At 71.0% G+C, this 115343-nt stretch carries 91 protein-coding genes, 3 pseudogenes and 1 riboswitch (1 of these 95 running past the window's edge); of the genes and pseudogenes, 41 read left to right on the top strand and 53 right to left on the bottom strand.

From position 1 onward, the window contains the following. Nucleotides 1-251: 251 nt before the first annotated feature. Nucleotides 252-890 (top strand): annotated as a pseudogene (locus ACTWP8_RS05320) (ATP-binding protein); the annotation flags it as partial. Here the strand turns inward: ACTWP8_RS05320 and ACTWP8_RS05325 are convergent. From ACTWP8_RS05325 to ACTWP8_RS05340, 4 genes are all read right to left on the bottom strand, one after another. Further along, nucleotides 844-1320 carry a MarR family winged helix-turn-helix transcriptional regulator gene (locus ACTWP8_RS05325; RefSeq protein WP_443316561.1) on the bottom strand — a complete coding sequence of 159 codons (477 nt, stop codon included), beginning with the start codon at nucleotides 1318-1320 and terminating at the stop codon, nucleotides 844-846. The pseudogene ACTWP8_RS05320 and the gene ACTWP8_RS05325 overlap by 47 nt on opposite strands. 123 nt (nucleotides 1321-1443) lie before the next feature. Continuing rightward, nucleotides 1444-2226 (bottom strand): AIM24 family protein, encoded by a 783-nt coding sequence (locus ACTWP8_RS05330; RefSeq protein ID WP_443320987.1) that lies wholly within the window; start codon nucleotides 2224-2226, stop codon nucleotides 1444-1446. An 85-nt stretch (nucleotides 2227-2311) separates the two neighbouring features. Beyond that, a complete protein-coding gene (locus ACTWP8_RS05335; RefSeq protein ID WP_443320988.1) occupies nucleotides 2312-2962 on the bottom strand; it encodes an AIM24 family protein in 651 nt (216 codons plus the stop codon). Beyond that, on the bottom strand, nucleotides 2962-3600 hold the full coding sequence (locus ACTWP8_RS05340) for an AIM24 family protein (protein WP_443320989.1): 639 nt from the start codon (nucleotides 3598-3600) through the stop codon (nucleotides 2962-2964). The genes ACTWP8_RS05335 and ACTWP8_RS05340 overlap by 1 nt, the downstream gene beginning before the upstream one ends. 220 nt (nucleotides 3601-3820) lie before the next feature. Here ACTWP8_RS05340 and ACTWP8_RS05345 point away from each other — a divergent pair, with 220 nt between their 5' ends. Both ACTWP8_RS05345 and ACTWP8_RS05350 read left to right on the top strand, forming a co-directional pair. After that, nucleotides 3821-4165, top strand: a complete 345-nt coding sequence (locus ACTWP8_RS05345; protein ID WP_443320990.1) for a DUF3817 domain-containing protein — start codon at nucleotides 3821-3823, stop codon at nucleotides 4163-4165. Next, nucleotides 4162-4455, top strand: coding sequence for an MTH1187 family thiamine-binding protein (locus ACTWP8_RS05350; protein ID WP_443316566.1), 294 nt, complete (start codon nucleotides 4162-4164; stop codon nucleotides 4453-4455). The genes ACTWP8_RS05345 and ACTWP8_RS05350 overlap by 4 nt, the downstream gene beginning before the upstream one ends. Here the strand turns inward: ACTWP8_RS05350 and ACTWP8_RS05355 are convergent. After that, nucleotides 4400-5533, bottom strand: coding sequence for an ArsR/SmtB family transcription factor (locus tag ACTWP8_RS05355; protein WP_443320991.1), 1134 nt, complete (start codon nucleotides 5531-5533; stop codon nucleotides 4400-4402). The genes ACTWP8_RS05350 and ACTWP8_RS05355 overlap by 56 nt on opposite strands. Nucleotides 5534-5812: 279 nt before the next feature. Here ACTWP8_RS05355 and ACTWP8_RS05360 point away from each other — a divergent pair, with 279 nt between their 5' ends. The 3 genes from ACTWP8_RS05360 (at nucleotide 5813) to ACTWP8_RS05370 (ending at nucleotide 8622) form a co-directional block, all read left to right on the top strand. After that, nucleotides 5813-6322, top strand: coding sequence for a MarR family winged helix-turn-helix transcriptional regulator (locus ACTWP8_RS05360; RefSeq protein ID WP_443316568.1), 510 nt, complete (start codon nucleotides 5813-5815; stop codon nucleotides 6320-6322). Between the two features lie 111 nt (nucleotides 6323-6433). Then, nucleotides 6434-6766, top strand: a complete 333-nt coding sequence (locus ACTWP8_RS05365) for a DUF3817 domain-containing protein (protein ID WP_443320992.1) — start codon at nucleotides 6434-6436, stop codon at nucleotides 6764-6766. A gap of 155 nt (nucleotides 6767-6921) precedes the next feature. Further along, nucleotides 6922-8622 carry an acyl-CoA mutase large subunit family protein gene (locus ACTWP8_RS05370; RefSeq protein WP_443320993.1) on the top strand — a complete coding sequence of 567 codons (1701 nt, stop codon included), beginning with the start codon at nucleotides 6922-6924 and terminating at the stop codon, nucleotides 8620-8622. A gap of 108 nt (nucleotides 8623-8730) precedes the next feature. Here the strand turns inward: ACTWP8_RS05370 and ACTWP8_RS05375 are convergent, their stop codons facing one another. Beyond that, complete coding sequence (locus tag ACTWP8_RS05375) at nucleotides 8731-9486, bottom strand: TetR/AcrR family transcriptional regulator (RefSeq protein WP_443320994.1); 756 nt, start codon at nucleotides 9484-9486, stop codon at nucleotides 8731-8733. A gap of 218 nt (nucleotides 9487-9704) precedes the next feature. On the opposite strand from ACTWP8_RS05375, the gene ACTWP8_RS05380 reads away from it, so the two are divergent. From ACTWP8_RS05380 to ACTWP8_RS05395, 4 genes are all read left to right on the top strand, one after another. Beyond that, the gene (locus ACTWP8_RS05380) at nucleotides 9705-10694 is read left to right on the top strand and encodes a tetratricopeptide repeat protein (protein ID WP_443320995.1); all 990 of its coding nucleotides are present in this window, start codon (nucleotides 9705-9707) and stop codon (nucleotides 10692-10694) included. Nucleotides 10695-11485: 791 nt separating this feature from the next. Further along, complete coding sequence (locus tag ACTWP8_RS05385; RefSeq protein WP_443320996.1) at nucleotides 11486-12103, top strand: DUF6230 family protein; 618 nt, start codon at nucleotides 11486-11488, stop codon at nucleotides 12101-12103. 89 nt (nucleotides 12104-12192) lie between these two features. Continuing rightward, nucleotides 12193-12711, top strand: a complete 519-nt coding sequence (locus ACTWP8_RS05390) for a DUF6114 domain-containing protein (protein WP_443320997.1) — start codon at nucleotides 12193-12195, stop codon at nucleotides 12709-12711. Beyond that, the gene (locus ACTWP8_RS05395) at nucleotides 12701-14050 is read left to right on the top strand and encodes a hypothetical protein (protein WP_443320998.1); all 1350 of its coding nucleotides are present in this window, start codon (nucleotides 12701-12703) and stop codon (nucleotides 14048-14050) included. Before ACTWP8_RS05390 ends, ACTWP8_RS05395 begins: the two co-directional genes overlap by 11 nt. A 142-nt stretch (nucleotides 14051-14192) precedes the next feature. Here ACTWP8_RS05395 and pyk read toward each other — a convergent pair whose 3' ends face one another. The 3 genes from pyk to pta all read right to left on the bottom strand — a co-directional run bounded on the left by pyk (nucleotide 14193) and on the right by pta (nucleotide 19066). Then, nucleotides 14193-15611, bottom strand: coding sequence for a pyruvate kinase (pyk, locus tag ACTWP8_RS05400; protein ID WP_443320999.1), 1419 nt, complete (start codon nucleotides 15609-15611; stop codon nucleotides 14193-14195). A gap of 121 nt (nucleotides 15612-15732) precedes the next feature. Then, nucleotides 15733-16905 carry an acetate kinase gene (locus ACTWP8_RS05405; protein ID WP_443321000.1) on the bottom strand — a complete coding sequence of 391 codons (1173 nt, stop codon included), beginning with the start codon at nucleotides 16903-16905 and terminating at the stop codon, nucleotides 15733-15735. A gap of 76 nt (nucleotides 16906-16981) precedes the next feature. Further along, the gene (gene pta / locus ACTWP8_RS05410; RefSeq protein ID WP_443321001.1) at nucleotides 16982-19066 is read right to left on the bottom strand and encodes a phosphate acetyltransferase; all 2085 of its coding nucleotides are present in this window, start codon (nucleotides 19064-19066) and stop codon (nucleotides 16982-16984) included. Nucleotides 19067-19459: 393 nt separating this feature from the next. Between pta and ACTWP8_RS05415 the strand changes: the two genes are divergently transcribed. Next, on the top strand, nucleotides 19460-20485 hold the full coding sequence (locus tag ACTWP8_RS05415) for an ATP-dependent 6-phosphofructokinase (protein WP_443321002.1): 1026 nt from the start codon (nucleotides 19460-19462) through the stop codon (nucleotides 20483-20485). Between the two features lie 224 nt (nucleotides 20486-20709). On the opposite strand, the gene ACTWP8_RS05420 is transcribed toward ACTWP8_RS05415, so the two are convergent. Together ACTWP8_RS05420 and ACTWP8_RS05425 are read right to left on the bottom strand one after the other, a co-directional pair. After that, complete coding sequence (locus ACTWP8_RS05420) at nucleotides 20710-21432, bottom strand: XRE family transcriptional regulator (protein WP_443321193.1); 723 nt, start codon at nucleotides 21430-21432, stop codon at nucleotides 20710-20712. Between the two features lie 137 nt (nucleotides 21433-21569). Further along, nucleotides 21570-21926 (bottom strand): YybH family protein, encoded by a 357-nt coding sequence (locus tag ACTWP8_RS05425; RefSeq protein ID WP_443321003.1) that lies wholly within the window; start codon nucleotides 21924-21926, stop codon nucleotides 21570-21572. Nucleotides 21927-22051: 125 nt separating this feature from the next. On the opposite strand from ACTWP8_RS05425, the gene ACTWP8_RS05430 reads away from it, so the two are divergent. The 4 genes from ACTWP8_RS05430 (at nucleotide 22052) to ACTWP8_RS05445 (ending at nucleotide 24553) form a co-directional block, all read left to right on the top strand. Next, on the top strand, nucleotides 22052-22951 hold the full coding sequence (locus ACTWP8_RS05430) for a LysR family transcriptional regulator (protein WP_443321004.1): 900 nt from the start codon (nucleotides 22052-22054) through the stop codon (nucleotides 22949-22951). Nucleotides 22952-23243: 292 nt separating this feature from the next. Further along, nucleotides 23244-23396, top strand: coding sequence for a hypothetical protein (locus ACTWP8_RS05435; protein WP_443321005.1), 153 nt, complete (start codon nucleotides 23244-23246; stop codon nucleotides 23394-23396). An 81-nt stretch (nucleotides 23397-23477) separates the two neighbouring features. Then, complete coding sequence (locus ACTWP8_RS05440) at nucleotides 23478-24104, top strand: PRC-barrel domain-containing protein (RefSeq protein WP_443321006.1); 627 nt, start codon at nucleotides 23478-23480, stop codon at nucleotides 24102-24104. Further along, nucleotides 24104-24553, top strand: coding sequence for a PRC-barrel domain-containing protein (locus ACTWP8_RS05445; RefSeq protein WP_443321007.1), 450 nt, complete (start codon nucleotides 24104-24106; stop codon nucleotides 24551-24553). The genes ACTWP8_RS05440 and ACTWP8_RS05445 overlap by 1 nt, the downstream gene beginning before the upstream one ends. An 843-nt stretch (nucleotides 24554-25396) precedes the next feature. On the opposite strand, the pseudogene ACTWP8_RS05450 reads toward ACTWP8_RS05445, so the two are convergent. The 14 genes and pseudogenes from ACTWP8_RS05450 to ACTWP8_RS05515 form a co-directional block, all read right to left on the bottom strand. Beyond that, nucleotides 25397-25585, bottom strand: a pseudogene (locus ACTWP8_RS05450) (ISAzo13 family transposase); the annotation flags it as partial. 89 nt (nucleotides 25586-25674) lie between these two features. Beyond that, a complete protein-coding gene (locus tag ACTWP8_RS05455; protein ID WP_443321008.1) occupies nucleotides 25675-26055 on the bottom strand; it encodes a VOC family protein in 381 nt (126 codons plus the stop codon). Nucleotides 26056-26310: 255 nt separating this feature from the next. Continuing rightward, the gene (locus tag ACTWP8_RS05460) at nucleotides 26311-27162 is read right to left on the bottom strand and encodes an SCO6745 family protein (RefSeq protein ID WP_443321009.1); all 852 of its coding nucleotides are present in this window, start codon (nucleotides 27160-27162) and stop codon (nucleotides 26311-26313) included. 369 nt (nucleotides 27163-27531) lie between these two features. Beyond that, nucleotides 27532-28395 carry a carbohydrate ABC transporter permease gene (locus ACTWP8_RS05465; protein ID WP_443321010.1) on the bottom strand — a complete coding sequence of 288 codons (864 nt, stop codon included), beginning with the start codon at nucleotides 28393-28395 and terminating at the stop codon, nucleotides 27532-27534. A 119-nt stretch (nucleotides 28396-28514) separates the two neighbouring features. Further along, nucleotides 28515-29255 (bottom strand): formyltransferase family protein, encoded by a 741-nt coding sequence (locus ACTWP8_RS05470; protein WP_443321011.1) that lies wholly within the window; start codon nucleotides 29253-29255, stop codon nucleotides 28515-28517. Continuing rightward, nucleotides 29252-32497: an amino acid adenylation domain-containing protein gene (locus tag ACTWP8_RS05475; RefSeq protein ID WP_443321012.1), complete on the bottom strand. Its 3246-nt coding sequence runs from the start codon at nucleotides 32495-32497 to the stop codon at nucleotides 29252-29254. Before ACTWP8_RS05475 ends, ACTWP8_RS05470 begins: the two co-directional genes overlap by 4 nt. Before the next feature lie 187 nt (nucleotides 32498-32684). Then, a complete protein-coding gene (locus ACTWP8_RS05480; RefSeq protein WP_443321013.1) occupies nucleotides 32685-33731 on the bottom strand; it encodes an NAD-dependent epimerase/dehydratase family protein in 1047 nt (348 codons plus the stop codon). Beyond that, nucleotides 33728-35743 carry a fatty acid CoA ligase family protein gene (locus tag ACTWP8_RS05485; RefSeq protein ID WP_443321014.1) on the bottom strand — a complete coding sequence of 672 codons (2016 nt, stop codon included), beginning with the start codon at nucleotides 35741-35743 and terminating at the stop codon, nucleotides 33728-33730. Before ACTWP8_RS05485 ends, ACTWP8_RS05480 begins: the two co-directional genes overlap by 4 nt. After that, nucleotides 35740-36759: a hypothetical protein gene (locus tag ACTWP8_RS05490; RefSeq protein ID WP_443321015.1), complete on the bottom strand. Its 1020-nt coding sequence runs from the start codon at nucleotides 36757-36759 to the stop codon at nucleotides 35740-35742. The genes ACTWP8_RS05485 and ACTWP8_RS05490 overlap by 4 nt, the downstream gene beginning before the upstream one ends. 3 nt (nucleotides 36760-36762) lie before the next feature. Further along, entirely contained in the window at nucleotides 36763-37827 is a 1065-nt protein-coding gene (locus ACTWP8_RS05495; protein ID WP_443321016.1) for a 3-oxoacyl-ACP synthase III family protein, read from the bottom strand. A gap of 391 nt (nucleotides 37828-38218) precedes the next feature. Then, nucleotides 38219-39145, bottom strand: a complete 927-nt coding sequence (locus tag ACTWP8_RS05500) for a carbohydrate ABC transporter permease (protein ID WP_443321017.1) — start codon at nucleotides 39143-39145, stop codon at nucleotides 38219-38221. A gap of 202 nt (nucleotides 39146-39347) precedes the next feature. Continuing rightward, complete coding sequence (locus tag ACTWP8_RS05505; RefSeq protein WP_443321018.1) at nucleotides 39348-40709, bottom strand: ABC transporter substrate-binding protein; 1362 nt, start codon at nucleotides 40707-40709, stop codon at nucleotides 39348-39350. 269 nt (nucleotides 40710-40978) lie between these two features. Beyond that, nucleotides 40979-43210: a catalase/peroxidase HPI gene (gene katG / locus ACTWP8_RS05510; RefSeq protein WP_443321019.1), complete on the bottom strand. Its 2232-nt coding sequence runs from the start codon at nucleotides 43208-43210 to the stop codon at nucleotides 40979-40981. A 33-nt stretch (nucleotides 43211-43243) separates the two neighbouring features. Next, nucleotides 43244-43381 (bottom strand): annotated as a pseudogene (locus tag ACTWP8_RS05515) (transcriptional repressor); the annotation flags it as partial. A gap of 209 nt (nucleotides 43382-43590) precedes the next feature. Here ACTWP8_RS05515 and ACTWP8_RS05520 point away from each other — a divergent pair. Continuing rightward, entirely contained in the window at nucleotides 43591-44007 is a 417-nt protein-coding gene (locus ACTWP8_RS05520; RefSeq protein WP_443321020.1) for a Fur family transcriptional regulator, read from the top strand. 40 nt (nucleotides 44008-44047) lie between these two features. Further along, nucleotides 44048-44875 (top strand): amidohydrolase family protein, encoded by an 828-nt coding sequence (locus ACTWP8_RS05525; protein WP_443321021.1) that lies wholly within the window; start codon nucleotides 44048-44050, stop codon nucleotides 44873-44875. On the opposite strand, the gene ACTWP8_RS05530 is transcribed toward ACTWP8_RS05525, so the two are convergent. Together ACTWP8_RS05530 and ACTWP8_RS05535 are read right to left on the bottom strand one after the other, a co-directional pair. Continuing rightward, entirely contained in the window at nucleotides 44851-45555 is a 705-nt protein-coding gene (locus ACTWP8_RS05530) for a response regulator (RefSeq protein ID WP_443321022.1), read from the bottom strand. The two genes, ACTWP8_RS05525 and ACTWP8_RS05530, sit on opposite strands and share 25 nt — an antisense overlap. 70 nt (nucleotides 45556-45625) lie before the next feature. Next, nucleotides 45626-47548 (bottom strand): sensor histidine kinase, encoded by a 1923-nt coding sequence (locus tag ACTWP8_RS05535; RefSeq protein ID WP_443321023.1) that lies wholly within the window; start codon nucleotides 47546-47548, stop codon nucleotides 45626-45628. A gap of 183 nt (nucleotides 47549-47731) precedes the next feature. On the opposite strand from ACTWP8_RS05535, the gene ACTWP8_RS05540 reads away from it, so the two are divergent. Next, nucleotides 47732-49147, top strand: a complete 1416-nt coding sequence (locus tag ACTWP8_RS05540; RefSeq protein ID WP_443321194.1) for a cation:dicarboxylate symporter family transporter — start codon at nucleotides 47732-47734, stop codon at nucleotides 49145-49147. 86 nt (nucleotides 49148-49233) lie between these two features. Here the strand turns inward: ACTWP8_RS05540 and ACTWP8_RS05545 are convergent, their stop codons facing one another. The 6 genes from ACTWP8_RS05545 to ACTWP8_RS05570 form a co-directional block, all read right to left on the bottom strand. Continuing rightward, nucleotides 49234-49980: an alpha/beta hydrolase gene (locus ACTWP8_RS05545; RefSeq protein WP_443321024.1), complete on the bottom strand. Its 747-nt coding sequence runs from the start codon at nucleotides 49978-49980 to the stop codon at nucleotides 49234-49236. Nucleotides 49981-50296: 316 nt separating this feature from the next. Then, the gene (glgB, locus tag ACTWP8_RS05550) at nucleotides 50297-52519 is read right to left on the bottom strand and encodes a 1,4-alpha-glucan branching enzyme (protein ID WP_443321195.1); all 2223 of its coding nucleotides are present in this window, start codon (nucleotides 52517-52519) and stop codon (nucleotides 50297-50299) included. Between the two features lie 213 nt (nucleotides 52520-52732). Then, nucleotides 52733-54214, bottom strand: coding sequence for a maltokinase N-terminal cap-like domain-containing protein (locus tag ACTWP8_RS05555; protein WP_443321196.1), 1482 nt, complete (start codon nucleotides 54212-54214; stop codon nucleotides 52733-52735). A 349-nt stretch (nucleotides 54215-54563) separates the two neighbouring features. Further along, nucleotides 54564-56291 (bottom strand): maltose alpha-D-glucosyltransferase, encoded by a 1728-nt coding sequence (gene treS / locus ACTWP8_RS05560; RefSeq protein WP_443317344.1) that lies wholly within the window; start codon nucleotides 56289-56291, stop codon nucleotides 54564-54566. Next, on the bottom strand, nucleotides 56288-58276 hold the full coding sequence (locus tag ACTWP8_RS05565; protein ID WP_443321025.1) for an alpha-1,4-glucan--maltose-1-phosphate maltosyltransferase: 1989 nt from the start codon (nucleotides 58274-58276) through the stop codon (nucleotides 56288-56290). Before ACTWP8_RS05565 ends, treS begins: the two co-directional genes overlap by 4 nt. A 344-nt stretch (nucleotides 58277-58620) precedes the next feature. Further along, nucleotides 58621-59841, bottom strand: a complete 1221-nt coding sequence (locus ACTWP8_RS05570; protein WP_443321026.1) for a S8 family peptidase — start codon at nucleotides 59839-59841, stop codon at nucleotides 58621-58623. A 288-nt stretch (nucleotides 59842-60129) separates the two neighbouring features. Here ACTWP8_RS05570 and glgP point away from each other — a divergent pair, with 288 nt between their 5' ends. Then, nucleotides 60130-62757 (top strand): alpha-glucan family phosphorylase, encoded by a 2628-nt coding sequence (glgP, locus tag ACTWP8_RS05575; protein WP_443321027.1) that lies wholly within the window; start codon nucleotides 60130-60132, stop codon nucleotides 62755-62757. 226 nt (nucleotides 62758-62983) lie between these two features. On the opposite strand, the gene ACTWP8_RS05580 is transcribed toward glgP, so the two are convergent. The 5 genes from ACTWP8_RS05580 to glgX form a co-directional block, all read right to left on the bottom strand. Continuing rightward, entirely contained in the window at nucleotides 62984-64627 is a 1644-nt protein-coding gene (locus tag ACTWP8_RS05580) for a M4 family metallopeptidase (protein WP_443321028.1), read from the bottom strand. A 212-nt stretch (nucleotides 64628-64839) separates the two neighbouring features. Next, nucleotides 64840-66834, bottom strand: coding sequence for a M4 family metallopeptidase (locus ACTWP8_RS05585; RefSeq protein ID WP_443321197.1), 1995 nt, complete (start codon nucleotides 66832-66834; stop codon nucleotides 64840-64842). A gap of 427 nt (nucleotides 66835-67261) precedes the next feature. Continuing rightward, nucleotides 67262-69085, bottom strand: coding sequence for an ABC transporter ATP-binding protein (locus tag ACTWP8_RS05590; RefSeq protein ID WP_443321029.1), 1824 nt, complete (start codon nucleotides 69083-69085; stop codon nucleotides 67262-67264). Next, nucleotides 69082-71079, bottom strand: coding sequence for an ABC transporter ATP-binding protein (locus ACTWP8_RS05595; RefSeq protein WP_443321030.1), 1998 nt, complete (start codon nucleotides 71077-71079; stop codon nucleotides 69082-69084). Before ACTWP8_RS05595 ends, ACTWP8_RS05590 begins: the two co-directional genes overlap by 4 nt. A 102-nt stretch (nucleotides 71080-71181) precedes the next feature. After that, nucleotides 71182-73542, bottom strand: coding sequence for a glycogen debranching protein GlgX (gene glgX, locus ACTWP8_RS05600; protein WP_443321031.1), 2361 nt, complete (start codon nucleotides 73540-73542; stop codon nucleotides 71182-71184). Between the two features lie 149 nt (nucleotides 73543-73691). Here glgX and ACTWP8_RS05605 point away from each other — a divergent pair, with 149 nt between their 5' ends. The 6 genes from ACTWP8_RS05605 (at nucleotide 73692) to ACTWP8_RS05630 (ending at nucleotide 79997) form a co-directional block, all read left to right on the top strand. Further along, nucleotides 73692-74903 carry an Ig-like domain-containing protein gene (locus tag ACTWP8_RS05605; protein ID WP_443321032.1) on the top strand — a complete coding sequence of 404 codons (1212 nt, stop codon included), beginning with the start codon at nucleotides 73692-73694 and terminating at the stop codon, nucleotides 74901-74903. A 221-nt stretch (nucleotides 74904-75124) separates the two neighbouring features. Further along, on the top strand, nucleotides 75125-76354 hold the full coding sequence (locus ACTWP8_RS05610) for a L,D-transpeptidase (protein WP_443321033.1): 1230 nt from the start codon (nucleotides 75125-75127) through the stop codon (nucleotides 76352-76354). A gap of 170 nt (nucleotides 76355-76524) precedes the next feature. Continuing rightward, nucleotides 76525-77292: an enoyl-CoA hydratase/isomerase family protein gene (locus tag ACTWP8_RS05615; RefSeq protein ID WP_443317334.1), complete on the top strand. Its 768-nt coding sequence runs from the start codon at nucleotides 76525-76527 to the stop codon at nucleotides 77290-77292. Nucleotides 77293-77497: 205 nt separating this feature from the next. Then, nucleotides 77498-78073, top strand: a complete 576-nt coding sequence (locus ACTWP8_RS05620; protein ID WP_443317368.1) for an ATP-binding protein — start codon at nucleotides 77498-77500, stop codon at nucleotides 78071-78073. A gap of 86 nt (nucleotides 78074-78159) precedes the next feature. Then, a complete protein-coding gene (locus ACTWP8_RS05625) occupies nucleotides 78160-79422 on the top strand; it encodes a YncE family protein (RefSeq protein WP_443321034.1) in 1263 nt (420 codons plus the stop codon). Between the two features lie 362 nt (nucleotides 79423-79784). Continuing rightward, nucleotides 79785-79997, top strand: a complete 213-nt coding sequence (locus ACTWP8_RS05630) for an EF-hand domain-containing protein (protein ID WP_443321035.1) — start codon at nucleotides 79785-79787, stop codon at nucleotides 79995-79997. A 103-nt stretch (nucleotides 79998-80100) separates the two neighbouring features. Here ACTWP8_RS05630 and ACTWP8_RS05635 read toward each other — a convergent pair whose 3' ends face one another. The 3 genes from ACTWP8_RS05635 to ACTWP8_RS05645 form a co-directional block, all read right to left on the bottom strand. Further along, on the bottom strand, nucleotides 80101-80427 hold the full coding sequence (locus ACTWP8_RS05635; RefSeq protein ID WP_443317332.1) for a hypothetical protein: 327 nt from the start codon (nucleotides 80425-80427) through the stop codon (nucleotides 80101-80103). A gap of 63 nt (nucleotides 80428-80490) precedes the next feature. Then, on the bottom strand, nucleotides 80491-81021 hold the full coding sequence (locus ACTWP8_RS05640; RefSeq protein ID WP_443321036.1) for an SRPBCC family protein: 531 nt from the start codon (nucleotides 81019-81021) through the stop codon (nucleotides 80491-80493). Nucleotides 81022-81105: 84 nt separating this feature from the next. Continuing rightward, nucleotides 81106-85662: an HAD-IC family P-type ATPase gene (locus ACTWP8_RS05645; RefSeq protein WP_443321037.1), complete on the bottom strand. Its 4557-nt coding sequence runs from the start codon at nucleotides 85660-85662 to the stop codon at nucleotides 81106-81108. 145 nt (nucleotides 85663-85807) lie between these two features. Here ACTWP8_RS05645 and ACTWP8_RS05650 point away from each other — a divergent pair, with 145 nt between their 5' ends. After that, nucleotides 85808-86143, top strand: coding sequence for a hypothetical protein (locus ACTWP8_RS05650; protein WP_443317329.1), 336 nt, complete (start codon nucleotides 85808-85810; stop codon nucleotides 86141-86143). Nucleotides 86144-86312: 169 nt separating this feature from the next. On the opposite strand, the gene ACTWP8_RS05655 is transcribed toward ACTWP8_RS05650, so the two are convergent. Continuing rightward, nucleotides 86313-87086, bottom strand: a complete 774-nt coding sequence (locus ACTWP8_RS05655; protein ID WP_443321198.1) for a class I SAM-dependent methyltransferase — start codon at nucleotides 87084-87086, stop codon at nucleotides 86313-86315. Between the two features lie 233 nt (nucleotides 87087-87319). On the opposite strand from ACTWP8_RS05655, the gene ACTWP8_RS05660 reads away from it, so the two are divergent. After that, nucleotides 87320-87679, top strand: a complete 360-nt coding sequence (locus tag ACTWP8_RS05660; protein ID WP_443321199.1) for a YciI family protein — start codon at nucleotides 87320-87322, stop codon at nucleotides 87677-87679. Between the two features lie 122 nt (nucleotides 87680-87801). Further along, nucleotides 87802-89124 carry an RNA polymerase sigma factor gene (locus ACTWP8_RS05665; protein ID WP_443321038.1) on the top strand — a complete coding sequence of 441 codons (1323 nt, stop codon included), beginning with the start codon at nucleotides 87802-87804 and terminating at the stop codon, nucleotides 89122-89124. Nucleotides 89125-89149: 25 nt separating this feature from the next. Here the strand turns inward: ACTWP8_RS05665 and ACTWP8_RS05670 are convergent, their stop codons facing one another. From ACTWP8_RS05670 to ACTWP8_RS05685, 4 genes are all read right to left on the bottom strand, one after another. Continuing rightward, nucleotides 89150-89302 carry a hypothetical protein gene (locus ACTWP8_RS05670; RefSeq protein ID WP_443317325.1) on the bottom strand — a complete coding sequence of 51 codons (153 nt, stop codon included), beginning with the start codon at nucleotides 89300-89302 and terminating at the stop codon, nucleotides 89150-89152. 24 nt (nucleotides 89303-89326) lie between these two features. Next, nucleotides 89327-89698 (bottom strand): DUF6256 family protein, encoded by a 372-nt coding sequence (locus tag ACTWP8_RS05675; protein ID WP_443321039.1) that lies wholly within the window; start codon nucleotides 89696-89698, stop codon nucleotides 89327-89329. Nucleotides 89699-89735: 37 nt separating this feature from the next. Then, nucleotides 89736-89993, bottom strand: a complete 258-nt coding sequence (locus ACTWP8_RS05680) for a DUF6186 family protein (RefSeq protein ID WP_443317323.1) — start codon at nucleotides 89991-89993, stop codon at nucleotides 89736-89738. 190 nt (nucleotides 89994-90183) lie between these two features. Next, complete coding sequence (locus ACTWP8_RS05685) at nucleotides 90184-90888, bottom strand: TetR/AcrR family transcriptional regulator (RefSeq protein ID WP_443321040.1); 705 nt, start codon at nucleotides 90886-90888, stop codon at nucleotides 90184-90186. A gap of 91 nt (nucleotides 90889-90979) precedes the next feature. On the opposite strand from ACTWP8_RS05685, the gene ACTWP8_RS05690 reads away from it, so the two are divergent. Beyond that, complete coding sequence (locus ACTWP8_RS05690; protein WP_443321041.1) at nucleotides 90980-92245, top strand: choice-of-anchor Q domain-containing protein; 1266 nt, start codon at nucleotides 90980-90982, stop codon at nucleotides 92243-92245. Nucleotides 92246-92468: 223 nt separating this feature from the next. Continuing rightward, nucleotides 92469-93479: an NADP-dependent oxidoreductase gene (locus ACTWP8_RS05695; RefSeq protein WP_443321042.1), complete on the top strand. Its 1011-nt coding sequence runs from the start codon at nucleotides 92469-92471 to the stop codon at nucleotides 93477-93479. A 132-nt stretch (nucleotides 93480-93611) separates the two neighbouring features. Here ACTWP8_RS05695 and ACTWP8_RS05700 read toward each other — a convergent pair whose 3' ends face one another. Further along, nucleotides 93612-96383, bottom strand: coding sequence for an FG-GAP-like repeat-containing protein (locus ACTWP8_RS05700; protein WP_443321043.1), 2772 nt, complete (start codon nucleotides 96381-96383; stop codon nucleotides 93612-93614). A gap of 260 nt (nucleotides 96384-96643) precedes the next feature. Here ACTWP8_RS05700 and ACTWP8_RS05705 point away from each other — a divergent pair, with 260 nt between their 5' ends. The 4 genes from ACTWP8_RS05705 to ACTWP8_RS05720 all read left to right on the top strand — a co-directional run bounded on the left by ACTWP8_RS05705 (nucleotide 96644) and on the right by ACTWP8_RS05720 (nucleotide 99814). Continuing rightward, nucleotides 96644-97096, top strand: coding sequence for a hypothetical protein (locus ACTWP8_RS05705; protein ID WP_443317301.1), 453 nt, complete (start codon nucleotides 96644-96646; stop codon nucleotides 97094-97096). Between the two features lie 256 nt (nucleotides 97097-97352). Further along, nucleotides 97353-98027 (top strand): RNA polymerase sigma factor, encoded by a 675-nt coding sequence (locus ACTWP8_RS05710; RefSeq protein WP_443321044.1) that lies wholly within the window; start codon nucleotides 97353-97355, stop codon nucleotides 98025-98027. Then, complete coding sequence (locus ACTWP8_RS05715) at nucleotides 98024-98956, top strand: hypothetical protein (RefSeq protein ID WP_443321045.1); 933 nt, start codon at nucleotides 98024-98026, stop codon at nucleotides 98954-98956. The genes ACTWP8_RS05710 and ACTWP8_RS05715 overlap by 4 nt, the downstream gene beginning before the upstream one ends. A gap of 192 nt (nucleotides 98957-99148) precedes the next feature. After that, nucleotides 99149-99814 carry an LPXTG cell wall anchor domain-containing protein gene (locus ACTWP8_RS05720; RefSeq protein ID WP_443321200.1) on the top strand — a complete coding sequence of 222 codons (666 nt, stop codon included), beginning with the start codon at nucleotides 99149-99151 and terminating at the stop codon, nucleotides 99812-99814. An 85-nt stretch (nucleotides 99815-99899) separates the two neighbouring features. On the opposite strand, the gene ACTWP8_RS05725 is transcribed toward ACTWP8_RS05720, so the two are convergent. The 5 genes from ACTWP8_RS05725 to gcvT form a co-directional block, all read right to left on the bottom strand. Continuing rightward, entirely contained in the window at nucleotides 99900-101279 is a 1380-nt protein-coding gene (locus ACTWP8_RS05725; RefSeq protein WP_443321046.1) for a hypothetical protein, read from the bottom strand. Nucleotides 101280-101490: 211 nt separating this feature from the next. Continuing rightward, nucleotides 101491-102888, bottom strand: coding sequence for an L-serine ammonia-lyase (locus ACTWP8_RS05730; protein ID WP_443321047.1), 1398 nt, complete (start codon nucleotides 102886-102888; stop codon nucleotides 101491-101493). A 106-nt stretch (nucleotides 102889-102994) separates the two neighbouring features. Continuing rightward, nucleotides 102995-104260, bottom strand: a complete 1266-nt coding sequence (gene glyA / locus ACTWP8_RS05735) for a serine hydroxymethyltransferase (RefSeq protein ID WP_443321048.1) — start codon at nucleotides 104258-104260, stop codon at nucleotides 102995-102997. A gap of 76 nt (nucleotides 104261-104336) precedes the next feature. Then, entirely contained in the window at nucleotides 104337-104717 is a 381-nt protein-coding gene (gcvH, locus tag ACTWP8_RS05740) for a glycine cleavage system protein GcvH (RefSeq protein WP_443321049.1), read from the bottom strand. 114 nt (nucleotides 104718-104831) lie between these two features. Further along, a complete protein-coding gene (gcvT, locus tag ACTWP8_RS05745; protein ID WP_443321050.1) occupies nucleotides 104832-106016 on the bottom strand; it encodes a glycine cleavage system aminomethyltransferase GcvT in 1185 nt (394 codons plus the stop codon). Between the two features lie 168 nt (nucleotides 106017-106184). Further along, nucleotides 106185-106291, bottom strand: a riboswitch (glycine riboswitch). Nucleotides 106292-106439: 148 nt separating this feature from the next. Between gcvT and ACTWP8_RS05750 the strand changes: the two genes are divergently transcribed. Continuing rightward, entirely contained in the window at nucleotides 106440-107159 is a 720-nt protein-coding gene (locus ACTWP8_RS05750) for an AAA family ATPase (RefSeq protein ID WP_443321201.1), read from the top strand. Between the two features lie 90 nt (nucleotides 107160-107249). Here the strand turns inward: ACTWP8_RS05750 and ACTWP8_RS05755 are convergent, their stop codons facing one another. Next, on the bottom strand, nucleotides 107250-108119 hold the full coding sequence (locus ACTWP8_RS05755; RefSeq protein WP_443321051.1) for a hypothetical protein: 870 nt from the start codon (nucleotides 108117-108119) through the stop codon (nucleotides 107250-107252). A gap of 461 nt (nucleotides 108120-108580) precedes the next feature. Between ACTWP8_RS05755 and ACTWP8_RS05760 the strand changes: the two genes are divergently transcribed. From ACTWP8_RS05760 to ACTWP8_RS05785, 6 genes are all read left to right on the top strand, one after another. Next, nucleotides 108581-109276 carry an enhanced serine sensitivity protein SseB gene (locus ACTWP8_RS05760; RefSeq protein ID WP_443321202.1) on the top strand — a complete coding sequence of 232 codons (696 nt, stop codon included), beginning with the start codon at nucleotides 108581-108583 and terminating at the stop codon, nucleotides 109274-109276. A 102-nt stretch (nucleotides 109277-109378) separates the two neighbouring features. Further along, nucleotides 109379-110245 carry an enhanced serine sensitivity protein SseB C-terminal domain-containing protein gene (locus ACTWP8_RS05765; protein ID WP_443321203.1) on the top strand — a complete coding sequence of 289 codons (867 nt, stop codon included), beginning with the start codon at nucleotides 109379-109381 and terminating at the stop codon, nucleotides 110243-110245. Between the two features lie 444 nt (nucleotides 110246-110689). After that, entirely contained in the window at nucleotides 110690-111688 is a 999-nt protein-coding gene (locus ACTWP8_RS05770) for an ABC transporter permease (protein ID WP_443321052.1), read from the top strand. 72 nt (nucleotides 111689-111760) lie between these two features. Continuing rightward, on the top strand, nucleotides 111761-113533 hold the full coding sequence (locus ACTWP8_RS05775; RefSeq protein ID WP_443321053.1) for an ABC transporter substrate-binding protein: 1773 nt from the start codon (nucleotides 111761-111763) through the stop codon (nucleotides 113531-113533). Nucleotides 113534-113649: 116 nt separating this feature from the next. Then, nucleotides 113650-114648 (top strand): ABC transporter permease, encoded by a 999-nt coding sequence (locus ACTWP8_RS05780; RefSeq protein ID WP_443321054.1) that lies wholly within the window; start codon nucleotides 113650-113652, stop codon nucleotides 114646-114648. After that, nucleotides 114645-115343, top strand: the 5' portion of a protein-coding gene (locus ACTWP8_RS05785) for an ABC transporter ATP-binding protein (protein WP_443321055.1). 402 nt of this gene lie beyond the right edge of the window; 699 of the gene's 1101 nt are visible here — the first part of the coding sequence; the start codon lies at nucleotides 114645-114647; the stop codon falls past the right edge of the window. Before ACTWP8_RS05780 ends, ACTWP8_RS05785 begins: the two co-directional genes overlap by 4 nt.

The following is a 115343-nucleotide window of genomic DNA, read 5'->3' on the forward strand; positions in this document are numbered from 1 at the left end:
TGGCCGTACCGCCCGCCGTTCGCAGGGCTGGGTGGCCGGGTCGCGTGCGGCTGGGTCGCGTCGTCGCGTGTGGTGGTCCGCGACGGCGCTGGCCGTACCGCCCGCCGTTCGCAGGGCTGGGTGGCCGCCCCGCCCGCGCCTAGGCGGTCGCGCTGGTCGCCGCGGGTATCGCCGTCCTGCTGTGCTCCGTACGAATCTGACCGAACAGGCCGACCGGCAGGGCGAGGTGACGGCCCGTGAGGTCGTGGCCGGCCGCGCTCGAGGTGTCGGTGGAGCGGCAGCGGCGGTTCGCCGACCGACGCCTCGCACGAGCTGCGCAGCCCGCTCGCGAGCCTGCGCACCCAGCTCGAAGTGGGGATCGCCCACCCGGAGTTGCTGGATGTAGGCGGCGCCGTCGAGGACGCCGTACGGCTCCAGCAGCTCGCCGCCGACCTGCTGCTGCTCGCCCGGCTGGATGCGGGGGAGGGGCCGAGGGAGCTGGAAGTAGCCGGTTCGCGTGGCCAGTTGGCGGGTTCGGCAATCTGCTGGACAATGCCCACCGGCACGCGGCCGCCGAAGTCCGCGTCACGCTGCGGGCCGAGGGCGGTTGGGCGGTGCTGGAGGTGGCCGACGACGGAGCGGGCGTGCCCGCGGCCGAGCGTGAGCGGATCTTCGAGCGGTTCGTGCGCCTGGACGATGCCCGTAGCCGTGACGACGGGGGTGGCGCCGGTCTCGGCCTCGCCATCGCCCTTGACGTGGCCGAGCGGCACAGCGGGACACTGTCCGTACGCGACTCGTGGACGGGCGGCGCGCTGTTCGCACTGCGCCTCCCGGCCTCCGGGCCTCAGGCCCGGGATTCACCCCCTAGCAGCGGCCCCGGTGCGAACGGAGATGCTCGGCGACCGGAGTGAGGTACTCGCGAAGGGCCTCGAGTTCCCCGGGTGGCAGCAGATCGATGAAGTGCCTCCGCACCGACTCGACATGGTGCGGAGCGACCTTCTGCATCGTCTCGGAGCCCAGGTCGGTGAGCACGGCATACAGGCCGCGCCGGTCCGACTCGCAGTGCTCGCGGCGGACCAGACCCGCGTTCTCCATGCGCGTGATCTGGTGGGAGAGTCTGCTCTTGGACTGGAGCGTCGCGGCTGCGAGGTCGCTCATGCGCATCCGCTGCTCTGGTGACTCGGAGAGGTTCACCAGGATCTCGTAGTCGTTGTTGGTCAGTCCGAACGGCTGAAGATCCTTTTCGAGCTGGTGCATCAACAGCTTGTTGACGTCGAGGTGGGTACGCCAGGCCCGCTGCTCCTGGTCGGTGAGCCAGCGGGCATCCGTCTCGGTCTCCATAGATTGATTCTACCTTGGAAAGTTGAATTACGGACTATTGGCTGGTCAGGCAACGTCGTCCGTCCCCCCGAGACGCACGCGTGGGTGTGCACGCGTTCGACGTTACACTCCGCAGACTACCGCTCACAGCCCGAAGCGGCGCTGGAGACCCCCAAGGGAGCCGGGGAGCTGTGGGAGCTGCGGTTGTCCGGGCTGGCCGCCGTGACCGCCGTGACCGCCGCCGGGCACCCCGTCCTGATGCGGTATGGCCCCGGCATCCCGCTCCGCCATCAACTGTTCCGTGGACTGCAGCAGCACCTGCCCGGCGCCCACGAACTCGAACTGGTGCTCCTCGCCCGACGCCCCGCCGACGCCCGTCAGCGCGCGCAGGTTGCCGAGCACCCCCCGCAGGTACTGGTGGTCGTAGTGGTGGCAGGGCGAGGGGCAGTCGGCCCAGCCGACCAAAGCCTGGGGATCGACGCGGATGGGCGGATCGACGAAGACGACCGGGCCGTTGGACGCGGCCACGAACTTGCCCGTGCCGATGAGGGTGAGGAAGCCCGGGATGATCGACTGCTTCAGGGACAGCCCCGGCTGGAAGGCCAGCAGATTGCCGGACCTTATGGTGAGGTTCCCGTCCTCCAGGTCGTAGGAGTTGACGTCGAAGGCCCGGTCGGCGAGCAGCATCTTGCCCTGGCCCTCGGCCACCACCCAGTCCGCGGCGTGCAGCGGCGAGTGGAAGCTGCCCGCGACCAGGCGGTCGAGGCGGCCGTGCCCTATGCCGTGGAAGTCGATCCGCCCGTAGTAGGCGATCATCTTGCCCTTCTGCAGGAACCACTGGCCGTTCAGGTCGACGCAGAAGGTGTAGGCGTTGACGTTGTCGTCCGCCGGCAAGGTGTGTGGGTCGTGGACCACGGGACCACTCACAGCTTCTCCTCCGAGGCTTGGACGAATACCGCGACCGGCAGCGTGCGCGGCTCGAATACGGCGGGCCCTTCCACCGGATGGGCACTCACAGCTTCTCCTCGGATGCCTGCACGAACACCGCGCCGTTTCCCGACAGTTCGAGCTGGAAGGCCTCGCCGGAGCCGCGGCCCACCATGTCGCGCCAGCCGAGCGCGGTGGACAGCTTGTTGCGTACGTCCCCGTGATGCGCCACGTACGCCTGCGGGTCGACGTGCACCGGCTGCTGCGGCGTGATCGGCAGCTCGATGACTCCGCCGTGAGCCATCACGGCGACCGCGCCGTGGCCCTTGAGGGTGGTCGTGAACAGCCCCTGGCCGGTGACCTGTCCGCGCACCATCCCCATCACGCCCCCCTGCGAGCCCATGAACATGGTGCCCTGCTGGAGAGTGCCGTCGAACGCGAGAAGGCGGTCGGCCTCCACGTAGAGCGTGTCGCCCGAGAGGTTGATCACCTGGATGTGGTGGCCGCCGTGGCCGAACATCACCGTGCCGCTGCCCTCCACGGTCATCAGCGGTGCGGCTTCGCCCGCGATCCGCCGGCCGAGCATCGAGGTCAGACCGCCCTGTCCGCCCTGGATGTTGGGCGTGAAGGTCACCTCGCCCTTGTACGCGAGCATCGCGCCGCGCTGGCTGAACATCTGCCGGCCGGGCTCGATCTGCGCCTCGACCATCCTGGAGTTGATCTCCCGGAAAGGCATCACGCCTCACCGCCGATGGTGTTGCGCTCGCTCGGCTGTACGTACACCAGGCCCTCGCCCTCGAAGCGAATCTGGAAGGCCTCGCCCGAGCCCTCCCCTATGAACGTCCGGAAGTTGACTCCGGACTGGAAGTGCTGGCGCAGATTGCCGGTGTGCGCGATGTACGCACCCGGGTCCACCTGGAGCGGGTACTGCGCGGTCACGCGGAGCACGACGGCCGGCCCGTCCGAGACGATCGCCGCCTGGCCCGTGCCCTCGACGGTCGTGGTGAACAGGCCGTTGCCCTGCGAGGTGCCGCGCAGGCCGGTGAAACTCGTCCCCGTGCGCAGCCCGCCGTCGGTGCACAGCAGGTTGCTGGCCTCGACGTACAGCGTCTCGCCGTGCAGTGCCACCAGGTTGATCTCGCTCGCGCGGTCCGCGAAGTAGCAGGTGCCCTTGCCCTTCACCTCCATGACGGTCATCTGCTCGCCGGTGATCCTGCGGGTCACCATGCCGCGCAGCCCCTCGCCGCCGCCGGACAACTTCTTGAACGCCATCTGGCCTTCGTAGGCGACCATCGAGCCGTTCTTGGCCTTCACGGTGTCGCCGGTCATGTCAACGGCCAGCACTTTGCTGCCGTGGAGTCGAAACTGAGCCACGCCGCTGACCGTACCGGGGGAGGGGCGCCTGCCGGGAGGCTGCCGCCGTGTATTGGCTCGTGTATGGGCAACTGAGCCACGCCGCTGACCGTACCGGGGGACGGGGTCCGACCGGGGATACGCGGGGAACCGGGAATACCCGGGGAAGGAGTCCGGCCCGAAGGCTGTCACAATGGAGTCGCTTGTGCGTCCATTCACAAACTCGAAGAGGATTCTCCCCGTGGACATCAAGACGGCCTCCGCCATCCGCCGACTGCGCCTGGTCTCCGCCCCCGAAGCGGTGTCCTTCCTGCTGCTGCTCGTGTGCTCGGTCCTCAAGCGCACCACCGAGTTCAACGCGGTCCCGGTCATGGGCGCCGTCCACGGCGTCCTCTTCATCCTCTATGTCCTCTTTTGGGTGGACGCCTGGAACCGCACCAAGTGGTCCGTGAAGACCGCGGCGCTCTACTTCGTGCTGTCGATTCTGCCGACCGGCGGGTTCTTCGCCGAGCGGAAGCTGAAGCGCGAGGCCGAGGACGGCGTCATCGCCGCCCGCGCCCGTAAGGAAGCGGCGGCCGAGGCGTGATCGTCGCCTTCTCGGTCACCCCGCTGGGCGTCGGAGAGGACGTGGGGGAGTACGTCGCCGACGCCGTGCGCGTGGTCCGCGAGTCCGGGCTGCCGAACCGTACGGACGCGATGTTCACCTCGGTCGAGGGCGAGTGGGACGAGGTCATGGACGTCGTGAAGCGCGCCGTCGCCGCGGTCGAGGCCCGGGCGCCTCGCGTATCGCTCGTCCTCAAGGCCGACGTCAGGCCCGGCGTCACGGACGGCCTGACGTCGAAGGTCGAGACCGTGGAACGCCACCTCGCGGACTGACCGCGCCCGGGTGGTGCTGCAGGGCGATGCCCAGCGGCGTGCGCTCGTACAGCACTTGGTGGCCCAGGCGATGCGAGGTCAGCAGGCCCGCCCGGCGCAGGGCCGACAGGTGCGCCGATACGGAGGACGGGGCGAGGCCGAGGCGCCGGGCGAGCGCGGTCGTCGTCGCGGGCTCGGCGAGCGCGGCCAGGACGCTGGCGCGGCCCCGGCCGAGCAGCGCCGCCAGAGCCTCGTGCGGCCCGTCGTCGGGCTCGGCCCACAGGCCGCCGGTCCCGCGCGCCGGATAGACCACCGTAGGCGCCCCGGAAGTTCCACCGCCGGACGCGGGCGGTGGCTCGAATCCGCCCACCACGTCCGGCCGGACGAAGATGCTCGGCAGCAGTACGAGCCCGCTCCCGCCCGTGAGGCTGAGCTGTTCGCCGTTGCCGTTGCCGTTGTCCCTGCCGTTGCCGTTGCCGTTGCCGTCGCCGTCGCCGCCGCCGTCCGCGGAGCCGTCTCGGATGGTCAGTGTCCCGCCGGACCAGGAGAGCCGCGGGTGCAGCTCGCGGAAGAGCCGCTCGGGGCCACCGTCCGCGAGGTGCTGGGAGTGGAAGGCGATGTCCGCCTCCAGCAGGCCCCGCAGCCAGGGCCAGTCCGGGGCGATCAGCGCCTTCCAGGCCAGCTCCAGCAGGTCCGCCAGTTCGCGTACGGCCCGCCCGGGGTCGGCGAGCACGGCCCGGCCGCGCGGGCTGCCGGCCGCGCCCGGGGTCTCGGCGAGCGTCCGGGACAGGTCGTCGTACGCCCGCCCGGGGGCAGTGTTCCGTACGTACGCCAGCTCGTCGTCGATCGTGGTGACGGGGCCGCCGGGCGGCGGGCACAGGAAGTCCGGGGTACGGCCCCGCTCCGGCAGCAGCAGCCACAGCGGCCGCAGATCGAGCCCGGCCGCGGCGGTCCTGACGCGGCGCAGCCACGGCAGGTGGGAGCTGTGCCGCAGCGGGCCCCCGATCGTGCGCACCGCCTCCCGCACCTCCCAGAGGGGGGAGACGGCGAACCGGCAGTGCAGCGGATTCGCGCCCGCGAAGCGGATGTGGAACGGCACGCGACGGCCCTCCCTCCGGACCGGATGGTCGGCTCGGCCCGAAAACATTGCGTCGCCGCGCATCTACCCAGTGGATATGCCGGGCATGTCTCTCTTTACGCAGGCAGAAGGGCGGAATGTGAGGGGGCTGATTGGCCAGGAACGGTGTCTTTGCTGAACGGGACGGCGTCCGGGCCGGTGTCCGGGAGGTGCCCGGGTCGATGTCCGGGATGGCTTTCCGGCAATCCGGAGCGTGAGACGGGGCTGACCGCCATATGACCGGCCGCTAAGGTCGAAGGCGTGCCCAAGCCGCTCAGCCTGCCCTTCGATCCCATCGCCCGCGCCGATGAACTCTGGAAGCAGCGATGGGGTTCCGTGCCGTCGATGGCCGCGATCACCTCGATCATGCGCGCCCACCAGATCCTGCTCGCGAAGGTCGACGCGGTCGTCAAGCCGTACGGCCTGACCTTCGCGCGCTACGAGGCGCTGGTGCTGCTCACCTTCAGCAAGGCCGGTGAGCTGCCCATGTCCAAGATCGGCGAGCGGCTCATGGTCCATCCCACGTCCGTGACCAACACCGTGGACCGGCTGGTGAGGTCGGGTCTGGTCGACAAGCGGCCGAATCCCAACGACGGGCGCGGGACGCTGGCCTCCATCACCGACAAGGGCCGCAAGGTCGTGGAGGACGCGACGCGCGATCTGATGGCGATGGACTTCGGGCTCGGCGTGTACGACGCCGAGGAGTGCGCGGAGATCTTCGCGATGCTGCGGCCGCTGCGGATCGCGGCGGAGGACTTCGAGGAGCAGTAGCGGGGCTTCGAGGGGCGGCAGGCCTAGCAGGAGCGGCACGGCCTACGAGGAGCGCTAGGGCCCCGGGCCCGCGCGAAGATCGCCCGGAACCTGCGGTTACGCTCGTATGCCATGAAGAAGAGCGTGCTGACCCGTTACCGGGTGATGGCCTACGTCACCGCCGTGATGCTGCTGGTGCTGTGCACCTGCATGATCTTCAAGTACGGCTTCGACAAGGGCGCCGACATCACGTTCGTGGTCTCGCAGATCCACGGCGTGCTCTACATCGTCTACCTGGTCTTCGCCTTCGACCTGGGCTCCAAGGCGAAGTGGAGCTTCGGCAAGCTGCTCTGGGTGCTGCTCTCCGGCACGATTCCGACCGCTGCCTTCTTCGTTGAGCGCAAGGTCTCTGCGGAGGTCTCGCCGCTGGTCGGTGGGGTTGCGGCGGAGCCGGCTAAGGCGTAGCAGAAGCTGCTGGGCGCAAGGTCTCTGCGGAGGTCTCGCCGCTGGTCGGCGGGGTTACGGCGGGGCCGGTCAAGGCCTGACGGGAGCCGCCCGCGCGAGGCGCCGGGCGGCTCTCCTGTCGACAGTTACTAGGACGTCCTAGTAAATTCGAAGGTATGAACGCCGACGCCATCGAGGAGGGCCGCCGCCGCTGGCAGGCCCGGTACGACGCCTCCCGCACGCGGGACGCGGACTTCAGCACGCTCTCCGGAGACCCGGTCGAGCCCGTCTACGGCCCGCCGCCAGGCGGCTCCGTGCCGGGCTTCGAGCGGATCGGCTGGCCCGGCGAGTACCCCTTCACCCGCGGCCTCTACGCCACCGGCTACCGCGGCCGCAGCTGGACCATCCGCCAGTTCGCGGGCTTCGGCAACGCCGAGCAGACGAACGAGCGCTACAAGATGATCCTGGCCAACGGCGGTGGCGGGCTCAGCGTGGCCTTCGATATGCCCACCCTGATGGGCCGGGACTCCGATGACCCGCGCTCGCTCGGCGAGGTCGGCCACTGCGGCGTCGCCATCGACTCGGCCGCCGACATGGAGGTCCTGTTCAAGGACATCCCGCTCGGCGATGTGACCACCTCGATGACGATCAGCGGGCCAGCGGTCCCCGTCTTCTGCATGTACCTCGTCGCCGCCGAGCGGCAGGGCGCCGATCCGGCCGTCCTCAACGGCACGCTGCAGACCGACATCTTCAAGGAGTACATCGCGCAGAAGGAGTGGCTGTTCCAGCCCGAGCCCCATCTGCGCCTGATCGGCGACCTGATGGAGCACTGCACCCGCTCCATCCCCGCGTACAAGCCTCTCTCGGTCTCCGGCTACCACATCCGCGAGGCCGGCGCGACGGCCGCGCAGGAGCTCGCGTACACCCTCGCCGACGGCTTCGGCTACGTCGAGCTGGGCCTCTCCCGCGGGCTCGACGTCAACACCTTCGCGCCCGGCCTCTCGTTCTTCTTCGACGCCCACGTCGACTTCTTCGAGGAGATCGCCAAGTTCCGTGCGGCGCGCCGCATCTGGGCCCGCTGGATGCGTGATGTGTACGGCGCGACGTCCGAGAAGGCGCAGTGGCTGCGCTTCCACACCCAGACCGCCGGTGTCTCGCTGACCGCCCAGCAGCCGTACAACAACGTCGTACGGACCGCGGTCGAGGCCCTCGCGGCGGTGCTGGGCGGCACCAACTCCCTCCACACCAACGCCCTCGACGAGACCCTCGCGCTGCCGAGCGAACAGGCCGCCGAGATCGCCCTGCGCACCCAGCAGGTGCTGATGGAGGAGACCGGCGTCGGCAATGTGGCCGACCCGCTGGGCGGGTCCTGGTACGTCGAGGCGCTGACCGACCGCATGGAGGCCGACGCCGAGCTGATCTTCGACCAGATCAAGGAGCGGGGCCTGCGGGCGCATCCGGACGGGCAGCACCCGATCGGGCCGATGACCTCCGGCATCCTGCGCGGCATCGAGGACGGCTGGTTCACCGGCGAGATCGCCGAGTCCGCCTTCCGGTATCAGCAGGCGCTGGAGAAGGGCGACAAGAGGGTCGTCGGTGTCAACTGCCACACCGGCTCGGTCACCGGCGACCTGGAGATCCTGCGGGTCAGCCACGAGGTCGAGCGCGAGCAGGTGCGCATACTGGCCGATCGCAAGGCCGCCCGGGACGACGCCACGGTGCGCCGGGCTCTGGACGGGATGCTCGCCGCCGCCCGCAACGGCGGCAACATGATCGAGCCGATGCTGGACGCCGTACGGGCCGAGGCCACGCTCGGCGAGATCTGCGAAGCGCTGCGCGAGGAGTGGGGGGAGTACACGGAGCCGGCAGGTTTTTGAGGGCCGTGCGGGGACCGGTCCGTGACGCGCTGCGCGAGGAGTGGGGAGTGTGCACGGAGCCGGCAGGTTTCCAGCCCGGCGAAGTGGGCCGTTTCCGCGGCCGCGGCTTCAGCCCGGAGGAGCCGCCTGACTGATGGCCCCCAGTCCGCCCAGCAGCACCGCCGTGAACTCCGCCGCCCACCGCGCGTCCACCGGCTCGCCGCTCACCAGCGCGCGGTGCACCACCGCGCCCGCTATCACGTCGAAGATCAGGTCCACGGAGCGGGCCGCCGCCGCCTCGCCCTCCGCACCGGGGGCGTCCGGCGGCAGCTCACCGCGCGCCTGGGCGCGGTGCCGGCCCATCACGACCAGCCGCTTCTGGCGGTCGACGATCGCCGCACGGATCCGCCCGCGCAGGGCCTCGTCCCGCGTGGATTCGGCGACGACCGCCATCAGCGCCGTCTTGGTCTCCGGCCGCTCCAGCAGCGCCGCGAACTGCTGCACCACGCCCTCGACGTCGGCCTGCAGCCCGCCCAGGTCGGGCAGTTCCAGCTCGTCGAAGAGAACCGCGACCGCGTCCACGACGAGCTCGTTCTTGTTCGCCCAGCGGCGGTAGAGCGTGGTCTTGGCGACCCCGGCGCGCGCCGCGACGTCGCCCATGGACAGCTTCCCCCAGCCGAGCTCGACAAGCGCCGCCCGAGTCGCGTCGAGGATCGCCCGGTCGGCTTCGGCGCTGCGGGGGCGGCCGGTTCGGGTGGAGCTGCCGGTTCGGGTGGAGCTGCCGGTTCCGGTGGAGCTGCCCGTTCGGTCGGCCCGGTCGGCTTCGGCGCTGCGCGAGCGGCCGGTAGGCGCGGAGCTGCCCGTACGGCTGGTGGTGGTGCACATGCGGGCGACCCTACCCCCGGGTAAGGCGAGGGGGGGTTGCCCAGTCGGGGGTGCGAGGAGATACGCTACGGCTCGTAGCGAAAGGGCGTTCAGCCCTCGCGACGACCACTGGCGCACGGGTGGGGACCCAGCGCCGATCAAAGCGCGGCGGACCACGACGACCACGGGGCGGAACAAGCGCTTTTCCGATCTCTGCGCGGAAGGGGGAGGATGTACTCATGCAGCCACGGAACATGTCCATGAGCGGAGTCGTCGACCTCGCCGCGGTGAAGGCCGCCGGGGAAGCCAAGCAGAAGGCGGAGCAGGCGCGGGCCGAAGCGGCCCGGGGTGGCGGTCAGGGAGCCGCTCCCGGTCGTCTGGTCTATGACGTCGACGAGGCGGGATTCGAGCGGGACGTCCTCCAGCGGTCCGCCGAGGTGCCCGTCGTCATCGACTTCTGGGCCGAGTGGTGCGAGCCGTGCAAACAGCTGAGCCCGCTGCTGGAACGCCTCGCGGCCGACTACGCAGGCCGGTTTGTGCTCGCCAAGATCGATGTCGACAGTAACCAGATGCTCTTCCAGCAGTTCGGCGTGCAGGGCATTCCCGCGGTCTTCGCGGTGATCGCGGGCCAGGCGCTGCCGCTGTTCCAGGGCGCCGCCCCGGAGGCGCAGATCCGGCAGGTGCTCGACCAGTTGATCCAGGCGGCCGAGCAGCGCTTCGGGATCGTCGGCGCACCGGTCGAACCGGGTGAGCCGGACGAAACGGCCACCGATGAGGCGCAGGCGCAGGCCGGTCCGGCAGAGCCCGCGGGCCCGTACGACACCGCGCTGGCCGCCGCCCACCAGGCGCTCGACTCGGGCGACCTCGGCGGCGCGATCCAGGCGTACCAGAACGTGCTGGCCGACGACCCGGCCAATCCCGAGGCGAAGCTGGGCCTGGCCCAGGCCGAACTCCTCCGCCGGGTCCAGGAGCTGGACCCGCAGGCGGTGCGCAAGGCCGCGGCCGACAACCCGGGCGACGTCGCCGGCCAGCTCGACGCCGCCGACCTCGACCTGGTGGGCGGGCACGTCGAGGACGCCTTTGGGCGCCTCGTCGAAACCGTCAAGCGCACGGCGGGAGAGGACCGGGACCGGGCGCGGGTCCGGCTCCTGGAGCTGTTCGAGGTGATCGGCGGTGACGACCCGCGCGTAGCCGCTGCACGAAGCGCGCTCGCGCGCGTGCTCTTCTGACCGAGTTGACCTGGCCTGAAGGGGGTGCCCCGCGGGTAGCCGTCTGCCGCACGAAGTGCGCTCGCGCGCGTGCTGTTAGCCCGGCGCAGGAGTAGCCCCCGGCCCGCCGGGAAAAAATCTCCCCGGCGACCGACGGATGGGGCGCCCGTCCGCGTAGAGCAGGTGACGGCCGCTATGCCGCCACCGTGCCCCGGCCCGGGGAAGGCTGACTTACTGTCGCCCCCGGCGGCTCAGTGATCACAGCGGCCGCGCTTTACCAAAACTTGGTAATCGCGGCCGCTGTTACTTGCAGTAAGAGAAGCGCGGAGTCTTGTCCGCGTATGTGCCAATTACTCCTCCGTAATCGGACGTTGAGGCGGCGACCCTCCGTGGCCGTCCGAGATGCATCGGCCATAGATCGGTTATCGGTCCGTTACTAGCGAGTAACGCGGCCCTTGTGCACGACCGGGTTGATGCAGCACGATCGGCCACGCTCGGTCCATCCCCCGCAGTCCGGCAACCAGTCGCCCTGTGGGGTTCCTGGGTCCCCACCGAGCAGTCCGGCGGCAGTGGCGCCGGACTTTGGACAGGGGGGTCTCTGCCGTCACCCGGCAGGGCCTGTCCAGAGAGGTTGCGCGAGAGCGTGGCCAGTGGTTGTCGCTCGGGGGTGATCGCCGGTGTGTCGGGTGTGGTTTTCGCGTCTCCCGAGTACCACGGCGCTCTCCTTCCCGAGGACGTAGCACTTCTCCCATCCCAGGCCGGGTCGTCCCACCGACCCCGCCGGAGATGTACGTCCGAGAAGGAGGAAAGTCATGGAGTCCCTGGCACGTGGCGGGACCAGATGGAAGCGGTTCGCCGTTGTGATGGTGCCCAGCGTCGCGGCTACGGCCGCGATCGGTGTGGCTCTTTCGCAGGGTGCGCTCGCCGCGTCGTTCAGCGTGTCCGGCCAGCAGTTCAAGGTCTCGGCTGAGCGGCTCGAGGGTAAGGGCTTCGTCCAGTACGGGGCCTACGACACCCAGGTCGGCGGGAAGAACGTGCCCGTTGCGGTCTCCGCGTTCAAGAGCGCGAAGATCAACAAGATGTGCCAGTCCGTCGTCACGCCGGACATCCCGCTCATCGGCACGGTCACGCTGCAGCTCAACGCCGGTGCCGACGCTCCGGTCGAGGCCGAGAACCTGTACATCGACGTGGCGCAGCTTGATGCCAACGCCACGTTCAAGAACATCAACATCGGTATCGCCGCCGGTGCCAGCACCAAGGGCCCCGGCATCAAGAAGGGCGATCACGCGAGCCCTGCCGGCTTCGCTCAGGAGGCCGACAGCGCCACCCTGACCGACGTCAAGCAGACCGCGTGGGCCACCAGCGCCGGAACCTTCAAGCTGAGCGGGCTCAGCATGAGGCTCCACAAGGGCGTCAAGGAGTGCTACTAGCACTCGCCGGGCGGGTGGGGAGCCCAGGTTTCCCGCCCGCCCACCCCCTGATCTGTTGTAACAACGCCGTCCCCCAGGAGCTGTTTTCCATGAGCGCCGAGTCACCAGGGCTGCGTGACCAGAATCGAAACTGGCGGCCTCGCTTCCGTGCATGGCGCGGCAGCCGGCCGTTCTGGGCGGGCCTGCTGACGATTCTGGGCGGAGTGCCGATCGCCTATCTGCCGTACGCCAACCTCAAGGTGGGCCAGCTCACCATCCGTATGGCCACCACCGCGGGTGCGGGCTCGCTGATCATCGGCGTGCTGCTGGTGACCCTCGGCCTGACCATGTGGTTCCACCACATCGTCCGGGTGTTCGCGGGTGTTGCCACCATCCTGCTGGCACTGGTGTCCATTCCGGTGTCCAACCTTGGCGGCTTCCTGGTCGGATTCCTGCTGTCGCTGATCGGCGGTGCGCTGTCCATCGCGTGGGCGCCGGGCGACGACGGCGGCAGGCCCGCCGGGCGGCCCGGCGACGAGCCGGACTCCGCACCCGCCGACGACAGGGCGGATTACGAAGCCGGAAGGGTCGTCGAAGTGAATGGCGGGAGGAGGCATCGTGCAGGGTGATGAAGCCCGGCCGGTCGCGGCCGGAAGCGGTGACTCCCTCCCGAGTTCGCGTGTGAGAACGGGGCCGCGTCATGCGGCGCCCAGGAAGTCACTGCTGACCAAGTTGCAGATTCCGGCCGGCAAGGCGATAGCCCTGGCCGCGATGCCGACCGCGGTCTTCGTCGGCATGGGTCTCACCCCCAAGCTCGCCCAGGCCGACGAGGTTCCCGGCAACCCGTTCGCGCCCGGGCCCTGCGTGACCCGGTCCGACGAGCCGAAGGAGACGGAGGACAAGAAGTCCCCGTCCCCGTCGGAGTCGCCGAAGGAGAGCGTGTCGGCCAAGCCGGTCGACGAGGCCGAGGACACGGCCGATGACCTCACCGACGGTGCCAAGGAGGAGGCGGACAAGGCCGAGCCGAAGCCCTCCGAGACCCCGTCGGCCGGGGAGTCTCCGTCGGCCGGGGAGACACCGACGCCCGAGCCCACCCCGACGGAGTCCACGAACCCGCTGGACCCGCTGGGCATCGGCGAGAAGCTGGGAGACCTCCTCACCGGTGACTCCGACGAGGAGCCCACGCCGACCGCGAGCAGCAGCTCCACGCCGTCCGAGGAGCCGAGTTCGGAGGCGCCGGAGCCCAAGCCGTCCGCCACCACGGCCCAGCCGGCCGAGGAGGTCCAGAAGACGACCGAGGACGTTCAGAAGACGACCGAGGACGCCCAGGACACGACCAAGGACGCCATCAAGGACGCGGCGGACAAGGTCGGTGCGACGGTCGAGGAGGTCGGCGACAAGGCCAAGGACACGGCGAAAGACCTCACCGACGGTGTCAAGGACGAGGCGGACGGCGCGACTTCGGGCAAGGACGGCAAGGAGCCGTTCCCGTGTCCGACCAAGGACCCGAAGGCGCTGGCCGCGGCCGACCTGGAGCCGGGCGTCCCGCTGCTCCCGGACGACGCGTGGCGGCTGGAGACCTCCAAGCTCACCCTGCGCGGCCTGGACTACCACGGCATCGTCGAGGTCAAGACCTACAGCGGCAAGGTCAAGAAGGTCCTGAAGTTCACCGCGAAGGAAACGGACATCAAGGACCTGCATCAGCTCGTGGTCGGGCCGCAGGGCACCACCGCCCATGTGGAGGCAGCCCCCGGCTCCACGTCCACGATCCGCGACGGTGAGGTCACCATGTACACCGAAGAGCTGAAGGGGAACCTGTTCGGGCTGATCCCCGTCACCTTCAGCCCGGAGACCCCGCCCCCGCTCAACGTGCCCTTCGCCGTCTTCACTGACGTCAAGGTGCGCCAGGCGGGCCAGTTCGGCGGCACGCTCACCGTCCCGGGCCTGCACAGCTACAGCACGAAGTAACCCACGAAGTAACCAGAGCACGCCAAAAGGCGGTGGGCGGTCCCATGAGGGGCCGCCCACCGCCTTTTCGCGTTTTGCCGCGGGGCTTTTGTCACGGGGCTGGGTGCCGCAGGGCTGGTGCCACCAGGCCGTTCGGCCGGGATCAGCCGCCCAGGTGGTGCACCCGCACCATGTTGGTCGTGCCCGGGACACCGGGCGGCGAGCCCGCCGTGATGATCATGGTGTCACCCTCGGCGTAGCGGCCCAGCTTCAGCAGCTCGGCGTCGACCAGGTCGACCATCGCGTCCGTGTTCTCCACGTACGGTGCCACGTACGACTCCACACCCCAGCTCAGCGTCAGCTGGTTGCGGGTCGACGCGTCCGTGGTGAAGGCCAGGATCGGCTGCTGCGCCCGGTAGCGGCACAGCCGGCGCGCGGTGTCACCGGACTTGGTGAAGGCCACCAGCGACTTGGCGCCCAGGAAGTCCGCGATCTCGCACGCCGCCCGGGCCACGGAACCGCCCTGCGTACGCGGCTTCTTGCCCGGCACCAGCGGCTGCAGCCCGCGGGACAGCAGCTCCTCCTCGGCCGCCTCCACGATCCGGGACATCGTCTTGACCGTCTCGATCGGGTACTTGCCGACCGAGGACTCTGCGGACAGCATCACCGCGTCCGTGCCGTCCAGGATCGCGTTCGCCACGTCGGACGCCTCGGCGCGGGTCGGCCGCGACGAGTTGATCATCGACTCCATCATCTGGGTCGCCACGATCACCGGCTTGGCGTTCCTGCGGCACATCTCGATGAGCCGCTTCTGGACCATCGGGACCTTCTCGAGCGGGTACTCCACGGCGAGGTCGCCGCGCGCGACCATGACACCGTCGAAGGCCAGCACGACCTCCTCCATGTTCGCCACCGCCTGCGGCTTCTCGACCTTGGCGATGACCGGAACCCGGCGGCCCGCGTCGTCCATGATCCGGTGCACGTCACGCACATCGCCGGCGTCCCGTACGAAGGACAGCGCCACCATGTCGCAGCCCAGCGCGAGGGCGAAGCGCAGGTCCTCGATGTCCTTCTCCGACAGCGCGGGAACGTTCACCGCGACGCCGGGCAGGTTGATGCCCTTGTGGTCGGAGACCACGCCGCCCTCGATGACGATCGTGCGCACCCGCGGGCCCTCGACCTCCACGACCTGGAGCGCGACCGCGCCGTCGTTGATGAGGATCGTCTCGCCCTTGGAGACGTCCCCGGGCAGGCCCTTGTACGTGGTGCCACAGATGCTCTTGTCGCCCGGCACGTCCTCGGTGGTGATGACGAACTCGTCACCGCGCACCAGCTCGACCGGGCCCTCCGCGAAGGTCTCGAGCCGGATCTTCGGGCCCTGCAGATCGACGAGCACGCCGACCGCCCGGCCCGTCTCCTCCGATGCCTTGCGGACGCGGTGATAGCGCTCCTCGTGCTCCGCGTGGGTCCCGTGGCTCATGTTGAAACGGGCCACGTTCATGCCGGCCTCGATCAGCGACTTCAGCTGGTCGTAGGAGTCGACGGCGGGGCCCAGGGTGCAGACGATTTTGGAACGGCGCATGAGGGCGATCCTATCGGTTTGTTTCGGAGCGGAATATTGGCGCTGTGCGAAGAACCGAGATCTAGGCCCTGACCAGGGCGTATGCCTCCGTGGCGATCTCCAGTTCCTGGGACCGAGGGGTCTAGGCGCAGACCAGGGTGTATGCCTCCGTGGCGATCTCCAGTTCCTCGTCGGTGGGAACCACGGCCACCGCCACCCGGCTGCCTTCCGCCGAGATCAGCCGCGCCGAGGATCCTCGTACGGCGTTGCGCACCGCGTCCACCTCGATGCCCAGGCCCTCCATCCCGCGCATGGCCGCCTCGCGTACGGCCGCGGAATTCTCGCCCACGCCCGCGGTGAACGCGATGGCGTCCACTCGCCCGAGTACCGCGGTGTACGCGCCTACATACTTGCGAAGCCGGTGGACGTAGACGTCGAAGGCGAGCCGGGCCCGCTCGTCGCCCTCGCTCATCCGGCGGCCGATCTCCCGCATGTCGTTGTCGCCGCACAGGCCGAGCAGACCGCTGCGCTTGTTCAGCAGCGTGTCGATGTCGTCCGTGGACATCCCGCCGACCCGGGAGAGGTGGAAGATCACCGCCGGGTCGATGTCGCCCGAGCGGGTGCCCATGACCAGGCCTTCCAGCGGGGTCAGGCCCATCGAGGTGTCCACGCACACCCCGCCCCCTACGGCGGAGGCGCTGGCGCCGTTGCCCAGGTGCAGCACGATCGTGTTGACCTCGGAGAGGTCCCTGCCCAGCAGCTTCGCGGTCGCCCGCGAAACGTACGCGTGCGAGGTGCCGTGGAAGCCGTAGCGGCGCACGCCGTGCTCGTCGGCGGTGGCGGTGTCGATCGCGTAGCGGGCCGCGGCCTCCGGGATGGTGGAGTGGAAGGCGGTGTCGAAGACGGCGACCTGCGGGAGGTCGGGGCGCAGCTCGCGGGCCACCTTGATGCCGGTGATGTTCGCCGGGTTGTGCAGCGGCGCGAGCGGGACCAGCCGCTCGATCGCCTCGACCACCTCGTCGGTGATCAGGGTCGGCTCGGTGAAGCGCGTGCCGCCGTGCACCACCCGGTGGCCGACGGCCGCGAGCTCCGGGGAGTCGAGGCCGAGCCCCTGGGCGGCCAGCTCGTCGGCGACCCGCTTGATCGCGGCCGAGTGATCCGGCACCTCGGGACCCTCACCGATCCGCTCCACGATCCCCGAGGCCAGCCGGGTACCGGCAGCCTCCGCCATGTCGAGCAGCTGGTATTTGACGGACGAGGAGCCGGAGTTGAGGACGAGGACGTGAGTGGCCCTGCCGTCTGTGTGGGCGGTCACGAGGTGGGTGCTTTCTGTGTGGGGGCGCCGGAGTTGAGGACGAGGACGTGAGTGGCCCCGCCGCCCGGGTGAGCAGTCACGAGGTGGGTGCTTTCCTGTTCTGCGCCTGGATGGCGGTGATGGCGACGGTGTTCACGATGTCCTGGACGAGCGCGCCGCGCGAGAGGTCATTGACCGGCTTGCGCAGCCCCTGCAGAACCGGGCCGACCGCGACGGCGCCCGCGGAGCGCTGCACGGCCTTGTACGTGTTGTTGCCCGTGTTGAGGTCCGGGAAGACCAGCACGGTGGCCTGGCCCGCGACCTTCGAGTCCGGCAGCTTGGTCGCGGCCACCCCGGTGTCGACCGCCGCGTCGTACTGGATCGGGCCCTCGACAGCCAGGTCCGGGCGGCGCTCGCGGACGATCTCGGTGGCCTTGCGCACCTTGTCGACGTCCGCGCCTGAACCGGAGGTGCCGGTGGAGTACGACAGCATCGCGATCCGCGGCTCGACGCCGAACTGGGCGGCGGTGGCCGCCGACTGGATGGCGATGTCGGCCAGCTGCTCGGCGTTCGGGTCCGGGTTGACCGCGCAGTCTCCGTAGACCAGCACCCGGTCGGCCAGGCACATGAAGAAGGCGGACGAGACGATCTGGGCGCCGGGCGCTGTCTTGATCACCTCGAAGGCCGGGCGGATGGTGGCGGCGGTGGAGTGCACCGCGCCCGAGACCATGCCGTCGGCCAGGCCCTCCTCGACCATCAGCGTGCCGAAGTACGAGACGTCGGCCACCACGTCGTACGCCAGCTCGTAGCCGATGCCCTTGTGGGCGCGGGCCTGCGCGTAGATCTCGGCAAAGCGCTCCCGCAGCGGGGAGGTCTCCGGGTCGATGAGGTGGGCGTCGGCGAGGTCGATGCCCAGCTCGGCGGCGCGCTTGCGGATCAGGTCCTCGTCGCCCAGCAGCGTCAGATCGCACACGTCGCGGCGCAGCAGCACATCGGCGGCGCGCAGCACCCGCTCCTCGGTGCCCTCCGGGAGCACGACCCGGCGGCGCTTCGACCGGGACCGCTCGATCAGCTCGTGCTCGAACATCATCGGTGTGACCCGGCTGGAGCGGGCCAGGGAGATGCGGTTCGTCAGCGCGGCCGTGTCCACATGGCGTTCGAAGAGGCCGAGCGCGGTCTCCGCCTTGCGCGGCGAGGTGGCGTTGAGCTTGCCCTCCAGCCGGGCCAGCTCGCCCGCGGTCGGGAAGCTCTGGCCCGGCACCGAGACGACCGGAGTGCCGGGCGCGAGCCGGGACGCGAGCGCCATGATGTCCGGACCGGGCCGCTGGTCGAGGGTGAGCAGCACGCCCGCGATGGGCGGGGCGCCGGCGCTGTGGGCGGCGAGCGCACCGACGATCAGGTCCGCGCGGTCGCCAGGGGTGATCACCATGCAGCCCTCGGTCAGCGCCCCCAGAAAGGTCGGCAGCATCGCGCCGCCGAAGACGAAGTCCCGGGCGTCGCGGGCCAGTCCGGCCGCGTCGCCGAGCAGCACCTCGGCGTCCAGCGCGTGCACGATCTGCTGGACCGTCGGCGCGGAGAGCGAGGCGTCCTCGGGGAGGGCGTAGCAGGGGACCGGCAGTTTGGCCGCCAGCCGCTCGGCGATGGCGTCGCGGTCCTCCCGCGCGACCCGGTTGACGACCATGGCGGTGATGTCGCAGCCCAGCGAGTCGTAGGCGGCGTACGCGTTGTGGACCTCGGCGCGTACGGATGCGGCGTCCTGGTTCTGGCCGCCGACCACCGGGATCACGGAGGCGCCGAACTCGTTCGCCAGGCGCGCGTTGAGGTTGATCTCTGCCGGGAGGTTGGTGCCCGCGAAGTCCGTGCCCAGGACGAGGACGAACTCGTAGTCCTTGGCCACCTGGTGGAACTGACTGACGAGTTGGGAGACCAGCTCGTCGTTGCCCTGCTCGGCCTGGAGCGCGGCGGCCGTGTGGTAGTCCATGCCGTAGACGCTCTCGGCGGTCTGGCTGAGGCGGTAGCGGGCCCGCAGCAGGTCGTAGAGCCGGTCGGGACCGTCGTGCACGAGGGGGCGGAAGACGCCCACCCGGTCCACATGGCGGGTCAGGAGCTCCATGACTCCCAGCTCGACGACCTGACGGCCGTCACCCCGATCGATCCCGGTCACGTACACGCTGCGCGTCACGCGTGCTCTCCGATCTTCGAACTCATCGAACTCTTCGAACGCCGAGTCGGCTCACATGCAGCCGACAGAGTGGGCTTACCCTCTTGACAATACCCGCTGGGTGGGTTACGAGCCCGGCTGGCCGGCCGCCCGGCCAGGAGCTGGAGCAGGAGAGGCCGGGCCCTCCGGCCCGTCCGGGGGGCAGTGGCCGCGAGCGCGGGCAGTCCGCGGACCATGAAACAATCGGACTGGCCGAGCCTGGCTTATGTGTACGCGTACGGGTGCGACTGTCGCGTCCGGTCGACGTCTGCGACCGTCGAGTCCGGCCCGCGTGGACGGCCACGAGCATCGAGTCCGGCCCGCGTGGACGACCATCAAGACGACCATCCAGCACCGAGCAGGAGACGCAAGCCGATGCGCATCGGAGTTCTCACCGCAGGCGGCGACTGCCCCGGCCTGAACGCCGTGATCCGGTCGGTCGTGCACCGTGCCCTGGCCGCCCACGGCGACGAGGTCATCGGGTTCGAGGACGGATTCAAGGGCCTGCTCGACCGCCGGTACCGCAAGCTCGACCTCGAGGCCGTCAGCGGCATCCTCGTCCGCGGCGGCACCATCCTCGGCTCCGCCCGGCTCGAGCGCGGCCGGCTCAGCGAGGCCACCGAGAACGCCGAGGAGCTGTGCCACGAGCTCGGCCTCGACGCGCTCATCCCGATCGGCGGCGAGGGCACCCTGACCGCCGCCCGGATGCTCTCGGACGCCGGCATGCCGGTGGTCGGCGTGCCCAAGACGATCGACAACGACATCTCCTCCACGGACCGCACCTTCGGCTTCGACACCGCCGTCACCGTTGCCACCGAGGCCATCGACCGGCTGAAGACCACCGCGGAGTCCCACCAGCGCGTCATGGTCGTCGAGGTCATGGGGCGCCACGCGGGCTGGATCGCGCTGGAGTCCGGAATGGCGGGCGGTGCGCACGGAATCTGCCTGCCGGAGCGGAAGTTCGAGGTGGACGACCTCTGCAAGATGGTGGAGGAGCGGTTCGCGCGCGGCAAGAAGTTCGCGGTGGTCTGTGTCGCCGAGGGAGCGCATCCGGCCGAGGGCTCGATGCCGTACGAGAGGGGCGCGATCGACCAGTACGGCCACGAGCGCTTCGCCGGGATCGGCAACCGGCTGGCCGCGGAGCTGGAGCGCAGGCTCGGCAAGGAGGCCCGGCCGGTCATCCTGGGCCACGTCCAGCGCGGTGGCACCCCGACCGCGTACGACCGCGTGCTGGCCACCCGCTTCGGCTGGCACGCCGTCGAGGCCGCGCACCGCGGCGACTTCGGCAAGATGACGGCGCTGCGCGGCTCGGACATCCACATGGTGCCGCTGGCGGAGGCCGTCACGGAGCTGAAAACGGTCCCGGAGTACCGCATGGACGAGGCTGAGTCGGTCTTCTGACCGGGGAGCGGGGGTGCCTGGGGGGTGCCCGGGGAGCCGCGTAGCCGGGTGTGGGTGCCCGGGGAGCCGCGTAGCCGGGGAGTCGAGGTGCGGGGGTGTCCCGGAGCCGGGGTGCTGGGAGCCGGGATGCCGAGGTGCCGGTGAGCCAGGGAGCGGGGGTGCCGGTGTGCCGGGGTGTCCCGGAGCCGGGGAGTCGAGGTGCCGGGGAGTCGAGGTGCCGGGACCTAACCCCTCTCGGAACCCGGCGGGTAGAGCAGTCCCCAGAACAGCTCCAGTACGTCGTCGAGGAAGGCCCGCCCCGCGTCGCCGGACTCCGTGGAGCTCGTGCCCACGCCCCAGTTGAGCGTGCCGACCATCCGCGACTGGTACTCGGAGTGCAGCTGCTGCAGTACGCCCTCCAGCTCGTGCCGGGGGAGGGGCAGCAGCTTGGCGACCGGTTTGACGTACGCCTGCCAGCGCGTGGTGATCGCATTGCGCAGCAGGTCGGCCAGCGCGTCCGAGTGGCCCGTGACCTCGATGAACGCGGGCAGCGGCAGCGCGAGCACCTCGCCGAGCGCGGCCGCCTGCCGGTCGTTCCCGGTCCAGTGCCCCGTCTGCTCGATCCGCTCGTACGCCGCCGGCTCCATGCCGATCCGCAGCGCCAGGTCCGCGACGGCCAGGCCGTGCGCGATCCGGTGCTCCCGCAGCGTGCTCGGCGCGCCCAGCAGATCGCCGGGTGAGCACCACAGGGCCCCGGCCAGCGCCGTCATCTCCGCCTCGGTCGGCGACTCCTCGCCGAGCTCCCACGCGGCCACGGTCGCCGGGCTGACCTGAAGCCCGTACGTGGCCCAAATGCCGTACGCGATCTGCGCGTGCGCCATTCCGAGCCCTTCCCGGAGCCGGCGCGCCGCGGTCGCGTCGAACGGCGGCTTACGGGAGTCGGGTGGCTGGATATGGCGCACGCGCAGAACGCTAGGGGGTACTCGCGAGTACCCCCACGGTGCGTTCCCCCAAGCTCACAACTCGTAGAAACCCACCAGGGTGTCAGCCCTGCGAGGGTGCGCCGGCCTTGAGGGGAGCGCTCGCCTTGGGGGGAGCGCCGGGGTTATCGGATCTCGGGCCGGTCGAGGACCCGCAGCCAGGTGCCGTCCGGCCTGCGGCGGGCGACCTGGACCCTGCCGCCGGTGTTGTCGGCGGGGACGGTCGAGGTGAGGGCGAGGTCGCCGTTCCGCACGGTGGGCAGCGCCTCCTCCAGCTGGAACCGGGGCCGGTCCGCGAGCATCTTCTCGAAGACCGTTCGGATCGCCTCGCGCCCGACGGTCTCGGAGCCGGGAGGAAAGGCCAGCACGGCGTCGGGCTCGTAGAGCTCTGCGAGCCCCTCGGCGTCGCCTGCGTTCCCCAGCTCCACGAACAGCCGCGCCAAGTCCTCGGGCCGGGTGGCTCGTTCGCGTACGTCGGTCATCGTCGCTGTCTCCTTCGTCGAGGGGTGCGGTTGTCGTCTGCCATCCATCGTGGGTGCTGTGGGCGGCAGAAGTCCAAGATCTGGATCTACTGGGAACCAGAAGCCATGGTTATAGACTTGGGGGCGTGGAACTGCGCCAGCTCGAGTACTTCGTGGCCGTGACCGAGGAGGCGGGCTTCACCAGGGCGGCCGCCCGGCTGCACGTCGCCCAGCCCGGCGTCAGCGCCCAGATCAGACAGCTGGAACGGGAGCTGGGCCAGCCCCTCCTGGACCGCTCGGGCCGTACGGTCCGCCTCACCGCCGTGGGCGAGGCCGTGCTGCCTTACGCCCGTGCCGCGCTCGCCGCGGTCGACGGTGCGCGGCTCGCGGTCGAGGAGCTCACGGGGCTGATGCGCGGGCGGGTCGCCGTCGGCATGGTGGCCTCCCGCTCGGAATCCGGCCTGCCCGGTCTGCTGGCCGACTTCCAGCAGGCCCACCCGGCCGTGGAGATCACCCTCTCCGAGGACCGGTCCGACGTCCTGCTCGTGGCTCTGCAGGCCGGGCGGCTCGACGTCGCCGTCGTCGGTCTGGCGACCGCGCCGCCGCCGGGGATCGCCACGCAGGTCATCGTGGACGAGCCGCTGGTCGCCGCGGTCGGCCACGGCGACGCGCTGGAAGCGAAGACGACGATCGCGCTCGGCGGCCTCAGGGAGCGCGGGCTCATCAGCCTGCCGCGCGGGACCGGCCTGCGGACCGCCTTCGACAATGCCTGCGCGGCGGCGGGTTTCCGGCCTCGTATCGCCTTCGAGGCCAGCGACCCGCACGTGCTCGTGGAGCTGGCGGGGCGCGGCCTCGGCGTGGCCGTCCTGCCCGCGTCCCTCGCCGGGGCCCACCGGGACCAACTGCACGCGGTCGCCCTCACCCGGCCTGCGGTGCGGTCGAGTCTCGCCCTCGCGTGGCGGGCGGAAGGGCCGGTCAGCCCGGCGGCGCGAGCGCTCATCCGCCACGCGAGGGCGAAACTGCCGGACGTGTCCGAAGGGAGGTGAAAACGAAGGGAGGCGGATCTAAAGGGAGGCGGATCTAAAGGGAGGCGGATCTGAAGGGAGGTGGATCTGAATTTCGGTGTCCAGGGCGAAATACGGGTGGTGCCTGTTGGGCCAGGGAATGAGCAACTGCCCGTCGGAGGCCTTTTCTTCCCGTTTCTTTCCCGCTGCTCGGGAGATCGTTGCGGCAATTGCATGACCGGTTGATATTGACTCCCCGGCCAGGCGGCGATAGCCGCGACACGCGTGGACAGCGTGGCGAGGGTGACCGATCCTGGAAGGGAAGAGGTGCGCTATGGACTGGTGGACTTGGCTCGTCATCGTGGCGGCGATCGTGATCGTGCTGACTCTGTCGACGCTGGTCGTTCAGGCGCGGCGCCGCAGCGGCGGTGTGATCGCGGTGAAGCGACGCGGGCGCTCGGGTGGCCGGATGCGTCGCCTGCGATGACGGGTGGGTGGCTGAGATGAAGGGTGTGAAGCGACGCGGGCGCTCAGGTGGCCGGATGGGTGGCTTGAAATGACTGGTCTGATGCTCGCGACAGAGATCACGAAGCGGCCGGTGGTCACGCTCCACGGAGATGCCGTCGCGCAAGTCAAGGACGTCGTGTTCGACAGCGGGGGCGGGCACATCGTGGGGTTCACGCTCAGCGGGCGCAAGCGGTTCTCGGGCCCGATGAAGCAGAGCTTGCCCTGGACGGGCGTGTACGCCCTGGGCCACGACGCGGTCATGATCGAGAGCGAGGAGCGCTTCGAGGGCCGCACGGACGTCGTGGAACGGTCCGAGGCCAGGAGCGGAGACGTCCTGGAGTCGCGGGTCCTCACCGACCGCGGCACGGACGTGGGCAAGATCGTCGACGTGGTCGTCGACACCGGCACCACCGCGGACGTGGTCGGCTACGAGATCGCTCCCACCGAGGCGCTCGGCCGCAAGGCGCGCACGGTGTTCCTGCCGCGCGCCGAGACCATCGCGGTGTCCGGCGAAGCCCTGGTCGTCCCGGCCGCCGTGACCGAGTACGTCGCCGACGACCTGCCCGCCTTCGAGGAACGCGTGAGGGCCTACCGGGACCGCCCTCGGACGCCCCCGCCTACCCCGCCAACGACCCCGCCCACCTCGCCAACGACCCCGCCAACATCCCCGCCGACGACGGAGATCTGATGCTGTTCAGCCAGACAGAAGGCCGCTCCGTGGTAAGCGTCGCCGACGCGAAATCGGTCGGCGTGGTGGACGCATGCGTCGTCGATCCCGCCGCGGCCCGGGTCGTGGCACTGCGGCTCTACAAGACCAAGGACTCCAAGCGGAACATCCTCACGCTGGCCCGCGCCCGCGCAATCGGCCCCGATGCGGTGATGGTCCCCGACCGCGAGGTCCTCGAGACCGCCGAGGGCTTTCTCGCGGAGCTGTCCGACAAAAGCCACGACTTGCCCGAGAAACGGGTCCTGACCGAACGCGGCGACGAACTCGGCACGGTGTCCGACGTGGACTTCGACCCCGAGACCGGCGCGGTCCTCACCCTGCACACCACGGCCGGGAACCTCGACGGCAAGTCCATGATCGGCATCGGCGGCTACGCCCTGGTGGTCCGCGAGGGCCTGACGCCTTCTTGAGGCGCCTCAAGAAGGCGCCTTCTTGAGACGCCTTCTGGGACACCCGCTTGAGGCGCTGTCTTGTTGGGTCGGGTGTGGGTCGGGTGTGGCTCGGGTTTGGGGGGTGGGGCGGCATGCGGCTCGGCCGGGTGCTGGTTTCGTCTCGCGCCTTCGGCGCAAAGCGGCGGGCTACGGGAAGGGGGAGGGGTGGTCCGGGGTCCGTTTGCGGGCTGGTGGGTGGGTGGTCGGCTGGGGTTCAGGCGGCCTCTGCGGAGATCCTTGTCCGCCTCCCGCTCGTTTCGTCGCCGTCCAGCACATACCCGCCGGTGCGGACGCCCAGGGTGGGCGGGGTGGGCTGAGGTGTTCACGTGCGTGTGCGGGTTGTTGATCCCGGGTTGCCGGGTTGCCGGGTTGCGGGGCAGGGGCGGGGCGGTGGGTCGGTGGGCCGGTGTCCGGTTGGGCGGGACCGGGTCCAAGGGGGCGCGGGCCGGTGTCTCGTTGAGCCGGACAGGGTCTTGAGGGGGCGCTCGGGCCGCGCGGTTGGCCACTCGATGGGGTGACTTGCTGGCTGTGACCTGGTCTGATCACTGTGCGTGAGGGAGAATGGTTGTACGAACTCGCCTAGGGGGCGCGGAGTTCATGAGGGGGATCGGGGGGATCACCGATGGGTGCAGTGAGTGCGGTTGCCGACGCTGGGCTGGCCGAAGCTGGGGTCGTCGAGGCTGGGCTGGCCGAAGCTGGGCCGGGGACGCCGGATGAGTGGGCGGGGTATCTGGCGGGGGCAGTGCCGGGTCCGGAGACCGCCTCGTTGTTGGCGGTGCTGGATGCGGAGAAGCTCTCGGGTGCGGGGCGGATCGACGCGCGTTCGTCCATACCCTTACGCACCGTTGTCTCGCTGACTCCAGCCGCACGCGCGACCGCCCGGATCCCGCCATGTCCCAGGACCCGGGCCTCGGCCCCCATCAGCAGCCGCCGCTGTCGCTCGTCCAGATGCGGGAACAACACCTCAAACTTCACGGCGAGTTGGTGGCAGATCGACTCGGAGACGCGCATACCACACCAACGAGCGGAATCGCGGGAAGCAACAGGTTGATTCTCTGCGAGCCCTTAGGTACCTGGTGCCGAGGCGTGACCGATGAGCATCAGAGTGGGTCGAGGCGGGCCTTGAGCAGGCAGAACTCATTGCCTTCGGGGTCGGTCAGGACATGCCACTGCTCCTCCCCTGTCTGGCCGATGTCGGCCGGGCGCGCACCAAGCCCCAGAAGGCGTTCGAGCTCGGCGTCCTGATCGCGGTCGGTGGCGTTGACGTCGATGTGCAGCCGGGATTTCCCCTTCTCCGGCTCATCCCTGCGACTGAGGATGATCGTCGGCTGCGGACCACCGAACCCTTCGCGCGGCCCGATCTCCACCGAGCCGTCGTCCTCGCGATCGAGCACGACGAAGTCCAGGACCTCGCACCAGAACCGCGCCAGCACCTCAGGGTCGCGGCAACCGAGCACGAGCTCACTGATACGACATGCCATAACGAAACCTGCTCTCAACCTGGGAACTGCCGGGGAGGCCACACGCGAACCTCATGGGGCTCCCGGCAGTGAAAACAACCCCGCGACCGTAGCGGACGAGGCGAGCACGGGCGAAATGATTTCAGGGCCGACCCTGTCCGGGCAGCCGGGCAAGGCCGTTGGCCATGCAGTAGGGAAGCTGACTTTGAGAGACGACCTAGACCGCCCCGCCCGTCCGCTGCCCCTGGGGGCTGCGGTTAGCGAGGGGCGTTTTGTTCAGGCAGGGCGCGGCAGGCCGATGGGGTTGGGGAACGGCAGCACGTTCGCGTCCAGGAGGTGCCGGGCCGGGGCTTCCAAGGCGGTGAGAAGTGTGTCCGCTTCGTGGTCGCGGAGGGGTTGCAGCAGCCGTGCGGCGAGGCGGTCGGTGGTGTCCTCGATGCGGTCCCGTTCTTGGCGGCCCTGTGAGGTGGCTTGTGCCTGTGCGTCCAGCAGGCCGCGGGAGCGCAGCCGGTCCAGGGCGGCTGCCCACTCGGTCTCGCTCCAGCCGCGGTCCAGCCGGATGCTGTCGCTGGGCACCCGGCCGGTGGCGGCGGCGAGGGCGAGGGCCTCAGGGGCATCCAGTCCGTGGTCGGCGAGGGCGGCGGCGTGGGCGTCGCCGCGGAACTCGCGCAGGGCTGTACTGAGTTGCCACAGGCGTTCCACCGGGTCGTCGCGGTCGCACAGCGGGCGGTTGGCGGCGAACAGGGGCCGCGCGAGTGCGGGGGCATCCCCCACCATCGCCGTGAGGGGCGCGGAGAGCCTGGCGGCGTGGTCGTCGATGTCGGGGATCGCCCTGCGCAGTGCCTGGGCGGCGTAGCGAGCGCGGGCGTCGGTGACCTGCTCGGGTGTGACGGTCCGCCACGCCGAGGGCAGGGCACGGGCGACCATTCCGGGGGCGAAGACGGCGAGCGCGGCGGTGGCGGCGCCGGGGCCGACCGGCCCCATGGGAGCCGTACGGGCAGCGAAGTAGCCCATCCAGAAGCCCTTGAGGCCCAGGGCCTTGCCCATCCTGCGGCATTCCTCGTCGAAGTAGATCACCGCATGGAGAGGTTCGGTACGCAGCCACAGGCTGCGGGATTTCGGCTCCATGAGGCCATACGTTATCGCTGCCCGCCGTCGTGCCTTCCTGCTGGGACTGCGGGAGACCCTCGAGAAGCCTCGTCCGTCCCAGCTCAGAAGGCACTTCGGCGTTCCGATCAGGATCCAGGCGCCGTCGCGAACGTGACGTGCGCTTCGGTGACCAGATGGCGGACCGGCCTTGCCAGGGGGCCGTTGTTGACTTTCCAGGCCACGTACAACCGACCATCACTGCCGACACGCGATGCACGCCAGCGGCCTCATGAGGTCGACAGGCAATGTCTTTGAACAGGGGTGTGGCGGCGGGGCGTACGGCCTCCCAGTCGGGCACGCGCCGACCGGGCGGAGAAAGGCGCGCCGCCCGGTCGCGTACCACGGCGGTCATCCCTTGACGGCGCCGCCCAGTGTGAAGCCGCCGCCCAGGCGTCCCGAGATCAACACGTACAGCAGGATCACGGGGGTCGAGTAGAGGATGGAGAAGGCGGCGAGCTGGCCGTAGACGATGGAGCCGTAGTTGCCGAAGAAGGTGAAGATGCTGACCGAGGCGGGGAGTTGATCGGGGGACAGCAGCAGCATGAAGGGGACGAAGAAATTGCCCCACATCATGATGAAGCTGTAGATCGTCACCACCGTCACGCCCGGCCCCATCAGCGGCAGCACGATGCGTACGAGGGTCTGGAAGGCCGAGGCGCCGTCCGTCCAGGCGGCCTCTTCCAGGACGGTCGGGACGCCGTCCATGAAGTTCTTCATGAGCCAGATGGCGAACGGCAGTTGTGAGGTGGCCAGGAAGAACGCGGTGCCCTGCATCGTGTCGATCAGGTCGACCTGGACGAACAGGCCGTAGACCGGGACCATGACCGCGGTGATCGGCAGGCAGGTCGTGAACAGGACCGTCAGCATGTACGGCCGGTTCAGCCGTGAGCGGAAGCGCGACAGCGGGTACGCGGCGAGGGCGGCGCAGGCGACGGTGAGGGCGGTCGCGCCGCCGCACAGCAGCAGGCTGTTGAGCATCGGCGTGAAGGTGATGTCGTCGGTCATCACCGCCGAGAAATTCTCCAGCGTCGGGGACTCGGGCGGCCGGACGCGCAGCGTGGCCTCGCTGTCGACCGAGGCCATGACCAGCCAGAGAAGCGGGATCATGAAGGCGGTGCCGACGGCGAGCAGGGCGGCGTCCGCGGCGAGGCGGCGGCGAGTGATGCGGGTGGGGGCAGTGGGGCGGGTGGGGCGGGTGACGAGGGGGCGCATTTCGCCTCCGTGCGACATCGCTGTTGGGCGGGGCCGTTGTTGGTGCCGTACACGCTGGGTGCGGTACATGAAACCGTCCGTCGCGCCGTTGGGGAAGACGCGGCGGTCGGACTCAACGCTCAGCGCGGGTGTGCCGCGCCGCGCAGTTGGGAGAGGGCGTCGGCGACTTCCGGCACATACGGGGCGGCCACACCGAGATCGGTTGCACGGGCGTACGCGGGATGGCCGGTGTACGCGCTGAGCCGCCGCAGTGCGCGCAGGCCGTAGTAGCCGGGACGGGCGGCGGCAGCGGTGCCGGTGTCGGTGCCGGTTCCCGGCGCGGGTTCGGGGCGCTCCAGGGGCCGGCCGTCCGCTACGGCCTGAAGCGAACTCTGGAAGAGCTGATGGCAGGCCTGCACCCCGCGCAGCAGCACCTGGTGGTAGCGCGCTTCCGGGGCGACCGGGAAGCGCTGCTCCGCCAGTACCCGGCCGGTATCGATGCCTGCGTCCACCTCGTGCAGGGTGGCGCCGTACTCGGGGTCGCCGTTCAGCAGGGCGAAGAGCACGGCGACGGACGGCAGTCCGCGGTGCTGCGGGAGCAGACCGTTGTGGATGTTGTAGATGCGCAGGCCGGTGTCGAGGACCGGGGCGCGGAAGATCATGTGGTTGTTGATGGACCAGACGATGCCGTCGGTGCATTCCGCCGCGAGCCGGTCGGCATGGGCGTTGATATCGGCGACGACCGCATACGGCGCGGACCCCCGCGCCAGGGTCCTCGCGTCCACGGGGGCGTCCGAGCACACCACATCGACCTGGTGACCGGCGGATTGGGCGAATTGCACGGCGCGTACGAGGAGCGAGCCTCGGCCAACGAAGATCATGCCCTGGCCTCCGTCCGACGACCGTTCTGTTCGCCGGCTCGACGGACGGCGGTGCAGACCCGTTCGAGGGTGAGATCGCTGACGAGGTGCTCGAGTTCGTTCATCAACGGTGACTCCTGGCCGGGGGGCAAAACCTCGGAAGCGACGGCGGACAGCATCTCCAGTACGGCCAGGGAGTCGCCGCCGAGCTGCTGGAAGTCGGAGTCGGGGCCGAGCAGTCGGCGATCCACCTGGAGGACGCGGGACCAGATTTCTGCCACCCGGTCCTCGGTCACCTGGTCCTCGGCCAGCTGGGGATCGGTCACCTGGAGTTCGGTCACCTGGGGTTCGGCCAGCTGGGGCGCGCTTGCCGGGGCCTCGACGGTGGACGGGCTGGGTTCCGCAAAGGGATCGGGAAGGGCCGCGAAGTCGACCTTTCCGCTAACTGTGCTGGGCAGGTCGGCGACCGGCACTACGGCCGCGGGCACCAGGTAGGCGGGCAGCTGCGCCGCGAGGTGGTCGCGCAGTACGGGGCCGAGTCCGGGCTCAGTGCCCCCGGGCTCAGTGCCCCCGGGCTCGGCGGCCGAGGCGGCCAGGACGTACGCGCACAGAGCCGGTCCCGCACCGCCCGGACGTGAACGTACGGTCACCGCGGCGCGGCGGACGGCCGGGTGGCCTTCCAGCGCGGTCTCGATCTCGGCGGGCTCGATCCGATGACCGGCGATCTTCACCTGGTCATCGATCCGCCCGACGAACTCGATCCCGCCGTCGGGCAGTCGGCGGCCGAGGTCACCGGTCCGGTAGCGGCGTACCCCGTCCCGCCCGGTCACAAAGCGCTCGGCGTCGAGATCCGGGCGGCCCAGATAGCCGCGAGCCAGCTGGACTCCGGACACCAGGATCTCGCCGACGGCGCCCGCTTCCCCGGCGGCGATCGGCTTGTCCGCGGCCACCAGCTCGACGTGGGCGTACGGTCCGGGGTGCCCGATGGGGATGGCGTGGCCCCGCTCCGTACCGTCCAGCACGTGGGCAAGGCAGGCGACCGTCGCCTCCGTCGGCCCGTAGGCATTGACGATCCGGCAGCCGGGGCCGAAGCGGCTGCGCGCCCGTTCGGCCGCGGTGCGGGTGAACTGCTCGCCGCCGACCAGCAGGTTGCGCAGGGCGCCGCCCGGTCTGAGGTCGAAGCGTTCGATCAGATCGAGATGGGACGGGGTGACGGCGAGGGTGTTGACCCGGACCTCGTGCAGGAGGTTGTGCAGAGCCGCCCGGGTCGGTTCGCCGGGGAGCAGTACGGCGGTGCCGCCGGCCAGCAGCGGCAGGAACAGCGGGAAGCAGGAGATGTCGAAGGCGTAGGAGGACAGGAAGGCGAAGCGTGTGGTGGCGTCGACCCGGCAGAGGTCCGCCGCCCAGCGCAGGAAGCCGACCAGGCTCCGGTGCTCGATCTGTACGCCCTTGGGGGTGCCGGTCGAGCCGGAAGTGTGGATGACGTAGGCGACGCTGTCCGGGTCCGGCTCGGGCAGCCGTACGCGGGGGGCCGGGTCGATGTCCTCGACGGCCAGCACCTGGCACGGCGCTGCTGCCCTGATACGGTCCACGAGGTGACGCTGTGTCAGGCAGATCTGCACGCCTGCGTCGCTCAGTACCTGCCGGATCCGGGCGTCGGGATGGTGCGGGTCCAGCGGCAGGTACGCGGCGCCGGATTTGAGGATGCCCCACAGCCCTGCGATCCCGGCCGGTGAGCGGTCCACGATCAGTCCGACCGGGCTGATGGGGCTGATGGGGCTGAGCCGGCCATCCTCGGCCCGCCGCCCTCCGGGTGGCATGCCGCGGCGCAGCAGTTCGGCGGCCACGGCGTCGGAGGAGCGGTCCAGCTCGGCGTAGCTGATCTCGCCCTCCGGGCCCTCCAGGGCGGGTGCGCCGGGAGTACGGGCCACTTGTTCGCGGAACAGGCGAACCACGGTGGTCCGCGGGGCCGGAGCGGCTGCGGGCGGGGCCGCCGCCGGTGGGGTGGCGGTGCTCGGCTCCTCAAGGGCCGCGACCAGCCGGTCGAGCAGGGCGTCGGCGCGGTCGGCCAGGCCAGTTCCGGAGCCCTGGAAGCCGACGGTCAGCTCGGTGCCCGTGGGTGTCTCGACGGCGACGCAGGAGACCGGTACGAGGGGCGCGTGCACGGGCAGGGCGTAGACCGAGGTTGCGGAGAATCCCGGGGCGGAGCATGCGGCGAGGTCGATCCTGCCCAGATGCGAGACGATCGCCGACGCCAGGTGCCGGTCGCGGCGCTCTGCGGTGGCTCTCCCGGCTCGCAGCAGTGTGGCGACCGCGGGCAGCGGCAGCCGGGCGAGCCCGGACTCGAAGCCGCCGGCCAGTTCGCGGTGTTCCTTCAGGGCGCGGAGCAACTGCGCCTGGGCGGTGCGCCAGTCCTCCCCCGCGCTCAGCCGCAGGAAAACGGGCAGGGTCAGGTTCGCGGTCGAGGACAACTCGGGCCGGTGCCGCCGCAGGTCCACGGGAACCATGATCCGCGCCTCCGCCACGCGGGCGCCGGGCGCGGCGGCGGGCGCGACGGCGGCATCCGCCAGTGCCTGGGCGAGCCGGGCGGTGAGCGCGGGATGGTGACCCGGCAGCGCACGACGTCGCCACAAGGCGCTTCGGGACCCACCCGCCGCCCCATTGGCACCGCGTACGACAAGGTTTCGAACCGCTCCCTGCCCGCCGGGCGCTTCCGGTGCGAGGGGGGACGGCTGGTCGAGCAGCAGGGCGGGCCGGCGGCCGGTCGCTCCGAGCCGGTCGAGCAGGGTGTAGTCGGTCTCCGTGGAGGGCGCGGGGCGTGCGGGCTCACCGCGGAGCGCCCGGAAGACCTCGGTCGCCCAGATCAGCGCGCCGTGCCCGTCCATCACGCCGTGAAAGACGCGGAAGGCCAGCGTGGTCGGCCGCCCGGGCGCGCCGGTCAGCAGCACCACTTCGCAGCTGGGGCCCGTGTCGGGGTCGAGGGCGCAGTCCTGTGACATCGCAGAGTCCGACTCGAGCACCCGTACGCGGGGTGGCAGGGCTGTGTCCCGCCAGGTCCGGCCGTCCCGTACCAGCCGTGAGCCGGGGCACGCGCGGGCGGCGGTCGCCACCGCCGCCCGCAGCTCGTCGGCGTCGGGAGTGCCTTCCCCTTCGACCAGCAGCTGCAGGACCATGTCGGGGCCGAGCCGGCGGGCGGCGAGGTAGAGCCACTCGGTTGGGGAGACCGGGCGCTGCGGGGTTCCCGCTGCCTGTGCTGTGCCCATTGGGCCGGGTTTGCGGGGATCGTGGTGACGAAGTCGTGTCATTCTCAGGTCCTGATTCCCGGCCGGTCCTCCGGCCGACCTCGTTCCGGGGCGGGCCGGTCTGCTCCGGCCGATCTTGTTCCGGGGGCGGGCCGGTTCGTTCCGGCCGATCTCGTTCCGGGGCCGGGTCGGTCCGCTCCGGCCGGTCTCAGCGCACAGCGCGTACGAATGCCTCTGGGCCGCCGATCGACTCGACCCAGGCCGCCAGCTGTCGCAGCCCGTGGTCCTGGTCCGTCGTCGGCGCGTAGCCGAAGTCCCGCTCGGCCGCCCCCGTGTCGTAGGTGCTGGAACGGGTGAGGAGCGCCACCGCGTACCGGCTGAGCGGCGGGGACTGGCGGTTCGCCAACTGGGGAAGGCGCCAGAGCTGTTCCACGGCCTCCACCAGGGCATCCCTGAGCAGTGGCGGGACCCTGCGGGTCGGCGGCCTTCCGCCGAACAGAGCCGCTAGGCGGGCCAGGAAGGCCCACAGGTCGGTCTTCTCCCGGTCGGTGATGAAATAGGCTCGGCCGCCCACTCGTTCGGCCGGCGCCTCGGCTGCCCTCAAGGAGGCCGCCACCGCGTTGTCGCAGTGGCACAGCGACACCATGACCTGTTTGCCCCCGGAGAGGTCCGGCAGTTTCCCGGCCATCATCTTGGCCACCATCCGCGGCAGGAAGCCGGAGTGGTCGCGCGGTCCCCAGATGCCGCGGGGGCGAAGGGCGCAGGTGGTGAAGCCCGGTTCGTCCGCGGCCAGGACCAGCGTTTCGGCAGCGGCCTTGGTCTCCGAGTAGAGGTTGAAGTAGCGGTCCGGGTACGGGGTGCTCTCATCGATGTCGAACCGGTCGCCCTCACCGACCCGCATCAGCGCGCTGGGGCTGCTGATGAAGACGAACCGCCGTGCCCCCGCGCGCCGGGCGGCCTCCAGCAGCCGCTCCGTGCCCAGCACGTTGGCGTCCCAGAACTGGGCGCGGGTGCCGAAGTCGACCACCCGGGCGGCGCTGTGGTGCACGACATCGACGCCCTCGGCGGCGCGGCCCAGCGACTCGGGATCGCCGAGGTCGCCGTACACCAGCTCCAGGCCGGGTACGGACGAGCGCAGCCGGCTGATGTCGCTGCCCTGCCGCACGAGGGCGCGTACCTGGTAGCCCTCCCGTACGCAGGCGTCCACGATGTGGCCTCCGAGGAACCCGGAGGCGCCGGTGACGAGGACCTTCACGAGGCAACCCGCCGACCGGGGAGGGACGTTGCGGCTGAGGGCAGCAACCGCCACCAGGTCGCCCCGTACAGCATGGTGAGCCACACCGTCGCCGCGGTACCGCGTCCGGCGGCCCGGCCGCGCGGCAGGGCCTTCGGGATCTGCGCGGCGTGCACCACCACGCTGAGGAAGGCGTCGATCCACCACAGCACCTGGAGTACGGGGGACTGGAACGGGTGGATCAACCCTGCAAGGAGGTAGGCCCAGCCGGCCAGGGGGATCGCGCGCAGGGCGGCCTGACGCCACCGGGCCCGTGCCCGTGCCCGGAACTGCGAGCCGGCCGCGCCGCCCTCCGGCGAGAGCTGCCTCGTGGCCCAGCGGGCCAACTCCTCGCGGCCGATCTTGGCGTTGTGCCGGACGTCGACGGGGAAGGCGGGATGGCGCAGAAAGTCCCGCACCTGCTCGGTCAGCGCCTGGCCTGCGGCGAGGCGGCGCAGCTCGGGCAGCAGCTGCTGCCACTGCTCCTCATCCACCCCGGGCTCGGTTTCCACGCACAGTACGGGTCGCTGGGCGCCGGGCTCGCCGATGCCCACCAGCGCGGTGCGGCGGACCAGGGGGTGGGCGTTGAACACGCCTTCGCAGCGCACGGTGTGCAGCTCGCCCTCGGGGGTATGAACCCGCTGGCTGCGGCGGCCGCAGAACCACAGCCGGCCCGTCTCGTCGAGGTATCCCAGGTCGCCGGTGCGGTGCCACACCGTATTTCCCTGGTCGCTGGTGAGGATTTTGTGCTGGGCGTCGGCGTCGGGAGCGGCGTGGTACCGGCGGCTGACCGAGTCGCCCGACACCACGATCTCGCCGACCTGGCCGGGGGCGACCTGCTGTGCCGCCTCCCAACGCGGTACGGGTGCATCGGTCGTGCGGATGATCCGTACGTCGGTGCCCGGCAGCGGTCGGCCCACGCAGCTGCCGTCGCCCAGTGCGCCGCGCGCCGCCGTCTCCTCCAGCACCTCGGCGGACTCGATGGAGGAGATCGGCAGCACCTCGGTGGCGCCGTAGGTCACATGGATATCGGCCTTCTCGTCCAGCACGGTGCGCAGCGTGGCGACCACGTCCGGGGGGACCGGGGCCCCGCCGGACACCACACAGTGCAGGGCGGGCAGGTCCGTGGGATGGAGGGTCAGGTGGTCGCCGAGGACCCGCAGCAGCGCGGGGGAGGCGAACATGGTGGACACCTCGAACCGGGCAAGTGCCCTCACCAGAGCGGTTGGTTCGGCGCGCGCGACCTTGGCGGGGGCGACGGGCGCGAGCACGAGGGTGGAGCCGAAGACCAGGTCGAGCATGCCGTAGAGGGGCAGGGTCACCAGCGAGACGTCGTCGCGGCTGCGCCCGTGGACGGACCGGACCCCATCGGCCATCGCGGCAGCCATACGGTGGGTGTACTCGACGCCCTTCGCCGGGCCTGTGCTGCCCGTGGTGAAGCCGATCATCATCAGGTCGTCGGCGGCCGGGCGGTTTTCGCTGATCGGGCAGTCGCCGTCGGGCAGGCCGTCACCGTTGGGCAGGCCGTCACCGTTGGGCAGGCCATGCAGGGTGTGTCCGCCCCAGAACCAGCGTCGGCCCAGGGTCACCCGGATACGAGTGCGGGCAAAAGTACGGCGGCTGAGCACCCGTACGGCGTGGGCCGGCGGTGGGCCGATGAACGCCTCCGCCCCCACCGCGCGGTAGCAGTGCAGCATCCGCTTCACGCCCATGCCCGGGTCCACGACGACGGGTACGGCGCCGATCCGGAACAGAGCGAAGGCCAGCGCGAAGAGGTCGGGTCCGGGGGACGCCATCAGGACGGTCTTCGTCCCCTTGGCGATCCCGATCCGGGTGAAGCCGGCCGCCAGCTCCTCGACCCGGGACTGCAGTGCGCCATAGGTGAGTTCGTGGTAGCGGACGCCATCGGGGTCTCGTCCGTCGGGGTGGATGATGGCGGTCTTGCCGGGGAAGTCGCGGGCGTTGCATTCCAGGTATTCGGCGAGCGAGGTCATGGCTGCGCCCTCACCGCCCCCGCGAGGCCGGGGTCGGGGACCGGGACGGGCGGGCGGTAGCTCGCGCAGGCTGCGCTGAGCCCGGCGCCCGCGGTGACGAAGAGCAGTTGCTCGTGGGGATGCGTACCGGCCTGCAGAAAGCCCAGAACCGGTGCGGCGGTGTGCGGTAGCGCCTCACCGTCCTGCGGGCGGTTGACGACATCCGACGGGTCCAGGCCGAGGCGCTCGGCGAGCCGGGAGGCGAAGTCGGGGGTGGGCCGGGAGCACACCAGCAGCGTCCGCGTCAGGTCGAGTCCCTCCTCACGTACGTACTCCGCGACCAGTCCCGCGGTGAGGTCGAGCAGCCGCTCCACCCAGCCGGCGTCCCTGCTCACGGTGATCTGCTGCCGCCCCTCGAGGCCCATGGCCGCCGTGTCGAGGTACCCGGCGGCGTCTGATGCCCCGCCCGCGTTGCGCAACCGGACCGGGCCGAAGCCGGTGCCGGGCTCGGTGGAGCGCTCAAGGAGCAGGGCCGCGCCCAGGTCCGCGTACGGGTAGTCGGCGTGCTGGGTGCCCTGCCCGCTCGGGTGGACGTCGGCGGCGGTGATCAGGACCCGCTCGGTGCTGCCGGTGCTCAGCAGCGCCTGGGCCACCTGTACGGCGTTGAGCACCCCGCAGGCGCCGTTCATGAGGTCGAAGGAGAAACCGGCGCCGGGTACGGGGCGGGCGAGGTAGTCCAGGTTGATACCCGCCCGCTTCTGCACCAGGGCCCCGATGGCGGGCTCGAACATGTTGGATTCGCGGTAGACGCCGACGTTGACCAGTACGCCGACGGCGTCAGGCGAGAGCCCGGCAGTTGCCAGGCAGTCCTGCGCCGCGCGGCCCGCGAGCAGCCCGGGGAGACCGGAGGCGTCGCCGGGCACTGTGTTGCCGGGCTTGCTGCCGATGGGCTCTGTGCTGCCGGGCTCGCTGTCGATGGGCTCCCTGTCGCCGGGTTGCGGCGAGGCGATCGAGGCGGCCTTGATGACGGTGGCCATGCTTCACACCCCCATGGTGGAGATCGTCGCGGACAGGGCGCCGACGACCACGCCGGAAGCGGCGGGTACCAGAAGGAACTTGGCGCCGCGGCGGGCGGTTCCGGCCTTCAGATGCCGGCTGAGTGCCAGGAAGTGGGAGGTGGTTGCGGTGTTGCCGAACTCCTCCACGACCGCGAGGGATTCCGGCATGGGGGTCTTGAACTCGGCCTCGCCCGTACGGTTGACGAACTCGATGAAGCGGGTGCCGACCTGGTGCTGGACGATGTAGTCGAAATTCTCGTCGGCGAAGGTCCGGCCGTACTTGGCCAGCAGATCACCGTGGAAGCCGGGCCACAGCCGAAGCCGGTCCTCCTTGTGCATCTGCTTGTTGTCCGTGTAGAGCGCGATGCCCTCGGTCCGGTCGCTGGGCATGCCGAGGCACAGATGCGAGTACTCGGAGCAGGTCATCAGCTCGACGTAGTGGATACGGTCGGTCTCGTCGACCGACTCGTCGAGGAGGACCGCCACGGCGGAGTCGCCCACCGACAGCGAGGCGAACTGAGGGTCGTAGGTGTCGGCGATCTCGGCGGCGGCGGTCTCGGCGACCTTGGTCGCCTGCTCGCCGCTCACCACCAGGCCGTTGCGGACCACCCCGGCCCGGATCATCCGGTCCAGCAGATAGACGCCCGTCATCATCCCGGCGCAGGCGTTGGACACATCGAAGGTGATGGCTGAGCGGGCACCCAGCTCGGCAGCGAGCATCGTGGCGAACGAGGGCTCGAAGTAGAAGCGGCCGCCGTCCTTGTACCGGGTGATGGATGCGGATATGACCACATCCAACTCGGCAGCCTCGTAGCGGGAGTTGGAGAGGCAGTCCAGAGCGGCCCTGACCGCGAGACCGTAGGAGTCCTCGCCCGCTTCCGGCCGTGGGTCGTACACCCTGCGCTCCGTCACGCCTGTGATCCGCTGCAGGTCTAATTCCGGCACGGCGGTCACTTGGGCGACGAGGTCCGGAGTCGGTAGCACGGTAGGCGGCAGATACGCCCCCAGCGCCTCGAAACGGCTGCTCCGTGCGGCGGTCGTGGTCATCGTTCCTCTCCTTGAGTCCTTGCCGAGAGTGCATGCCGAGAGCCCGTGCCGAGCGGCGATCCCCCCGTGCCGAGCGGCGATCCCCCCATGCCGAGCGGCGAGCCCGATGCCGAACGGCCATCCCCCTTGCGTCAGCGATCCCCAGGCCGACCGGCGACCCTCGAGCGGGCAGGCCGAGTCAGCCGCGCCGATGGCACGGCTGGATTACTGGCAGGACAAAGCTGTTGATACGGCGGACATGGCCGCGAACCGGCCGGCTCCGTTGCCGGCGCGCGCTCCTTACTCCACGCTCGGGTCTGCACCCTCGGCGGAGTTCCCCCTCGGCCGTAGTCGGTAAGTTACCCCAACGTAGTTACCGCCGTCATATGTGTCAGGAAATGCGAGGGCGGGTTCACACCTCCGTACGGAGCAGGCGTAGGTAGACCGCCGAGAACAGCGCGCCGACCAGGAGCAGGAGCAGCGCGACCGCCGTGCCGTAGCCGATCAGGCTCTTCAGGAACGCCTGGTCGTACATGAACACCGGCAGCGTCTGGCTGCGGTTGCCCGGGCCGCCGCGGGTCATGGCCCAGATGAGGCCGAAGACCGACAGCGTCTGGAGGGTGTTGAGCATGAGGTTGGTGCCGATGGAGCGGCGGATCATCGGCAGCGTGATGTGCCACAGCCGCCGGGGGCCGCGTGCGCCGTCGACCTCCGCCGCCTCGGTGATCTCGTTCGGGATCTCGGACAGCGCGGCGGAGTAGACCAGCATCGAAAACGCCGTGCCGCGCCAGACGTTCGCGAAGGACACGGCGAGGATGGGGAGCGTGAACAGCCAGTTCTGGCTGGGGAGATGGAGCCAGTCCAGGATCGCGTTCAGGGTGGCCTCGCGGCGGAAGAAGGCGTAGAGGAGGAAGCCCGCCACGATCTCGGGCAGCACCCAGGCGGCGATGACGATCGCGCCGGTGAGGGTACGGACCGGCTTCGAGGCACGCTGCAACAGGCCCGCGAGCGCGAGGCCCAGAGTGTTCTGGCCGAGGACCGACGAGATGAAGGTGAAGACGAGGGTCAGGACGACGGCGTTGCGGAAGTCGTCGTCGGCGAAGGCGCGCCGGAAGTTGTCCAGGCCGACGAAGTCGGCGGACGACGAGCCGGTCAGCTGCATGTTGGTGAAGGCGATGTAGATGCAGTAGCCGATGGGCCCGCCGAGGAAGAGCACCAGCAGGAGGGTGGCGGGCGCGAGCGGCAGCCAGCGCAGCGGACTGGGCTTGCGCGGCGGACGGGGACGGTCCGGGTCCGCCGCCTTCCCGGAGGCTGCCACCTTGGCGGTCGCGGTGCCCATCAGGACGTGTTCACCACGGCGCTGTGGGTGGTGGGCTTCGGCCTGGCTGTGCCCATCAAGGCTGTGCTCACCGGTGTTGTGCTCACCGGTGTTGTGCCCATCAGAGCTGTGCCCATCAAGGCTGTGCTCCCCAGAGCTATGCTCCCCAGGGTTGTGCTCACCAAGGCTGAGCTCGTCAAGGCTGTGCTCACCAGGGTTGTCCTCATGAGGACCTGTTCACCACCGCGCCGTCGGTCATGGACTTCAGCTGCTCGTCGTAGGACTTCGCTGCCTCGTCGGGCGAGGCGTCACCCGTGGTGACCGACTCCATGGCCTCGCCGATGGCCGTGGAGACCTGCGGGTAGACCGGGAGGGCCGGGCGGTAGTGGGTGAACTCCACAAGCTCGGTGAAGAAGTCGATGCCCGGCATGGACTTGAGGTACTTCGGGTCGGCTGCGACGTCCTTGCGGACCGCGATCTGCGCGTTGACCACGTCCCACTCGACCGCGTTCTCCTTCGTCTGGAGCGTCTCGACGAACTTCCAGGCGAGGTCGGGGTTGTTGGCCTTGGCGGGGATCGCCCAGGTCCAGCCGCCGGACATGCTGACCTTTCCGGGCGCCTGCCCCTTCTGGGTCGGCATCGGCGCCTGGCCCAGCACCTTGGACCACTCGGGCCACGGCTTGCCGCCGGACTTCAGCCACTGCTGCCCGATCCAGGAGCCGTCGAGGTTGATCGCGAGCTTGCCCTCGGGCAGCAGCTCGGTGGCCACATGGGTGTTGATGTTGGGGTCGAGGGCGTCCGAGCGGTCCGGGCCGAGCTTCTCGGCGTACACGGTCCGTACGAAGTCCAGGGAGTCGCGGAAGCCCTGGCCGCCTGCCACCCACTTCTTGGCCTTCGGGTCGTAGAGCGGGTCAGCACCCGTGCCGTACAGCAGCATCTCGAAGCCCTGCATGGCCGCGACCTCGCCGGGGGCCTTGCCGGTGTAGACGTTCAGCGGGATGACGCCGGGCACCTTCTTCTTGATGGTGCGGGCCGCCTCGAGGATCTCGTCCCAGTTCTTCGGCTGCCAGTCGGCTGGCAGCCCGGCTTTGGCGAAGATCTCCTTGTTGAACCACAGGCCGCGGGTGTCGGTGCCGTCCGGCACGCCGTACGTCTTGCCGTCCTCCGCCTTGGCCGCCGTCTTCGCCGTGTCGACGAACGTGTCCCAGGTGGCCCAGGACTTGAGGTAGGCGTCGAGCGGGCGCAGATAGCCGGCCTTGATGTCGGAGTTGATGCGGAAGGTGTCCTCGTAGACCAGGTCGGGGGCGGTCTTCGGGGAGCGCATCATCTGCTGGACCTTGGTGGCGTAGTCGTTGTCCGGCGCCTGGATCGGGACGAGCTCCACCTTCTTGCCGGGGTTCGCCTTCTCGAACTCCTGCTTCGCCTCGGACAGTTGGCTGTCCTTGAAGCGGATCTTGTTGTCGGTGCTGCGGTTGTAGGCGACCTTCACGGTGTCGGGGTCGCTGCCGGAGCCGCCACCGCACGCGGTGAGTGCGGTGGCGGCGAGGACACCGGAGAGGATGATCAGCGGGGCGGTGGGGCGCACGGCACGACCTCCTGTGGAGCACCGGAATGGGGGTGCCGGTTGAACGTACGAGCGCCTGAACGGCCGGTCAATGCCTGTGGATATCCCCTCGTCAGATCCGTGACAACGTTGTTATGCGGGCCCGTCGGCCCTGGTCTCGGGCGAGGATCCGGCGGGCGATGTTGAGACCCTTCCCGGCTGAGGACGTCCAGGTCGGCCGGCGCGGGCCGACCTGGACGTCATGATCAGGCGAGTCAGTCGGGTCAGGCGATTCAGACGAATCAGTCGGGTCAGACGAGGTCGAACCGGTCGAGGTTCATCACCTTGTTCCACGCCGCGACGAAGTCGTTCACGAACTTCTCCTTCGCGTCATCGCTCGCGTAGACCTCCGCGAGCGCGCGCAGTTCGGAGTTCGACCCGAAGACGAGGTCGGCACGGCTGCCGGTCCACTTGACCTCGCCCGTGGCGGCGTCGCGACCCTCGAACGTGTTCGCGTCCTCGGACGTCGCCTTCCACGTCGTGCCCAGGTCGAGCAGGTTGACGAAGAAGTCGTTGGTCAAGGATCCGGGGCTCGTGGTGAAGACGCCGAGCGGCGACTGCTGGTGGTTCGCGCCCAGGACGCGGAGGCCACCGACGAGGACCGTCATCTCGGGGGCGCTCAGGGTCAGCAGGTTCGCCCGGTCGAGCAGCAGGTACTCGGCCGGCAGCCGGTTGCCCTTCCCGAGGTAGTTGCGGAACCCGTCGGCGGTCGGCTCGAGCGCGGCGAAGGACTCCACGTCGGTCTGCTCCTGCGACGCGTCCGCGCGGCCCGGCGTGAAGGGGACCTCGACGTCGAAGCCGGCGCCCTTGGCGGCCTGCTCGACGGCCGCACCGCCGGCGAGCACGATCAGGTCGGCGAGCGAGACCTGCTTGCCGCCGGTCTGGGCGGAGTTGAAGGACTGCTGGATCCCTTCCAGGGTGCGCAGCACCGTCGCCAGCTGGTCGGGGTCGTTGACCTCCCACCCGCTCTGCGGCTCGAGGCGGATGCGCGCACCATTGGCGCCGCCGCGCTTGTCGCTGCCCCGGAAGGACGAGGCCGAGGCCCATGCGGTGGACACGAGCTGGGACACCGACAAACCGGAGGCGAGGATCTGGCCCTTGAGGGAGGCGATGTCCCCGGCGTCGACGAGCTCGTGCGTCACCGCGGGGAGGGGGTCCTGCCACAGCAGCGTCTCGGTCGGGACCTCCGGGCCGAGGTAGCGCACGATCGGGCCCATGTCGCGGTGGGTCAGCTTGAACCACGCCCGGGCGAAGGCGTCCGCGAACTCGTCGGGGTTCTCGAGGAAGCGCCGCGAGATCTGCTCGTAGGCCGGGTCGAACCGGAGCGAGAGGTCGGTCGTCAGCATCGTCGGGGCGTGGCTCTTCGACGCGTCGTGGGCGTCGGGGACGGTGCCCGTTCCGGCGCCGTCCTTCGGCCTCCACTGGTGCGCGCCGGCGGGGCTCTTGAACAGCTCCCACTCGTAGCCGAACAGGATCTCGAAGAAGCTGTTGTCCCAGGTGATCGGGGTGTTCGTCCAAATCCCCTCGAGACCGCTGGTGATCGTGTCGCCGCCCTTGCCGGTGCCGTGGCTGTTCTTCCAGCCGAGGCCCTGCTCCTCGATCGGGGCGGCCTCGGGGTCGGGGCCGACAGCGTCCGCCGGGCCCGCGCCGTGGGTCTTGCCGAAGGTGTGGCCGCCTGCGATCAGGGCGACCGTCTCCTCGTCGTTCATCGCCATCCGGCGGAACGTCTCACGGATGTCGCGGGCCGCGGCGATCGGGTCCGGGTTGCCGTTCGGGCCTTCCGGGTTGACGTAGATGAGGCCCATCTGGACCGCGCCGAGGGGATTCTCCAGCTCCCGGTCGCCGGTGTAGCGCTCGTCGCCGAGCCAGGTGGTCTCGGGACCCCAGTAGACGTCCTCGTCGGGCTCCCAGACGTCCGCACGACCGCCGCCGAAGCCGAAGGTCTTGAAGCCCATCGACTCCAGGGCGACATTCCCGGCGAGAATCATGAGGTCGGCCCACGAGAGGCTCTGACCGTACTTCTTCTTGACCGGCCACAGCAGGCGGCGAGCCTTGTCGAGGTTCCCGTTGTCCGGCCAGCTGTTGAGGGGGGCGAAGCGCTGCTGGCCGGCCCCGCCGCCGCCGCGGCCGTCGCTGATCCGGTAGGTGCCCGCGCTGTGCCACGCCATCCGGATCATGAACGGGCCGTAGTGGCCGAAGTCGGCGGGCCACCAGTCCTGCGAGGTCGTCAGCACCTCCGCGATGTCCCGCTTCACCGCCGGAAGGTCGAGGGTCTTGAATGCCTCGGCGTAGTCGAACTCCTCGCCCAGGGGGTCGGCCACGGCGGGGTTCTTGGCCAGGATCTTCAGGTTGAGCCGCTCCGGCCACCACTGGCGGTTTCCGCCGCCCTGAGTCGGGTGCGGGGCGCGCCCGTGCGCGACCGGGCAGCCGCCTCCGCCCTCCGTCTTCGCGTCTGTGACGATTGCTTCATGGTTCTCAGACATGGGAACCCTTCCGGACTAGGTGGATCACGGTGCTCAGGAACTGCGGGCGGTGGAACAGCCGGGGCACAAGCCCCGGTTGATGACCTCGGCCTCGTCGATCGAGAAGCCGCGGTCGTCGGACGCGGTCAGGCAGGGGGCCTCGCCGACCGCGCGGTCGATGTCGGCCACGGCAACAGGGATGCGCACGCGGTTGACGTGGGTAGGCGAGCGTCGGCGGCCCGGTGCTCCCGTCTGCTGAACCGTCACGTCCTTTCCCCGCTGTTGCCCTGTCCCTTGGCTGTCGCCGGAACCGATCCTACGATGGACTAAATCCAAGTCAATACGAGAACCAGACCCATACGAATTCATTCGTCAGACGATGCACTGTTAGGCTGGTGGCCATGAGTGACCTGCTGGAACGACTTCGCGGACGTGGCTGGCGGATGACCGCCCAGCGCCGGGTTGTCGCCGAGGTACTCGACGGCGAGCACGTCCACCTCACCGCGGACGAGGTGCTCGCGCGCGCCACCGCCCGGCTGCCGGAGGTCTCCCGCGCGACCGTCTACAACACCCTCGGTGAGCTCGTCGCGCTCGGCGAGGTGATCGAGGTGGCCACCGATGGCCGCGCCAAGCGCTACGACCCGAACGCCCACCGCCCCCACCACCACTTGGTGTGCTCGCGCTGCGGCGCCATCCGTGACGTCCACCCCAGTGGCGACCCACTGGCCGATCTGCCCGCCTCCGAGCGGTTCGGCTTCACTGTCTCCGATGTCGAGGTGACCTACCGGGGCCTGTGCCCCGACTGCGCCCGCGCCTGAACCGGCACCTGTCCACCGCGGACCGGGTACCGGGTGGCGGTTGCCATGTCGCGTTCTCGCGGGGTGCGCCGAGGGCAGCGCCCCCGGCGCAGCCTCCCTACCCGTTCGGGGCAGTATCCGCCGCCTCGTTGCTGGCGGCTGGCTCCGCGTCGACGAGGAGCTCGCGGTCACGCTCATCCACGCCACGGCACGTGGCGCCGTGCTCACCTGGCTGTCCCTGCCCGAAGACCGTATGCCGGAGAAGATACGGCTCGTAGGTCTCGAGGAGCACGTCGCCTTGCCGGAATTGCTCGATGCCCGGGCGCGGGCGGGGGTGCCGCGGATCCCGCAGCTGGGCTACGGCGACGAGCCGTTCGCGCAGCGGCTGCGGGACGCCGGCGATCGGCGCCTGGCCGACAGGGACGATCAGGGCGTGGACGTCGCGGTGCTGTCCCTGGTCTCACCGGGCGTGCAGGACCTCGCGGCGACGGACTCCGGGAGCGTCCGCCACCGCGAGGCGAACGACGCGCTCGCCGAGATCGTCGCCGGCCACCCGGAGCGGTTCCAGGCGCTTGCGGCCACCCCGACACCGGTACCCGAAGCCGCCGTTGAGGAACTGGAACGCGCGATCATGCAGCTCGGCTTCCGCGGCGCGATGCTGTACGGGCGCACGGGGGACAGGCTGGCCGATGCACCGGAGTTCGACGACCTCTACGCAGCCGCCGAGCGACTCCGGGTGGCCCCTGCATGTCCACCCGCAGACCCCCGTGCAGTCGGTCCTGGACGCGTACTACTCAGGGTTGGGCGGCGTCGGCATGGGGCCGGCCACCGCGGGGCTGGGCGCGGCCGAGCCCGAGGCCCGGCTCAGCGCAGGCTCAACCAGCGGTAGCAGAGCTCTGGGCGGCCGATCTGGCCGTACTGCGGGCTGCGTTCGGCCCGGCCCGCGCCCACCAGGTGCTCCAGGTAGCGGCGTGCCGTAATGCGCGAGATGCCCACCGTCTCGCCCGCCGTGCTCGCGGTGATGCCCTGGGGGCCCGCGTCGCGCAGCGCCCGCGTCACCGCCTCCAGGGTCGGGCCGCTCAACCCCTTGGGCAATGCGGCCGGTTGGGGCGAACGCAGGGCGGCGAGCGCGCGGTCCACCTCGTCCTGGCCGCTCGCCTCGCCCGCGGTCGCGCGGAACTCGGCGTAGCGGACGAGCCGGTCGCGCAGGGTCGCGAAGGTGAATGGCTTCAGCACGTACTGCACGACCCCGAGCGAGACGCCCTCGCGCACCACGGCCAGGTCGCGGGCCGAGGTCACCGCGATCACATCGGCCGCGTGCCCGGCCGCGCGCAGCGACCTCACGAGCTGCAGCCCGTGGCCATCGGGCAAGTAGAGGTCCAGGAGCAGCAGATCCACGGGCTCACGCTCGAGATGGCGCTGCGCCTCGCCGCCGGAGTGCGCGGTTCCGGCGACCGTGAAGCCCGGCACCCGCCCGACGTAGAGCGCGTGCGCGTCGGCCGCGACCGGGTCGTCCTCGACGACGAGTACGCGGATGGGCGGGCGGGCCGCCGTCGTCCGGTGGGTCACGTGCCCGCCCCCGTCCGCAGCGGGAGCCGTACGGTGAACTCGGCGCCGCCGATTGGGCAGTTCTGCCCGGTCATGTGCCCACCCCCGCTCCGAGGGGGAGCCGTACGGTGAACTCCGCGCCGCCGTCGGCCGAGTGGTCGAGCTGGATGGTTCCGCCGTTGCGGCGGACGGCCTGGCGGACCAGGGCAAGGCCCAGGCCACGGCTGCCGGCCGGAGATGCGGGGGACTTGGTGCTCCAGCCGCGCCGGAAGATCGCGTCCACCTCGGCCGCGTCCACGCCAGGACCGTTGTCCGAGACCCGCAGCAACAGCTCTGCTTCGTCGGCGAGTGCTGTCACCGTGACCCGCGCACGGCGGCCGGCGTGGGCCCGGTCTGCATCCCAGTTGGCTCCCCCAGCGGCAGCGTCAACGGCATTGTCGATGAGGTTGCCGAGCACCGTCACCAGGTCGCGGGCCGGCACCGTGTCAGGGAGCACTCCGTCGTGGATGCTGCTGTCCGGAGTGAGGACCAACTCGACGCCGCGCTCGTTCGCCTGGGCCGCCTTCCCCAGCAGCAGAGCCGCGAGCACCGGCTCCGCGACCGCCCCCACCACCGTGTCGGTGAGTGCCTGCGCGAGCTCGAGCTCCGCCGTGGCGAACTCGACCGCCTCGTCCGCCCGCCCCAGCTCGATCAGCGACACGACGGTGTGCAGCCGGTTCGCCGCCTCGTGGGCCTGCGAGCGCAGCGCCTCGGTGACACCGCGTACGGAGTCCAGCTCGCCGGACAGGGCCTGCAGCTCGGTGTGGTCCCGCAGGGTCACGACCGTGCCGCGCTTCTCCCCGCTGGAGACGGGCGAGGTGTTGACCACCACGATCCGGTCGGCGGTCATATGGACCTCGTCCACGCGCGGCTCCGCGGCCAGCAGCGCGCCGGTGAGCGGGGCGGGCAGGCCCAGCTCAGCGACGTTGCGTCCGATCACATCAGGACCGACGCCACGTAGTTCGCGCCCCGTGTCGGGGCCATCCGGGCTCACCACCTCTTGGCGGCGCTTCAGGTGCAACGCGTCCAACGCGTCCAGTCCCAGCAGCTCGCGCCCGGCGTCGGGGACATTCCGGCTCACCACGTCCTCGTCCTTGCGGCGCTTCGGGTGCAACGCGTCCAACGCGTCCAGTCCCAGCAGCTCGCGCCCGGCGTCGGGGACATTCCGGCTCACCACGTCCTCGTCCTTGCGGCGCTTCGGGTGCAACGCGTCCAACGCGTCCAGCCCCAGCAGCTCGCGCCCGGCGTCGTTGATGAGTGCGATGCGCCGCTGTCCGTCCAGCATCAGCAGTCCCTCGCGCACCGCGTGCAGCGCGGCCTGGTGGTAGTCGTGCATCCGGCTCAGTTCGGCCGCGTTCATGCCGTGCGTGTGGCGGCGCAGCCGGGCGTTGACCACGTATGTGGCGATGCCGCCCAGCACCACCGCCGCGGCCGCCACCACCAGTAGCCCGGCCAGTTGCCGCTCCACCTGTGCGCTGATCCGCTCGACCGTGATACCCGCGCTGACCAGGCCGATGATCCGGCCGTCGGCGCGCTCGCCGTCCCGTATCGGGGTCACCACGCGCACCGAGGGGCCGAGTGTGCCGGTGTAGGTCTCGGTGAAGGTACGGCCCTGGAGCGCGGGGCCGGTGTGGCCCAGGAACTCCTGGCCGATGCGGGCCGGGTCGGGGTGGGTCCAGCGGATGCCCCGCGGGTTCATGATCGTGACGAAGGCGACCCCGGTGTCCTTGCGGACCCGCTCCGCGTACGGCTGGAGCAGCGCCGACGGGTCGTCGCCGTGGATCGCGGCCCGTACGGAGGGGGAGTCGGCTATGGCCCGTGCCGCGGCGGTCGCCTGGCGGCCCGCCGCGTCCTCGGCCTGGCCCCTGGCGGTGAGGTACGCGAAGATCGCGCATCCGGCCACCACGGCAGCGACCAGCACGACCTGCATCGCGAAGAGCTGGCCTGCCAGGCTGCGGGGACGGGGGACGCGCATGACGCCAGTCTGCCTGGCCGATGACCTGCGGCGGAAAGCACTGTGCAGCGGAAACCCTCCGTGAACGAAATGAACGTAAGGGTGACGCCGGTCACACGGTGATGGATATTCACCGGGAAGTCCAGGACGTGAGCCGCACGTACTGTGCCAGGACACAAGGAGACGACCGTGGCTGCGCAGACCCTGCCACACCAGCCGCCGGACCAGCCCGGACAGCCGGGACGGACCACCCGGCCGAAGAAACGGGACCGGACCCACTACCTCTACCTCGCCGTGATCGGAGCCGTGCTCCTCGGCATCGTGGTCGGCTTCGCCGCTCCCGGCGTGGCCGTCGAGCTGAAGCCCCTGGGCACCGGCTTCGTGAATCTGATCAAGATGATGATCTCGCCCATCATCTTCTGCACGATCGTGCTGGGCGTCGGTTCCGTACGGAAGGCCGCGAAGGTCGGCGCGGTGGGCGGACTGGCGCTCGGCTACTTCCTGGTGATGTCCACCATCGCCCTCGCGATCGGCCTGGTCGTCGGCAACATCCTCGAGCCGGGCTCCGGGCTGCACCTCACCGACGCCGCACGGAGCGCGGGCGAGGCGCAGGCCGAGGGCGCGAGCTCGTCCACCGCGGACTTCCTGCTCGGCGTCATCCCGACCACGCTCGTCTCCGCCTTCACCGGCGGCGAGGTGCTGCAGACGCTGCTGGTCGCCCTCCTCGTCGGCTTCGCGCTGCAGGCGATGGGACCGGCGGGCGAGCCGGTCCTCCGGGGGGTCGGGCACATCCAGCGGCTCGTCTTCCGCGTCCTCTCGATGATCATGTGGGTGGCGCCGGTCGGCGCGTTCGGCGCCATCGCCGCGGTGGTCGGCGAGACGGGCCTCGACGCGCTCAAGTCACTCGCCGTCATCATGCTCGGCTTCTACGCGACCTGCCTGGTCTTCGTCTTCGTGGTGCTGGGCACCCTGCTGCGGCTCGTCGCCGGGATCAGCCTCGTCGCGCTGCTGAAGTACCTGGCGCGCGAGTTCCTGCTGATCCTGTCCACGTCCTCGTCGGAGTCGGCGCTGCCGCGCCTCATCGCGAAGATGGAGCACCTGGGCGTCAGCAAGCCGGTCGTCGGAATCACCGTCCCGACCGGCTACTCCTTCAACCTCGACGGCACGGCCATCTACCTGACCATGGCCTCGCTGTTCGTCGCCGAGGCGCTGGGCGACCCGCTCTCACTCGGCCAGCAGATCTCGCTGCTCGTCTTCATGGTCATCGCCTCGAAGGGCGCGGCGGGCGTCACGGGCGCGGGCCTGGCCACCCTCGCGGGCGGCCTGCAGTCCCACCGGCCCGAGCTCCTGGACGGCGTCGGCCTCATTGTCGGCATCGACCGCTTCATGAGCGAGGCCCGGGCGCTGACGAACTTCGCGGGCAACGCGGTGGCCACGGTGCTCATCGGCACCTGGACCAAGGAGATCGACAAGTCCCGGGTGGGCGAAGTGCTGGCCGGGAAGCTGCCGTTCGACGAGCGGACACTCCTCGACGACGACGGCCACGGCGCACCCTCCGCCCACGGCGACGAGGCCCCGGAGCCGCGCGGCGGCGCGGGCAAGGAGACCGTCACGGTCTGACGGGTCTGACGGGTCTGACGGGTCGGACGGGCTCGCTCATGGGCGTACGGGCGCACGGCGCTCGTACGCCCGTGAGCGTCGGCGGCCTACGACGTGCCGGGCTCGCCGGCGGCGCGGATGAGCACCCGGGCGGTGAGCTGCCCGCCCTGGACGGCGTGTTCGGCCCTGGCCGGGCGGCAACGGTCCTGTTCCGGGTCGTATTCGGTCATGACGACACCGGCGTGGTCGGTGGCGGGCTCTTCCAGGTGCACGGGCCAGCCACGGCTGTCGAGGGCGGCGGCGAACTCCCGGGAGTACCGGCTCTCGATGGCCGGGTCCGCCGTCCCGTGGACGAGCCATACGGGGAGGGGAGGGGCAGGCGTGGTGGCGAGGTCGCTCAGGGGGATGGTTCCCGTGGTGCGCGCAGCCCAGTCGTAGCGGGACGCGATGCCGACGACGGCCATCGGGCGCCAGCCGCCGACGAGTTCGGGGCGCAGCGCGACGCCCATCGCCGCCGGGGCCCCTGCCGACCAACCGGCGAGCACGATCCGGTCGGCGTCCCCGCCGAGAGCGGCCGCCTGGCCGCGGGCGAAGTCGAGCGACTCGAGGAGATGCGCGCGCCCCTCGTCGGGGGCGTCCGAGCGCCAGTCGGGCACCAGGACGTTCAGGCCCGACCGCGCCACCGCCTCGGCCAGCGGCTGGAGTACGTCCCGCTCGTCCGGTCCCTTGCCGTGCCAGAGCAGCACGGTGGGCACGGCGGTGTCCTGGGCCCCCGCCCGCGGGCGGTACACATCGATCGCCTTGCCGCTCGCGCCGTGGGTGAGGGCGTGTGTCACATCGAGATCTAAGGTCACGTCAGGCGTTCCTGTTCCGTGGTGGTCGTGCACTGGTCTTCGTGCATTGGTCTTCGCACTGGTCTTCGTACTGAGCGGCGTGCTGATCATCGCGTACTGGGGGCCCGTCGAGGATCTCCCTGTATTTACGGGTGCTCGGGGCAATCTGACCGCACACACGCGTGCCAGTCGATGCACAGGCCGGGCTGCACCTTACACAGGCCGCTGCCAGGTGGTTGCCAGGGGTGGAAGCGTCGCCGTGATGCTGTGCCCCTTTATGCAGGCCGGTGCCAGGTGGTTGCCAGGGGTGGAAGCATCGCCATGATGCTGTGCCCCTTTATGCAGGCCGCAGCCAGGTGGTTGCCAGGGGCGGAAGCACCGCCGTGATGCTGTTCTTGTGGGCCTGCCAGGGGACCGGTTCCGTCTTCAGCAGGTCCGGGTTGGTGACGTCGCCGCCGCCGAAGCGGGCCGCGTCCGTGTTGAGGATCTCCTGCCAGCCGGTGTACTGCCCCGGGACGCCGAGGCGGTAGTCGTGCCGGACCACCGGCGAGAAGTTGCTGACGCACAGCAGCGGGTTGCCGAAGGCGTCGTGCCGGGTGAAGGCGAAGACGTTGTCGTCCGCCGCACCGCCCTCGACCCAGCTGAAGCCCGTCGGGTCGGTGTCGCGCTCCCACAGGGCGCGCTCGTCCGCGTAGATCCGGTTGAGCTCGCGCACCAGGTCCCGTACGCCCCGGTGGTCGCCCGCCGAGTGATACGTGTCGTCCAGCAGCCACCACTCCGGGCCGTGCGCCTCCGACCACTCCGCGCCCTGCGCGAACTCCTGCCCCATGAAGAGCAGTTGCTTGCCCGGGTGGGCCCACATGAAGGCGAGGTACGCGCGGTGGTTGGCGCGCCGCTGCCACCAGTCGCCGGGCATCTTCGTCACCAGCGCCTGCTTGCCGTGCACCACTTCGTCGTGCGAGATGGGCAGGACGTAGTTCTCGCTGTAGGCGTACACCATCGAGAACGTCATCTCGTTGTGGTGGTACTTGCGGTGGATCGGCTCCTTCGCCATGTACCCCAGCGAGTCGTGCATCCAGCCCATGTTCCACTTCAGGCCGAAGCCGAGGCCGCCGAAGCCGCCTGGGCCGGTGTGGTGGGTGGCCCGGGTGACGCCGTCCCAGGCGGTGGACTCCTCGGCGATCGTCACGACGCCCGGGCAGCGCCGGTAGACGGTCGCGTTCATCTCCTGGAGGAAGCGGACGGCGTCGAGGTTCTCGCGGCCGCCGTACTCGTTGGGCGTCCACTGGCCTCCCTCGCGCGAGTAGTCGAGGTAGAGCATGGAGGCGACGGCGTCGACCCGCAGGCCGTCGATATGGAACTCCTCGCACCAGTAGACGGCGTTCGCGACCAGGAAGTTGCGGACCTCGGCGCGGCCGTAGTCGAACTCGAGCGTGCCCCAGTCGGGGTGCTCGGCGCGGCTCGGGTCCGACGGCTCGTACAGCGGTGTCCCGTCGAACCCGGCCAGCGCCCAGTCGTCCTTCGGGAAGTGCGCGGGCACCCAGTCGACAATGACGCCGATCCCGGCCCGGTGCAGGGCGTCGACGAGGAATTTGAAGTCGTCGGGGGTGCCGAGGCGGGCCGTCGGCGCGTAGTACGAGGTGACCTGGTAGCCCCAGGAGCCGCCGAAGGGGTGCTCGGCGACCGGCATCAGCTCCACGTGCGTGAAGCCGAGGTCCTTGACGTACGCGGGCAGCTGCTCGGCGAGCTGCCGGTAGGTCAGGCCGGGGCGCCAGGAGGGGAGGTGCACCTCGTAGACGGAGAACCGCGACTCGTGCGCGCGGTGGTCGGCGCGCTGCGCCATCCACGCGTCGTCGCCCCAGGTGTGGTGGGAGGCCGTGACGACCGAGGCGGTGTCCGGCGGGCACTCGGTGCGGCGGGCCATCGGGTCGGCGCGGAGGGTGCGCGAGCCGTCGGGGCGTGCGATGTCGAACTTGTAGAGCGTGCCCTCGCCCACGCCCGGCAGGAACAGCTCCCAGATGCCGCACGAGCCCATCGAGCGCATGGGAAAGCCGGTGCCGTCCCAGAAGTTGAAGTCGGCGGCGAGGCGGACCCCGCGGGCGTTCGGGGCCCAGACGGTGAAGCGGGTGCCTGCGACGCCCTGATGGGTCATCGGGTGCGCGCCGAGCGCGTGCCACAGCTGCTCGTGGCGGCCCTCGGAGATCAGGTACAGATCGACCTCGCCGAGGGCGGGCAGGAAGTGGTACGGGTCGTGGGACTCGAGCGTGACGCCGTTGTCGTACGCCACTTCGAGCCGGTAGTCGGGGATCTCGGTGAGCGGCAGCACGCCCGCGAAGAGGCCGTCCGCCTCGGAGAGGAGTTCCGCGCGCAGGCCGTCGGCGACGACGGTGACGGATGCGGCGAACGGCCGCAGGGCGCGGAAGAGGACACCGCCGGGGGTGGGGTGCGCGCCGAGCAGCGCGTGCGGATCGTGATGCTCGCCGGCGAGCAGCCGCTGCCGCTCGCCGGGCTCCAGCGGCGCGGCGGCCCAGACACCAGGGCGGGCGGACCCGGGCCGCACGGTGCCGGTGCGGGCGGGGGCGGGCCCGGACTTCTGCGGGGCCGAGCGCCGGGGCGAGGCCACGGACGGGCGGGTGTCGGGCGAGGGGCGGCGGGTCACGGCTGGGTCCTCCTCGGACGGGCGGGCGGCGGGCAGCGGCGGGCGGGGACGGGCGGGTGGCCCGCGAGGCGGTGGAGGGCGGCCACCGGAACCGGGAGGCGGGTCATGGCTGGGTCACGGGTGGGTCGGGGCGGGCGGGGACGTGTGGGGAGAGCCCGCGAGGCGGTGGATGGCGGCCATCGGCACCGAGAGCCAGTCCGGCCGGTGCCGCGCCTCGTAGAGCACCTCGTACACCGCCTTGTCCGTCTCGTACGCGCGCATCAGCTCCGGCTCCTGGCGCGGGTCGACGCCCGACGCCTCCGCGTATCCGTCGCAGTACGCGGCGCGGTTGCGGCGCGCCCACTCCTGCGCCCAGGCGGACGAGTCGGGGCCCGGGCGGGAGGCGCGGGCCGCGTAGTCGAAGGAGCGGAGCATTCCGGCGATGTCGCGGGCCACCGGCTGGAGGCGGCGGCGTTCGGAGATGGGGCGGGCCGGCTCGCCCTCGAAGTCGATCAGGGCCCAGCGGCCGTCAAGGGCCGCGCGCAGGGTCTGGCCGAGGTGCAGATCACCGTGTATCCGCTGGGCCGGCCACGTGCGGCCGCGCCTGCCGAGCTCGGCGAGGTCGTCGAAGGCGGCGCGGAGCGGATCGCGATAGGGGCGCAGCGCGGGGACCGCCGCCGCGGCGGCGTCCAGGCGCTCCGTCATGCCCGCCGCCAGCAGTTCGATCTGCTGTCTGCGCAGCACCGCTGTCGGCAGTACGGCCGCCAGCGCGGTGTGCACCTCGGCGGTGGCCCGGCCGAGTGCGCGCGCCGAACCGCTGAAATCGGCCCGTACGGAAAGGGAGTTGAGGGCGAGCTGCCAGCCGTCGGCGGAGCCGCGCAGGAAGGGTTGCAGGATGCCGAGCGTCATGGGTTCGGCCGTCGAGGTCTCGAACCAGGCCGTGGGGTGCGGCACCCGGTCGCAGCCCGCGCGGGCGAGCGCGAGCGGCAGTTCCAGGTCGGGGTTGACGCCGGCGCCGATCCGCCGGAAGACCTTGAGGATGTACGCATCGCCGTACACCACCGAGGAGTTGGACTGCTCAGCGGTGACCGGCCGCGGGTTCAGGGCGGAGGCGATGGCGGTGGAGGGGGCCCGGGTGAAGCGCAGCGCGCCGAGCCGGCCCGGCACCCGCAACCGCTCCAGCAGCAGCCCCGCGAGCCGCGGGTCATGGAGTGCCTCGTAGATCGTACGGCCGTGCAGCGGACCGCTGGTGGGGCGGCCGATCAGAGCGTGGGCCAGCTGGGGCGGGAGGGCGGAGCGGATGCCGAGCAGCAGCTGGTAGCAGTCGCCGGTGCCCGTCCCGGCCTGCGGCGGCCCGGACTGCTGGGCGCGTACGAGGAGGTGGAGCAGGCCGGGGGCCGCGCCGCCGGCCCCGCAGGGCAGCAGCTCGGTGGCGGAGACCAGGGAGAAGCCGCTGACGGGCCGGCCTTTACCCGCGAACCACCGCTGGCGCGGCAGCCATTCGCGCAGCAGCGGTACGAGCGAGGGGAGCAGCGCGCGGGGAACAGGGGTGGGCGGGGCCGTGGGGGCAGGGGTGGTTTCACCGGTCGGGTTGGCGCGGGTTGTGCCTTCCGACATGGTGTCGCGTCGGGTGGTGTCGGATGGCGGGGCCGTGGGGGCAGGGGTGGTTTCACCGGTCGGGTTGGCGCGGGTTGTGCCTTCCGACATGGTGTCGCGTCCTTTCCCCGGGCACACCACAGATGGGCAGAGTGTCCCGGATTGCGGCAAAGCTGTCCGGCGGTGCGGGACGTGTCGGGAGAGGATCGTCCGTACAGGTAAGGCGATTGGCCTATTCGCTGCACGGTGCTGCTGGGGTCACGCGTGGGTGTATTGGGAGAGGTTGCCCATGGCGGGACGGCGGAAACCGGAATCTTTCCCCATCCCGCCACGTGTCAGACGCCTTTCAGCCCGGCGGGGTTGGCCGGTTTCAGCTAGGCGCGGCGCCCGGCCGGCGCAGCCGGAACCAGTAGAAGCCGTGTCCGGCGAGCGTGAGCAGATACGGCAGTTCCCCGATGGCCGGGAAGCGCACCCCGCCGATCAGCTCCACCGGGTGCCGCCCGTTGAAGGACTGCAGGTCAAGCTCCGTCGGCTGTGCGAATCGCGAGAAGTTGTTGACGCAGAGGACGAGATCGTCGCCCTGGCCCTCGACGGAGGGGGCCTCGCGGAGGAAGGCGAGCACGGCCGGGTTGCTGGAGGGTAGTTCGGTGTACGAGCCGAGGCCGAACGCCGGGTTCTGCTTGCGGATCTCGATCATCCGGCGGGTCCAGTGCAGCAGTGAGGACGGCGAGGACATCGACGCCTCGACGTTGGTGACCTGGTAGCCGTAGACCGGGTCCATGATGGTCGGCAGGTAGAGCCGCCCCGGATCGCAGGAGGAGAAGCCCGCGTTGCGGTCCGGCGTCCACTGCATCGGGGTGCGCACCGCGTCGCGGTCGCCGAGCCAGATGTTGTCGCCCATGCCGATCTCGTCGCCGTAGTAGAGGATCGGCGAACCGGGCAGGGACAGCAGCAGGGCGGTGAACAGCTCGATCTGGTTGCGGTCGTTGTCGAGCAGGGGCGCGAGGCGGCGCCGGATGCCGATGTTGGCGCGCATCCGCGGGTCCTTGGCGTACTCCGCGTACATGTAGTCGCGTTCTTCGTCCGTGACCATCTCGAGGGTCAGCTCGTCGTGGTTGCGGAGGAAGACGCCCCACTGGCAGCCGGACGGAATGGCCGGGGTCTTGGCGAGGATTTCCGATACGGGATATCTCGACTCTCTCCGCACCGCCATGAAGATCCGTGGCATGACCGGGAAGTGGAAGGCCATGTGGCACTCGTCGCCGCCCTTGGCGTAGTCGCCGAAGTAGTCGACGACGTCCTCGGGCCACTGGTTGGCCTCGGCGAGCAGCACGGTGTCCGGGTAGTGCGCGTCGATCTCGGCGCGGACCCGCCTGAGCATCTCGTGCGTGCGCGGCAGGTTCTCGCAGTCGGTGCCCTCCTCCGCGTAGAGGTAGGGCACGGCGTCCAGCCGGAAGCCGTCGATGCCGAGGTCGAGCCAGAACCGGAGCGCCGAGATGATCTCCTCCTGCACGGCCGGGTTCTCGAAGTTGAGGTCCGGTTGGTGGGAGAAGAAGCGGTGCCAGTAGTACTGCTTGCGGACCGGGTCGAAGGTCCAGTTGGACGCCTCGGTGTCGACGAAGATGATGCGGGCGTCCTGGTACTGCTTGTCGTCGTCGGCCCAGACGTAGTAGTCCCCGTACGGACCTTCCGGGTCCCGGCGCGACTCCTGGAACCACGGGTGCTGGTCGCTGGTGTGGTTCATGACGAAGTCGATGATCACGCGCATGCCGCGCTGGTGCGCCGCGTCGACGAACTCCACGAAGTCGGCGAGGTCACCGAAGTCGGGGAGGACGGAGGTGTAGTCCGAGACGTCGTAGCCGCCGTCGCGCAGCGGGGACTTGAAGAACGGCGGCAGCCAGAGACAGTCGACGCCCAGCCATTGCAGGTAGTCGAGCTTCGCGGTGAGGCCCTTGAGGTCGCCGATGCCGTCGCCGTTGCTGTCCTGGAAGGAGCGGACCAGCACCTCGTAGAAGACGGCGCGTTTGAACCAGTCGGGATCGCGGTCCCCCGCCGGTGTGTCCTCGAAGGTGTCCTGGACGGGCTCGTTGACGATCATGTGGTGGGTGACCCTCCGATCGGTGAGGACGGTCGCAGGGAGAGCACGTGCGCGGGCGTGACACCCGGCTCGAGGCGCACATAGTTGTCCCTGCCCCAGTGATAGGTCTCGCCGGTGAGCTCATCGCGCACCGGGACGGACTCGTGCCAGTCCAGGCCGAGTTCCGGCATGTCCAACGAGACCGTTGCCTCCTGGGTGTGGTGGGGGTCGAGGTTGACCACGGTGATCACGCAGTCGGCTGCGGAGCGCTTGGAGTAGGCGATCACGTTGTCGTTGTCGGCCCGGTGGAAGTGCAGGCTGCGCAGCTGCTGCAGGGCCGGGTGGCGGCGCCTGATCCGGTTGAGCGCGGTGATGAGCGGCGCGATCGTACGGTTCTCGCGCTCGGCCGCCTCCCAGTCGCGCGGGCGCAGCTCGTATTTCTCGGAGTTCAGGTACTCTTCGCTGCCCGGCCGCAGCGGCGTGTTCTCGCACAGTTCGTAGCCCGCGTAGACGCCCCAGGTGGGGGAGAGGGTGGCGGCGAGGACGGCGCGGGTCTCGAAGGCGGCGCGCCCGCCGTTCTGAAGGTAGGCGTGCAGGATGTCGGGCGTGTTCACAAAGAAGTTCGGCCGCATGTACGAGGCCGCGTCGCCGGACAGCTCGGTGAGGTATTCGGTCAGCTCCTGCTTGCTGTTGCGCCAGGTGAAGTAGGTGTACGACTGCTGGAAGCCGATCGCGGCGAGGGTGTGCATCATCGCGGGCCTGGTGAACGCCTCGGCCAGGAAGATGACATCGGGGTCGGTGCGGTTGATGTCACCGATGACCTTCTCCCAGAAGGAGACCGGCTTGGTGTGCGGGTTGTCGACGCGGAAGATCCGCACCCCGTGGTCCATCCAGAAGCGCAGCACCCGCAGCGTCTCGCGGGTGATCCCGCGCAGGTCGGCGTCGAAGGCGACCGGGTAGATGTCCTGGTATTTCTTCGGCGGGTTCTCGGCGTACGCGATGGTGCCGTCGGCCCGGTGGTGGAACCACTCGGGGTGCCCCCGCACCCAGGGGTGGTCGGGCGAGCACTGCAGCGCGAAGTCGAGCGCGACCTCGAGCCGCAGGTCCCGCGCCTTCTCCACGAAGCGGTCGAAGTCCTCGATGGTGCCGAGGTCGGGGTGGATCGCGTCGTGGCCGCCGGCGGAGGAGCCGATCGCCCACGGCGAGCCCACGTCGTACCGCCCGGCCGACAGGGAGTTGTTCGGGCCCTTGCGGAACGCGGTGCCGATGGGGTGGATGGGCGGGAGGTAGACGACGTCGAAGCCCATTGCGGCGATGGCGGGCAGCCGCTCGCCCGCGGTGCGGAAGCTGCCGCTCAGCGGGGGGCGGTCCTCCTTCACGACCGCGCCCTCGGAGCGGGGGAAGAACTCGTACCACGACCCGTACAGTGCGCGCCGCCGCTCGACCTGGAGGGGGAGCGGGCGGGAGGAGCTGACCAGTTCGCGCAGTGGGTGGCGGTCCAGGGTGGCCACGACCTCGGGGGTGAGTGCCGCGGCCAGCCGGGCGGCGGCTGGGCGGAGTTCGTCGCGCAGCGCGTCGGCGGCGCTCAGCACGCACTCGCGGCCCTCGCTCTTGGGCACCCCGGCGGCGGCCTGCTCGTGCAGCTCGGCGCCCTCGGCGAGGACGAGGGAGGTGTCGATCCCGGCGGGAATCTTGATCTGGGCGTGATGGCGCCAGGTGGCGACCGGGTCGCCCCAGGCCTCGACCGTATACGTCCAGCGGCCCTCGCTGTCGGGCGTGACCTCGGCGCCCCAGCGGTCGGTGCCGGGCGCGAGTTCGCGCATCGGGTTCCACGGTCCGGCGCGGCCGGCCGGGTCACGCAGCACCACATTCGCGGCGACCGCGTCGTGGCCCTCGCGAAAAACAGTGGCGGTGACGAGAAAACTCTCACCCGCCACCGCCTTCGCAGGACGCCGCCCGCAGTCGACGAGCGGGCGGATGTCGAGTACGGGAATGCGTCCGATCACGGGACCACCTGGAGGCGTTGCGGTTTCAGCCGCTTTACGGGCTTTTGTACTTTCTATCTGCTTCTTTGGAGGCGTGCTGGCTGCGGGCATGGCCGCTCCTGTCCGCGTTCACTCAGGTGGGCGACTGTGTCCTTGGGGGTGGTGCGCGGGGGGCGAGGGTTGGTTACCGGGGGAGCCTGCCCAGGAGGAACGTGCCTGCAATCCGGTGAGCACGGGGCTACCGCTCCGTAAGGGTAAAAACAAGAAAGCGGCCCCGCGGCGGGTGCCGCGGGGCCGCTCTTTCGGGTCAGGTCCGGAACGGGCGAGAACAGCTCCGGATCAGCTCGCTGCTGGGTGTCGGGTTGTCAGTTCTTCACCTGCAGCAGGAGGTTCGGGGAGCCGGGGCCGGCAAGGCCGACCTTGCCGGACGCCGCATTGTTCACCAGTGCCGTCCGGACGGCCTCCGGGCTCGCCGACGGGTGCGCGCCGAGGTACAGCGCCGCGGCGCCCGCGGTGTGCGGCGCCGCCATGGAGGTGCCGGAGATGGTGTCGGACGCGGTGTCCGAAGAGTTCCAGGCCGAGGTGATGTCCACGCCCGGCGCGAACAGATCGACCGTACTGCCCCAGTTGGAGAACCAGGCCCGGCTGTCGTTCTTCTCGGTCGCGCCGACGGTGATGGCCTCCTTCACCCGTGCGGGTGAGGTCAGGTCTGCGGGGAGGCCGTCGTTGCCGGCCGCGACAGCGAAGGTCACCCCGGACGCGATGGCGTTGCGCACGGCGGTGTCCAGCGACGGGCTGGCGACTCCGCCCAGGCTCATATTGGCCACCGCGGGCTTCTTCGCGTTCTTCACCACCCAGTCGATGCCCGCGATCACCTGCGCCGTGGTGCCCGACCCCTCGTCGTCCAGCACCCGCACTGCCACGACGTTGGCTCTCTTCGCCACGCCGTACGAGGTGCCGGCGACCGTTGCGGCGACATGCGTCCCGTGGCCGTGGCCGTCGTTCGCGGTGGCGTCCTTGTCGATGAAGTCCCAGCCGCTGCGCGCCCGGCCGCCGAAGTCCTGGTGCGAGGTCCTGACGCCGGTGTCGATGATGTACGCCGTCGCGCCCGATCCCCCGCTATCGGGTGAGGTGTACGACTTGTCCAACGGCAGGTCGGCCTGGTCGAGCCGGTCCAGGCCCCAGGACGGTGGGTTCTTCTGGGTGGCAACCAGGGACACCTTGGTGTCCTGGGCGACGGAGGCCACCTGGGGATCGGCCGCGAGCTGACTGGCCTGCGTCGGCGAGAGCCCCACCGCGTAGCCGTTGAGCGCCTCGGTGTACGTCTGGCGTATCTTCGCGCCGTACTTGCGGGCGAGGTCCTTGCCCGCCTCCGAGGAGGCGGCGATCCCGTCCGAGCCGGACTTCAAAGTGACGATGTAGCTGCCGCTGACGGCGCCGGGTTCGCCGGCGCCCAGTATTCGGCCCTCGTCCGGGGCGGCTTGCGCGGGCAGGGTGACGGCGCAGATACCGGCGGCGAGCGCGGCCGCCGTCACAGTCACAGTCACCTTCGAGCGGCGCGAAGCATGGCGTCGTCTCACGGGCATGAGGCCCCCAATCGATCGGGGTGTCGGTTACCGACTAGTCACGTTCTCGCCAAGTACGGGATTGAACAACCGTCTGGACAGCGCTTTCTGCTCGACACCTGTCCGGATGCCTTCTCTTTGCGGCGGTTCGCCCGCAAAACGCGGGGCCGATCGGGCGCATGGAAGCACGGCGGGGGTCGCGCCGTGGCTGCTTGCCGCGCGCCGCGGCTACCGTCGAAGGGTGAAGGCTGCCGGCACCGTGAACGTGCGTCCCTGCCCTGTGGCGGGCGCCCTGGGATGGTGGGAATTGTGAAGGCAATCCGTCGATTCAGTGTGCGTCCCGTCCTTCCGGAACCCCTACGACCGCTCAGCGAGCTGGCGCGCAATCTGCGCTGGTCCTGGCACCCCGAGACCCGTGAGCTGTTCCAGGCCGTCGACCCGGAGGGCTGGGAGGCCGCCGGGGGCGACCCCCTGCGGCTGCTCGGCTCCGTCTCCGCGTCGCGCCTCGCCGACCTCGCCGAGGACCGCAGGTTCCTCCGGCGTCTCGCGGCCGCGGCCGACGACCTCGACGACTACCTCCGAAACCCCCGCTGGTACCAGACCGCGGACCCCGACCTGCCCGACGCCATCGCCTACTTCTCGCCCGAGTTCGGCATCACCGCCGCCCTCCCGCAGTACTCCGGCGGCCTCGGCATCCTCGCGGGCGACCATCTCAAGGCCGCGAGCGACCTCGGCGTCCCCCTCATCGGCGTCGGGCTCCTCTACCGGCACGGCTACTTCCGGCAGTCCCTCTCCCGCGAGGGCTGGCAGCAGGAGCAGTACCCGGTCCTCGACCCCAACGAGCTGCCGCTGACCATGCTCCGCGAGCCCGACGGCAGACCCACCCAGGTCGCCCTCGCCCTGCCCGGCGGCCGCTCCCTGCGTGCGTACGTCTGGGAGGCGCGGATCGGTCGTGTCCCGCTGCTGCTCCTCGACTCGGATGTGGAGGAGAACGACTCGCGCGCTCGCGACGTGACCGACCGGCTCTACGGCGGAGGGAGCGAGCACCGGCTCCTCCAGGAGATGCTGCTCGGCATCGGCGGCGTGCGCGCCGTCCGCGCCTACTGCCGGATCACCGGGCATCCCGAGCCCGAGGTCTTCCACACCAACGAGGGCCACGCGGGCTTCCTCGGCCTGGAGCGGATCCGTGAGCTCGGCGCGTACGGCGTGGACTTCGACGCCGCGCTCGAAGCCGTCCGCGCCGGGACGGTGTTCACCACCCACACCCCCGTGCCCGCGGGCATCGACCGGTTCGACCGCGAGCTCGTCGCCCGCCACTTCGGCGAGGGTGGCGAGCTGCCCGGCGTCGACGCGGGCCGGATCCTCCAGCTCGGCATGGAGACTTACCCCGGCGGCGAGAGCAACCTCTTCAACATGGCCGTGATGGGCCTGCGCCTGGCCCAGCGGGCCAACGGCGTGTCCACCCTGCACGGCAAGGTCAGCCGGGAGATGTTCGCGGGCCTTTGGCCGGGTTTCGACCCGGAGGAAGTGCCCATCACCTCCGTGACCAACGGCGTGCACGCGCCGACCTGGGTGGCGCCCGAGGTCTTCCGGCTCGGCGCCCGCCAGCTCGGCGTCGGCCGCGCCGAGGACGCCCTGGCCAGCGGCGGCCCGCCGCGCTGGGATGCCATCGCCGACATCCCCGCCGAGGAGATCTGGGAGCTGCGCAGGTCCCTGCGCGAGCAGCTGGTCGGGGAGGTACGGGCCCGGCTGTACGCGTCCTGGCGGCAGCGCGGCGCGGGCACCGCGGAACTCGGCTGGATCGACGGCGTCCTGGACCCCGACGTCCTCACCATCGGCTTCGCCCGCCGCGTCCCCTCCTACAAGCGGCTCACCCTCATGCTGCGCGACCCCGACCGGCTGATGCGGCTGCTGCTCGACCCCGAGCGCCCGGTCCAGATCGTCGTCGCGGGCAAGGCGCACCCGGCCGACGACAGCGGCAAGCGGCTCGTACAGGAACTGGTGAAGTTCACCGACGACCCGCGGGTGCGGCACCGCATCGTCTTCCTGCCCGACTACGGCATGGGGATGGCCCAGAAGCTCTACCCGGGCTGTGACGTGTGGCTGAACAACCCGCTGCGCCCGCTGGAGGCCTGCGGGACCTCGGGGATGAAGGCCGCGCTCAATGGCGGCCTCAACCTGTCGGTGCTGGACGGCTGGTGGGACGAATGGTACGAACCGGACTTCGGCTGGGCCATCCCCACCGCGGACGGCTCGGCCACCAGCGAGGAGCGGCGCGACGACCTGGAGGCCGTCGCCCTCTACAAGCTGCTGGAGGAGCGGGTCGCGCCGCGCTTCTACGACCGCGGGCCCACCGGGCTGCCCGACCGCTGGATCGAGATGGTCCGGCAGACCCTCGTCCGCCTCGGCCCCAAGGTCCTGGCCGGGCGGATGGTCCGCGAGTACGTGGAGCGGCTGTACGCGCCCGCCGCCCGCGCCCACCGCACACTCGAGGCCCCGGCGGCGCGCGAGCTGGCCGCCTGGAAGGCGCGGGTGCACGCGGCGTGGCCGGGCGTGGCCGTCGACCATGTGGAGACCGGCACGGTCACCGAGGTGGGCTGCAGTGCCGAGCTGGGGTCCACGCTGTCGCTGCGAGTCCGGGTCGCACTGGACTCGCTGCGCCCGGACGACGTCGAGGTACAGGTGGTCGCGGGCCGGGTGGACGCAGAGGACCGGATCACGGACGGGGCCGCGGTGCCGCTCAAGCCGACCGGGGGCGCGGACACCGAGGGCCGCTGGCTGTACGAGGGGCCCATGGCGCTGAACCGTACCGGGCCCTTCGGCTACACCGTGCGGATCCTGCCGTCGCACCGGCTGCTGGCGAGCGGCGCGGAGCTGGGGCTTGTGGCGGTGCCCTCGGAGAGCACTGGGGAAGCGGCGGGGGTTCTGATGCGGTGAACCCGCCCCTCCGGGGGGGGTGGAGGGGCGGGAGTGGTGGGGCGGTGCCTGGGAGCGAGGAAGGACGTCCCCAGGCACCGCCCGGTCTTGTGGGCCGCATGCGGCGGGCTAGTTCGGGGTCTTGCTGGTCGCGTGCGGCGGGCTACTTGACGTTGACGCCGGCCCAGGCGCTTTCGACGTCTGCGTCATCAGGCGCTGCCGGGTCTTGCTGGCCGCGTGTGGCGGGCTACTTGACGTTGACGCCCGCCCAGGCGCTTTCTACGCCCTTGGTCTCGGCGCTGTCCGCGCCGTAGAGGTCGGTCGCGGCCTTGACCGTGGCCTCGCGTGCCGCGTGGTAGTCGGTGTTCGAGGTCATGTAGGTGGTGAGGGCCTTGAACCAGATCTTCTCGGCCTTGTCGCGGCCGATGCCCTCGACCTTGGAGCCGTCGGCGGTCGGCGAGTCGTACTGGACGCCGTTGATCTCCTTCTGGCCGCTGCCCTCGGACAGCAGGTAGAAGAAGTGGTTGGCGACGCCGGAGGAGTGGTGCACGTCCTCGTTGCCCACGCCGTCGTACCAGTCGTCCTTGGACGAGCCGTCCTTGCTGGGCTTGTCCATGTAGCGGAGCGGGGTGCCGTCGCCGTTGATGTCGATCTTCTCGCCGACGAGGTAGTCGCCCACGTCCTGCGGGTTGTTGGCGTTGAACTCGACGGCCGCGGCGAAGATGTCGGAGGTCGCCTCGTTGAGGCCGCCGGACTCGCCGCTGTACTCCAGGCCGGCGGTGGCGGAGGTGACGCCGTGGGTCATCTCGTGCGCGGCGACGTCAATGGAGGTCAGCGGCTTGGCGTTACCCTCCCCGTCGCCGTACGTCATGCAGAAGCAGCTGTCGTCCCAGAAGGCGTTGACGTAGGAGTCGCCGTAGTGGACGCGGGTCGAGGCGCCCTTGCCGTCGCCCTTGATGCCGCTGCGGCCGTGCACGCTCTTGTAGTAGTCCCAGGTCAGGGCCGCGCCGTAGTGGGCGTCGACGCCCGCGGTCTGCGGCTCGTCCGGCTTGCCGTTGCCCCATGCGTCGTCGGCGTCGGTGAACAGCTTGCCCTCGCCCTCCTCGCCGTGCCCGAGGTCGCTGGTGGTGTGACCGCCGCGGTCGGCGTCGGTGAGGGTGAACTCCGAGCCGGACTTGGAGGTGCCCAGCTCGACCTTGCCGCTGTACTGGCTCTCGCCCGAGCCGTTGTGGACGGCCTGGTACTCGTACAGCTTCTTGCCGGTTCTGGCGTCGGTGATGACGTGCAGCTTGCTAGGGGTGCCGTCCTTCTGGAAGCCGCCGGTGACGGTCTCCCAGGCGAGGACGGGCTTGCCGTCGGCGGCCCAGATCACCTTTCGGGGCTCGGCGCCCGCGGCCGCCTTGCCGCCCTCCGTCGTCTTCGCGGCCTTGACCGCGCTCTTCTCGGCGGCGGCCGGAGCGACCTCGGCGCGGGTCGAGGCGACCTGGACCTTCGCCTTCGTCGCCTTGGTGACGCCCTTGGACGTGCCCGCCTTCGTCTTGTGGACGATCAGGTCGCCGCCGAGGACGGGCAGGCCGTCGTAGGTGCGCTCGTAGCGGGTGTGGGTCGTGCCGTCGGCGTCCTTGACGACATCACGGACGACCAGCTTCTCCTTGGCGCCGAGGCCGAGGGACTTGGCCGTGGCGGCCGAGGCGGCGCCCGCCTCGCGCAGCAGTTCGGCGCGCTGCGAGGCGGAGAGGACGGAGGGCTGTGCGCCCCGGGCGGCGGCGGTGGGCGCCGCGTCGGCCGAGCCGCCTGTGAAGCCGGCGGCGAGCAGGGCCGCCGCGGCGAGTACGGCGCTGGTGACGGCCACCTTGGATGCGCCGGCTATGTGGGGGGTTGCAGAACTCACTCGAACTCCTACAAAACTGTGGGGGGTTAGGAGGTCGCGCGGATGCGCTGTCTGCGAAGCCTGCCATCGACGCCGCGAACATGTCAGGATGCGTGCGCGAGGTTGGCCGGATTTGGTTCGTTAGACAGAGATCCCTGTTCGGAATGCGAACGAGAGCGGCGCCCGGGCCAAGTCGTCCCGGACGCCGCCATGGACGTGCGGCTGACGTCAGATCAGAACGTCAGCTTCCAGCTGTTGATGTATCCGGTGTCGATGCTGTAGACGTCCTGGACCCTGAGCTTCCAGGTGCCACTCGCCGCCTCGGACGAGGCATTGACCGTGTACGTCGCCTTGACGTCGTCCGCGGAGTCCGAGGAGCTGGAGTTCTTCAGCCGGTAAGCGGTGCCGTCCGGGGCGACCAGGTCGATCACCAGGTCACCGCGGTAGGTGTGGACGATGTCCACGTCCACCTTGAGGGCGCTCGGCGCGTTGCCCGCCCGGCTCACGGTGACCGGTGAGGTGACCGCGGCACCCGCGTCCGGGATGGCCACGTCGGCGGTGTTCTCGAAGACGCTGCCACCGCCGTCGTCGGGCCGGGAGCCCACGTTCACCGCGGCCCAGGCGGCCGCCACCTCCTTGTACGAGGTGCTGCCCTGCCCGAAGAGGTCGGCCGCGGCCTGGAGCGTGGCCGTACGGGCGCCCGCGTAGTTGGTGTTGGAGCTCATGCGCTCGGTCAGTGCCTTGAACCACACCTTCTCGGCGTTGGCCCGGCCGATGCCGGTGACCGGGAGGTTGTCGTAGGTCGGGGAGTCGTAGGAGACGCCGTTGACGACCTTCTGGCCGCTGCCCTCGGAGAGCAGGTAGAAGAAGTGGTTGGCGACGCCCGAGGAGTAGTGGACGTCGATGTTCCCGATGCCGGAGTACCAGGAGTCCTTGGAGACGCCGTCCTTGCTGGGCTTGTCCATGTAGCGGAGCGGGGTGCCGTCGCCGTTGATGTCGATCTTCTCGCCGACGAAGTAGTCGCCCAGGTCCTTGGAGTTGTTCGCGTAGAACTCCACCGCGGCGGCGAAGATGTCGGAGGTCGCCTCGTTGAGGCCGCCGGACTCGCCGCTGTAGACCAGCTTCGCGGTCGCCGCGGTGACGCCGTGGGTCATCTCGTGGGCGGCCACGTCGATGGAGGTGAGCGGCTTGGCGTTGCCCGAGCCGTCGCCGTAGGTCATGCAGAAGCAGGAGTCCGACCAGAAGGCGTTGACGTAGTTGTTGCCGTAGTGGACGCGGGAGTACGCGGCGACGCCGTCGCCCCGTATGCCGTTCCGCCCGTGCACCAGCTTGTAGTAGTCCCAGGTCAGCTGGGCGCCGTAGTGGGCGTCGACGCCCGCGGTCTGGGGTTCGCCCGGCCGGCCGTTGCCCCAGGTGTCGTCGGCGTCGGTGAACAGGGTGCCGGTGCCCGAGGTGCCCCGGCCCAGGTTGTACGTCTTGTGGCTGCCGCGCGTGGTGTCGTTCAGCTGGTACTGGCCGCCGGACTGCGACGTGCCGATGGTGACCGTGCCGCTGTACTGGCTGTTGCCGGTGCCGTTCTGCACCGCCTGGTACGCGTGGAGCGTCCCGCCGGTCCGCGCGTCGGTGATGACGTGCAGCTCGTTCGGCGTGCCGTCGTGCTGCAGGCCGCCGACGACGGTCTCCCAGGCGAGTACGGGCCTGCCCTCGGCCGCCCAGATCACCTTGCGGGGCGCCCGGTCGGCGTCGGTCCGCTTCGAGCCCTGAGCCTTCGCGGCCTTGAGCGCCCTGGCCTCGGCGGCGCCCGCGGTTACCTCAGCGGCCGTGCTGGGGACGGCGATCCGGGACGTGACGGCCTTGGTGACGCCCTCGGTCCTGCCCGCCTTCGTCCGGTGAACGATCAGGTCGCCGCCGAGGACGGGCAGGCCGTCGTAGGTGCGCTCATAGCGGGTGTGGGTCGTGCCGTCGGCGTTCCTGACGACATCGCGGACGACCAGCTTCTCCTTCGCGCCGAGGCCGAGGGACTTGGCGGTGGCGGACCTGGTGGCGCCCGCCTCGCGTATCAGGTCGGCGCGCTGGGCGGGGGGGAGCTTGACGGGCAGGGCGCCGGGATCGGGCTTCGCGAATGCCCGGGCCGTACGGTCCTGGTCGTCCGGGCGGGCGGTGGCGGTGCCGGTCTGGACGCCGGTGGCGAGCAGCGCGGCGGCGGCGATCACCGCGCCGCCGGCCATGGCACGTCTGCCGGAGTTACGGGGTTTGCGGGGGGTGCGTCTCACGCGGACTCCTTCTGCTGCGGCCGCGCTTGGTCAGGCGTCGGCCCAGGGATACCGGCGGCAAGGGCTGTGCCGCCGGGCAGAACACGGCAGTTCGCAGAACAGGTGGAACCTGGAAGAGCAGGCGGAACCTGTGGGGGGAGACGTGCGGCCGTGCGGGCGCGAGCGAGCCGTGGCACTTGGGTACCTGTGGGGGGTGCACAGCGGCGTCGAGGGAAGAGTGCCACTGCGCATGTGCCGGTGTCAGGAGCGCGGCAGCAAGTTGGCCGGAAAACGTCCGTTGGCCCATGATCCCTGCCCGCTATGCGAACGGGCTGCTGCGCACGTCCCTGCGCCGGGCGTTACCGGGCGTCATACGAGGCTGTCCCGCCACGCTGGCGCCGGGTCAGACGAGGCTGTCGCGCCACGCCTGGTGCAGGGACGCGAAGGCGCCCTGGTCCTGGATGAGTTCGGCAGGTGTGCCGTCCTCGGTGATCCGGCCGCCGGACATCACCAGCACCCGGTCCGCGATCTCGACCGTCGACAGCCGGTGCGCGATGACCACGGCCGTACGGCCGCGCAGCACCGTGTACATCGCCCGCTGCACGGCCCGCTCACCGGGGATGTCCAGCGACGACGTCGCCTCGTCCAGGATCAGCACGCCCGGATCGGCGAGCAGCGCCCGCGCGAAGGCCACCAACTGGCGCTGGCCCGCGGAGATCCTGCCGCCCCGCTTGCGCACATCCGTGTCGTAGCCGTCCGGCAGCGCGGCGATGAAGTCGTGCGCCCCGATCGCCTTCGCCGCCCGCTCGATCTCACCGCGAGTCGCGTCGGGGCGGCCGATCGCGATGTTCTCGGCCACCGTGCCGGAGAAGAGGAACGCCTCCTGCGTAACCATGACGACCCCGCGGCGCAGCTCCGGCGCCTCCAGGTCGCGCAGATCCACCCCGTCGAGCAGGACGCGGCCCGCGGTCGGGTCGTAGAAGCGGGCCAGCAGCTTCGCGAGCGTGGACTTGCCCGCGCCCGTCGAGCCGACCACGGCGGTCGTCTGCCCGGCGGGGAGGGTGAGGTCGAAGCGGGGCAGCACCTCGCCGCCCGTACGGTACGCGAAGCGCACGCCCTCGAAGACGACCTCCCGGCCGGGGTGGCCCTGGTCCCGCCCGGGCAGCGGCTTCGGCTCGGCGGGCTCCGGCACGGAGGGACGCTGGGCGAGCAGGCCCGCGATCTTCTCGAGGGACGCGGCCGCCGACTGGTAGGAGTTGAGGAACATCCCCAGCCGGTCGATCGGGTCGTAGAGCCGCCGCAGGTAGAGCACGGAGGCGGCGAGCACGCCGAGGGCGAGGCCGCCGGCCGCAACCCGGTACGCGCCCCAGAGCACGATGGCCGCGACGGCGAAGTTCGCGACGAGCCGGGACGAGACCACGTAACGCGCCATCTCCAGGATCGCGTCGCCGTTCACCCGCTCGTGCCGGTGGTTGAGCCCCCGGAACTCCGCGTCGTTGGCCCGCTCGCGCCGGAAGGCCTGCACCGGGCGGATGCCGTTCATCGTCTCCGCGAACTTCACGATCACGGCCGCGATCGCCGTGGACCGCTTCCGGTAGACGACCATCGACCGCCGCCGGAAGGACCGTACGAGGAGGTGCAGCGGCCAGAAGGACAGCACGGCCGCCGCGCCCAGGCCCCAGTCGAGATAGAGGAGCAGGGCGGAGATGTAGACGACCGAGAGCGCGACCCCGAGCAGCTCCTCCAGGCCCTCGTTGAGCAGCTCGCGCAGCGACTCGACGTCGGTGGTGGCGCGGGAGATCAGGCGGCCGGAGGTGTAGCGCTCGTGGAAGTCCACGCTCAGGGCCTGGGCGTGCCGGAAGATCCGGCCGCGGAGGTCGAGCAGCACGTCCTGACTGACGCGGGCGGAGGCGCGGATGAAGGCGTACTGGAGCGCGGCGGAGGCGAGCGAGCAGAGCACGTACGCGGCGCCGACGGCGATCAGGGGGCCGTGGTCGTTCGCGCGGACGGCGGGGACGGCCCGGTCGATCGCGACCGCGACCAGCAGGGGACCCGCCTGCATGGCAGCCTGCTGCAGCAGCAGAACGACGGCCGCGACCCAGACCCGCCCGCGGCACGGCCGCAGCAGCGACATCAGCAGGGCGCGGGACGCGCCCTTGGGGGCGGGCAGCACGTCCTGGTCGAAGGCGGCGTCGGGGCTGGGCTGTCCGGAGACTGCAGTCGTCATCGCGGGGAACCTCCGTCGACGGCGGGCGTGCCGGGCGCGGGATCGGCGTGGCCGTGGGGCGTGTGGCCGTCGGGCGCGCCCGACATGAGGAGGCGGTACTCCGGGCTGCTGCGCAGCAGTTCGGGGTGGGTGCCGACCGCGGTGATGCGGCCGCCCGAGAGCAGCGCCACGCGGTCGGCGAGCAGGACGGTGGACGGGCGATGTGCGACGACGAGTGCGGTGGTCGTCGCGAGCACCTGCCGCAGGGCGGCCTCCACCAGCGCCTCCGTATGCACATCGAGCGCCGACAGCGGGTCGTCGAGTACGAGGAACCGCGGGCGGCCGACCACCGCGCGGGCGAGCGCGAGCCGCTGCCGCTGGCCGCCCGACAGGCTCAGACCCTGCTCGCCCACCTGCGTACGCACCCCCTGCGGAAGGTCGTGGACGAACTCCGCCTGGCTGACCTCCAGTGCCCGCCGCAGGCCGGACTCGCCGGCGCCGTCCGCCCCCATCATGACGTTCTCCGCGGCGGTCGCGGAGAACAGCGTCGGCTCCTCGAAGGCGACGGCGACGAGTTCGCGCAGCCGGGCCCGCGGCATCGCGGCGATGTCCTCGCCGTCGAGCGTGATGCGGCCGCGGGTCGTCTCGTGGAGGCGGGGTACGAGCGCGGTGAGCGTCGTCTTGCCGGAGCCGGTGGCGCCGACGAGGGCCATGGTCTCGCCGGGGCGGATGTGCAGATCCACTCCGTGGAGGGTGGGCGGGGCGCCGGGGGGCGCGTCCGGATACCGGAACTCGACCCCTTCGAACCGTAAACCGCCCTCCGTGCGGGCCCCGCGCTCGGCGGCGCCGAGCGCGGGTGGGTCCGCCGTTGATGCGGCGGCACCCGGCGTGGGCTGGTCTCTTGGTTCGGTGGTACGCGGCGTGGGCTGGTCCCGTTGTGCGGCGGCGTCCATGACCTCGAAGGAGCGTTCCGTGACCGGCGCGGGCTGGTCCGTTTGTTCGGGGGCGTCCATGACCTCGAAGTAGCGTTCCGTGGCCGTCGCGGACTCCTGACTCATCGCCAGCAGGAAGCCGATCGACTCCACCGGCCAGCGCAGCGCGAGTGCCGTGGACAGAAAGGCCACCAGCGTCCCGGCCGAGAGACCGCCGTCGGCGACCCGCACCGTGCCCAGCACCAGCGCCGCGCCGATCGCGATCTCCGGAAGCACCAGGATGAGCGCCCAGATCACGGCCAGCAGCCGGGCCTTGCGCAGCTCTGTGCCGCGCACCCGCCGCGACAGCGACCTGAACGCCCGCGCCTGGCTGCGGTGGCGGCCGAAGCCCTTGATGATGCGGATGCCGAGGACGCCCTCCTCGACGACCGTCGTCAGATCGCCGATCTGGTCCTGGGCGGTGCGCGCGGCGACCGAGTAGCGCGCCTCGAACCAGGAGCACAGGATCAGCAGCGGCACCACGGGCCCGAGCAGGACGAGCCCGAGCCGCCACTCCTGCCCGAGCAGGATCGCGAAGCCCACCAGGATCGTGGTCGCGTTGACGAGCAGAAACGTCATCGGGAAGGCCAGGAACATGCGCAGCAGCTGCAGATCCGTGGTGGCCCGGGAGAGCAGCTGGCCCGACGGCCAGCGGTCGTGGAAGGAGACCGGGAGCCGCTGCAGATGCCGGTAGAGATCCGCGCGCATCGCCGCCTCGACCCCGGCCAGGGGCCGCGCCACCAGCCAGCGCCGCAGCCCGAACAGACCCGCCTCCGCGACGCCGAGCAGCAGCAGATACGCGCCGCCCAGCCATACCCCGCCCGGATCCCGCTCGGCGACGGGACCGTCCACCATCCACTTCAGCACGAGAGGGATGACCAGACCGACGCAGGAGGCGACGACGGCGACGAAGGCCGCGCTGAACAGCCGCACCCGCACCGGCCGCACGTACGGCCACAGGCGCAGCAGCGAACGCACGGTGGAGCGGTGAGGAGGGGACGGGGACGATTCGGACGGCGCGGGCTCTCGGCTCGTATCAGGCATCAGCTGTGAGACTACGGTTCACCACTGACAGTGCTCATCCGATTTCTTACCGGGCCGGGGCGTGCCGTGACGATCCGTCACCATCACTCCTGGCGGCCACGATCACGATCGCTCCTGCGCTATGCGGAAGAGGAGCACAGACCTCGCCGGCACCCGACAGGCCGATCCCGCGGCGTGCCGGGTGCCGGGCGGCCCGGACTGGTCCTCGCGGGCGGTGTCCACCAGCAGCTCGTACTCCGTCGCCCACGGCGGCCCCGGCAGCGTGAAGCTGCCCGGCTCGGGGTCCGCGTGGAGCACCGCCAGGAAGCTGTCGTCCGTGACCGGCTCGCCCCGCTCGTCGCGCTGCGGGATGTCTCGGCCCGAGAGGTACATCCCGAGCGTGGCCGTCGGCGCGTACCAGTCCTGCTCGGTCATCTCCCGCCCCTCCGCGGTGAACCACGCCAGGTCCCGCAGCCCGTCCGGCCCCTGCGGCCGCCCCGAGAAGAAGGCGCGGCGGCGCAGCACCGGGTGCGCGTGGCGCAGCGCGATCAGCCGGGAGACCAGCTCGGTGAGGGCCCGCCATCCCGGGTCCTCCAGCAGCGACCAGTCCACCCACCCCGTCTCGTTGTCCTGGCAGTACGCGTTGTTGTTGCCGCCCTGTGTGCGGCCCATCTCGTCGCCCGCGACGAGCATCGGCACGCCGGTCGACAGCAGCAGCGTGGTGAGCAGGTTCCGCAGCTGCCGGTGGCGCAGGGCGTTGATGCGCGGGTCGTCCGTCTCGCCCTCCGCGCCGCAGTTCCAGGACCGGTTGTCGCTCGTGCCGTCGCTGTTGCCCTCGTCGTTGGCCTCGTTGTGCTTCTGCTCGTACGAGACGAGGTCGCGCAGCGTGAAGCCGTCGTGGGCGGTGACGAAGTTGACGGAGGCGTACGGGCGGCGGCCGCCCCACGCGTACAGGTCGCTGGAGCCGGACAGCCGGTAGCCCAGGTCCCGTACGTCCGGGAGCGCGCCGCGCCAGAAGTCCCGTACGGCGTCCCGGTAGCGGTCGTTCCACTCCGTCCACAGAGGTGGGAAGGCCCCCACCTGGTAACCGCCCGAGCCGACGTCCCACGGCTCGGCGATCAGCTTCACCCGGCGCAGCACCGGGTCCTGGGCGATGACGGCGAGAAAGGGCGAGAGCATGTCCACGTCGTGCATGGAGCGGGCGAGGGCCGCGGCCAGGTCGAAGCGGAAGCCGTCGACACCCATCTCGGTCACCCAGTAGCGGAGTGAATCGGTGATCAGCCGCAGGACGTTGGGCTGCACGACGTGGAGGGTGTTGCCGCAGCCGGTGTAGTCGGCGTAGCGGCGGGGGTCGGCCTGGAGCCGGTAGTAGCCGCGGTTGTCGATGCCGCGCAGCGAGAGCGTCGGGCCCAGTTCGCCCGCCTCCGCCGTGTGGTTGTAGACCACGTCCAGGATGACCTCGATCCCCGCGTCGTGCAGTGCCCGCACCATCCGCCGGAACTCGCCGACCTGCTGGCCGCGCGTGCCGGAGGCGGAGTACGCGGCGTGCGGCGCGAAGTAGCCGATCGAGTTGTAGCCCCAGTAGTTCTTCAGGCCGCGGCGCAGCAGGTGGTCCTCGTGCGCGAACTGGTGCACCGGCAGCAGTTCGACCGCCGTCACCCCGAGCCGGGTGAGGTGCTCGAGCGCGGCCGGGTGCGCGAGCCCCGCGTACGTGCCGCGCAGCCGCTCCGGGATGCCGGGGTGGCGCATCGTGAAGCCGCGCACGTGCAGCTCGTAGATGACCGAGTCGGCCCACGGCGTCTTCGGGCGGCGGTCGTCGGCCCACTCGTCGTGGTCGGCGGCGTCGTCGTGCACGACCACGCCCTTGGGGACGTACGGCGCGGAGTCGCGGTCGTCGCGGACGGTGTCGGCGACGTGCTGCTGGGGCCAGTCCCGCACGTGCCCATACACCTCTGCGGGGAGGCTGTCCCGTACGTGCCCGTCTGCCTCGGCGGGGAGGCTGTCCCGTACGTGCCCGTCTGCCTCGGCGGGGAGGCCGAAGTCGCCGTCCACCGCCCGCGCGTACGGGTCGAGCAGCAGCTTGGCCGGGTTCCAGCGGGCGCCGGTCCACGGGTCCCAGCGGCCGTGCACCCGGAAGCCGTACCGCTGCCCGGGAAGCACGCCGGGCACGAAACCGTGCCAGATCTCGTGTGTCAGCTCGCCCAGCGGGCAGCGCGTCTCGGTGCCGTCCTCGTCGAAGAGACAGACCTCCACGGCCTCGGCCCCGCCCGCCCACAGCGCGAAGTTCGTCCCCGCCACCCCATCGGCCCCGACCCGGAACCGCGCCCCGAGCGGCTGCGGACTCCCCGGCCGGGCGGGCCGGACCGGCCGCCCGGCCGCACTCGCCGCCGGTGCGGGCACGGGCGCGTCCGTGCGGTGGCCGTTCGGCTCTCCGGCGGCGGTGGCCTGCTCCGGCAGGTGCTCCTGCTCGGGTGCGCTCGACACGTGGCAGCCTCCCGCAGCTCGCGGCTGATCGAGCGGTGGCCCGCGGCGTCCCTCCCGCGGGCCCCGGCCTCTGGTCCTCGGAGCATTCCTGCCCGCTCGGGACCCTGCCCTCACGTTTCCACCGGAGGGGGGAGATCGTTGGGTTCCGCGTGAGGCTGGATGTGAGGCGCGCGCGGCGCGCACGGGCGGGGTACGCCCTCGTGGTGGCTCTGGTGGCGGCGGCCGCGGGTTGCGGGGTGTCGGGGATCGGACTGCCGCGGCCGCCGCTGCCGCCCGAGCAGGCGATCAGGGTCACGCCGGCCAACGGCGCGAAAGGCGTACGGTCCTGGGCTCCCGTCGAGGTGTCCGTGACCGACGGGCGGCTCGAGCGGGTCAGGGTCGTACGGGTCGGGGGCGTCCGCGGGCGGCCGCTGGCCGGGCGGATCAGCCTGGACGGGCTGCGCTGGCGCCCCTCCGGCGACGCGGGGCTCGAACTGGCCGGCAAGTACAGCGTGGACGCGGTCGCCGTCGACGGACACGGCCGCCGTATCGCGCGCCACACGTCGTTCACCACCTTCGTGCCCGAGCACCGCTTCATGAGTTTCTTCCGCCCCGAGCACGGCTCGGTCGTCGGCACCGGCATGATCGTGTCGTTCGACTTCGACCGCCCCATCGCCGACCGCGCCGCCGTCGAACGCGGCATCCGGATCACCGCCCGCCCGCCGGTGAAGGTCGCCGGGCACTGGTTCGGGAACCGGCGGCTCGACTTCCGGCCGCGTACGTACTGGAGGGCCGGCACCGCGGTTTCGGTACGGATCCGGCTGCGCGGCGTGAAGGCGGCCCCGGGCGCGTACGGGATCCAGCACAAGACGGTGCGCTTCACCATCGGCCGCAGCCAGGTGAGCACGGTCGACACCGCCGCGTACACCATGACCGTGCGCAGGGACGGAAGGGAACTCGCGACCCTGCCGATCACCGCGGGCGCGCCCCACACCCCCACCTACAACGGGAAGATGGTGGTGATGGCGCGGCACGACGTGACCAGGATGGACGGGGCGACGGTCGGCTTCGGCGGCGAGTACGACATCCCCGACGTGCCGCACGCGATGCGGCTGACCACGTCCGGGACGTTCCTGCACGGCAACTACTGGACACCGCGAGGGACGTTCGGGGCGGCCAACGTCAGCCACGGCTGCATCGGGCTGCACGATGTGCAGGGCGGGAGGGCGCTCACTCCGGCGCGCTGGTTCTACGACAGCTCCATCGTGGGGGACGTCGTGGAGGTGGTGCACAGCGCCGATCGCACGGTCGCGCCGTACAACGGGCTGGGCGGCTGGAACCTGTCCTGGGGTCAGTGGCGGGCGGGCTCGGCCCTGCGCTGACCCCGGCTCGCACCCCGGCCTGCCGGCGCGGTTGACCGCGGTCGGCCCCTGGCCTCCTCGGAGCCGCCTTTTCCCCGCTACTTGGGACTGATCCGTGACATTCCCGGGGATCTCTCTGTGGAGGTCGTGTGGTTATCTATCGGCGTGCGCGCTGGACCGGCGCGCGCCGGGGGATGTGCAGGCGGGGCCGTGCAGGCGACCCGTGCGAGGGGAGTACAACTGTGAACGTGCAGCCGATATCGGGGGCGCCGGTGGGACGGCGGAGTCGGCAGGGGGGCAAGGCCCTGCTCGCCATGATGACCGGGGCGCTGCTGCTGGTGGTCACCGCATGCGGCGGGGACGAGTCCTCCGGCGGCAAGGGCGGCGGCGTCGACACCAAGGCGTCGCAGGCCATCGTCAAGATCTCTCCGGAGGACGGCGCCGACGACGTGGTGACCACCGGCGCCCTCAAGGTCACGGCGGAGAAGGGCAAGCTGACCTCCGTCGAGGTCAAGGACTCCAAGGGCAACAAGGTCGCGGGGAAGATCACGGACGGCGGAGCCCTGTGGGAGCCGGCCGCGCACCTCGGCTCGGGCACCAAGTACACGGTGGACGCCGTGGCCAAGGACTCCGAGGGCCGCGAGTCCGCCAAGCACGCGACCTTCACCACGTTCGTACCGGAGAACACCTTCATCGGCTACTTCACCCCGGAGAACGGCCAGAAGGTCGGCGTGGGCATGCCGGTGTCCATCAGGTTCAGCAGGGGGATCACGGACCCCGAGGCCGTCGAGAAGGCCATCAAGGTCAAGGCCGAGCCGTCCGTACCGATCGAGGGCCACTGGTTCGGCAACGACCGGCTGGACTTCCGGCCCGAGAAGTACTGGGCGAAGGGCACCGAAGTGACCCTGAGCCTCAACCTCGACGGAGTCGAGGGCAGGCCCGGCGTCTACGGCAAGCAGGCGAAGGACGTGACGTTCACCATCGGGCGCAGCCAGGTGAGCACCGTCGACGCCAAGACGAAGAAGATGACCGTCGAGCGGGACGGCAAGGTCATCAAGACGATCCCGATAACGGCGGGCGCCCCGGAGAACACCACGTACAACGGCCAGATGGTGATCAGCGAGAAGTACAAGGTGACCCGGATGAACGGGGACACCGTGGGCTTCGGCGGCGAGTACGACATCAAGGACGTGCCGCACGCGATGCGACTGAGCACCTCGGGGACGTTCATCCACGGCAACTACTGGGCCGGGAGGCCGACGTTCGGCAATGCCAACGTCAGCCACGGCTGCGTGGGCCTGTTCGACGTCCGGGGAGCCGGGGACAAGAGCACTCCGGCCGCCTGGTTCTACGACAACTCACTCCTCGGCGACGTCGTGATCGTGAAGAACTCCAAGGACAAGCAGATCCAGCCGGACAACGGGCTCAACGGCTGGAACATGGACTGGGACGAGTGGAAGGCGCCGCAGTAGGGCGGCCCGGATTCCCGAAAGGGGCCCGGTGCTGTGAGCAACGGCACCGGGCCTCTTCTCGTTAACGAGGGCTAACCTTCCCTCCATGACTGTGCAACTCGAGGTCTCCGAGGGCGTCGGCACCAGCAGCCCCCATCGCCTCGTCGGTTAACGAGGGCTAACCTTCCCCCATGACTGTGCAACTCGAGGTCTCCGAGGGCGTCGGCACCATTCGTCTCGACCGCCCGCCGATGAACGCCCTGGACATCGCCACCCAGGACCGGCTTCGCGAGCTCGCCGAGGAGGCGGGGCGCCGGGACGACGTGCGGGCCGTGATCCTCTGGGGCGGCGAGAAGGTGTTCGCGGCGGGCGCGGACATCAAGGAGATGCAGGCCATGGACCACGCCGCCATGGTGGCCAGGTCCCGCGCCCTGCAGGACTCCTTCACCGCCGTCGCCCGTATCCCCAAGCCCGTCGTCGCCGCCGTCACCGGCTACGCCCTGGGCGGCGGCTGCGAGCTGGCGCTGTGCGCCGACATCCGCATCGCCGCCGACAACGCCAAGCTGGGCCAGCCGGAGATCCTGCTCGGCCTGATCCCCGGTGCGGGCGGCACCCAGCGCCTGTCCCGCCTCGTCGGCCCCTCCAAGGCCAAGGACCTGATCTTCACCGGGCGGCAGGTTAAGGCGGAGGAAGCTCTCGCCATCGGCCTGGTGGACCGGGTCGTGCCCGCGGACGAGGTGTACGAGGAGGCGCGCGCGTGGGCCGCCAGGCTCGCGCAGGGCCCCGCCATCGCGCTCCGGGCCGCGAAGGAGTCCATCGACGCCGGGCTCGAGACGGACATCGACACCGGGCTCACCATCGAACGGAACTGGTTCGCGGGCCTGTTCGCGACCGAGGACCGGGAGACGGGCATGCGCAGCTTCGTCGAAGAGGGCCCGGGCAAGGCCAAGTTCCGCTGAGGTTCCGCTGAACACAGCCGAGTTGAGAGGTCGGGCGGACCCCCGCCCGACCTCGTGCGGGCGAATTGTGCCGACCCTGAACCACCCTTGAACCGTACCCTTGCGGGACGCTCAGCGATCATGCGCCTGCGGAACGTCATCGCAGGTCGGATGAGTTGGGAGCGGTTGCAGGCTGCCTCGGGCGTATGTCGGGAGCGGGGGCGGAATCGGATATTCCGACATCTGCAATTGCACGGTTCCCGCACGAGAGGCCGCGCAGGGCGGCCATGATGGGGGCATGGCGGGCCTCGGAGAGATGGATCAGCCGCAGCGCCGCACCGGCGCGACCGCGGCGCGGTGGGTGCCGTCCGTTGAGGACGAGCACGCTCTCAAGGCTCTCGACCTGTTCGGCAATCCGACGGTCGAGGAGGTGCAGCTGCCCTCGCGCCCGGAATCCGCCGCCACGGCCCGCCGTCTCGCTCAGTCGGTCGTGCTGCGCCATTGGGGGCTCAATGTGCAGTACGCCGAGCATGCCGTTCTCCTCGTCTCCGAGCTGGTCGGGAACGCCGTACGGCACACCGGGGCCCGCAGCTTCGGGCTGCGGATGCTGCGCCGCCGCGGCTGGATCCGGATCGAGGTGCGTGACCCTTCGCGCGGCCTGCCCTGTCTGATGCCGGTGCACGAGCTGGACACGAGCGGCCGCGGCCTGTTCCTGGTGGACAAGCTCTCCGACCGGTGGGGCGTCGACCTGCTCCCGCGCGGCAAGACGACCTGGTTCGAAATGCGGGTCACGGACCGCTGAAGCCTGCGACCCCGGACCCGACACGTCACGGCTGCCAAATGGGTTAATAGCGGGCTCATCGCCTTCGCGGGCCGTTCAATGGCCGCGTGAGAGCCGTACACCACCATGGGCCGGCTGCCGCAGATCCTCCGGGAGGCGGGGGTTCCCGCCTTCCGCGCCGGGGTCCTGCCGCCGCCCGCCCCGCCGCCCTGCTCGCCGCTGCCCTCCTCGCCGTCGCCTCCGGCTGCGCGTCCTCCTCCTCCGAGGACCGCGACCGCGCCTCGCGCAGCCACGGCGCCCCGTCGCAGCCGCCCAGCAGGTCCCCGCGGCCCGTACCGGCGGGTCTGCCCGGCATGCCGCCGGTGCTCGACCCCAAGGACATCTACGCGGCCGACCGCCCCGGCCAACTGTCCCCGGTGGTCAAGGACTTCCCGTCCCGGATCTACGTGCCCAACACCACCTCCAACACGGTGTCGGTCATCGACCCGAAGACGTACGAGGTGATCGACACCATCAAGGTCGGCATTCAGCCGCAGCACGTGGTCCCGTCCTGGGACCTGAAGACGCTCTGGGTCAACAACAACCGCGGCCACACGCTCACCCCCATCAACCCGAAGACGGGGAAGGCGGGCAGGCCGGTCGACGTCCACGACCCGTACAACCTCTACTTCACGCCCAACGGCAAGTACGCGGTCGTCATGGCCTCCCTCGACCGCGAGCTGGTCTTCCGCGACCCGCACACCATGGCCGTCAAGAAGACCGTCCCCGTCTCCTGCTACGGCGTGAACCACGCCGACTTCTCGCCCGACGGCCGCTACTTCATCGTCTCCTGCGAGTTCTCCGCCGAACTCCTCAAGGTCGACACCGAGAAGATGGAGGTCGTCGACCAGCAGCGGCTGCCCTTCCGCGGCGCCATGCCGCAGGACGTGAAGATCTCGCCGGACGGGAAGACCTGGTACGTCGCCGACATGATGGCCCACGGCGTCTGGGTCCTCGACGGCGACACGTTCAGCACGCCGAAGCTGATGCCCACCGGCAGGGGCACCCACGGCCTCTACGTCAGCCGCGACTCGAAGTCGATGTTCATCTCGAACCGCGGCGAGGGCACCATCTCCGTCTTCGACTTCCGCAGCCGCAAGCTGAAGAAGAAGTGGAAGCTGCCGGACGGCGGCAGCCCCGACATGGGCGGCGTCTCGACCGACGGCAAGGTGCTGTGGCTCTCAGGGCGTTACGACTCCGAGGTCTACGCGATCGACACCCGCACCGGGAAGCAGCTGGCTCGCATCCCGGTCGGCGGCGGCCCGCACGGCCTCGCCGTCTACCCGCAGCCGGGCCGCTACTCGCTCGGCCACACCGGCATCTTCCGCTGAGGCGGCGTCAGTTGGCGGAGGTGGCACCCGTGGCGTCCGTGGCACCGGAGAAAAACTCGGTGGAGCGGTGGATCGCGCATCCCTAGAGTCGTAGGCGTCCAGGTGCGAAAGGGACGTTCCCGAAGAGGCACGCTGAGCTGACGCGGTGCCGCAGAGGCGGACGGCAGCTCCTGGGGCCCCGCCCCCGGTTGACCGTGCACGGGGGTCATCGGTGAACCGGGGGTGCGGGGTTCGAGAGGTTCACCACGGGACGGACAGAGCGTCACTCATGGCAGACGACAGCCGTCTCCGGCCGCAGCGGACCGAGCCGATAGTGTGTTCCCGTTTGGCAAGCACCAGTGCAGCACCCAAGGGGAGGACCAGTGGCGGACATCGAGGCGGCGCGGCGCGCGTTCGAGCGGTACGACCTCAACAAGGACGGACTGATCTCGGCGAGCGAGTACAAGAGCGTGATGGCCCAGCTCGGCGACCCGTTCGTCACCGAGACCGTCGCTCAGGCCGTGATCAACAGCGCCGATTCCGACGGTGACGGCCTGCTCTCCTTCGACGAGTTCTGGGCCACGCAGCAGGGCTGAGGTCGCTCTGGCCGTGATCAACAGCGTCGGCTCCGACGGTGACGGCCTGCTCTCCTTCGACGAGTCTGGGCGGCCACGCAGCAGGCGGCCTGCTCAGTGCTGCTCAGCCTCTGAAACCGCGCACGGGCGCCCGCCCGTGCCGCGTACTCGCGCGCCGTCTGCGGTCGTTGCACAGCAGGCACTTGCCGTAGCCCGGCGGCAGCGGGTCGTCCGGGTCCCCGTACAGCGGGTCGACGGCGCCGCGGGGATGCTCGGGGCATCCCGTGGCGCCGTACTCGGACGAGAGCGAGCCGGCGGCGGCGAGCGCCCGCCGGAGGGCCTCGACCAGCTCGTCGGCCTGCCGGCGCGACGGGCCAGCCTCCAGGCCGCAGGCGATGTCCGATGCGGCGCTGAGCGCGGTGCGCAGTTCCAGCAGATCGGCGTGGCTCATACCCGTGAGACTAGGCGGCCCCACTGACAGTCGGCCCCGGTCTCAGGCCGTGCTGTCCCGGTCTCAGGCCTTCGGCTCTGCCGGGCCCTGCGGGCCCTCCGGGCCCGGTTCGGCTTCCTCGGTTCCGGGGGCGGGGCGCTCGACGTGGGCCGCGACGTCGGCGAGGTCCTTCTCGATCGACTTCGCCACCGCCTTGGTGCCGAGGCCGCCGAACACCTTCATCATGACGCCGGCGAAGCCCCCGGGAGGCGTGGCCGAGAAGCTCATTCGCACCGTCGTGCCGCCCTCCTCGTCGGTCTGCGGAGCGAGCGTGAACTCGGAGACGTAGTGCGCGCCGTGCGCCTCCGACTCGACGACGCAGTGCGAGGGCCTCTCGCACTCGGTGACGAACATCTCCTCCGTCGCCGTCCGCCCCAGCATCTTCCGGGTCTCCCGCCACCGGGTGCCCTCCCCGAACGGGCCGGGCGTGAGCACCTCGACACTCTGCACGCCGCTGAGGACGCGCGGCGCCGACTCCAGGTCGGTCAGCGCCTGCCACACCTTCTCGACCGGGGCCCCGATCCACCGCTCGACGACAACCTGCGTCTCACTCATGGCCTCTCCGTACGTCTCAGGCGGCCCGGCCGGTGGCCCACCGGCGGCCTCCACACCCACCCTGGCACCCTGCGCAGGGCGCCGCTACTCGGCGGCGGGTGCGGCGGCGGTTCGGGCAACCTCCCCGGCTTCCCCGGCTTCTCCGGCCTTCCTGGCCTCACGGGCCGCCGCTTCCCCTGCCGCCCCGGCCTCCGCCCCAGCCGCCTCCGGAGCCTCCCCCGCTTCCTCCTCCGCCTCGGCCAGGCGCCGGGACAGCGGGCCGAGTACGGCGTTGAGCAAGGTCGCGGAACCGATCGAGCCGAGTGCGATGCCCCACGCCACCGGGCCCAGCGGCGTACACCCGAAGAACTGGCTGACGGCCGGCGTCTGGATGATCGCCGCGAGGACCGCGGCCGAACCCAGCCCCGCGGCCAGGACATTGCGGTCCAGGCCGCCGGCGAGGAGCGTCTGGGCGAGCTGGGTGCCGACGACGGCGGCCAGCGCCACCGTGCTCGCGCGGCGCTGCGTGCCCGTGAGGCGGGCGAGGCCCCAGGCCAGTCCCGCGCCGAAGGTCGTGGTGGCGCCGCGCACCACCATCTCGTAGGTCAGTGCCGCGCCCAGGGACTGGTGCGGACCCTCGCGCAGCAGCCGTTCGCCGACCCCGGCGGTCGGCTCGCGTACGGCGATGGCCAGGGCGGGGGCCAGGTCGGTGAGCAGGTTGACCAGCATGATCTGGCGGGCGTTGAGCGGCGCGGTGCCGGTCAGGGCAGCGGCCAGCACGCTGAAGGAGACCTCGCCGAGGTTCCCGCCGATGAGGATCGCGAGGGCGGCGCGGACCGACGCCCACATGGCCCGGCCCTCCATCAGCGCCGAGATGATCGTCTCCAGCCGGTCGTCCCCGACGACCAGGTCCGCGGCCGCCGTCGCGGCCGGTGTGCCGCGCCGCCCGAGGGCGATCCCGATGTCGGCGAGCCGGATCGCAGGAGCGTCGTTCGCCCCGTCGCCCGTCATCGCGACGACCCGGCCGAGCCGCTGGTAGGCCTGGACGATACGGACCTTGTGGTGCGGGCTGCACCGGGCGATGACGTCCACGGTGGGGAGCAGCGCGTCGAGTTCGGCGTCGTCGAGCTCGTCGAGATCCGGCCCGGTCGACACCGTGAGCTCCGTGTCCGCGCTGACGGTGGCCGCGATGGCGTCGGCGGTGGCCGGGTGGTCGCCGGTGAGCATGACGATCTGCACCCCGGCCTCGCGCAGCCGCGCCGTGGCGGGGGCGGCGCTCGTACGGACCGGGTCGGCCAGCGTGATGAACCCGAGGAAGACGAGGTCGTCCACGGCGTCGTCGGTGAGCTGGGCGTCCGCCCGCATGGTGCGCTCGGCCACGGCCAGGACCCGGCGGCCCGCGCCCGCGAGCTCCTCCGCCATGGCCGTCAGGTCGCTGCGCCCGGCCTCGTCGAGCGCGGCCGTCGTGCCGTGCAGGCGCCTGCGGCGGCAGCGGGACAGCACGTTCTCCGGGGCGCCCTTCACGCTGAGCAGCACGCCGTGCGACGTACGACCCGCGGTGGCGTGGTAGGCGCGCGACGGCTCGAAGGCCAGGGAGTCGGTGCGCCGCCAGCGGGCCGCCCCGCGCCGTACGGCCACCTTGGCCCTGCGGGCTCCGGCCGCCACCGCCTGGTCCGTGTGATGGGCCATCGGCTCGGCCTGGCGCGCGGGCGGGGTGGCGCGCAGCGCGGCGGCCAGCACTGCCTTGTGGTCGGCGCCGAGCCGTTCCAGGGCTTGCGCGGACTCGCCGTCACTGACCGCCGCCAGCTGGAGATGGCCCTCGGTGAGGGTGCCGGTCTTGTCGAAGCACAGCACGTCGGCGCGGCCGAGCGCCTCGATCGTCCGGGGGTTGCGCACCAGCGCGCCGTGGTCCGCGAGGCGCCTGGCGGCCGCCAACTGCGCCGCGTTGACCAGGAACGGCAGGCCCTCGGGGACGGACGCGACGGCCAGGTTCACCGCCGAGGCGAGGGTGTCGGTGATGCGGTGCCCGTGCAGCAGGCCCGCCCCGGCCACCGCGGCCGCGGAGCCGAGCGCCACCGGCAGTCCGGCCCTGGTCAGCTTGGTCAGCCGTGCCTCCACGCCCGTCACCGGGGCGGAGCGGCGGGCCGTGGCCATGCTGCGGCCCACCTCGGTGGCGGACCCGGTGGCCACCACGACGGCCGTCGCGCGTCCCGCGGAGACGGTCGAGCCCTCGTAGAGCACCGAGCGGCGGTCCGCGATCCGCGCGGCGACCACCGGCGCCGGGTCCTTGAACACCGGCAGAGACTCGCCGGTCAGCGAGGACTCGTCGACCTCGAGCCCCTCCGCCTCCAGCAGCCGGCAGTCCGCGGGCACCACGTCCTCCGGACGCAGCACGACCACGTCCCCGTGCACCAGGTCGCCCGCGGTCACCAGCCGCTCCACCCCGCCCCGCCGCACTCGCGCGCCGATCGCCGAGCGGGCGAACAGGTCGGCGAGCGCGCGCTCGGTCCTGACCCGCTGGAAGCCGCCGACCAGCGCGGACGTGGCGGTGATCGCGGCCACGAGCGCGGCGTCGGTGCGCGACCCGACGGCGGCGGCCAGGGCGGCCCCGGCGGCGAGGACCGGTGTGAGCGGGTTGGCCAGCTCCTCGACGAAGGCGGAGGGCAGGGTCGTACGCGCCGGCTCGCCCGTACCCGGCTGGGCGCCCGCGCGGTCCGCGGCCTCCTGCGCGCTCAGCCCGTCGGCTGTGGTGCCCAGGCGCTCCAGCACCCGGTCCGCGGGCATCAGATGCCAGGGCGTGGTGCTCACGGGCGGCTCGACGGGCTGGGCCAGCAGCTGCCGGGCCCGCCAGACGCCCATGCAGAAGGCCGCGGATCCGGCGGCGGTGCCCGCGGCCTGACCGCGCGAACAGGCCTGCGCCGGGGCCGACTGCAGCGCGGCGACCGCGCCGACGCCGCTGCCGCCGGCGGCGAGGACGGCGCTGTCGTGGTCGACCCGGGCGGCCACGCCGATGCCGTCGACGATCAGCCCGGCGGCCTCGAGGTCCGCGCCGACCAGCAGGTGGGCACCCCACGCGGGCGGTTCGCCGGCGCGGTGGACCCCGATGCCGCAGTCGGAGGCGCCCAGCGCGCGGCGGTTCCCGGAGATCAGCAGCACCACCGCGCCGTCGGCCTGCAGCGCCCGCACCGAAGCGACCAGCCGCCCTCCACCCGGCACCACGGCGTCCGCGAAGGAGAACGCGGGCTGGTGGCGGTCCGTGGCCAGCACCACCCGTACGCCCGCCCGGCGAGCGGCCGCCGCGACGGCCTCCGCGCCCGGGGCGGTCTGCGCGGCGAGGCCCGCCACGGCCTCCAGGCGACGGCCCCTGGCCAGGCCGAGGATCCGCTCGCTGCCCTGCTTGCGCAGCCGCCCGGCCGCCTGCCGCCCGGTGCGCCCGGTCAGTTCGAGATCGTCGAGCGGGCCCAGCACCCAGCGGCCCTCCCTGCGCGTCTCCAGCGCCGCGTCCGGGCCGAACAGCGCGAAGAACCGCTCGGCCACCGCCTCGGGCTCCGTCCCGCTCAGCGGCACCAGGTCCACCGGCTCGTAGCGGTCGGCGCGCAGCGCCTCCTCCTCCAGCACCACCGTGTCCACCTGCCCGAGCCTGCGCAGAGCGGCCCGGTCCATGGCCACCACGCCGCGCAGCGAGAGGAACCGGCCGAGCGTCGTCGCGAAGCCCTCGCGCCCCGCAGCCGGGGCCTTCGGCAGGGCGGACAGCGCGACCGCGAGCCCGCGCCGCGGACCGGCGAAGGGTACGGACAGGCCGCCCGCCAGCGCGCCGATCCCCATGGCCCGCTCGGCGTAGCGCGCCACCGTGTCCCGGTGCGGCGGCCCCGGCCGCTCCACCACGATCGGTTCGGCCGACGCGTGGTCGGGTCCTCGTACGAGCCCCGGCTCGGCGGCCGCCCACGCGTCGAGCTCCGCGCCCGCCTCCCGCCACTGGGCGACCCGCTGCGCGACGTCCAGCGCCAGACCGGCGCCCCGCGTCGCCACGCCCTGCGTCAGTGCGCTGACCACCGGGAGGACGGACTCCGCGGGCTGCTCGCCCGGCAGGCCCCGGTCCGCGAGATGCCGCAGCCGCGGGTGGTGCTGCAGCGTCCCCACGAGGGCCGCCACCTCGGCGGGCAGCGGCGCCCAGCGCACGAGCCGGGTGACCGTGGAGAACCCGAGACCCACAGCGTCCGCGGCCAGTGCAGAGACCGAAGGGCCGGTGCGCGGGCCCTCGGCCGGGTGGTGCGGCTCGGCACACCACTCGTCGTGCTCGGGAACTTCCGGCACCGCGCTGCGGGCCTCGGCCTGCTCGATGAGCGCGATCAGCTCGCGTGTGGGCGCGGGCGGCGTGGCGAGCCCCACGACCACGCGCTCGGACGGCGCGTTCACCCGCGCCCACGCGACTCCGGGATGCTCCTCGAGCGCCTGCTCGACGAGCCGGGAAACCCGTACGCCGCCTGGGCCGCTCAGCTCGCGGACCTCGATGTAGCAGCGCCCGGGGCGCTCCCACACCCCGCGCCGCGGCAGCCCGAGCACATGGCCCGCGAGCACCTGCCCGGCGAACTCCGCTGCCCCGCGCAGGCCTTCCAGCGGGACGTGCAGCGGGCCGTACAGAGGGCCACGCAGTGGTGACATCGTCCGTACCTTCCGGTGGGGACTGGGGACCTGGGGACCCCGAAGGCCCACGGTTCCCTTACCGGTCCGAAGTACACCCGATAGACTGAAAATGGAACTGGTGAACTAACTGGTGCAAACCAACTCATGTGCGGATGTGAGAACCGTGACCGCCAAGACCAGGGCCAAGCCGACGGAGACCAGCAAGGCTCCCGAGCGGCGCCCCACCGGCGGGCGCAGCATCACCATCACGATTCCCCCGGTCGACCGGGTCGCCTCCGGCGCGATGAACGCGGCGCTGCTGCCCGTCGCCGTGGCCCGAGAGGTGCTCCCCGCCAAGGGCGGCCTGCCGCTCTACGCCGGCCTCGGTGTGCTGGGCGCGGCGGACGTCCTCGACTGGCCGGTGGCCGTCGGCATCGGCGTGGGCTACGCCGTCCTGCGCCGCGCGGGCCCGCTGGCCCCTGCGGGAAAGGGCGCGAAGGCGCAGGCGGCGAAGGCGTAGGCAGCGCGGGCCGCAGTGAAGGCGTAGGGGCTACGGGTGGCTGAACCGGGTTCTTACGGGTGGCTGACGCGGATTTTCGACTGTCCGTGCGGGCGCCGCTCCCAGGCGTTCTTACGGGTGGCTGACCCGGATTTTCGACTGTCCGTGCGGGCGCCGCTCCCAGGCGTTCTTACGGGTGGCTGACCCGGATTTTCGACTGTCCGTGCGGGCGCCGCTCCCAGTCGTCCATGAAGCGGGCGGCCATGCCGTGCTTCTCGGCCAGCCCGATGAGCGTCTCCGTGCGGTAGTAGAAGTCCTCATGGAGGACTTGGTGCTCGGTGCCCTCGGTGCGGTCGAAGGTGAAGTCGAAGAAGCCGTCGGGCGCGAGCACCCTGCCGACGTGGGCCAGGCACTCCTCGATGACCTCGAGCGGCGAGTGCGAGAAGACGCTGTGCGCGTGCACCACCGAGAACCAGCCGCTGGGCAGGAAGTCCAGCGTCAGGTCGGTGGTGAGGGCCAGATACGGCAGCTTGTCCTGCAGATTGCGGCGGACCACGGTCCTCTCGGCCTCGACCAGGATGTCCGGCGAGATGTCGATGCCGTAGTAGTGGCCCGGCTCGAGATAGTCGATGAAGCGCCAGCCCGCCCGCAGGTTCCCGCAGCCGATCTCCAGCATCCGGTCCTGCGGCTTCAGCCCGTGCTCCGTGAGGTAGTCGAACTGCATCTGCCCGAGCGCCAGCCAGCGCTCCTGCGACGCGCTCCCGACCGCCCCCTCCGGACTCCGCGCGGTGTCCGAGGCCATCACGGCCCGGTAGTACGCGATGTGGTCGCGGTGTCTGGCCCGCAGCCAGGCGTCGCGGGCGGCCCGCCGCAGGTGTGCGGGCACGCGCTGCGGGTGCCGCACGGCGTAGCTCACCTTGTGGGCGAGGCTGGTGCGGTTCCTCCGCTGCCTCGGCGCGGCCATCTCGGGCATGGCGGCCTCCGTTGGTCGGGGTGGCTGATCCCTTGGGGGAGCGTAACCGAGCCGCGAAAAAACTTCGCCCGTCGTGTCGATTCGGCGGTCCCCCGTTCGATGCGTCAGTAGAGGCAGGGTTTCGGCGGCGGAACGGTCGCGGAGCCCGGCTCACCGCCGGAACCGGAGCCACGAGGCACCGGCACGGCATTGACAAGGCATGGAAGCGACAAGGAGACATGGCGATGCGGTTCATGATGATGGTCAGGATCGACGAGAACGCGGCGCCCGAGGGCGGCCCCAGCCCGGAGCTGATGGAGGAGATGGGGAAGCTGATCGAGAAGATGACCAAGGCCGGCGTGCTGCTCGACACCGCTGGCCTGCGGCCGACCTCCGAGGCCACGCGGGTGCACTGGGACCACGGCAAGGAGAGCGTGATCGACGGTCCGTTCACCGAGACCAAGGAGGTGATCGGCGGCTACGCGATCGTCCAGGCGAAGTCGAAGGACGAGGCGGTGGAGTGGGCGAAGCGCTTTGTGCGGATCCACGGGGACGACTGGGAGATCACGTCCGAGGTCCGGCAGATCGAGGAGCCGGAAGGCTAAGCGGCCCCAGGGCTGCCCCAGCCCCGCCCGGGGTACGGGCGGGGCGGGGGCAGGGGTGGCGGGGCCCGAGCCGTACCGCGCCGTGTTGCCGTCGCGCGGCGGGCCTGCTCTGATGAGGGGCCGTGAAGGATTCGGACCCGGACGACGCCCGCCGCGCGATCGACGCGGTCTGGAGGATCGAGTCGGCGAGGCTCATCGCCGGTCTCACGCGCATCGTGCGCGACGTCGGCATCGCCGAGGAGCTCGCGCAGGACGCCCTGGTCGCCGCGCTCGAGCGGTGGCCGGAGTCGGGCGTCCCACGCAATCCGGGCGCCTGGCTCATGGCCACGGCGAAGCACCGCGCGATCGACCTCCTCCGCCGCAACGAACGCTTCGCGCGCAAGCTCGAACTCCTCGGCCACGAGCTCGAGATCGAACAGCAGCTCGCCGCGCCGGACATCGAGGCCGCGGAGGCCGCCCTCGACGGCGGCATCGAGGACGACCTGCTGCGCCTGGTGTTCACCGCCTGCCACCCCGTGCTGTCCCAGGACGCCCGCGTCGCGCTCACCCTCCGCCTCCTCGGCGGGCTGACGACGGAGGAGATCGCCCGCGCGTTCCTGGTGGCGGAGCCGACCGTCGCCCAGCGCATCGTCCGGGCCAAGCGGACCCTCTCCCAGAAGCGCGTCCCCTTCGAGGTCCCCCACGGACCCGAGCTCGCTGACCGGCTGTCCTCCGTCCTCGAGGTCATCTACCTCATCTTCAACGAGGGCTACGCGGCCACCGCGGGCGACGACTGGATGCGGCCTGCACTCTGCGAGGACGCGCTGCGGCTCGGCCGCATCCTTGCCGGGCTCATGCCCCGGCAGCCGGAAGTGCACGGGCTCGTCGCGCTGATGGAGATCCAGGCCTCGCGCTCGGCCGCCCGTACCGGCCCGTCCGGCGGGCCCGTCCTGCTGCTCGACCAGGACCGCTCGCGCTGGGACCAGCTGCTCATCCGCCGCGGATTCGCCGCCCTCGCCCGCGCCAACGCCCTCGGCGGCAGGCCCGGCCCGTACGCCCTCCAGGCCGCCATCGCCGCCTGCCACGCGCGGGCCCTCACTCCCGAGGAGACGGACTGGGCGCAGATCGCCGTCCTCTACGAGGCGCTGGCCGAGCGGGCTCCGTCCCCCGTCGTGGAGCTGAACCGGGCGGTCGCGGTCGCCATGGCGTACGGCCCGGCCAAGGGGCTCGAGCTCGTCGACGCCCTCACCTCGGAGCCGTCGCTCAAGGACTATCACCTGCTGCCGAGCGTCCGGGGCGACCTGCTCGCCCGGCTCGGCCGCACCGACGAGGCCCGCCAGGAGCTGGAGCGCGCGGCTTCCCTCACCCGTAACGCCCCGGAGCGCGCGCTCCTCCTGGACCGCGCCGCCGCGCTCAGCCGTGGCCGCGGTCGCGGTCGCGCCGGTCGCGGTCCTGGCCATGGGTGATCGCCAGGTACTCGTCGGCGGGCCCTCAGCCGTGGCCGCGGTCGCGCCACCCTCGGCCCCGGCCACGGGTGATCGCCCGGTACTCCTCGGCCGTCGGCTTGCGAATCTGGCTGTTCTCCCCGTAGAAGGCGCGGCTGAGCCAGGCCCGCAGCCGCTGCCGGAGTGACACTGTGCGCACGACGCCATTCTCGTCGGCTCGAGCTCAGTCGCCGTGCTCGGCGGCTCCCGAGTTTCGCCCGCGCCGTCGCCGTTCGACCAGCCAGGACACGGCGAGGAACACCGGAATGGTGATCCCCACCAGCGTCGCGGTACCGGTGAACGCGCTCGCCAGGAACCGGCCGCCCAGGCGCACCACGCCGTGGTAATAGCCGACCACGACGGCCATCAGCAGCACGTATCCGCCGGCCGCGGTCCCGGCCACCCGGCTGATCAGAGCGGGCCAGCCCCGCCTCCCGGCCGCCGGGGCGGGCCGGCCCGCCTGCCGCCGCAGGGTACGCAGGCCGAGGGCGAGGTAGCCCATGACCAGCAGATAGCCGATGAGCATGATGCCGATGTTCAGCGGGACGGGCAGCACCGTACGGGCCTTCCGACCACCGGAGACCGGGAAGCCGTCACTGCGCGTCGCGGAGCAGGAAGTGCCATCCGCGTACGAAGGTGTGCCAGCCGAACCACAGCCACAGGGCGAACAGCGCCCATCGCCCCACCGGGTAGCGCATCACCGCGCCCATGGCGTCGCTGAGGGTGGGGAAGGCGTCGTCGGACCTGACGAGGCCGATGCCCTCCCAGGCGAACAGGGCGCCGAACAGAAACGCCCAGACGAGATACCCGATCACCGGATGCCCGGTCGTCGTCCCGGCCGCCGCCGTCATAAGTTCCCCGCACTTCCCTGTATTTCCCTGCATGTCATTGCACGGGATGGGCCTACAGCGTGCGGTCTGCGGCGGCCACCGGCAAGGATCTACGGCGCCGGGCGGGTCGCCGTGGCGTGGGCACGGCGGGCTCACGGTGGTCCGGAACCTGGCGATCGACCGTGCGGAGCCGCGTCCCGCGCGCGCGGATTCACGCGCCGGACGCGTGGGCCTCGGCGTCCGGCACGCCCAGCAGGGCGAGGTAGATGTAGAGCACCGTGCCCTCCAGGGCGGGGACTTCGGTGGCTCGCCCGTCCCGCAGACACCGGCCGACGGCTTCGTGTGCGGCGTCGGCCGCGGCCAGATAGGCGGCTTCGGGGACGGGCCGGCGGTCCGGGAACTTGGCGTGCCACGCGCGCGTGGTCTCGGCGAACCAGAGGCGGCAGGAGGCCTGGTGCTCCAGGGCGCGCCCGCCGGCGGTGACGGTTTCCAGGAAGAAGGCCCTGGCGAATTCGGGCTCTTCGGCGATCAGTCCGAGAAAGGCGCGGATCGAGGCGCGCAGTGTCGCGATGGGCTCGAGGGACTGCGCGGCGGACCGGGCGAACGAAGCCTCAAGTCGCTTGATCATCAGGTCCCGACCGGTGTCCGAAGCGGCCGCGAAGCACTCCTCCTTGTCGGCGAAGTGCTCGTAGAAGGTCTTGCGGGACACGCCTGCCCGTGACGTGACATCGGTCACGGTCGTTGCGGCGTAACCCTTTTCGGACACCACGGCCGTGATCGCGTAGATCAGGCGCTGGCGCTGTGAACCCGCGACGAGCTCCGGCGCGAGGCCGTGCGGTCCGCGCGGAAGGTCGGTCAGGCTCGGCTGCAGGAGTGACCGGATGGGCTCTTCCATGGTGAGACGAGTCTGGTACATGTGATAAACGCACGCGTTTCTGGCTGGCCGTCATCCCGCGACATCTCCGCTACATCCCGCGACATCCCGCGACCGAGCAGGAGCTCACCGTATGAGGAAACGGACCGCATTACTCGCAGCCGCCGTCCTGACGCTGGCCTCGGGGGCGAGCGTGAACGCCGCCGCCGACGCCCGGGCGGCTCAGGCGGCGACCACACCCACGGACATCACCGTCAATGCCACGGCCGACGCGGTGGACGCCGATCCGTCCGACGGTGTGTGCCGCACCGCCGCCGGAACCTGCACCCTCCGCGCCGCGGTGATGGCGGCCAACTCCCGGCCCGGCAGCACGATCGCGCTGCCCGCGGGCCGGTACCGGCTGACCATCCCGCCCAACCCGCTGCTCATCATCGGCTCGCACCCCGATCCCACCACCGGCGACCTGAACGTCAACGCGCCGACCACGATCCGGGGCGCCGGAGCGCGCGCCACGGTCATCGACGCCGACGGCACCGACCGGGCCTTCCGTATGCGAGCCGACACCACCCTGTCCGATCTCACCATCACGGGCGGAGTCGCCAAGCAGCGCGAGGTGCCCATCACCGACACCGGTGGCGGCGGCATCGCGAACGCCAAGAGCATGACGCTCGTACGGGTCGCGGTGACCGGCAACTCCGCCGGCTACGGCGGCGGCATCTTCAACGTCCCCAACTCCCACCTGAATCTGATCGACAGCGCCGTCACCGGCAACACCGCGGGCGAGGCCGGAGGCATCAGGTTCGACGACAGCGGCACGGTGACCAACTCGACGATCGCCGGCAATCAGGTCACCGACCCCGGCGACCGCCCCGGCAGCCTGGGCGGTTACGGCGGCGGTATCGACATCCGCGGCCTCGGGCGCGTACAGATCGTCAACTCCACCGTCACCGGCAACAGCGCGACCGACGGCGGCGGCGGGATCAATATCGCCCCCGCTTATCTCGACAGCCTGCCGTCGCCCGTCACCGACATCATCAACCTGCCGCTGGGGCACGTGACCTTGAAGAACACCATCGTCGCCGGGAACGTCACGGACGGGAGCGGACGTGGGCGGGCGGCCGGTGAGTGCACGAAGGCGTTCGCGAAGATCGAGTCGCTCGGCCACAACCTCGACCGCGACAACAGCTGCGGGCTCAACGCCTCGGGGGACCTTCCTCGCCGCGATCCGGGCCTTGGGCCGCTCGCCGACCACGGCGGTCCTACGGACACGGTGGCGCTCCGGCCGGACAGCCCTGCCCTCGACGCCGCCGCCGACTGCCCCGCGGCGGACCAGCGCGGGATCGCCAGGCCGCAGGGACCCGCGTGTGACATCGGCGCGTACGAGCTGAAGCGGAGCTGAGGGGGCGCGGGCGGGCCCGGGCGAGGGGCTGGCCGAGGGACCGGGCGAGGGGTCGGCTCAGGGGCCGGCCCGGGGCCCTTGCCTGGATCGGGTCGAGGGAGTAGCTTCGGCCCGATCCATACCGACCAGTCGGTGTGCCCCGCACCGGCCCCCGCACCCGGGCCCGCACCGGGCCCGACCCCGGGTCCGCCCGCCCGCCCACGACAGCTGAGGAGCCGCTCGTATGAGCCGCATCAACCACCAGTTCCGCCTGGCAGCACGTCCGGTGGGGCTTCCCAGGCCGAGCGACTGGGACCGGGTCGAGGAGCCGGTCGGCGAGCCGGGCGACGGCGAGCTGCTGGTGCAGAACCTCTACCTGTCGCTCGACCCGGCGATGCGCGGCTGGATGAACGACGCCAAGTCCTACATCGCGCCGGTGAAGATCGGGGCGGTGATGCGAGCGGTCGCGGTCGGGCGGGTCATCGCCTCCCGCCACGAGGGCTTCGCCGTCGGCGACCACGTGACGGGCATGTTCGGCGTGCAGGAGTACGCCCTGTCCGACGGGCGTGGCGTCACGAAGGTCGATCCTGCTCTCGCGCCGCTCCCCATGTATCTCGGGACCCTCGGCGGGACCGGCATGACGGCGTACTTCGGACTGACCGACGTCGGTCGCCCGCAGCCCGGGCAGACCGTCGTGGTGTCCGGCGCGGCCGGCGCGGTCGGCAGCGTCGTGGGACAGGTAGCCAAGATCCTGGGCTGCCGCGTCGTCGGGATCGCCGGTGGCGAGGCCAAGTGCCGGATGCTCGAGGACGAGCTGGGCTTCGACGCGGCGATCGACTACAAGACCCAGGACGTCCGGAAGGCTCTGCGCGAGGCCGCGCCGGACGGCGTGGACGTCTACTTCGACAACGTCGGCGGCGACATCCTCGACGCGGTGCTGACCCGGCTGGCGCGCGGCGCGCGCATCGTCATCTGCGGCGCGATCTCCCAGTACAACAACGTCGAGTCGGTCAAGGGCCCGGCCAATTACATGTCGCTGCTGGTCAATCGGGCCTCGATGACCGGGATGGTGGTCTTCGACTACGCCGACCGTTTCGGGGAGGGCATCGCCCGCCTGGCCGAGTGGCTGGCGGAGGGCCGGATCCGTTCGGTGGAGGACGTCGTCGAAGGCGGCGTCGAGGCCTTCCACGACACTCTGCTGCGGCTGTTCCGCGGCGAGAACACGGGCAAGCTGGTGCTCAAGATCGCCGACTAGGGTCGCACATCTCCGGCAGCAGCCGGAACGCAAGAGTGCCGACCGTCTCCATGATGACGTCGAAGGCGCCCAGTTCGGGCGGGCCGGGGCCTCCCATCCCATAGGAGGCCCCGGCCCTTTTCGGCGGGTGGATCAGGGGGTCAGCACCTGGCCGAGGTGGGCGCCCGCCGGGGTGCCCAGGCTCGTACGGGTGTAGTAGACGCCGTTCGTCGTCGAGACGCCCGAACTGCCGCTGTCCAGCTGCAGGATCACGCCGTCGCCCGCGTCCTCGCCGTCCACGCCGATCGCCAGGTCCGCGCGGCCCCAGCCGGACAGATCGTGCAGGACCACGGCGGAGCCGAGGCGGTCGCCGGACTCGGTGGAGCCGGTGATGCCCGAGGTGTCCTGCGAGTAGGCGAGAGCGCCGGTGCCGGTCAGACCGGTGGAGGAGCCCTTCAGCAGCAGGACCTGGCCCGCGTTGGTACGGGCCGTGCCGTCGGGGGTCAGGTCCTCACCGGGCGCGCCCGCGAGGACGTCCGCGTAGCCGTCCGCGTTCACGTCGCCGACGGAGACGGAGTAGCCCAGGTCGTCACCGGTCTCGGCCGCGCCGGGGACGCCGCTGGTGTCCTGGTGGACCGTGGTGCGGACGGTGGTGGCCAGACCGCTCGCCGAGCCGTAGTACGCGGTGACCTGGCCGCCCTTGTAGGCGGCGGACTCCGTGGCGTACGGCTGGCCGACGACCGCGTCCGCGTAGCCGTCGCCGTTCACGTCACCGGCCGCCACGGACCGGCCGCCCTTGGCGCCGAGGATGCCGACGCGCTGCAGCCCGCTCGCCGAGCCCTTGAGGACCAGGACGCGGGCGGCCTTGCCCGGGTCGCGGAAGTTGACCGCGGCGTCGGCGTAGCCGTCCCGGTTGAAGTCGCCGCTCGCCACGTCCACATGGCTTACGGCGGCGGTGTACGCGGTGCTGTTCAGCAGGCCGGACTTGGCCGCGCCGCTCTTGCCGTCGTACGACCACCAGCGGCCGGGCGCACCCGGGGCGACGGACAGGACGTCCGCCTTGCCGTCGCTGTTGAAGTCGGCGACGGTGACGGCCGCGCCGAGCTTCTCGCCGCTGGCGCGGGTCGCGGTCGCGGTCGTGTACGTCGTGCCGTTGGCCAGCGCAGGACCGTAGAGGACGGTCACCGAGCCGGAGTCGGTGTGCCCCGTGGTGTCGTCCTCGCCCGGGGCGCCGATGGCGAGGTCGGCGTAGCCGTCGCCGTTCACATCGCCGAAGGCGTTGTCCGCGCCGAAGTTGTCACCGGCCTCGGACGTGCCGGGGACGCCGGCGCTGGACTGGGTGTACGTCTTCCTGGCGGAGGCGACCGGGCCGTCCACACCACCCGGCACGACGGTGAGCGAGCCCACGCCGCCGGAGGTCCGCGGGGTTCCGGCGACCAGGTCGGCGACGCCGTCCTGGTGGAGGTCGGCGGTGGCCGGGGCCGCGTTCACCGCCTTGCTCGCCGCGTACGTACGGATGGCCGGGAGCTTCGCGTAGAGGTTGGCGCCCGGGCACTCGGTGGCGTATCCGTCGCGGTGGCCCGAGATCTGGTACAGCGTCGCCTGGTCGCCCTTCTTCCAGACGCCGGTGTCACCGGCCGCGGTGAGCGTGACCTTGCCGAGCGGGTCGCCGCCGTACTGCCCGAGCTTCCAGGCGGCGACGCGGGCCACGCTTTCGAGGGCGGCCTTGGACGGCTTCCCGGCGGTCGACTGGTAGTCGCCGAGGACGGCGATGCCGGTGGAGTAGCTGTTGAAGCCGTAGGTGTGCGCGCCCATGACCGGCAGGTCGACGCCGCCGGAGCGGCCCTCGAAGACCGTGCCGCACTTGTCGACGAGGAAGTTGTAGCCCAGGTCGTTCCAGCCGTTGGACTTCACGTGGTACGTGAGGATGGCGCGGACGAGAGCGGGCGAGTCGGCGCAGCTGTAGTTGTTCGTGTCCACGGTGTGGTGGACGAAGACCGCCTGCACCTTCTCGATGTACGTGTTCGGGTCCTCGACCAGCGACTCGTCGGCGCCCCACTGGGCGCGGCCGACGATCGGCGGGCGGGTGACCGTGGACGGCGGAGCCGTGGGCACGGTCGCGGTCGGCGACGGGCTCGTGCTCGCGCTCGTGCTCGGCGAGGCCGAATCGGTCGGCGGGGCCGACTCGCTCGGGGAGCCCGGGGCGGACTCCGAAGGGGAGCCGGACGCCGTGGGCAGCACCGGGCCCGTAGGCGTGGGGACCCCGCCGGGCTCGGCCGTCGGCGACTCGCTGACCGGCGGCTCGCTGACCGGCGCCGAGTCCGCAGGCGAGGCGGTCGGGGTGTCCTCGGTGAGGGCCACGGGCGCGGCGGCGAGCGAGTCCTTCCCTGCGGGCCTCTTCCCCGGATCGCCCGGGTCCACCATGTCCAGCCGCAGGTCCTTCGGAAGCTCCGGGGTCGCGTCGCCGTCGGCGACGACCCGCGCCTCGACGGCGTCGGAAGCCCCGACCCACATGGGCTCCGAGGCGCCGCGAACCCGGGACTTCTTCCCCTCCGCGCTCTCCGGCGCGTGCGCGTCGAACTCCAGGTTCCGCCAGTCCGTCCACTCACCCGTCTCGCTGCTGCGGGTGCGTACCTGCGCGGTGCCGTCGACCTTCGCCCTGGCGCTCGGCCAGGAGATGCCGAGCAACGAGAAGGGCTCGGTGTCGGTCCGGGGCAGAGTCTGCTTCCCGGCGTCCGCGCCCTTGAGCGCGGCGCTGTGCACCTCGGCCGGCCGGGCCTTGCGGTCGGCGGCCGGGTCGTCCGCAGGATCGGCGATGGCGACCGTGACCGCCCCCGCGCCCCCGAGCACCACGGCCCCGATCGTCAGCCACGTCCGCCGCTTCAGGCCCAGCGGCTTGTACGCATGTCTTGTACGCGGGCTCAATGCCCCACCCCTCAAATGAGTCAACTTGAGGCCCACCCGCTCGGGGGCGGCCTGCCGTACCCAGCGCAAAGGCCACGCGAAACATCACACCCGCTGCGCGGTTGGCCGGCCGGGTGCGTCGGGCCGAAGTCCCCAACCGGCCCCGCAGATGTGATGGTTGGCCGTCATCACGCGCTCTGTCCGATGGGGGAGCGCAAGCCGCTGTCCCACGGGAGGCGTGGGCGCGCCGACCGGTCGTCAGTGGACCGAAGGGGCGAGCCATGGGTGAGCAGCAGCAGGGACGGACGCCTGGCGCGGGGCAGATGCGCGGCTACACGACGGGAGTGGTGCGCGCACTCACCGCGCGCAGCCGCCTGCCACTGGACTACTCGATCGCCAGCCTGCGCATCGTTGACTTCATCATCGACGGGCTGCGGCGCGGGGGGCGCTCGCGCGAGGAGATCGGTGTGACCCTGCACGGCCTCGGCGCGTACGTCGGCGAGGTACTGGTACGAAGAGCCGGCGCCGTGTGGGTGGACTTCGATGAGCACCAGCGCGCCCTCTTCGCCCAGTCCGTGGGCGTCAGGATGCCCGACGGCCGCGTGTGGAACCCGCTCGGCAGGGTGGTCAACCGGTTCGTCCTCGGGCCCGAGGAGTCGCTGCAGAAGTTCTCCTTCCTCCTGCACGGTCGCTCTCAGGACACCGATGCCCGGGAAGCGAGGTGCGGCTCGTGACGGCGGACGGTTCCGCCCTGGGGCTGCCGTACGACTGGTCCCGGCGGCCGGGTGATGCGGCGGTATGCCGCGCACACCCGCGAGTGGGCGCTTCTGGGCGTTCTGGTGGGGCTGAAGAGGCAAAATATTCGAACTGCTGTGACATTTACGTGGGCGTTCACGCTGTGTGAAGTGGAGCCGTTTCCCTTACCGGGGGAGACGGCTCCCGGGGGCATGGGCACGATGAACGGTGCCGAGTCGGTGTGAAGAGGACAGTGTGGGCACGGGTGGGGGACAACGCCGAGGGGTGCACCAGCGTGATGATGGTGAGCTCGGCGCAGCCGTAGAGCGCGCTCAGGCGGGGGACGAGCAGGCGTTCGCGGCCCTCTACCGGCAGCTCCACCCGAGGCTGCTCGGCTACGTTCGCGGGCTGGTCGGCGAGGACGCGGAGGACGTGGCCGCGGAGGCGTGGCTGGAGATCGCCCGCGATCTGCGCAGATTCCGCGGCGACGGCGACGGGTTCCGCGGCTGGACCGCCACCATCGCCCGGCATCGCGCCCTGGACCACCTGCGTCGCCGGCGCAGCCGCCCGCGCGCCACGGTGCTCGAGCAGGACGTGCTCGAACTGCCGGGTGGTCAGGACACCGAGCGCGATGCCCTCGAGTCGCTGTCGACCGAGCGCGCACTCGCTCTCGTGGCCGGGCTGCCGCGGGATCAGGCGGAGGCGGTGCTGCTACGGGTGGTGGTGGGCCTTGACGGTCCGACGACCGCGCGTGTGCTGGGCAAACGCGCCGGAGCGGTCCGTACCGCCTCGTACCGCGGGCTGAAGCGGCTGGCCCGGCTGCTGGGCGGTCACGAATCGCAGCCCGGAGCACCGCCGTCGACGGCGGTGCCACCGTCGACGGCCTCTGTGACGTCTTCTGCGCCGGGAACGCTTCAGGATGTGGGATGAGCAAGAACCGAGACCGTGACAGGCGCGAGCTGGACCGGCGGACGGCCGAGCGGCTGCTGCGCCGCCAACGTACGCCGAGGGCGACGTCCGGCGACTTCCCGGACGACGCAGGGACGTCGCCCCTCGCTGCGCTCGACCGGCTGCTCGCGGCAGCCGCCGAGCCGCCGGCAGCCGACCCCGAGGCCGCTCGGGTCCGGCAGGAAGCCGCTCTGGCGGCGTTCCGGGCCGCCCAGCGGACAGATGCGGGCGCGGTGCCCCGGCCCCAGGACGAATGGCGGCGGTCCCGCCGCCGCGGCGTCGCCGTGCTCGGAGCCCGCACCGCCCGCGTATCACGTTCCGCGAAGGTTCTGACCGGAGCACTCGTGGCCGCTGTGGCGCTCGGCGGCGTGGCGGTGGCCGCCGGGACCGGGGCGATCCCCGACCCCTTCGGGACAGCGGACAGCGGTTCGCGGCCCACGCCGGCCCGCAGCGCGCCCGCGGACCCGTCCGGTGAAACGGGACCGGGAGGGACCGCTCAAGCGCCCACCCCGGGCGGCAACGGCGTCGATGGGCCGACGGCGGGCGATCCGGCCCCGGGAACATCGAAGAAGCAGGCGGCGGTGGGCATGTGCCGCGCCTACCGGGCCGCGGCCGAGAGCGGCGACGCCCTGAACTCCGAGGCCTTCGGGCGGCTGGCGGACGCGGCCGGCGGCGAGCGCGCGGTCGACGGCTACTGCGCCAGGCTGCTGCGGGAGGACCGGGAGCGGCGAGGGAAGCCGGAAGAGCGGGCGAAGCCCGAGAACTCCGAATCGGCTGGGAAGCAGCCGAAGGAGGACGAGGTCGAGGCGACCGAGACATCCGAGCCGCCCGAGTCACCCGGGACGGAGACCTCACTGCCGCTCCTGGACACTCAGCGAGACCAGGAGTCCGTCAAGGACAAGACCGGTTGACTTCCGTGCCGCAGGACGATCCGCCGCGCAAGCAGGACGCCGTTGGCCGGATCGTTATGCATGACCAATGGTGCAAGTGCGCCATAAAGGGACTGATGAGGCTTTAGGTGGCTTGACCTGCAGTGCAGGCTCGCTGGAAGCTGAGCCGCCGCCTCCCCACCTCCCTTCTGCCATCAAGAAGTTGGTATGCCCATGCGCACCCTCTCTTCGGCATGTGCGGTGACGGCGGCCGCAGCGGCTTCGCTGCTGCTCGGCCCGGCCGCGTACGCGACCCCTCCCGGTGACAACGGGACGGTGAAGATTCACGACGCCGAGACCGGCGAGGAACTCCGCAGGAACGAGCCCCACGTCTGTTCCTTCTACCTCGACGCGTTCGGCTTCGACGGCGAGCAGCAGGTCACGTGGAAGATCGTCGAGATGCCGCCGACCGGCATCAAGGGCGACGAGGCGAGCAGCGGTGAGCTGACCCTCGACGCCGAGGGGCACGGCCGCAGCGAGGACATGACGCTGGCGGACGGCCACTACAAGCTGATCTGGAACTTCGACGGCGAGCACGGCGAGGCGAAGCACAAGGTCTTCTGGACCGCGTGCGAGGACGATGACGAGCAGACCGGTGGTGACACGGGCGGCAAGCCGTCCGAGGAGCCGGGTGGCGAGTCGTCGCAGGAGCCCACCGCCGAGCCCTCGGCCTCGGACGCTTCGGCGTCCCCGGCCCCGGCGCCGTCGCAGAACGGCGGCGGGGAAGACCTCGCCGAGACCGGCGCTTCGGTCGTCGGCACCTCGGTCGCGGCCGCGCTGCTGCTCGGCGCCGGTGGCGTGCTCGTCATGCGCCGCCGGAAGGCACGCGGCCAGGACTGACGCACCGGCCCCAGGCCTGACGCAGTGGCAGGAGCCCCGCCACCGGCGGGGCTCCTGCTCTCGTGTGCTCTCGTGCTCTCGTGCTCTAGAAGCCGAAACCCTGGCCGTTGCTCTGGCCATTGCTCTGGCCGTTGCTGGAGCCGAAGTTCCCGTTCCCGTTTCCGTTGCCGTTCCCGCTGCCGCTGGACGCGCCGGACGCGTCGGTGGGAGAGGGCGACTGATCGCTCGGGCTGTTGTCCGCGCTCGGCGTCGGGTCGCTGGGCGACGGGCTCGGGGCGGAGCGGCGGGCCGGACCCTCCGGGCGCGATGTGTCGCTCGGTTTCTTCAACGGTGCCCCGGCGGTGGGCGGGTGCGTTGCGGACGTCGTCGGTGCACGGGCAGCCGGTGACCGGGGAGCCTTCGCCTTATCGGCGCCTGTGCCCGGATCGGATGCGTCGGAGGCCCCCAGAACGAGGAAGCCGGTGGCGGCGGAAGCCACCAGGGCCGCCACGAGGGCGGAGGCGGCTGCGGGCGAGCGCAGGCCGCGCCCGAGCCTGCGGGGTCGTGCCGCGGCGGACGGCCGGGACAGCGGCCGGGTTTCGCGGACTTCGTCGATCACGGGCACCGGGATGGTCTCGTCCCGGTCCGCGGCTTGGGCCCGTGCCGCGGCCGTGGCGGCGCCGTGCAGGGAGTGACCCTGTCTCGAGGCGAGGTAACCGGTTCCGCCCCACATCAGCAGCCCCTCGGCCAGCACGAGACCTGGCCGCTCGCTGAGCGCGATCAGGACGCCCAGCGCCTGCGCGCAGCCGGGGCACCCGGTCAGGTGCCGGTCCAGATCGTCGCTGCGCCGCGGATCGTCGGGGCGGGCCACGGCTTTGATGATGCGGCCGAACCCGCGGCACCTCGGGTCGTCGCTGCCCCTGAGATACGCCTGCAGGTAGGCGTCGCGCAGCGCGTCCAGGGCCCTGGACTTCACATGAGGGATGCTGTCCGGCCGCAAGCCGAGCAGCCTTGCCACTCGGTCGTCGGGATCTTCTTCCACGACGGTGTGCCACAGCAGCCCCTGCGTGGGCATCGGCAGGGCGCGGAAGCCGCGGAGGACCGTCGAGTTCTCCTCCAGTGGCAGCGCTGCCGTCGGGTCCTGCTCGTCGGCGCGAACGTCGTCGATCCAGGTGGCGAAGCCGGGCGTGAGTTCGGCCCGCCCTCCGCCCACGGCCCAGCGGACGGCCGCGCGTTGGACGAGCAGAAGGAGGTGGTACCGCCAGGTCTCGCGGGGACTGACGCCGCTACGGATCTCACGGAGCGCCAGAGTCAGGGCTCTGGCGGCCAGGGCTTCGGCGGCGTGGTCGTGAATGCTGCAGATACGGGCGTAGGCCAGGACTGCAGGCAGGTGACGGCGGTTCAGCTCGTCCATGGCCTTGTCGCCGAGCGGAGTGCCGACGCGGACGAGCTCGATGAGTTCGGCGTCGGGCAGGTCAGCGCACATCGATCACTCCGCGGGCGGCCCGGATCGACCCGGTGGATCCATGCCTGTGGGACAGGAGTGCCCCATGATGCTGGAAGAACAGCCCCCGGGGAAGCCCTTCCAGCTCAGTCGGTGAACCCTTCCGCCTCGGGCGAGGCCCGCGGGCCGCAGGCCGTAGCCGACTTCCTCAGCACTCAGCACTCAGCGCTTGACGACGTCAACCGCTCAGCGCTCAGCACTCGATGACGTTGACCGCCAGCCCGCCCCGCGCCGTCTCCTTGTACTTGACCTTCATGTCCGCGCCCGTCTCCTTCATCGTCTTGATGACCTTGTCGAGAGAGACGTGGTGGCGGCCATCCCCCCGCAACGCCATACGGGCCGCCGTGACGGCCTTCACCGCCGCCATGCCGTTCCGCTCGATGCACGGGATCTGGACCAGGCCGCCCACCGGGTCGCAGGTCAGTCCCAGGTTGTGCTCCATGCCGATCTCGGCGGCGTTCTCGACCTGTTCGGGAGAGCCGCCGAGGACCTCCGCGAGGCCGCCGGCGGCCATGGAGCAGGCCGAGCCGACCTCGCCCTGGCAGCCGACCTCGGCACCGGAGATCGAGGCGTTCTGCTTGAAGAGCATGCCGATCGCGCCCGCCGCGAGGAGGAAGCGCACCACGCCCTCGTCCTCCCCGCCGCGCGAGTCCCCGCCCGGCACGAAGTTGACGTAGTAGTGCAGCACCGCGGGGATGATCCCGGCAGCGCCGTTCGTCGGGGCGGTGACGACGCGGCCGCCCGCCGCGTTCTCCTCGTTGACCGCCATCGCGTAGAGCGTGACCCACTCCGTCGCGTGGGCCGCCGGGTCGCCCTCGGCGCGCAGCTGCCGGGCCGAATTCGCGGCGCGGCGGCGGACCTTCAGACCGCCGGGGAGGATGCCCTCGCGCGACATGCCGCGCGCGACACAAGTCTGCATCACCCGCCAGATCTCCAGCAGGCCCTCGCGGATCTCCTCTTCCGTACGCCACGCCTTCTCGTTCTCGAGCATCAGCGCCGAGATGGAGAGGCCGGTCTCGCGGGAGAGGCGCAGCAGCTCGTCGCCCGTGCGGAAGGGGTACTTGAGCACGGTGTCGTCCAGTCTGATCCGGTCCTCGCCCACCGCGTCCTCGTCGACGACGAAGCCGCCGCCCACCGAGTAGTACGTCTTCTCCAGCAGCGGAAGGCCCTCGGAGTCGTACGCGAAGAGTGTCATGCCGTTGGCGTGGTACGGCAGGGCGCGGCGGCGGTGCAGGATCAGCTGGGACGGCTCGTCGAAGTCGATCTCATGGGACGGGCCGAGCTCCGCGGCCATCAGCCGGATCCGCTGGGTCGTACGGATACGGGCCACCTCGTCGTCCGCCGTCTCGACGTCGACCGTGCGCGGGGAGTGCCCCTCGAGCCCGAGCAGGACGGCCTTCGGTGTGCCGTGGCCGTGGCCGGTCGCGCCGAGGGAGCCGAAGAGTTCGGCGCGGACCGAGGCCGTCTGCGTCAGCAGGCCGTCCTTCTTCAGGCGCCCCACGAACATCCGCGCCGCGCGCATCGGGCCCACCGTGTGGGAGCTGGACGGCCCTATGCCGATGGAGAAGAGGTCGAAGACGGAGATGGCCACGGGCGGGCTCCTTTGTCTGCTCGTGGGGCGTGCTCTGGGGCGGTGGGGACGGTGGCGGCGGTGGGGGCGCCGGGCGGCGCCCCCACCCTCGAACCGGTCCGGCCGCTTACTTCTTCAGGCCGGGGTACAGCGGGTGCTTCTCGGCCAGCGCGGAGACCCGCGCCTTCAGCGCCTCCGCGTCGTACGACGGCTTCAACGCCTCGGCGATGACGTCCGCGACCTCGGCGAAGTCGTCCGCCTGGAAGCCGCGGGTGGCCAGCGCCGGGGTGCCGATCCGCAGGCCCGAGGTGACCATCGGGGGCCGGGGGTCGTTCGGGATCGCGTTGCGGTTGACCGTGATGCCGACCTCGTGAAGGCGGTCCTCTGCCTGCTGCCCGTCCAGCTCGGAGTTGCGCAGGTCCACCAGGACCAGGTGCACGTCCGTGCCGCCGGACAGGACCGCCACTCCCGCCTCGGACACATCGCCGCGCGACAGCCGCTCGGCGAGGATCTTCGCGCCCTCCAGCGTACGCTGCTGGCGCTCCTTGAACTCCTCGCTCGCCGCCACCTTGAAGGCCACCGCCTTCGCCGCGATGACGTGCTCGAGCGGGCCGCCCTGCTGGCCGGGGAAGACCGCGGAGTTGATCTTCTTGGCCAGCTCGGCGGTGGAGAGGATCACGCCGCCGCGGGGGCCGCCCAGCGTCTTGTGCGTGGTGGTGGTCACGACGTGCGCGTGCGGTACGGGCGAGGGGTGCAGGCCCGCGGCCACCAGGCCCGCGAAGTGCGCCATGTCGACCATCAGGTACGCGCCGACCTCGTCGGCGATCCGCCGGAATGCGGCGAAGTCCAGCTGGCGGGGGTACGCCGACCAGCCCGCGATGATCAGCTTCGGCCGGTGCTCCTTGGCGAGGCGCTCGACCTCGTCCATGTCGACCTGGCCGGTCTGCTCGTCGACGTGGTAGGCGGCCACGTTGTAGAGCTTGCCGGAGAAGTTGATCTTCATACCGTGGGTCAGGTGCCCGCCGTGGGCGAGGTTCAGACCCAGGATGGTGTCACCGGGCGAAAGCAGAGCGAACATCGCGGCCGCGTTCGCCTGGGCACCCGAGTGCGGCTGTACGTTCGCGTGCTCGGCGCCGAACAGCTCCTTGATCCGCTCGATGGCCAGCGTCTCGACGACGTCGACGTGCTCACAACCGCCGTAGTAGCGGCGGCCGGGGTATCCCTCGGCGTACTTGTTGGTGAGCACCGAGCCCTGCGCTTCGAGGACGGCGACCGGAGCGAAGTTCTCCGAGGCGATCATCTCGAGCGTGGACTGCTGGCGGTGGAGCTCGGCGTCGACCGCGGCGGCGACGTCCGGGTCGAGCTCGTGCAGGGACTGGTTGAGAAGCGACATCGGGATCCCAATCAGGAGGGGCGTCAGGGACTTCGCGGATTCAGCGAGTTCAGCAGGTTCGGCAGGTTCGGCGGGTTCAGCTGCCGATGAAGGCGGTGTACTCGTCGGCGGAGAGCAGGTCGGCGGGCTCGTCGCTCACCCGTACCTTGAACAGCCAGCCGCCCTCGAAGGGGGCGGAGTTCACCAGCGCCGGGTCGTCCACGACGTCCTGGTTGACGGCCGTGACCTCGCCCGAGACCGGCGCGTACAGGTCGCTCACGGACTTGGTCGACTCCAGCTCGCCGCAGGCGTCGCCCGCGGTGACGGTGTCGCCGACCTCCGGGAGCTGGACGAAGACGACGTCACCGAGCGCGTCAGCGGCGTGCGCGGTGATGCCCACGGTCGACACACCGTCCGCGTCAGCGGCGGTGAGCCACTCGTGCTCCTTGCTGTAGCGAAGCTGCTGGGGGTTGCTCATGATCTGAATTCTCCTGGATCGGGGGGAGTGCTCGGTGACGGGTCTTGACAGGTGGGACGCGCTGTCATGGAACGGACGCCGGGGTCCGCGCGAGGCGGCGCCACTTGGCGGGCGTCAGCGCCGCCGCTTGTAGAAGGGGAGCGCCACGACCTCGTACGGCTCGTGGCTGCCGCGGATGTCCACCGCGACGCCCGCCGTGCCCGGCTCGGCGCGGTCGGCGTCCACGTACGCGATCGCGATCGGCTTGCCGAGGGTCGGCGACGGGGCGCCGGACGTGACCTCGCCGATCACGCTTCCCGACTCGGCGGAGACCACGGCGTACCCGGCGCGCGGCACCCTGCGGCCGGAAGCGATCAGGCCGACCAGCTTGCGCGGCGGGCTGGACTCGGCCCGCTTCGCCGCGGCCTCCAGCGCCGTACGGCCGACGAAGTCACCGCTCTTCTCGAACTTCACGACCCGGCCGAGGCCCGCGTCGAAGGGGGTGGTCGAGGTCGTGAGCTCGTGCCCGTACAGCGGCATGCCCGCCTCCAGGCGCAGGGTGTCCCGGCAGGAAAGGCCGCACGGCACCAGTCCCACCGCGGCTCCCGCCTCGGTCAGCGCCTGCCACAGGGCCTCCGCGTCGCCCGGCGCGACGAAGAGCTCGAAGCCGTCCTCGCCGGTGTATCCGGTGCGGGCGATGAGTGCGTCCACGCCGGCGACGGTGCCGGGCAGGCCCGCGTAGTACTTCAGCCCGTCCAGGTCGGCGTCGGTCAGGGACTTGAGGATGCCTGGGGACTCGGGGCCCTGGACGGCGATCAGCGCGTAGGCCTCCCGGTCGTCCCGCACGGTCGCGTCGAAGCCCTGCGCGCGCTCGGTGAGCGCGTCCAGCACCACCTGCGCGTTGGAGGCGTTGGCCACCACCATGAATTCTCCCTCCTCGCCCGCCTTCGGCGAGGTGGGGGTGCCCCCGGCGAAGCCAGCGGGACTGCCCAGCTCACCCCCCAGCCGGTAGACGATCAGGTCGTCGAGGATGCCGCCCTCGGCGTTGCAGATCATGGTGTAGCGGGCGCGGCCCACGGCCAGGGCCGAGAGGTGGCCGACCAGCGCGTAGTCCAGGACCTCACCGGCCTGCGGCCCGGTCAGGGTGATCTCGCCCATGTGGGAGAGGTCGAAGAGTCCGGCGCGGGTGCGGACGGCGACGTGCTCGTCGCGCTCGCTTCCGTAGCGCAGCGGCATGTCCCAGCCCGCGAAGTCGGTCATGGTCGCGCCGAGCGCGCGGTGCAGCGCGTCGAGCGGCGTACGGCGTTGGGCTTCGGTCATGTTTTCAGGCTCCCGGGCAGGGGTGGCGAGGCTGGTGTCGAAGAGAACACAGCCTCCCCATCTGTCATCGGAACCTGAGAGGTTCGCCACGACCCCGGATCACGCGTCGGGGCTACGGGCTTGCACCTTGGGTGGGGCCGCACGCGGCGGCCCGCTTTTCAGATGTGCCTAGCCCGCGCGGTACGGGGCCTGAGAGATTCAAGGGAGGACTTGCTCCTTCGGCGCCCCGGTGCCCGGCACAACTGCCGGTCCGGGGACTCTCCCGCGCGGGTTCTAACGGCCGGTATGGAGTTGGCGCCGACATCATTGCACGGCCGCGCGAGGTTCGGACGGTCCGGTCCCGAGGTATCGAGGTTTACGGCATTACCTTTTCTTGACAGTCTTCGGGTCAGGGCGCAGTGACCGGACCGGACGGGGAGGACGATCACGGTGCACAGGGACAGTGCGTACGCGACGACGAGCGAGGTCGCGCGCGGCCCGCTGCCCGGTCGGCCGGAGCTGCCCGTTCTCCAGGCCGTCGCCGGGGAAGCGGTCAGGCCGGGCCGCCGGTCGTCGCCCGCGCTCGATCTGCGCGGCGGCCAGGCCGCGGGGTACGAGCTGTGCTACTCGGCCGGTGACGTGCTCGTCGTCTCCGGGCTGCCGGGCAGCGGCAAGAGCACGCTGATCAGGCGGGCCGTCGCGGGCCTCGACCGGCGTGGCGGCCGGGTGCGCCGCGTGGACTCGCAGGACATGCGCGACCGCTGGGAGCGCGCCATGCCCGCCATGATCCCGTACGCCCTGTACCGGCCCCTGGTGCGGGTCGCCCACTACGCCCGGCTGTACCGGGCCCTCGCCTCGGGTGACAGCGTCGTCGTGCACGACTGCGGCACCCTCGCCTGGGTGCGCCGCTGGCTGGCGCGCGACGCGCGCCGCCGGGGCCGCTCCCTGCACATGGCGCTGCTCGACGTCCCGCCGGAGGTCGCCCTTGAGGGCCAGGCCTCGCGCGGCCGCGGCGTCTCCCGCTATGCCTTCGCGCGGCACCGCGGCGCCGTGGGGCGGCTGGTCGCGGACGCGGAGCGCGGACGGCTGCCGGACGGCTGCACCTCGGCCGTGCTGCTGAACCGCGGCGCCGCGAGCGCCCTGAAGAGCATCGGCTTCGAGTAACGCGCGCAGCCGGCTTTGCGCAGCCCGCTTGTGGCGGGCTCCGGGTGGCGGGCTCCGGGTGGCTTCGAGCGGCCCGCTGACCGGCTCCCGCTACTGCGCGGGCCAGCCGGCGGGCAGGGTCGGCGCCGCCGGGGACGGGGGCGCGCTCGGGAGGTCGGGGGAGGCCGGGGCCTCCGGGGCGACCGGGACCTCGGGAGAAGCCGGGACCTCGGGAGAAGCCGGGACCTCGGGGTTGGCGGGGGAGCTCGGGGCCTGCGGGGCACCCGGGACCTGGGGCATCGGCGGCAGCCCGTCCAGATTCGCCGCGGGCAGCCCGCCGCCGACCATGACGCTGGCGACCACGTTGACCGTGCCGGTGAGGAGTTCCTGGACCGCGGCCGCGGTCACGCTCTCATCGCCCGCGGGAATCGCCCTGAGCAGCGCGTCGAGTCTCGTCTCGAAGTCGGCGACGGCCTTGGCCTTGAGGTCCTGGCCCGGGTCGGCGGCGTTCGCGGCGGGGGCGGCGGCCGGGTCGGCGGCGTTCGCGGCGGGATCCGTGGCGGGGTCCACGGCGCCGGGCACGTCGTAGGCCGGGAGGATGGCCGGGTCCTGGCCGGGCGCGGGCTGGGTGGCGGGCGGCACGGCGGGCGCCTGCGTGACGGAGGCGAGTGCCCTCCTGATCTCCTCGCCGTAGCGGTTCGCCTCTGCGGCCGGCAGCCTGCCGTCCGGGGACTGGAGCACGGCCAGTACGAGATCGTTGACGGGCCGGGTCACACCGCCCAGGTCGCCGAGCAGCTTGGCCTGGCCGAGCAGCGCGTCGGCGCCGGGCAGCTGAGCCCCGGGCGCCTTCCTCTCGGGCGCGGAGCGTGCGGGGGTTCCCGTCTCGGAGACGGCCACGGCGGCGCCGGTGCCCGCCACGAGCGCGCCGCACACGGCGGACGAGACGAGGACGCCGGCCTTCCGGGGTATACGCATCGGCATGGGAGTGCTCCCTTCGGGTGTTCATCGGTTTCACGACCACCGTCCGGAGCCCCGCCACCGAGTGCAACTTGTCGCTACGGAGAGCGACGGCCCCGCGGTGTCCTCCGCCTCTTCCCGCCGTCACGTGTGACCTGGGCTTTCGCCGCGGTTCGGGCGGCCCCCGGGAGGGCCCGCGGGTGCAGCCGTTAGGGTGCGTGTGCGGTTCGTACGAGACGGTGGTGGGCCCGGTGAACACGACGGAGCAGCACGGCTACTCCATTCCTCCCGAGGGAGTGCCTTCCGAGGGAGCGCACTCCGGTTTTTACGGCTCCGTTCCCCCCGAGGGAGTGCCTTCCAACGGGGCACACTCCGGTCTTGACGACGGTCCCTACGATCTCTCCCAGCCCGCCGGTCACGCCCCCTCCAGGCCCGCCGGTCCTCCCGGAACTCCCTCGGGCTTCCCCTGCAACGAGCTCGAAGAGGTGCTCGCCGCCTCCCTCGGAGTCCCCGGCGCCGGCCCCCGCCTCGTCGAGGTGCTCGGCCGCAGCCACGTCTGGGTGCCGCTCCCCGAGGGCGGCAGCCGCGAGAGCCGCGACCTCGACCTGCCCACTGTCGAGATCGAAGGCCGCGCCTACGTCCCGGTGTTCAGCTCCGAGCAGCAGTTCCTCCAGGCCGTCGGCGCCCATATGTCCTTCACCATCGCGCCCGCCCGCGAGTTCGCCCGCGGCCTCCCGCCGCAGCTCGGCATCGCCGTCAACCCCGGCGGCGCGGTCGGCGTCCCGCTGCCGCCCCCCGCCGTCGCCGAGCTCTGCCGCATCGGGCGCACCGAGCTCGACGGCCCGGCCACCGGCGGCCGGGTGCGGCTCTTCGAGCCCGACTGGCAGGACGAGCCGGTCGACTTTCTCGCCGCCGCCGCGGGCGAGTTCGCCACCACCGGGCTCGTACGCACCGCTCGCCGCGCCCTCGCCAGCGTCGAGGGGGACGCCCCCGCGCTCTTCGTCGGCGTCGAACTCGTGCGCTGGGAGCCGCACGCCCGGGATGCCGTCCTGCACGCCCTCGGCCGCGCGCTCGGCGCGGTTCCCGTGCCCTGGCCCGTACAACTGGTGCTGCTGGACGTAGCCCAGGACCCGGTCGGCGACTGGATGCTGGAGCGGGTGCGCCCGTTCCACACCGCGTAGAGCTCACCGCGCGGACCTCCGTAAGCTGGTTGGATGAGCGGGCCGGGCGCACGCACGGGTCCTGAAGGCCGTGCGGTGCTTGAGGAGAAGGGGCGGGAGCCAGTGAGTGCGGGAGGCAGCACGGCGGCGGCCGGGGCCGTCGAGCAGATGCTGCGGCAGGTGACGCCCGGGCGGTACGACGCCTACGAGGCGCTGCTGCGCGCCCTCGCCGAGGGCCAGGTCTGGATGCTGCTCTGGCACGGTGCGCCCGGATCGCCGGACGCCCAGTACGGGAACATGGAGGTCGAGGGTCTCGGCTACGCGCCCTGCGTCACCTCGGCCCAGGAGCTTGCCGCCAGCGGCTGGAACCGCGCCCACGAAGTCGTCTCCGGCCACGACATCGCCGCGTCCCTCTACCCCGACCGCTGGGGCCTGTGGCTCAACCCGCACGCCCCGGGCGGCGGCGTCGGCATCCCCTGGGCAGACCTGCGCCGGATCGCCGCGGGCCTCGACCGGCTGCCCGCAGGCCCGCTCCGGCTGTCGGAACCGACCATCGAAATCGCCCAGTTCTACGCCCTTCTGACGCAGAATGCGCACCGCACGCCCGCCGTGCGCTCCCTGCGCCGCGCCTGGGTGCAGCCCGCGCTCGGCGCGCCGTATCTCGCCATCGGCCTCGATCTGTACGACACGAGTCCGCCGGCCGTGGAGTCGGCGCGGGTGATGATGCAGCAGTCGATCGGGGCGGTGCCGGACGGGCTGCCGGTGTCGACCGTTGCGATGTCCGACGAGTACGACCCGGTGGCGATGTGGCTGCGGGCCAACGCGCGGCCCTTCTTCGACCGCGACGCGTACGGCACGCAGGCGTTGCAGGACCCGTCCGTCGCCCCCGCCGCTCCGGCCCCCGGTTACGGCTACCCACCCGCGGGGCCCACCGGGGGCACTTCGGCTCCGCACGGGTGGCAGCCGGGCCCGGCTCCGCGGGCTTACTGAATGCCCATTCAGGGCTTTTTCGCCGGTTCAGCATCTGGACTCACACCCGCGCATGGCTGGCGAGAGGTCCGTTTCGCGGCATTCTCTCTGTCAAAACGTGGAAGTCCGGGTGGATTTGCCCCCGGCCTCCGCTGAGGTCGCCCGGCCGCTCAGTCGGCCCCCGTGTTCGTTAATCGGAACTCCCCAGGCCACATCACAGTTGCGCATCCTTTCCCCGGGAACTCTGGCGACTGATCGCAAACGCGATGAAGACTCACGTTCGCCGGGCAGTACGTTCAGCCAAAGGGCGCGCCGGTGTCGAACGCGACGAGAAAGCGTCTACGCGGGTCAAGTGCCCCGGAGGCGAGCGACGCTCGAGTCAGCCCTTTGTGTGAAGTGAAGATCAGAGCCGCTACAGCGGCAGGCTTGGGCCGGCCACCGCCGGCGAGAGGGGTCCCCACCACGATGACGGCACCTATGCACGACACGGCCCCGGTTGAGGCCGGAGATGCCGCTGTTGCCGCGGACGTCACGAAGAAGGCCGTCGAGGGCCGTTCGCTGGGGCGCATCGCCTGGAACCGGCTGAAGCGGGACAAGCTGGCGCTCGCCGGTGGTTGTGTGGTGCTCTTCCTGATCGTGGTCGCGGTCTTCGCGCCGCTGATCACCAGCCTGTTCGGCCATGACCCGAATGAGCATCACGAGGACCTGATCGACCCGCTGTTCAGCACCCCCTCCGGCTCCTGGGGCGGCATCAGCGCGGACCATCTGCTGGGAGTCGAGCCGGTCAACGGCCGCGACGTCTTCAGCCGGATCGTCTACGGCGCCCGCATCTCCCTGCTGGTCGGCTTCCTGTCCGCTGTGGTCGCGGTCGTCTTCGGCACCGTGCTGGGCATCCTGGCAGGCTACTTCCGCGGCTGGCTCGACGCCGTGATCAGCCGCGTGATGGACATGCTCCTCTCCTTCCCGCAGCTGCTGTTCATCATCGCGCTGGTCTCGGTGATGCCCAACCAGCTGCTCGGCCTCGAGGGCACGGGCGTACGCATGCTGGTGATGATCCTGGTGATCGGGTTCTTCGGCTGGCCCTACGTCGGCCGCATCGTGCGCGGGCAGACGCTCTCGCTCCGAGAGCGGGAGTACGTCGAGGCGGCGCGCAGCCTGGGCGCCGGGCGGCGCTACATCCTCTTCAAGGAGCTGCTGCCCAACCTCATCGCGCCGATCATCGTCTACACCACGCTGATGATCCCGACCAACATCCTCACGGAGGCGGCGCTCAGCTTCCTCGGCGTGGGCGTCAAGCCGCCCACCGCTTCCTGGGGCCAGATGCTCTCCACCGCGGTGAGTTACTACGACTCGGATCCGATGTACATGCTGATCCCGGGTCTGGCGATCTTCGTCACCGTGCTGGCCTTCAATCTCTTCGGCGACGGCGTACGCGATGCGCTCGACCCGAAGGGAACCCGCTGACCCCCCACCAAGCCTGTACCCCCCGGCCCCGCGCAGCGTGCGGGCCGTGACTGACACGGAGGATCCGAGATCGTGACAACCCAACGCACAAGAGGGCGACGCGCGCAGGTCGCGGCGTCGGCCGTCGTGGTCGCGGCGCTGCTGTCCACAGCGGCGTGTGGCGGCGGTGGCGGCGACGACAAGAGCGGGGCCGCGGGCTTCAACGCCGGCAACAACAAGGTCGCCAATGCCTCGACCAAGAAGGGCGGCACGCTGAAGTTCGCCGGTGTCCAGGACGCTGACTCCTGGGACCCCACGCGCGGCTATTACGGCTTCGCCTGGAACTTCATGCGCTACTACAGCCGCCAGCTGGTGACCAGCGCGACGGAGCCGGGCGCGAAGGGCACCGAGCTCGTCCCCGACCTCGCCACCAGCAAGGCCAAGGTCGCCGACGGCGGGAAGACGTACACGTACACCCTGCGCGACGGGATCACCTGGGAGGACGGCAAGCCGATCACCTCCAAGGACATCAAGTACGGCATCGAGCGCGTCTGGGCCCAGGACGTCCTCTCCGGCGGTCCGGTCTACCTGAAGGACACGCTGGACCCGAAGGGCGAGTACAAGGGCCCGTACAAGGACAAGTCCAAGGACAAGCTGGGTCTGAAGGCCATCGAGACGCCGGACGACAAGACCATCGTCTTCAAGCTGCCCTCCCCGAACAGTGACTTCGAGGAGATGCTGGCGCTCACCTCGGCCTCGCCGGTGCGGCAGGACAAGGACACCAAGTCCAAGTACGGTCTGAAGCCGTTCTCCTCGGGCCCGTACAAGTTCCAGTCGTACACGCCGAACAAGTCCCTGGTGCTGGTCCGCAACGAGAACTGGAAGCAGTCCTCCGACCCGGTCCGCAAGGCGTACCCGGACAAGATCACGCTCAATCTGTTCACCAACGCCGACGACATGGACAACCGCCTGATCTCAGGCGACTACGACCTGGACATCAACCAGACCGGTCTGTCCCCGCAGGGTCGTACGAAGGCGCTGAAGCAGCACAAGGACAACCTGGACAACCCGGTCTCCGGCTACATCCGGTACGCGGTCTTCCCGCAGACCGTGAAGCCGTTCGACAACATCGAGTGCCGCAAGGCCGTGATCTACGGAGCCGACCACAAGTCGCTGCAGACCGCGCGTGGCGGCCCCCTGGCGGGCGGTGACATCGGCACCAACATGCTGCCGCCCACGGTGCCGGGCTCCGAGGGCCAGAAGTACGACCCGTACGGCACCGCCAAGAACGATGGCAAGCCCAACACCGCCGAGGCCAAGAAGGCGCTGAAGGCCTGCGGCAAGCCGAACGGCTTCAAGACCACCATCGCGGTCCGCAACAACAAGCCGGTCGAGGTGGCCACCGCCGAGTCGCTGCAGGCGTCGCTGAAGAAGATCGGCATCGACGTCGACATCGACCAGTACGACGGTTCGCAGACCACCGGCATCATCGGCAACCCGGACGTCGTCAAGAAGAAGAACTACGGGATCATCATCATGGGCTGGGGCCCGGACTTCCCGTCGGTCCAGGGCTACGGCCAGCCGCTGTGGGACAGCAAGTACATCCTGTCCAACGGCAACAACAACTACGCGATGATCAAGGACAAGGCGATCGACGCCAACTTCGACAAGTTCGTCACCGAACTGGACGAGGCGAAGAAGGAACAGCTCGCCAAGGACATCAACCATCAGGTGATGGAAGGCGGGTACTACCTGCCCTTCGTCTTCGAGAAGTTCATCAACTGGCGCTCCGGCCGGTTGACCAATGTCTACACGACGGACTCGTACAGCGGCATGTACGACTTCGTCAACCTGGGCGTGAAGTAACCCCACCGGCACACCCGCCGTACTGCACGAAGGGCAGGTGAAGGTCTGAGCGGCGCGGCCGCGGGGCACTGGACAATCTCCGGTGACCCCGCGGCCCGCCGCCGGACCGAAGAGCAGTGCTCGCATACCTCATCAGGCGGCTGTTCGCCGTCGCAGTGATGCTGGTGGTCATCATGCTGGTGGTCTTCGGCATCTTCTTCTTGATCCCCAAGTGGACGGGCGTCGACCCGGCCACGATGTACGTCGGCAAGCAGTCCGATGCGGCGGCGCTGGAGGGCATCCGGCAGAAGCTCCAGCTGGACGACCCGATCTACGTCCAGCTCGTGGAGTTCTTCAAGGGCATCTTCGTCGGCCGCACTTACTCGGGCGGCGGCGACGTCACACAGTGCGCGGCGCCCTGCTTCGGCTACTCCTTCCGCAGTGAGCAGGCCATCTGGCCGGTGCTCGCCGACCGCCTGCCGGTGACCCTGTCGCTGGCCGTCGGCGCCGCCATCCTGTGGGTCATCGGCGGCATCGCCGCCGGTGTGCTCTCCGCGCTCAAACGGGGGACGGTGTGGGACCGCTCGGCGATGATGGTCGCCCTCTCCGGCGTCTCGCTGCCGATCTACTTCACCGGCCTGCTGTCGCTGGCGATCTTCAGTTACGGACTCGGCTGGATCAACGGTCAGTTCGTACCCCTGGAGGACAGCTTCTCCGGCTGGATCGGCGGCATGATCCTGCCCTGGCTGACCCTTGCGTTCCTGTACGCGGCGATGTACGCCCGGATCACCCGCGCCACCATGCTGGAGATCATGGGCGAGGACTACATCCGCACCGCCCGCGCCAAGGGGCTGCGCGAGCCCGTCGTCATCGGCAAGCACGCCATGCGCTCCGCCATGACCCCGGTGCTCACGCTGCTCGGCATCGACCTGGGCGCGCTGATGGGCGGCGCGATCCTGACCGAGACCACGTTCAGCCTCCCCGGGCTCGGCCAGGCCGTGCTCAAGGCGATCAGTGAGCGCGACCTGCCGGTGATCCTCGGTGTCACACTGATCACCGCGACGGCGGTGGTCGTCGCCAACCTCATCGTGGACATCCTGTACGGCGTGATCGACCCCCGAGTGAGGCTGGGATGACCGACCACCTGAGCAAGACCGGCGCGGCGGTGGGTGAACCGGTCACCGACTCCGCCCCGCCCAGGGCGTTCCTCGAAGTACGCGATCTGCACGTGCACTTCCCCACCGACGACGGTCTCGTCAAGTCCGTCGACGGACTCAGCTTCCAGCTGGAGAAGGGCAAGACGCTCGGCATCGTCGGGGAGTCCGGCTCCGGCAAGTCCGTCACCTCGCTCGGCATCATGGGCCTGCACACCGCCGGGCAGTACGGGCGGCAGAAGGCGCGGATATCCGGCGAGATCTGGCTGGACGGCGAGGAACTGCTCTCCGCCGACCCGGACCGGGTGCGGAAGCTGCGCGGCCGTGAGATGGCCATGATCTTCCAGGACCCGCTCTCCGCGCTGCACCCGTACTACACCATCGGCAAGCAGATCGTGGAGGCGTACCGGGTCCACAACGACGTGGACAAGAAGGTCGCCCGCAAGCGCGCGATCGAGATGCTCGACCGGGTCGGCATCCCGCAGCCCGACAAGCGGATCGACGCCTATCCGCACGAGTTCTCCGGCGGTATGCGGCAGCGCGCGATGATCGCGATGGCGCTGGTCAACAACCCCGAGCTGCTGATCGCCGACGAGCCGACGACCGCCCTCGACGTCACTGTCCAGGCGCAGATCCTCGACCTGATCCGGGACCTGCAGAAGGAGTTCGGCTCCGCG

Origin of the sequence: Streptomyces sp. 7N604, from assembly GCF_052245475.1 — a bacterium.
Classification (GTDB): Bacteria; Actinomycetota; Actinomycetes; order Streptomycetales; family Streptomycetaceae; genus Streptomyces.

What these genes read in the sequence shown, in the direction of transcription:
- ACTWP8_RS05325 (WP_443316561.1), bottom strand. Translation starts at nt 1,320, where the DNA reads ATGGAGACCGAGACGGATGCCCGCTGGCTCACCGACCAGGAGCAGCGG.
- ACTWP8_RS05445 (WP_443321007.1), top strand. Translation starts at nt 24,104, where the DNA reads ATGCTGTTCAGCCAGACAGAAGGCCGCTCCGTGGTAAGCGTCGCCGAC.
- gcvH (WP_443321049.1), bottom strand. Translation starts at nt 104,717, where the DNA reads ATGAGCAACCCCCAGCAGCTTCGCTACAGCAAGGAGCACGAGTGGCTC.
- ACTWP8_RS05370 (WP_443320993.1), top strand. Translation starts at nt 6,922, where the DNA reads ATGAACGCCGACGCCATCGAGGAGGGCCGCCGCCGCTGGCAGGCCCGG.
- ACTWP8_RS05720 (WP_443321200.1), top strand. Translation starts at nt 99,149, where the DNA reads ATGCGCACCCTCTCTTCGGCATGTGCGGTGACGGCGGCCGCAGCGGCT.
- ACTWP8_RS05440 (WP_443321006.1), top strand. Translation starts at nt 23,478, where the DNA reads ATGCTCGCGACAGAGATCACGAAGCGGCCGGTGGTCACGCTCCACGGA.
- ACTWP8_RS05380 (WP_443320995.1), top strand. Translation starts at nt 9,705, where the DNA reads ATGCAGCCACGGAACATGTCCATGAGCGGAGTCGTCGACCTCGCCGCG.
- glyA (WP_443321048.1), bottom strand. Translation starts at nt 104,260, where the DNA reads ATGTCGCTTCTCAACCAGTCCCTGCACGAGCTCGACCCGGACGTCGCC.
- ACTWP8_RS05485 (WP_443321014.1), bottom strand. Translation starts at nt 35,743, where the DNA reads ATGACCTCGCTCGCCGAATACCTGGAATGCAACGCCCGCGACTTCCCC.
- katG (WP_443321019.1), bottom strand. Translation starts at nt 43,210, where the DNA reads ATGTCTGAGAACCATGAAGCAATCGTCACAGACGCGAAGACGGAGGGC.
- ACTWP8_RS05695 (WP_443321042.1), top strand. Translation starts at nt 92,469, where the DNA reads ATGAGCCGCATCAACCACCAGTTCCGCCTGGCAGCACGTCCGGTGGGG.
- ACTWP8_RS05475 (WP_443321012.1), bottom strand. Translation starts at nt 32,497, where the DNA reads ATGGGCACAGCACAGGCAGCGGGAACCCCGCAGCGCCCGGTCTCCCCA.
- ACTWP8_RS05535 (WP_443321023.1), bottom strand. Translation starts at nt 47,548, where the DNA reads ATGCGCGTCCCCCGTCCCCGCAGCCTGGCAGGCCAGCTCTTCGCGATG.
- ACTWP8_RS05520 (WP_443321020.1), top strand. Translation starts at nt 43,591, where the DNA reads ATGAGTGACCTGCTGGAACGACTTCGCGGACGTGGCTGGCGGATGACC.
- ACTWP8_RS05595 (WP_443321030.1), bottom strand. Translation starts at nt 71,079, where the DNA reads ATGCCTGATACGAGCCGAGAGCCCGCGCCGTCCGAATCGTCCCCGTCC.
- ACTWP8_RS05685 (WP_443321040.1), bottom strand. Translation starts at nt 90,888, where the DNA reads ATGTACCAGACTCGTCTCACCATGGAAGAGCCCATCCGGTCACTCCTG.
- ACTWP8_RS05660 (WP_443321199.1), top strand. Translation starts at nt 87,320, where the DNA reads ATGCGGTTCATGATGATGGTCAGGATCGACGAGAACGCGGCGCCCGAG.
- ACTWP8_RS05655 (WP_443321198.1), bottom strand. Translation starts at nt 87,086, where the DNA reads ATGGCCGCGCCGAGGCAGCGGAGGAACCGCACCAGCCTCGCCCACAAG.
- ACTWP8_RS05500 (WP_443321017.1), bottom strand. Translation starts at nt 39,145, where the DNA reads ATGGGCACCGCGACCGCCAAGGTGGCAGCCTCCGGGAAGGCGGCGGAC.
- ACTWP8_RS05725 (WP_443321046.1), bottom strand. Translation starts at nt 101,279, where the DNA reads ATGTGCGCTGACCTGCCCGACGCCGAACTCATCGAGCTCGTCCGCGTC.
- ACTWP8_RS05335 (WP_443320988.1), bottom strand. Translation starts at nt 2,962, where the DNA reads ATGCCTTTCCGGGAGATCAACTCCAGGATGGTCGAGGCGCAGATCGAG.
- ACTWP8_RS05495 (WP_443321016.1), bottom strand. Translation starts at nt 37,827, where the DNA reads ATGACCACGACCGCCGCACGGAGCAGCCGTTTCGAGGCGCTGGGGGCG.
- gcvT (WP_443321050.1), bottom strand. Translation starts at nt 106,016, where the DNA reads ATGACCGAAGCCCAACGCCGTACGCCGCTCGACGCGCTGCACCGCGCG.
- treS (WP_443317344.1), bottom strand. Translation starts at nt 56,291, where the DNA reads ATGATCGTCAACGAGCCCGTCCAGGACACCTTCGAGGACACACCGGCG.
- ACTWP8_RS05770 (WP_443321052.1), top strand. Translation starts at nt 110,690, where the DNA reads ATGACGGCACCTATGCACGACACGGCCCCGGTTGAGGCCGGAGATGCC.
- ACTWP8_RS05470 (WP_443321011.1), bottom strand. Translation starts at nt 29,255, where the DNA reads ATGATCTTCGTTGGCCGAGGCTCGCTCCTCGTACGCGCCGTGCAATTC.
- ACTWP8_RS05645 (WP_443321037.1), bottom strand. Translation starts at nt 85,662, where the DNA reads ATGTCACCACTGCGTGGCCCTCTGTACGGCCCGCTGCACGTCCCGCTG.
- ACTWP8_RS05425 (WP_443321003.1), bottom strand. Translation starts at nt 21,926, where the DNA reads ATGACCGACGTACGCGAACGAGCCACCCGGCCCGAGGACTTGGCGCGG.
- ACTWP8_RS05755 (WP_443321051.1), bottom strand. Translation starts at nt 108,119, where the DNA reads ATGCCGATGCGTATACCCCGGAAGGCCGGCGTCCTCGTCTCGTCCGCC.
- ACTWP8_RS05455 (WP_443321008.1), bottom strand. Translation starts at nt 26,055, where the DNA reads ATGGCATGTCGTATCAGTGAGCTCGTGCTCGGTTGCCGCGACCCTGAG.
- ACTWP8_RS05435 (WP_443321005.1), top strand. Translation starts at nt 23,244, where the DNA reads ATGGACTGGTGGACTTGGCTCGTCATCGTGGCGGCGATCGTGATCGTG.
- ACTWP8_RS05715 (WP_443321045.1), top strand. Translation starts at nt 98,024, where the DNA reads ATGAGCAAGAACCGAGACCGTGACAGGCGCGAGCTGGACCGGCGGACG.
- ACTWP8_RS05705 (WP_443317301.1), top strand. Translation starts at nt 96,644, where the DNA reads ATGGGTGAGCAGCAGCAGGGACGGACGCCTGGCGCGGGGCAGATGCGC.
- ACTWP8_RS05635 (WP_443317332.1), bottom strand. Translation starts at nt 80,427, where the DNA reads ATGAGCCACGCCGATCTGCTGGAACTGCGCACCGCGCTCAGCGCCGCA.
- ACTWP8_RS05640 (WP_443321036.1), bottom strand. Translation starts at nt 81,021, where the DNA reads ATGAGTGAGACGCAGGTTGTCGTCGAGCGGTGGATCGGGGCCCCGGTC.
- ACTWP8_RS05490 (WP_443321015.1), bottom strand. Translation starts at nt 36,759, where the DNA reads ATGGCCACCGTCATCAAGGCCGCCTCGATCGCCTCGCCGCAACCCGGC.
- ACTWP8_RS05365 (WP_443320992.1), top strand. Translation starts at nt 6,434, where the DNA reads ATGAAGAAGAGCGTGCTGACCCGTTACCGGGTGATGGCCTACGTCACC.
- ACTWP8_RS05390 (WP_443320997.1), top strand. Translation starts at nt 12,193, where the DNA reads ATGAGCGCCGAGTCACCAGGGCTGCGTGACCAGAATCGAAACTGGCGG.
- ACTWP8_RS05465 (WP_443321010.1), bottom strand. Translation starts at nt 28,395, where the DNA reads ATGCGCCCCCTCGTCACCCGCCCCACCCGCCCCACTGCCCCCACCCGC.
- ACTWP8_RS05570 (WP_443321026.1), bottom strand. Translation starts at nt 59,841, where the DNA reads ATGCCCGTGAGACGACGCCATGCTTCGCGCCGCTCGAAGGTGACTGTG.
- ACTWP8_RS05585 (WP_443321197.1), bottom strand. Translation starts at nt 66,834, where the DNA reads ATGGCCGGCGGCGCGGTGATCGCCGCCGCCGCGCTGCTCGCCACCGGC.
- ACTWP8_RS05680 (WP_443317323.1), bottom strand. Translation starts at nt 89,993, where the DNA reads ATGACGGCGGCGGCCGGGACGACGACCGGGCATCCGGTGATCGGGTAT.
- ACTWP8_RS05590 (WP_443321029.1), bottom strand. Translation starts at nt 69,085, where the DNA reads ATGACGACTGCAGTCTCCGGACAGCCCAGCCCCGACGCCGCCTTCGAC.
- ACTWP8_RS05615 (WP_443317334.1), top strand. Translation starts at nt 76,525, where the DNA reads ATGACTGTGCAACTCGAGGTCTCCGAGGGCGTCGGCACCATTCGTCTC.
- ACTWP8_RS05385 (WP_443320996.1), top strand. Translation starts at nt 11,486, where the DNA reads ATGGAGTCCCTGGCACGTGGCGGGACCAGATGGAAGCGGTTCGCCGTT.
- ACTWP8_RS05690 (WP_443321041.1), top strand. Translation starts at nt 90,980, where the DNA reads ATGAGGAAACGGACCGCATTACTCGCAGCCGCCGTCCTGACGCTGGCC.
- ACTWP8_RS05460 (WP_443321009.1), bottom strand. Translation starts at nt 27,162, where the DNA reads ATGGAGCCGAAATCCCGCAGCCTGTGGCTGCGTACCGAACCTCTCCAT.
- ACTWP8_RS05375 (WP_443320994.1), bottom strand. Translation starts at nt 9,486, where the DNA reads ATGTGCACCACCACCAGCCGTACGGGCAGCTCCGCGCCTACCGGCCGC.
- ACTWP8_RS05415 (WP_443321002.1), top strand. Translation starts at nt 19,460, where the DNA reads ATGCGCATCGGAGTTCTCACCGCAGGCGGCGACTGCCCCGGCCTGAAC.
- pyk (WP_443320999.1), bottom strand. Translation starts at nt 15,611, where the DNA reads ATGCGCCGTTCCAAAATCGTCTGCACCCTGGGCCCCGCCGTCGACTCC.
- ACTWP8_RS05555 (WP_443321196.1), bottom strand. Translation starts at nt 54,214, where the DNA reads ATGTCGGAAGGCACAACCCGCGCCAACCCGACCGGTGAAACCACCCCT.